Origin of the sequence: Quadrisphaera sp. RL12-1S, from assembly GCF_014270065.1 — a bacterium.
In the GTDB taxonomy this organism is placed as follows: Bacteria; Actinomycetota; Actinomycetes; order Actinomycetales; family Quadrisphaeraceae; genus Quadrisphaera.
In genome coordinates this window covers 113,757-227,014 of sequence record NZ_JACNME010000003.1, presented here as the reverse complement: position 1 = coordinate 227,014, position 113,258 = coordinate 113,757, and the positions used below count along the sequence as shown (strand labels likewise).

The following is a 113,258-nucleotide window of genomic DNA, read 5'->3' as shown; positions in this document are numbered from 1 at the left end:
CTGGTGGTGGAGCACTCCGAGGCGGGGCTGTACCTCTGGACCCGCTCCGCCGAGGGCGCCGGCGGGTCCGGTGGCCGTGACCTGCTGGACCGGCTGGCGGGGGTGGGGGTGCTCGTGGCCCCCGGCGACTTCTACGGACCGTCAGCGGGCGCGCACGTGAGGGTCGCGCTGACCGCCACCGACGAGCGGGTCCGGGCCGCCGCTGCACGGCTGGGCTCCCTGGCCGGGTAGCGTCCACCAGGCAACGACCTCGGGGTGACGCTCGTCGCCCCTGTCCGCTGTCCCAGCCCCGCACCACCCCGACGACGAGGAGCCGCGCCATGACCGACCCCGCGACCGGCCCGCTGACCGCCGTGCCCGCGGAATCGCCCGTGGCCCTGGTCCACCCCGGGGGCGTGCTGCCGCTGACCGTGGTGCCCGCGGTCGACGGCAACGACGGGCTGGACGTCTCCGGCCTGCTCAAGCGGACCGACTTCGTCACGCTCGACCCGGGCTTCGTGAACACGGCCTCGTGCCAGAGCGACATCACCTACATCGACGGTGACGCCGGCGTGCTGCGCTACCGCGGCTACCCGATCGAGCAGCTCGCCGAGCACTCCACCTTCGCCGAGGTGAGCTACCTGCTCATCAACGGCGAGCTGCCCACGGCGGACCAGCTGGCCGACTTCACGGCCAGGATCAACCGGCACACGATCCTCCACGAGGACCTCAAGCGGTTCTTCGACGGCTTCCCGCGCGACGCGCACCCGATGCCGGTGCTGAGCTCGGCGGTCTCGACGCTGTCGACCTTCTACCAGGACTCGCTGAACCCCAAGGACGCCGCGCAGGTCGACCTGTCGACGTTCCGGCTGCTGGCCAAGCTCCCGACCATCGCGGCGTACGCGTACTCCAAGTCGACCGGGCGCCCGATGCTCTACCCGGACAACTCCCGGGGCCTGGTGGAGAACTTCCTGCGGATGACGTTCGGCTGGCCCGCCGAGCCGTACGAGCCCGACCCGGAGATGGTCAAGGCGCTCGACCTGCTCTTCGTGCTCCACGCCGACCACGAGCAGAACTGCTCCACCTCCACCGTCCGCATGGTGGGCTCCTCCGGGGCCAACCTCTTCGCGTCCGTCTCGGCCGGCATCCACGCCCTGTCGGGTCCCGCGCACGGCGGCGCCAACTCGGCCGTGCTGGAGATGCTCGAGGCGATCCACCGCGGCGACGACGACGCCGACTCCTTCATGGCCAAGGTCAAGGACAAGCGCGACGGCGTGCGCCTCATGGGCTTCGGGCACCGCGTCTACAAGAACTACGACCCGCGGGCCGCCATCGTGAAGAAGACCGCCGACCAGGTGCTGGCACGGGCCGACAACCCGCTCCTGGACATCGCCAAGCGCCTGGAGGAGATCGCCCTCCAGGACGACTACTTCGTGGAGCGCAAGCTCTACCCCAACGTCGACTTCTACACCGGCCTGATCTACCAGGCGATGGGCTTCCCCACGCGGATGTTCACGGTGCTCTTCGCGCTGGGTCGCCTGCCGGGGTGGATCGCGCAGTGGCGCGAGGGCGTCACGGACCCCGCCATGAAGATCAACCGCCCGCGCCAGGTCTACACCGGTGCCGGCGAGCGCGACTACGTGCCCGTGACGGAGCGCTGACCCGCGGCAGCTGCCGCGCTGACGCCGAGGAGGGCCGCACCCGACACCCGGGGGCGGCCCTCCTGCGCGCCCGGCGTCGTCGTCCTCCCGACCCGCAGCCGAGCGCCTGGTCGCGGGCGCGAGCTCGAGGGCTACTCGGCGCGGCCGCCGGCGACGAGGACGACGGCGGCGCCGGCCGGCGCCAGGCGCGCGCGGTCGGCCTGCGGCACGTCCACCCAGCCGTCGTCCGGGCGGTCCCGGCGCCACTGCCTGCCGTCGGTGCCGACGGCCACCACCTGGGCGTCGGCGGCGTGCGCCACGGCCCACTGCGCCGCCGACCAGCCGGCGCGCCGCTGCGCGTCGTCCGGGGTGGCGCCGGCGGCCACCGGGGTGCCGATCACCGCGCCGGCTCCCTCGTCGGTGGGGGCGACGGGCACGCCCGTGCCGCGCTCGCGCGCGAGGGCGTCGACCAGGGGCTGCGTGCGCGGCCAGTACCCGTTCGCCGCCGCGGTCTCGGCCGAGGAGTCGGTGGCCGGGCGGAGCCGGCAGGTGAGCGCGGCGGGGGAGTACCCGGTGAGCGCGGAGGCGTAGGCCCGGCCCTCCGGCTCGTGGTCGGCGTAGGCGTCGGGGAAGGCCGACCGCTGCACCCGCTGGGCCACCTCGGTGATGGGGGCGTCCGCGTACCCGTCCACCTTCTGCAGCACGTCGAGGAAGGCGTTGGTGGCGTAGACCGGGTCCTGGATCTGCGCCGCGGTGCCCCACCCCTGCGAGGGCCGCTGCTGGAACAGGCCGAGGGAGTCGCGGTCCCCGTAGGTGATGTTGCGCAGCTTGCTCTCCTGCACCGCCGTGGCCAGGGCGATGGTGGCCGCGCGCGGCGGCATGCCCCGCTGCTGCACCACGGCGGTGATGAGCGCGGCGTTGGCGGCCTGGTCGGGGGCGAGGTCGTACGGGGTGGCCGCGTCACCGCTGACCGCCGTGCACCGCTCCACCACCACCGTGCTCGACGGCGCGACCTGCTGCACCGCCACCCAGGCGCCGCCGGCGAGCACCGCGAGCACCGCAGCGGTCCCCACGAGGCGCCCGAGCACGCGGTGGCCGCCACCCGCGCGCCGGCGCGGCGGCGGGGGCGGCGGGCGGCGGCGTCGCTGCTGCACGGTGGCCATGGGGGTGCGGGTGCTCCGGGAGGTGCGGGGAGGGCTGGCCTCAGTTGGCGTGCAGGGCGTCGTTGAGGACGACGGCGGCCTTGGTCAGCGCGACCGCCTCGACGGCGCCGGAGGTGGAGTTGCGGCGGAAGAGCAGCCCGTCCAGGCCCGACAGCTCGCGCGCCTTGACCACGACGGCGTCGTCGCCCGGCTGCCAGCCCTGCGGGGCGTGCGCCCGCGCCAGGTCGCCGGTGAGCACGACCTTGGTGCCCGCGGTGACGTACAGGCCGGCCTCGACCACGCAGTCGTCCCCGAGGGAGATCCCGATGCCGGCGTTGGCGCCCAGCAGGGAGCGCTTCCCGACGGAGACCACCTGCGTGCCACCACCGGACAGCGTCCCCATGATCGAGGCGCCGCCGCCGACGTCGCTGCCGTCCCCGACGACGACGCCCGCGGAGATGCGCCCCTCCACCATCGAGGCGCCGAGCGTGCCGGCGTTGAAGTTCACGAAGCCCTCGTGCATGACCGTGGTGCCCTCGGCCAGGTGCGCGCCCAGGCGCACGCGGTCGGCGTCGGCGATGCGCACGCCCGTGGGGAGCACGTAGTCGACCATGCGCGGGAACTTGTCGACGCCGAAGACCTGCACCGGCCCGTGGGCGCGCAGGCGCAGCCGCGCCTGCTCGAACCCGGCCACCGGGCACGGGCCGCGGTCGGTCCAGACGACGTTGGCGAGCGTGCCGAAGAGCCCGTCGAGGTTGATGGTCCGCGGCGCGGCCAGCCGCGCGGAGAGCAGGTGCAGGCGCAGGTAGGCGTCGGGCGCGTCGGCGGGCGGGGCGTCGAGGTCCACCTCGGTGCGCACCACGTGCGTGCGCACGCCGCGCGCGGGGTCCTCGCCCTCCAGGGCGGCCAGGGCGGCGGGCACGGCGTAGGGGCTGTCGTCCTCGGGTGCCGGTCCGAGCGCCGGGGAGGGGTACCAGGTGTCGAGCACCTGGCCGGCCGCGCCGTCCACGACGGCCGTGGTGGCCAGGCCGTAGCCCCAGGCCCTGCGGGGGCTGGGGGTGCTGGTCGCGTCCGTGCCGGCTCCGGGGCTGACTTCCGTGCTCATGACCCACAGGGTAGGTGCGCCTGGGACGCGTGTGGCGGGGTTGCGCACCCCGGTCCGGCCCGACCGGGGCGACCGGGTGGCCCACCGGCCGCGATCACCGACGAGCGGCCCGGACCGCCGTAGGGTCGTCGCCGTGAGCAGCACCACCGGGAGGAACCCCCAGCCAGCGCCCGAGCGGTCGCTCGACCTCGCCGGGGACGTGGTCGACCTGGCGGCCGCGGTCTGCGACGTCGAGTCGGTGAGCGGGCGGGAGGGGCCCCTGGCCGACCTCGTGGAGGACGCGCTGCGCCGCCTCGGCGCCCGCGAGGGCGGCGCCGCCCACTACGAGGTCCTGCGCGACGGGGACGCCGTGGTGGCCCGCACCCGCCTCGGCCGGGCCGAGCGCGTCGTCGTCGCCGGGCACCTCGACACGGTGCCGCTGGCCGGCGACGACGTGCCCTCGCGCCGCGAGGTGGTGGACGGCGTGGACCGGCTGGTGGCCCGCGGCTCCACGGACATGAAGGGCGGTGTGGCGATGGCGCTGTCGGCGGCCGCGGCCGTGGCGGACGCCCTCGCCACCGAGCCGCGCCGCGTCCCCCGCGACGTCACGTGGGTCTTCTACGACCACGAGGAGGTCGACTCGGCCCTCAACGGCCTGGGCCGCCTCGCGCGCCGCCGCCCGGACTGGCTCGCGGGCGACGTCGCCGTCCTCGGCGAGCCGACGAACGCCAGCATCGAGGGCGGCTGCAACGGCACGCTGCGCGCCGAGGTGCGCCTCACGGGCCGCGCCGCGCACTCGGCGCGCTCGTGGGTGGGCCTCAACGCCGTCCACCTCGCGGCGCCCGTGCTCGCCCGCTTGGCCGCCTACGAGGCGCGCAGCGTCGAGGTGGACGGCCTCGTCTACCGCGAGGGCCTCAACGCGGTCGGCATCAGCGGTGGGGTGGCCGGCAACGTCATCCCCGACGCCTGCACCGTCACCGTGAACCACCGCTTCGCCCCGTGCTTCACCCCGGCGCAGGCCGAGGAGCACGTGCGCGGGGTCTTCGCCGGGCTGGAGGAGGAGGTCGGCGCCGAGGTGGTGGTCGTCGACGCCGCTCCGGGCGCGCGGCCCGGCCTGGACCACCCCGCCGCCCGCGACTTCGTGCGGCAGGTGCTCGCGCGCAGCGGCCGCCAGCCCGTGGCCAAGCTCGGCTGGACCGACGTCGCCCGCTTCTCCGAGCTGGGCGTCCCCGCGGTGAACTTCGGCCCCGGTGACCCGCTGCTCGCGCACACCGCGGGCGAGTGGTGCCCGGTGGAGGAGGTCCGCGAGTGCCGCGAGGCGCTCCTGGCCTGGCTCCTGCCGACGACGACGTCCGCCGCGGCCGGTCGGTAGCCGGGGTCGTGCCCCCGACGCGGCTCGTCGTCAGGCTCCAGGCGCCCGCCCAGCGGACGCCGTGGAGGCTGCGCGGCCGCAACCCCGTGGCGGTGGCCGCGCGGGTGGCCCTGCGGGCCTCCGGGCTGCGCCTGGGCGGGCGCGCCGCGGAGATGTGCTTCTACCTGCTGCTGTCCGCCGTCCCGCTGCTGACCGCGCTGGGCACGGGCCTGGGGCTGCTGGGCCGCTGGCTGGACCCCGAGGCGGTGGGGGACGCCCAGGCCTTCCTCGTGCAGCTCCTGGAGGCCGCGCTCAGCCCGGCGCTGGCGGCCAGCCTCGGGGCGCCGCTGGTGCGCGAGCTGCTCGCGCAGGACTCCAGCGGGTTCACCGCCGGGTCGGCGCTGGTGGCGCTGGTGGTGGCCAGCCGCGTGGTCCGCTCGGCGCTGCGGGTGCTGCGCGAGGGCGAGACGCCCGTGGAGGAGCGCCGCCCCGTGCTGCTGTTCCTGCTGTCGTTCGCGCTGACCTTCGTGGGGGTGGTGGCGGGCTCGCTCATGCTCCTCGTGCTGGTGGTGGGCCCGCTGCTGGGCGGCGGCGAGCGGCTGGCGGCAGCGGTCGGCGGCGGGGAGGTCTTCGCCACGGTGTGGGCGGTGGGCCGGTGGCCCGTGCTGCTGGTGGTGGTGGCCGCCGGGCTCGCCCTGCTCTACCGCGTGGGCGCACCGGTGCGGGTGGCGTGGCGCTCGGTGGTGCCGGGGGCGGTGCTGGCCACGGCGGCGCTCGTGGGCCTGGTGGTGGCCTTCCGGGCCTCGCTGGCGGTGCTGGGCACCCCCGGGCCCGTCACGACCTCCGGGGACGAGGCGGTGCAGGCCGCCGCCACCGTGGTGGGCGCGCTGGTGGCGGTGATGCTGCTGGGCTGGTTCGGCAGCGGCGTGGTGCTGCTGGGCGGCCTCGTCAACGAGGAGTGGGCCGCCGCCTCAGGCGGAGACGCCGGAGGGGCCGCTGGCGAGCACGGCGGCCACCAGCGCCCGGGAGGCCGGGCGGTCGGCGGTGCGCGGGTTGGTGAGGAGCACCAGGTCGATGGTGCCGAGCTCGGGCAGGCGGACCGCGGGGACGTCGCCGCGCCCGTCTGGCCGCCTGTCCGCTCGTCGCTCCGTGCGCAGCGCTGACAGCTGCAGCGGCACCAGGCTGCGCGGGACCGCCGAGACGCCGATGCCCGCGGCGACGGCCGCGATGAGGCCGTTGGTGCCGCGGCACAGCGCCGCCGTGCGGTAGGCGGTGCCGGAGCGCTGCAGCGCCTCCTCCATCGCCGTCCTCGCCAGCGACGGCGGCGGGTAGAGCACCAGTGGCACGGGGGCCGACGGGTCGATGTGCGTGGTCGGTGTGCCGACCCACACCATGCGCTCGCGGCTGACCAGCTGCTCGGGGATCTCGGCGCCGGTGGCGTGGCGGTTGCCGTCGCCCGCGGCCGGGCGGCGCCCCACGTAGACGTCGAGCCGGTCGGCGGCCAGGCGGCGGTGCAGCGTGCCGGACTGGTCCACCGTGAGGTCGAGGTCCACGAGGGGGTTCTCCCGGCGGAACTCGCGCAGGATGGCGGGCAGCCTGGTCAGCGCCAGGTCGTCGGACATGCCCATCCGCAGTCGGCCGTGCGGGCGGTGCCCGCGGAAGTAGGCGGTGGCGCGCTCGTGGGCCGCCACGATCTCCTGAGCCAGGCCGATCATCGCCTCGCCGTCGGGCGTGAGCGAGACCGTGCGGGTGTCCCGCAGCACCAGCACCCGGCCCGTGGCCGCCTCGAGCTTGCGCACGTGCTGGCTCACCGTGGGTTGCCCCACCCCGAGGCGCGCGGCCGCGCGCGTGAAGCTGCGGGCCTGCGCCACGGCGAGGAAGGAGCGCAGCTGCGCCACGTCGTACCCGGCCTGGCCAGCCGCTGCCCGCTCGCTCATCACGGACCATGATGGCAGTCAGAGCACCGATCGGGTCCGATGATGCTGCGTAGCGACCCGTCCGCGCGAGAGGGTGGTTCCCAGCGGCAACAGTGCGTGACGGTCGGTCCGACGCACCGCCGCCGCTGCACCACCCGCCCCCGCCGGAAGAGACCCCGTGGCCCCCCGCGCCCTCGCGCCGCTGTCCAACCGCCCGTACCGCACCTACCTCGCAGGCCACGCCGTCGCCAGCACCGGCGTCTGGATGCAGAACATCGCCACCGACTGGCTCGTGCTCGAGCTCACCGGCAGCCCCGCCGCCGTCGGCGTGACCATGGCGTGCCAGTTCGCCCCCGTGCTCCTGCTCGGCCTCAAGGCCGGGCAGCTGGCCGACAGGTTCCCCAAGCGGACCCTGCTCATGCTCACCCAGGCGGCCTTCCTCACCCTCACCGCCACCCTCGCGGCCATCACCCTCACCGGCGTCGCCACCGCGCCGCTCGTGTGGGTGCTCGCGCTCCTGGCCGGGTGCGTCACCGCCGTCGACGGCCCCGCCCGCCAGGCCTTCGCCGGCGAGCTCGTCCCCGCCGACCACCTGCGCGGCGCCGTCTCCCTGAACTCCGCCGTCTTCCAGACCTCGCGCCTCCTCGGCCCGGCCGTGGCCGCCACGCTCATCAGCACCGCCGGCACCGGGTGGGCCTTCGCCGCCACCGCCGTCTGCTTCACCGCGCCGCTGGTGGCGCTGGCGCTGCTGCGCCCCGCCGACCTGCTCACCCGGCCGGCTGCCGGTGGCCCGCGCGCGCCGGGGGCGCCCCGCGACCGGGGGAGCGTCCGCGACGCGCTGGCCCACGTGCGCCAGCGCCCCCACGTGCTGGTGACGATCGTGCTGGTGGGGGTGGTCGGGACCTTCGGGCTGAACTTCCCGGTGGTGCTCACGGCCATGGCCACGGACGTGCTCCACTCCTCGATGTCTGGGCCGGCGCTCTACGGCGCCTTCAACACCGCCCTCGCCCTGGGCTCCACCGCCGGGGCGCTCGTGGCCGGTACGCGCGCCACCACCCGGCTGCGCCTCATCGTGGCCGCCTGCCTGGGCTTCGGGGCGCTGCAGGCCGGCGCCTCGCTCGCGCCGAACGCCGCGGTCCTGCTGGTGGTGCTCGTGGCCGTGGGACTGGTCAACCTGGCCTTCCAGGCGATGGCCAACTCCTCGGTGCAGCTCTGGGTGGACCCGGACGTCCGCGGCCGCGTCATGGGCCTGTACCTGCTGGCCTTCGTCGGCGGCACGCCCGTCGGCGCGCCCCTGGTCGGCTGGATCACGCAGACCTGGGGCGCCCGGGTGGGGCTCGCGTTCTGCGGGCTCGTGCCGGCCGCGGCGGCCCTCGTGGTGGCCGTCCTGCTCGCCCGGCGGGTGGGCGTCCACCCCGCTCAGAGCGTCGGGAGGGCCGTCGCCGCGCGCGCCGGCGATCTCCGGCTAGCGTCGAGCACATGGCTCCCGGCCGCTCGCGCGTCGTCGTCGTCGGAGGTGACGCAGCCGGCATGGCGGCGGCCTCGCAGGCTCTCCAGCAGGCCGGTCGCCAGCGGCCCCGCGGCCGCGACCTGGAGGTCGTCGCGTTCGAGCGCGGCAGCGCCACGTCGTACTCGGCGTGCGGCATCCCGTACTGGGTGAGCGGGGTGGTCGAGGGCCGTGACGCCCTCGTGGCGCGCACGCCCGAGGAGCACCGCCGTCGCGGGGTCGACCTGCGGATGGGCACCGAGGTGGTGGGCGTCGACCTGGCCGCCCGCACCGTCGCCTGGCGCAGCGCCGACGGCGAGGGCACCGACGGCTTCGACCAGCTGGTCCTCGCCACCGGTGCCGTGCCGCGCCGCCCCGACGCCCCCGGCTTCGACGCCGGGCCGGAGGCCGGCGTGCACGGGGTGCAGACCCTCGACGACGGCTCGGCGCTCATCGCGGACCTGGACGGCGGGGACGTGCGGCGCGTGGTGGTGGTCGGCGGCGGCTACATCGGCCTGGAGGTCGCCGAGGCGTGCGCGGTCCGCGGCCTGCACGTCACGGTGGTGCAGCGCGGCGAGACCCCGCTGGGCACGGTGGACGACGACACGGGCGCCTTCATCGCCGACGCCGTCCGCGGCGAGGGCGTGCACCTGCTCACCGGCGAGGAGGTGTGCGGCCTGGAGCTGGCCCCGGCGGCCGAGGGCGGGCGGGTGCGCGCCGTGCACACCGCCAGCGGCCTCGAGCTCCCGTGCGACCTCGTCGTGCTGGGGCTGGGCGTGGAGCCCTCGGTGGCGCTCGCCCGCCAGGCCGGCGTGCCGCTGGGGGAGTCCGGAGCCATCGCCGTCGACGTCTCCCAGCGCACCCGGGCCGAGGGGGTGTGGGCCGCGGGCGACTGCACCGAGGTGCGCCACCGCGTCTCCGGCCGCGGGGTGCACGTGCCGCTCGGCACGCACGCCAACAAGCAGGGCAGGGTGGCGGGCATCAACCTCGGCGGCGGGTACGCCACCTTCCCGGGCGTGGTCGGCACGGCCATCACCAAGGTCTGCCGCGTCGAGATCGGGCGCACGGGCCTGTCCAGCGACGAGGCCGCCGCGGCCGGGTTCCGCGTGGTGACCGCCGCCGTCGACTCCACCACCACCGCCGGGTACATGCCGGGGTCGGAGCCGGTGCGGGTCAAGCTCATCGCCGACGAGCGCAGCGGGCGCCTGCTCGGCGGCCAGGTGGTGGGGCGGGCGGGAGCCGGCAAGCGCGTGGACGCCCTGGCCATCTGCGTCTGGAACGAGATGACCGTGGAGGAGGTCCTGTCCCTCGACCTCGCCTACGCCCCGCCGTTCGCGCCCGTGTGGGACCCGGTGCTCATCGCCGCGCGCAAGGCCGCGCAGGCCGTGGAGGCGGCCTGCCAGCGCGGCTGACGGCGACACACCGGCGCCACGCGGTGACCGTCCGAGGTGGGGCCGTCCGGGGACTGGCGCGGCGCTGTGAGCAGGGCTGATGATCGGCCATGCGCGTCGTCCCGGCTCCCGCCCGCAGCGCGGTCGTGCGCGACCGCGACCGCTCCTCCCGCGCCCTGCGGGTGACCACCCACCCGGACGCCCCCGGCGGCGGGCTCGTGGTGCTCTCGCTGTGGGACGGCGACGTCTGCGCCACCACGCTGCGGCTCGACCCGGAGGACGCCGCGGACCTGGTGCGCGCCCTCACCGACGCCGCCGTGGCCGCCGCGCCGCGCCGGCCGCGGTCCCCGCACGGTCCGAGCACGGGTGAGGTGGCCGTCGCCGGCTGAGGCCGGTGTGCACGTCCCACACCGGCGGCCCGCCCGCTGTGCAGACCGCCCGGTGACCGCGCCGCCGTCGTCGTCCTAGCCTCGCTGTTCCGCGCAGGACGAGGGGGGACCGGGTGGACGTGCTGTTCCGCGGTGCCCGGGTGGTGGACCCGGACACCGGCACCGACCAGGTGATGACCGTGGGGGTGACCGGTGACCGCATCACCCACGTCGGTCCCGGCGACCCCCCGCCCTCGACGACGACGACGGTGCTCGACGCGTCCGGGCTGGTGCTGGCGCCCGGGTTCATCGACCTGCACAGCCACGCGCAGTCGCCCACCGGGCACCGCCTGCAGGCCCTCGACGGCGTCACCACCGCGCTCGACCTGGAGTCCGGTGCGCTGCCGGTGGCGGCGCACTACGCCGAGGCGGAGGCCGAGGGGCGCCCGCTGAACTTCGGCTTCTCCGCCTCCTGGGCGCTGGCGCGCCTGCACGTCATGGCGCAGGTGCCGCTGCCCCGCTACGCGCCGGGGGAGCGGGCCACCACGCCCCTGGAGGTGTTCCAGCGCCACCAGACCGACCCGCGCTGGCTCGGCCCGGCCACCCCCGCCCAGGTGGACCGCGTGCTCGACCTGCTGGAGGGCGGGGTGGCCGAGGGGGCGCTCGGGATCGGGGTGCTGCTCGGGTACGCACCCGGCTCGGGCCGCGAGGAGTACTTCCGCGTCGCGCAGCGCGCCGAGCAGCTGGGGGTGGGGGTCTCCACGCACGCCCGGCACATGTCGGCCCTGGAGCCAGGCTCGTCCCTGGACGGGGCGCTGGAGGTCATCGCCGCCGCGGCGGGCACCGGCGCGGCGCTGCACCTGTGCCACGTGAACTCCACCTCGCTGCGGCGCGTCGACCAGGTCGGCGCCGCCCTGGTGCGCGCGGCGGAGCTGGGCAACCGCGTCACCACCGAGGCCTACCCGTACGCGATGTTCAGCACCGGCATCGGCGCCGCGTTCCTGGCGCCGGAGCACCTCGGACGCCTCGGGGTGCAGCCCACCGACGTCCTGTTCCTGCCCACCGGCGAGCGCGTCCGCGACGCCGAGCGGCTGCGGGAGCTGCGCGCCACCGACCCCGGCGGCCTGTGCGTGGTGGACTTCCTCGACGCCGGGGACGCCGCCGACCAGACCCTGCTCGCCCGGGCCGTCTCGCTGCCCGGCGCGGTGGTCGCCTCCGACGCGATGCCGCTGGTGCGCGGCACCCGCTACGACGTCCACGACGAGTGGCCGGTGCCACCGGGCGCCGCTGTGCACCCCCGCTCAGCGGGCACGTTCGCGCGGGCGCTGCGCTGGATGGTGCGCGAGCGGGGCGACTGGACGCTGCTGGAGGCCGTGGAGCGCTGCTCCACCGGACCCGCGCGGATCCTCGAGCCGTGGGTGCCGGCGATGCGGCGCAAGGGGCGCGTGGCGGTCGGCTGCGACGCCGACCTCGTGCTGCTCGACCTGGAGGCCACCACCGACAGGGCCTCCGCCGCGGCCGTGCTGCCCAGCTCCGGCGTGCGCCACCTGCTGGTGGGCGGGGAGTTCGTGGTGCGCGACGGGCAGCTGGACCTCACCGCGCTGCCCGGGCGTCCCGTGCGCTCGGGCGGCTGAGCAGCGCCGGCGGGTGAGGCGGGGCGGTCCTCCCGTCCGCGGCGGGGGACGGCTGGCAGGGTGTGGGCCGTGCCCGCGATCGCCGTGTACTGCTCCGCCTCCGAGCGGATCGACCCCGTCCACGTCCAGCTGGCGGCTGACGTCGGCGCGCTCATCGCCGCCCGCGGCCACTCCCTGGTCTCCGGGGGCGGCTCGGTCTCGATGATGGGCGCCGTCGCCAAGGCCGTCCGCGAGGGCGGTGGGCGCACCTACGGCGTGATCCCGCGCGCCCTCCTGGAGAAGGAGGTCGGAGACCGCTACGCCGACGAGCTGGTGGTCACCGACGGCATGCGCGAGCGCAAGGGGCTCATGGACGACGCCGCCGACGCCTTCGTGGTGCTCCCCGGCGGCCTCGGCACCCTTGAGGAGCTGCTGGAGGTGTGGAGCTCCAGGGCCCTGGCCCTGCACGCCAAGCCCGTGGTGGTCTGCGACCCCACCGGCGTCCTCGACCCGCTGCGCCGGGCCGTGGAGGCGCTCGTGGACGGCGGCTTCGTGCAGCGCCCGGCCGCCGACGCCGTGACCTGGACGACGAGCCCGGAGCAGGCGCTCGACGTCGTCGAGGCCGGGCTCGCCGCACGTGGACCCGGCGCGGCCCCGGAGCACGTGCTCACGCAGGAGGGCCTGGAAGCCGGGTCCTGACGGCCCCGGGCCCGCCGGCCGCGGCGTCAGCCGGGCTGCTGCGTCGATCGTCTGGCAGCATCACCGCGTGAGCCTCGTCCTGCTGCTGCTCGCGGTGGTCGTGGTCGGGGTGGTGGTGGCCGTCGCCGCGGGCCGGCTGCCCGCCGGCATGCCCGCCGCCACGCCGAGCAGCCCGCACCGACCCCTCCCGCCGCGCACCCTCGAGCCCGCCGACCTCGACGAGGTCCGCTTCTCGGTGGTGCCCCGCGGCTACCGCATGGACCAGGTCGACGCCGTCCTGGACCGCCTCCGCGAGGAGCTGGCCGAGCGCGACCGCCGGCTCGAGGCGCTCACCGCCGCCGCCCGCACCCCGGTCTCCGACGACGCCGGCCGCTACGGCCCCGCCGTCCCCACCCGAGCCCTGACCCCCGAGGAGGGGAGCTGACGTGGCCCGCTTCACCGCCCACCGCGAGGTGGCCGCACCCGCCGACGTCGTCTGGGAGCTGGTCACCGACTGGTCCCGCCACGGCGACTGGATCCCCCTGACCACCATGTCCGTCGAGCGCGACACCGGCGGCGTCGGCACGCGCTTCACCGGGCGCAGCGGCGTCGGCCGCCTGGCCTTCGACGACCCCATGGAGGTCACCTCCTGGGAGCCGCCGACGCCCACCCGCGCCGGCACCGCCGCCATCGACCACCGCGGCTCGCTGGTCCTCGGGCACGGCGAGGTGCAGGTGGTGCCCCTGCCGGGTGATCGGTGCCGGCTGCGCTGGACCGAGGACATCTCGCTGGTCAACAGGCAGCTGTCGCGGGTCATCACCCTGCCCATCGCCGTCGGCGGGCGGCTGGCCTTCGGCAGCACGCTGAAGAAGGTCGCCGCCGAGGCCGAGGCGCGGTCCTCCCGATGACCCTCCCGATGACCCTGTCGGTGGTGCGGCCGGTGAGCACCGGCGCGTGAGCGCTCTGCTGGAGGGCCTGCTCTCCGGCCGGCAGCGGGCCGGGGCGGCCCTGTCCGGGGCCGGCGCCACCGCCTGGGCCCGGTTCCTGCTCCTGCCCGGGTGGGCCCAGGCCCTGCTCGTCTACGCCGCCACGCGGCTGTTCGCCGCCGTGGTCACGGTGTGCGTCGCGCGGTTCCAGGTGGACTCCGTCTGGACGCCCAGCTCGCCGTCCTACCCGGTGATGGCCGCGGACCTGTGGGACGCCACCTGGTACCGCAGCATCGCCGAGCACGGCTACCCGCTGCCGCTGCCGCGCTCCGACAGCGGTGCTGCCGCGCAGAGCGAGTGGGCCTTCTTCCCCGCCTACCCGATGCTCGTCCGGCTGCTCATGACCGTGACCGGCGGGAGCTGGGAGGCGGTGGCGCCGACCACCGCGCTGCTGGTCGGCGCGGGGGCCGCCGTCGTCCTGAGGCGGCTGTTCGCCCGGGTGGCGGGGGAGTCCGCGGCGCTCGCGGGGCTGCTGCTGGTGCTCTGCGCGCCCGCCGCGCCGGTGCTGCAGTACGCCTACACGGAGTCGCTCGCGCTGCTGGCGCTGGCGTGGGCGCTGCTGGCGCTCGTGGAGCGGCGCTACGGCTGGTGCGTGCTGGCCGTGCTGCTCCTGGGCGCCACACGCGCCGTGGCCCTGCCGTTCGCCCTGGTGGTGCTCGTGCACGCGCTCGCGCGGTGGCGCGCCGAGGGGCGGGCCGTGCCGGTGCGCGACCGGGTGGCGCTGGTCGGGCTGCTGGTCGCCAGCGGCGTCGCGGGCCTGGCGTGGCCGGTGGCGGTGGGCGTGGCGACGGGGATCCCGGACGCGTACACGCAGGTGCAGTCGGCCTGGCGCAGCGGGCAGGTGGTGTGGGTGGAGCCGTGGTTCCGCGCCTCCTCCCAGCTCTTCGGCGACGCCGCCGGCCCGGTGGTGCTCGTCGGCCTGCTGCTCGCGCTCGTGTGGTGGTGCACCGGACCGGCGGCCCGCTCGCTGGGTCCCGAGCTGCCCGCCTGGGTGCTGGCCCAGCAGGCGTACCTGCTGGTGGTGCTCGACCCGTGGACGTCGCTGTTCCGCTACCTCCTGCTGCAGGTGCCGCTGGCGCTGCTCATCGCGGTCCAGGCCCGCTCCGGCCGCGCGGTGGGCGCGTGGGCGGTGGCCGGGCTCGCGCTGCAGGTGGTCTGGGTGGCCTGGCTGTGGCGCTTCTCGCCGCCCTCGGACTGGCCGCCGTGACCGGCGCCGGCGGGCGAGGAGGCGCGAGCCGGCCGCCGGGTGACCTGCGGTCGCGCCCGTCTGGTGGACGCCTCGGTTTCCGCCGGTCGGCAGCCGATGGGATGATGCTCACAGTCCGCGGGCGCAGCTGCGCCCGCTCCACCGATGGCGTGCAGTGCACGTGGAAGGGGTGTGCCGCATGGCTGCCATGAAGCCCAGGACTGGTGACGGTCCCCTGGAGGTCACCAAGGAGGGCCGGGGCATCGTCATGCGCATGCCGCTCGAGGGCGGTGGCCGCCTCGTCGTCGAGATGAACCCCGACGAGGCCAACGCCCTGGGCGACGCCCTCAAGACCGCCGCGGGCTGAGCGTGGCCGGCGCGCCTTCCCCCTCGGCGCCGCCTGCGCCCGCCGCCACCGGCCAGGGGCCCGACCTGCAGGTCGGGCCCCGGCCGGAGCGTCCGCTCCCGCGGTTCGGGGGCGGCTCCGCCCTGCCCAGCGGGGATCCTGAGGACGACGCCGTCACCCTCGACGGCGTCGCGGTCCTCCTGCTCGGCGTGGGTGCAGCGGGCCCCGGTGCTGACGGCGCGGTCGAGCTCGGTGCTGGTGCGGCGGGCGTCGAGGCCGCCACCGGCCTGGACCTCGCGCGGATCTGCGCCGACGCCCCGTGGCGCGCCGCCGCCGGGTCGGTGCTGCCCGTCCACGGTGCCGCGCTGCCCGGCGGCACCCGCCTCGTGCTGCTCGGCACCGGGAAGGGCACCGCGCGCGACCTGCGCCGCGCCGGGGCCGCCCTGGCCCGCGCCTCCCGGGGCTGCGAGCTGGTGGCGACCACCGCGGTCGCGGCCCTCGAGCCGGCGCTGGTGGGCGCCTTCACCGAGGGCGTGCTCCTCGGTGCCTGGACCCCGCCGCGCTCCGGCGTCGAGGAGGGGCCGGAGCCGGCGGTGGAGCACGTGAAGCTCCTGGGGATCACGGGCCGCCCCACGGTGCGCCTGTCCCCGGACGACGAACCCGCCACCGAGCCCGCGTGGACCGGGTACGACGTCGCCAAGGCCTGGTCCGGGGCCGAGACGGCTGCCACCGCCACCTGGCGCGTGCGCGACCTGGCCGCCACGCCGTCGTCCACCAAGACCCCCGCCTGGGTGGCCCAGCAGGCCCAGGCGCTGTGCGCCGGCCGCCCCGGCCTGACCGTCACCGTGCTCGACGAGGAGGACCTCGCCCAGCGCCGCGCCGGAGGGCTGCTCGCTGTGGGCGCCGCCTCGCGGCACCCGCCGTGCCTGGTGCGGGTCGACTGGACGCCCTCCGGCCCGGCGCCCGTCGCCGAGGGCCGCGCGGTGCTGGTGGGCAAGGGCATCACCTACGACACCGGCGGGCTGGCGCTCAAGCCGCGCGAGTCGATGGTGGCCATGAAGACCGACATGGCGGGTGCCGCCGTGGTGCTCGCCACCGTCGTCGCGGCCGCCGAGGCCGACCTGCGCCGGCCCGTCACCGCGCTGCTCCCGCTGGCCGAGAACGCCCTCGGCGCCGCCAGCTACCGCCCCGGAGACGTCATCCGGGTGCTCGACGGCACCACGGTGGAGGTGGACAACCCCGACGCGGAGGGCCGCCTCGTCCTGGCCGACGCCCTCGCGCTCGCCGACGCCGAGCTCGACCCGGCGCTGCTCGTCGACGTCGCCACGCTCACGGGCGCCGCCACGCTGGGGCTGGGCCGCCAGCACGCGGCGCTGTTCACCGAGGACGACGCGCTCGCCGCCGCCCTGGCCGAGGCCGGAGAGGCCACCGGCGAGCGGGTCTGGCGGATGCCGCTGGTGGAGGAGTACCGCGCCAGCCTCGACTCCGACGTCGCCGACCTGCGCCACGTGCCGTCCTCGCCCGCGCCCGGCGCGGGCTCGGTGACGGCGGCGCTCTTCCTGCGGGAGTTCGCCGGCCAGCGCCGGTGGGCGCACCTCGACATCGCCGGCGTGGGGCGCTCGGAGAAGGAGTCCCACGAGGTGCCGCGCGGCGCCACCGGGTGGGGAGCGCGGCTGCTGCTGCGCCTCCTCGAGGACCTGGCGTGATGCCCGGGCTCCCCGGGGCGCAGCACCAGCCCCCCGGCGCTCCCGCGCGGCGGGCCCCGGCCACGTCCGCCAGCGGCTCGAAGGCCGCCAGCTGGCAGTACGCCGAGCACTTCGTGCCCGAGTCCGAGGCCGTGGAGCGCGCCCGCACCCGCGCCCGCGAGCTGGGGATCTCCGCCGTCGGCAACGGCGCGGGGGCGCTGCTGCAGACGCTGTGCGCCGCGGTGGACGCGCGCGCCGTGGTGGAGGTCGGCACCGGTGCGGGCGTCTCGGGCCTGTGGATGCTGGGGGGCATGCCGCGCGACGGCGTGCTCACCACCATCGACGCCGAGGCCGAGCACCTGCGCGCCGCGCGCACGGCCTTCGCCGAGCTGGGCGTGCGCAGCGGTCGCATCCGCGGCATCACGGGCCGCGCTGTCGACGTGCTGCCCCGCCTCACCGAGGGCGGCTACGACCTCGTGCTGCTCGACGCCGACCCGGTCGGCACCGAGGCCTACCTCGAGCGGGCCGTCCGCCTGCTGCGGCCCGGTGGTGTGGTGGCGCTGCACGGCGCGCTGTCCGCCGACCGCGCCGGGGACCCGGCCCAGCGCGACCCCGTGACCACCGCGGTGCGCGAGCTGTCACGGGCCCTGCGCAGCTCACCGGACCTCCTGCCGGCCCTGGTGCCCAGCGGCGAGGGCCTGCTGCTGGCGGCGCGGCGCCGCTGACCCGCCGTGGGTCGTGACGCCCAGGTGACCCGGCTCACACCCGCTCCCCAGGACGTTGTCAGCAAGGAGCGGCACAGTGGAGCCCATGTCAGCGCAGGCGGGTGAGCAGCCGTGGACGCCGCCCTCGTGGGAGGACCTGGTCCGCGAGCACTCCGTCCGCGTGCACCGGCTCGCCTACCGGCTGACCGGTGACCGGGACGACGCCGACGACCTCACGCAGGAGGTCTTCGTGCGCGTCTTCCGCTCGCTCGACTCCTACGTGCCCGGCACCTTCGAGGGCTGGCTGCACCGCATCACCACCAACCTCTTCCTCGACCAGGCGCGCCGCCGCCGCAGGCTGCGCTTCGACGCCCTGACCGAGGAGATCACCGCCCGGCTTCCCGACCGGGGGGCCGGCCCGGAGCGCGCGTTCGAGGCGGGGCGCTTCGACGTCGACGTGCAGGCGGCCCTGGACCGGCTCTCGCCGGACTTCCGCGCCGTGGTGGTCCTCGCCGACGTCGAGGGGCTCACCTACGAGGAGGTCGCGGAGGTGCTCGGTGTCAAGACCGGGACCGTCCGCTCGCGGCTGTCCCGGGCGCGCGCCCAGCTCCGCAAGCACCTGGAGCACCGGGCGCCGACGCGTCCCGCGAGGCCGTCCGCAACCCCCGCGCGCCGGGCCGGACCCCGGGTCCTGGGGGGTCCCGGGCGGGTGGTCCCGCTCGTCGGCTGAGCGCGGTCGGCGCCCGCAGGAGGCGGGTGCGGCACCCGCACGGCCGCGGCGGGGGCAGGATGGTGCCTGGGGCCCCGGTCTTCGGAGCCCGGCGTGGGGCGGTGAGCGAGGGAGCAAGCTGTGTTCGGCATCAACCCCGGCGAGTTCGCCGTGCTGCTCGTCATCGCGCTGATCGTGGTGGGTCCGGAGCGGCTGCCCAAGTACGCCGCGCAGCTCGGCCGCATGGTCCGCGAGGGCCGGAAGATGGCGATGGGCCTGCGCGAGCAGGTGCGCGGAGAGCTCGGCCCGGAGTTCGACGACGTCGACTGGAAGAAGCTCGACCCGCGCCAGTACGACCCGCGCAAGATCATCCGGGACGCCCTCACCGAGGCCATCGAGGACGACGAGCCGGCCGCCCCGCCGGCGCCGAAGCCGGTCAGCAGCGGCGGCCCGTCAGCGGTCGGGGGTGCGGCCGCGGCTGCTGGAGCCGTCGGGGCCGCTGGAGCGGCCGGGGCCTCCAGCACGAGCAGCTTCCCGCCGGGAGCCGGCCTGCCCTCGGTCAGCCCCGCTGACAAGCGCCCCTCCAGCGCCGACTCGCCGCTCGACGCCGCCGCCGTCGGGACGACGGGTGGGCCCACCGCAGGCGGCGCAGCCCCGGCGAACGGCTCGGCGAACGGCCAGGCGAACGACGCTGCTGACGGCTCCTCCGTGCCGATGGCCCGCTCCGCGGCCGGAGCCCCCGTCGACCTCGAGGCCACCTGACAGCCCCTCCCTCCTTCGTTGGCTCAGGGTGGCCCTGGTCCAGTAGGAGTGGCGCAGGGCCACCCTGAGCCAACGAGGGCCAGCAGGGAGCGCGCTCAGACGGGGACGACGCCGAGAGGCCGCCCGGCCAGGCCGCGGGCCCGCCGCCCGAGCGTGCGCGCGAGGTCGGACAGCACCAGCGCCGCGGGGGAGTCCGGCGCCGCCAGCACCACGGGCATGCCGGCGTCACCGCCCTCCCGGACCGCGACGTCCATCGGCACCTGCGCCAGCAGCGGCACCGGGGCGCCGGAGTCCCGCGAGAGCCGCTCCGCCACGGCCGCTCCGCCCCCGGACCCGAAGACCTCCAGGCGGGAGCCGTCGGGCAGGGGCATCCAGCTCATGTTCTCCACCACGCCCACCACGCCCTGCCCGGTGCGCGCGGCCAGCCCGCCCGAGCGGTGCGCCACCTCGGCGGCGGCGGGCTGCGGCGTGGTCACCACGAGCAGCTCCGAGCCCGGCAGCAGCTGCGCCGCGCTGATCGGCACGTCCCCGGTGCCGGGGGGCATGTCGAGCAGGAGCACGTCGAGGTCGCCGAAGTGCACCTCGGTGAGGAACTGCTGCAGCGCGCGGTGCAGGAGGGGGCCGCGGTGCATGACCGGCTGCCCGTCCGGCACCACCATGCCCATGGAGATCACCTTGACGCCGTGGGCGACCGGCGGGATGACCACGTCCTCGATCTTCACCGGCCGGTCGGTGGTGCCGAGCATGCCGGGCACCGAGAAGCCGTGGACGTCTGCGTCCACCAGGCCCACGCGCAGCCCGTCGCGGGCCATGGCCACGGCGAGGTTGACCGTCAGCGTGGACTTGCCGACACCTCCCTTCCCGGACGCCACGCAGTACACCCGCGTCAGCGAGCCGGGCCGGGCGAACGGCACGTCGCGCTCGCCCGCCGTCCCGCCCGGGCCGCGCAGCACCCCGCGCAGGCGCGAGCGCTGCTCGTCGTCCATGACGCCCAGGTCCACGCGGACGGCGCGCACGCCCGCCACGCGCGAGACGGCCGCGGTGACGTCGCGCTCGAGGGTGTCGCGCAGCGGACACCCCGAGGTGGTCAGCAGCACCTGCACCAGCACCGCGCCGGTGGCGGACACCTCCAGCGACCCGACCATCCCCAGCTCGGTGATGGGGCGGCGGATCTCGGGGTCCAGCACGGTGCCCAGCGCCGCGCTTACCGCGGACTCCTCCGGCCCCGGCTTCGCGGCGGACGAGGGACGGCGGAGCAGGCTCACCCCACGAGAGTAGGTGCGTCCTCGCACACCGCCGCCCGGCCGGTGCTCACAGGGGTGCGAGCAGGCCCTCCGTGGTGGCGACAGCCCGCTGCTGCTCGCCGGTCAGGCCCGGGCCGCCGTCGCCGGAGTCGTTGGAGCCGTTGTGCAGCCACACGACACCGCCGCGCGGGTCGGTGCGCCACGTCTGCCGGCCCGCCGCCCCGGAGCCGTCGCGGGAGTCGTCGTCGGAGCGCCAGGCGATGGTGGCGAGCACGCCGCCGCCGGGGGAGGAGGTGACGCACTCGGCGAGGTCGGCCCGGGTGGTGCGGAAGCTGGTGTCGCTGTCGCCGGCCCAGCTCAGCGGGTAGCGGGTGCCGCAGTCGACCAGCGGGAACAGGCCCGCGGTCACCCCGGGCTCGGCCGACTCCGGCGGGTCGGGCCGCAGGGCCACGCGCACGCCGGTCACCCCGCCGCCCGCCTCGCGGACGCGCAGCAGCCCGGTCCACACCTGTCCGGCGCCGTCGTCCTCCAGCGACACCGGCTCGGCCAGCCGCACGCCGGCGGCGTCAAGGGCGTCGGTGAGGCGGTCCTGGAGACGCTCCTGCGGGCTGCGCAGCAGGGAGGAGGCGCCGGTGAGCACGACGACGACGGCGGCCGCACCCGCCAGCACCACCGCCCACGTCCAGCGCGCGCGGTGAGGGGGACCGGGGCGGGAGCGCCCGGACCCGGCGGCGTCGTCAGCCGGACCAGCGCCGTCAGCGCCGTCAGCGCCGTCAGCCCGGTCTGTGCCGTCGGGGGCGTCCAGGTCCCACGCGCCCGCGTCGACGGCGTGCGGGTCGTCAGCGCTCAGGTCGACGACGAGCACGTCCTCGCCGTCAGCCCTGCCCCCAGGTCCCACGCGCCCTCCCGCCGGCCGGGCCCGGACCGCCGGCGCCCAGCTCCTCCACGAGGCTAGGCCCAGTGCTGCGGTGCGGCCTCCTGGTGCGCGGCCTGCACCGAGGCCAGGCGCGAGGACGCCGGCAGCTCGTCGCCGCCGATGAGCGTGCCGGCGCGGAGGGCCGGCGAGGGCAGCGCTTCGACGGCCGCGGGGCGCAGGGCGCGGCCCGCCACAGGGGCGGCGCACCACGGGCAGCACGCCCACTCCTGGCGCAGCGGGCGGTGGCAGGCGGTGCAGCCCTCGGGCTGCTGCGCGGTGCCGCAGTACGGGCAGGCCACCATGCCCTCCTCCAGCGCCCGCTCGCAGGCGCGGCACGTGGTGGGGGCGGCGTCGTCGGAGGCCGTCACGCGCAGCGCCTCCTCGAAGGTCGTCTGCCCGGCGAGCGCCTTGCGGACGGCGGAGTCGCGCAGCGAGGCCATGCCGCGCTGCGCGGCGGCCTCGCCGACGGCGGCCTCGCGCGGGTCGGCGATGAGCACGCGGCGCAGCTCGGCGTCCACCTCGAGCACCTCGTACACGGCGGTGCGGCCGCTGTAGCCGGTGCCGCCGCAGTCCGGGCAGCCGGTGCCGCGCCGCGGTGAGGCGCCGGCGAGGTCGGAGGCGTGCAGGCCGAGCGCCTGCAGCACCGCCGCCGGGGGCTCGTACGGGGCGGCGCACGACGCGCAGGGCTTGCGCACCAGGCGCTGGGCCACCGCGGCGGTCAGCGAGGACGCCACGAGGAAGGGCTGCACGCCCATGTCCACGAGGCGGGTCAGCGCCGCGACGGCCGAGTTGGTGTGCAGCGTGGTGAGCACCAGGTGGCCGGTGAGGGAGGCCTTGAGGGCCAGCTCGGCGGTCTCGGAGTCGCGGACCTCGCCGACCAGCACGATGTCCGGGTCCTGGCGCAGCACCGAGCGCAGCCCGGCCTGGAAGGTCAGCCCCGTCTTGACGTTCACCTGCACCTGCGTGATGCCGGGCAGCTGGACCTCGACCGGGTCCTCCAGCGTGATGATGTTCTTCTCCGGCGTCAGCACCTCGGCCAGCGCGGAGTACAGCGTGTTCGTCTTGCCCGACCCGGTGGGGCCGGTGATGAGCACCAGGCCCTGCGGCACCGACAGCGCCCGGCGGAAGACCTCCAGCTGGTCCGCCTCGAAGCCCAGGGAGTCCAGGTCGGGCACGGCGTCGCCGCGGGTGAGCAGGCGGATGACCACCTTCTCGCCGTGCAGCGCCGGCAGCGTGGAGACGCGGCAGTCGAACGCGGAGCCGTCCACGATGACGCGGCTGCGACCGTCCTGCGGCACGCGCCGCTCGGCGATGTCGAGCCCCGACATGATCTTGATGCGGCTGATGATGGGGCCGGCCGCTCGCTTGGAGGCGCTCATGACCTCGCGCAGCATGCCGTCCACGCGGTAGCGCACCCGCAGCTCGTCGCGCTGGGTCTCGATGTGGATGTCGGAGGCGCGGGCGCGCACGGCGTCGGACAGGATCCGGTTGACCAGCTTGACCACGGGCGACTCGTCGTCCGTGGCGCCGGCGTCCTGCTCCAGCGCCGCCGAGGCGCTCATCGACGGGTCGAGGTCGCCGCCGGCGTCCTCCACGGCGGCCGCGGAGGAGCGGTCCTGGCCGAGGGACCAGGCGCGGATCAGCTGCTCGCGCACCTGGCTCTCGGTGGCCACCGTGACCACGAGGTCGCTGGCACCGGTGTGCAGGCGCACGTCGTCGAGGGCGAGCACGTTGGTCGGGTCCGCCACGGCCACCACCAGCCCGGTGCGGGTCCGCTCCAGCGGCACCACGCGCGTCCGCTCGGCCACCGCCTGCGGCAGGCTGCGCACCACCTCGGCGTCCGGGACCATGCGCGACAGGTCCACCACCGTCAGGCCCAGCTGGTCGGCCAGCGCCCGGGCGATGGTCTTCTCGTCGGCGATGCCGGACTGCACCAGCAGCTCACCGAGGCGCTTGCGGCGCCCGGTGCTGCTCTGCTGACCGGCCAGGACCTCCGCCAGCTGCGCCGGCGTCAGGACGCCCGCGTCGACGAGCACGTCACCGAGGCGCCGGCGCTGCAGCGACTGCAGCGACGACAGCGTGGGGGAGGGCCGACCAGGTGTCACCCCTGGTCCATCGGCACGCCCCGGAACCCGGTTGAGCCCCTGACCTGCTGCTCTTGCCGATCACGGCGCCCCCCGACCGGGAGACGGCTCAGCGGTCGGTGGTCGCGGGCACCTGCTGCCCGGGCACCTGGACGGCCGCGGGCGCCAGCGGCTCCGGCGGCTGCCCGGGCTCATCGGGCTGCTCGGGCTGCTCGGGCTGCTCGGGCTGCTCGACGGACCGCGCCTGGGCCCGCTCGCGCTTGCGGGCCTTCTCCCGCGCCTTCTCCCGGCTGCGGTCGAGCGGCCGGTCCAGCCGGGGCTCGGCGTCGTCGTCGTCCTCGTCGTCGCCGCGCAGCGCCTCGGCGGTGACCAGCTCCAGGTCGGCCAGCAGCGAGCGCAGCTCGGAGCGCACGAAGTCGCGGGTGGCCACCTCGCTGACCGCCAGGCGCAGGGCCGCGACCTCGCGGGCGAGGTACTCGGTGTCGGCGAGGTTGCGCTCGGCGCGCTGGCGGTCCTGCTCCAGGCCCACGCGGTCCCGGTCGTCCTGGCGGTTCTGCGCCAGGAGGATCAGCGGCGCCGCGTACGACGCCTGCAGCGACAGGATCAGCGTCAGCAGCGTGTAGTTCAGCGACTTGGGGTCGAACTGCAGCGGGACCGGCGCGAGCGTGTTCCACGCGATCCACGCCACGCAGAACACCGTCATGTAGAGGATGAACTGCGGCGTCCCCATGAACCGCGCGAACGCCTCCGACAGCCGCCCGAAGCGCTCCCGGTCCAGCCGGGGCACGCGCGGCGCCAGCCGCTGGCCGCCCTCGCGCGGCTGGTCCAGGCTGTCGCGCCGCCGGCCCTCGCGCTCCTCAGCCACGACCCGCTCCCTTCGTGCCGCGCGGACGCGGCGCCGCGGGGTCCACGGCCCGCAGCTGCCCGGTCACCGTCTCCAGCTCCGCCCGGGGCTCGACGGCCTCCTCGTCCACCTCGCGCCAGTCGTCGGGGAGCAGGTGGTCGAGCACGTCGTCCACGGTCACCGCGCCCAGCAGACGGCCCTGCGGGTCCGCGACGGGCAGCGACACCAGGTCGTACGTGGCCAGGCGCCTGGTCACCACCGCCAGCGGGGTGTCCGGGGCCAGCGGCTCGATCTCCCGGTCGAGCAGCCCGCCGATCGCCTCGTGCGGGGGCTCGCGCAGCAGCCGCTGCAGGTGCACCACGCCGAGCAGGCGGCCCGTCGGGGTCTCCGTGGGCGGGCGCACCACGAAGACCGCGGCCGCGAGCGTGTAGGGGACCTCCGTGCGGCGCACCGTGGCCAGCGCCTGGGCGACTGTCGCCTCCGGGCCCATGACCACGGGCTCGGTGGTCATGAGGCCGCCGGCGGTGTCCTCCTCGTAGGCGAGCAGGCGGCGCACGTCGCGCGCGTCCTCCGGCTCCATGAGGCCCAGCAGCTGCTCCGCGGCCTCCTCGGACAGCTCGTTGAGGAGGTCGGCGGCGTCGTCGGGCTCCATCGCCTCGAGCACGTCGGCGGCGCGCTCGCGGCCCAGCGCGGACAGGATCTGCACCTGGTCGTCGTCGGGGAGCTCCTGGACGACGTCGGCGAGGCGCTCGTCGTCCAGCTCGGAGGCGAGCTCCACCCTCCGCTTCAGCGGCATGTCGTGCAGGAGGTCGGCGATGTCGGCCGGCTTCATCTCCTCCAGGGAGGCAGCCAGCAGCGTGGCGCCCTGCTCCTGGGGGGTGCCGAACAGGCCCGCGGCGTCGTGCACGTCGATGAGGGCCGTGGAGCCCTTGCGGCGCAGCCCCTTCTTCTTGCCGGCCTTGCCCGCCTCGCGGACGAACAGCCGGCCCACCTCCCAGTCGCGCGAGCGCGCCTGCTCCAGGGCGACGTCCTCCACGAAGCCCTCCACGGGCCCGTCGACGTCGCCGCCGTGCACCGCCTTCGCCGCGGCGCCGTTGAGGACCACCTCGCGGTCGAAGAGGTCGGTGATGACGAGCACCTCGGCCTCGCGCTGCTCGAAGCGCCGCACGTTGAGCACCCCGGTGGTGATGACCTGGCCGGTGTCCATGCTGGTCACGCGTGTCATGGGCACGAAGATGCGCTTCTTGCCGGGCACCTCCACCACCAGGCCGACGGCTCGCGGGCGACGGGCGGCCCTCGGGACGACGACGACGTCGCGCACCCGTCCCACGCGGTCGCCCACGGGGTCGAAGACCGGCAGCCCGGCCAGGCGCGCGACGAAGACCCGGGACGGTGCGCCGCTCACGTGCACCGAGCGTAGCGGCGCTCGCTGGGCGTTCCCCGGGACCGCGCACCCGCCCGGGGGACGGCGGGACGCGCGGGCAGGGGGTGCTCCCGGCCGGCCGAGCGCCGACGGGCGCAGGTGGGCCCGCCGATCTAGCGTGGCGGCATGGCTTCCAACCACTACGGCGTGCCCGGCATGGGCGAGGGCGACTCCGCGAAGGTCGCCGAGATCCTGCAGGACCGGCTGTACGCCCTCAACGACCTCCACCTGACCCTCAAGCACGTCCACTGGAACGTGGTGGGCCCGCACTTCATCGCCGTGCACGAGATGCTCGACCCCCAGGTCGACACCGTCCGCGAGTACGCCGACGAGGTCGCCGAGCGCATCGCCACCCTCGGCGGGTCGCCGAAGGGCACCCCGGGCGCGCTCGTGGAGAACCGCAGCTGGAACGAGTACTCCATCGGCCGCGCCGGCGCCATCGAGCACCTCGGCGCCCTGGACCTCGTGTACTCGGGCGTCATCTCCAGCCACCGCGAGGCCATCGAGGCCACCGGAGAGGTCGACCCGATCACCGAGGACCTGCTCATCGGCCAGTCCGGCCAGCTCGAGCAGTACCACTGGTTCGTGCGGGCGCACCTGGAGAACGCCGGCGGCGAGCTCTCCACCACCGGCGCCACCAGCGAGGTCGAGGCGGCTGAGCTCGCCGAGGCCGGTACCGAGGAGTCCGTGTGACAGCAGGGTCGCCGCAGCCCCGCGTCCGCGGGGGCATCACGCTGCCCACCGGCTCCGAGATCGCCACCTACGCCACCTACCTCGAGGCGCAGAAGGCGGTCGACCACCTCTCCGACGAGGGGTTCCCGGTGCAGCTGGTGAGCATCGTCGGCAGCGACCTGCGCAGCGTCGAGCGCGTCACGGGCCGCCTGACGTACGCCCGGGCCGCGCTCGCGGGGGCGGCGTCGGGCCTGTGGTTCGGCCTGTTCCTGGGCCTGCTGCTCACGCTCTTCGTGGGGGGCAGCGGTCTGAACGTGTGGCTGGCCGCGGTGCTCATCGGCGCGGGCTCCGGGATGCTCTTCGGCGTCATCAGCTACGCGCTCACGGGCGGCCGGCGCGACTTCACGTCGGTGAACGCCATCCTCGCGTCCCGCTACTCCGTCATCTGCGCGGACCAGGAGGCTGGTCGCGCCCGGCGGATGCTCGAGGGCCTGGAGGGCGTCCGGCCGCTCCAGCGGGAGACCGGCCAGCTCTGAGCCGCGGCCCCGCCTGACGCACGAGGCCCGTCGTCGTCCTGGACCAGGACGACGACGGGCCTCGTCGCGCGAGCGGCGCTCAGCGCAGGGAGGCCATCCAGCTCTCGACGTCGGCGGGGCGGCGCGGCAGCGCGGCGGACAGGTTGACGCACCCGTCCTCGGTGACCAGCACGTCGTCCTCGATGCGCACGCCGATGCCGCGCAGCTCGTCGGGGACCAGCAGGTCGTCGGCCTTGAAGTACAGGCCCGGCTCGATGGTGAAGACCATGCCGGGCACCAGCTCGGCGTCGAGGTACATCTCGCGGCGCGCCTGGGCGCAGTCGTGGACGTCCAGGCCCAGGTGGTGGGACGTGCCGTGCACCATCCACCGGCGGTGCTGCCCGCCGGTCTCCGGGTCCAGCGCCTCCGCGGCGCTCACCGGCAGCAGCCCCCACTCCTCCAGCCGCGCCGCGACGACCTCCATGGCGGCGGCGTGCAGGTCGCGGAACTTCGAGCCGGGACGGGCGACGGCGAAGGCGGCGTCGGCGGCGTCGAGCACCGCCTGGTAGACGCGCCGCTGCGGCGGGGAGAAGCGTCCGTCCACCGGGAGCGTGCGCGTCACGTCGGCGGTGTACAGCGAGCTCGCCTCGACGCCGGCGTCGACGAGCACCAGCTGGCCCGGGCGCACCGGACCGTCGTTGCGGATCCAGTGCAGCGTGCAGGCGTGGGGCCCGGCCGCCGCGATGGTCTCGTAGCCGACGCCGTTGCCCTCCCGGCGCGCGACGCCTTCGAAGGCGCTCTCCACCACGCGCTCGCCGCGCTCGTGGCGCACCGCGGCGCGCAGCGAGCGGGCGACGTCGGCGAAGCCGGCCACGGTGGCGGCCACCGCCTCCTGCAGCTGCTCGACCTCCCAGGCGTCCTTGACCAGGCGCAGCTCGGACAGCGCCTCCGCCAGCTCCGCGTCGGGGTCGGGCCGCTCGCCGTCGGCGCCGCCAGCGGCGGGGGCGGACGGGTCCGCGGCGAGCCGTCCGGCCTCGACCAGGGCGCTCACCTGCGGGTCGGCGTCGGGGACGACGCGCACGACGCCCCGCGGGGACGGCAGGGGGCCGGTGAGGGCCTCGGTGAGCCCCTCCACATGGCGGCAGGCCAGGCCCAGCTCGGCCTCGACGTCCTCCAGGGACGGGCGCACGCCCACCCAGAACTCCCCGTACCGGGCATCCGCCCAGAACTCGTCGGTGGTGCGCTCGGCCCGGGGCCGGAAGAACAGCTGGGCCTCGTGCCCGCCGTCACCGCGAGGCTCCAGCACGAGCACGGCGTCGGGCTCGCGGTCAGCCCCCAGGCCGGTGAGGTGCGCGAACGCCGAGTGCGGGCGGAAGCGGTAGTCGGTGTCGTTGCTGCGCACCTTGAGCGGCCCGGCCGGCAGCACCAGACGGTCCCCGGGGAACCGGGCGCTGATGCGCTCCCGGCGCGCCGCGGCCCACGGGGCGGCGGCCAGCCGCTCCGGGGGAGCGGGACGGGGGGCCCAGCCCCCGGCGATGAAGTCGCGGAACGCCTGCGACGTGGGGCGCTGGCTGCGGTTGGACCCGCGCTCGGCCAGCCGCTGCGCCTCGCCGGGCCCCGCACCCTCCCCGGCCTCCGGCTCCACCGCTCCGGTCGGCGCGTCCGGGGTGCCAGGGGTGACCGGCGTGCCAGGGGCCTGCGGGGAGGCGACCTCGACGAGGGGACGGTCGACGGTCTCGGCGGTGCTCGTGGCCTCGCTCATGCCCCGATCCTCCCACCGCGCGTCCGGGCCCGGTCCAGGCCCTCGAGGTGCGCCTGGGGCGGGGCGCGCAGACCCGGCTCAGCCGGTGGGGCCGCCGACGGGGTCGCGGTGCGTGACCGGCCGTCACCAGGCTCATGGTCGCGCTGCGCCACCTGGGCGTCGCTCTGAGGTCATCGTCGTGTCGGTTGTGCCCCGCTTCGTCCACCCCCATGCTGGAACCTCCGCTGACGTCCACCGCACGTGGTGGCGCCGCGAGGGGGGTTCCATGAACGACGCCGGTCGCCGGGGCGACGGGCCGTCCCGCCGTGCGCGGGTGAGGTCCACCACTGCCCTCTGCGCCGTCGCGGTGGTCACCGCGTCCGTGGTCGCCGCCTCCGCGGACGCCGACCGGACCCCGCCCGAGGTGGTGCTCGTGGCCCCGGCGGCGGTCTCGTCGACCGCGGGCGGGTCCAGCCAGGGCCCGTCGGCCTCGGTGGTGCCCCTGTCCGACGCCGCGACCGTCCCGGCGGACGGCGCCGACCCGTCCGCCGCCCCGCCCGCCGACGGCGGTCGCGAGGTCGGTCCGCTGGTGGTCCAGGGGACGCAGGCCGGCATCCCCGAGCGCGTGCTCGCCGCCTACCGCGCCGCCGCGGACCGCACGGCCGCCACCGACGCCAGCTGCCGCATCCCCTGGCAGCTGCTGGCCGGCATCGGCAAGGTCGAGTCCGCCCACGCCGGGGGCGGCAGGGTGGACGCCTCCGGCCGCACCACGACCACCATCCTCGGCCCGCTCCTCGACGGCTCCTCGGCCGGAACGGCCGTCATCACCGACAGCGACGGCGGGCGCTACGACGGGGACGCCCGCTTCGACCGGGCCGTCGGCCCGATGCAGTTCCTCCCCGGCACCTGGCGGGCGTGGGGCGCCGACGCTGACGGCGACGGCGTCGCGGACCCCAGCGACGTCGACGACGCCGCGCTCGTCGCCGCCCGCTACCTCTGCGCCAGCGGCGCCGACCTCTCCACCCACGACGGCCAGGTGGTGGCCCTGTGGCGCTACAACCGCTCCGGCGCCTACGCCGCCACCGTCCTGGCGTGGACGCAGGCGTACACCGAGGGCCTGTCGGTGCTGCCCGCGCTGCCGGAGCTCGTGCCGCTGCCCGCCGTCCCCACCCGCACCACCCCGCCCCCCACCCAGGCCGCGGCGCCCGCGCCCGCCGCGCCCGCCCCCGCCGACCCGGTCCCGCCGACCTGCGCCCCGGCGGCCGACGCGCTCGCGGCGGCGGACCCGAGCGCCAGCACGACGCCCGCGCCCACCGGTGGGCCGACTGCGGCGACCGCTGCGCCGACGGCCGCCCCGACGGGGGAGCCGACCCCCGCACCCGCGGAGCAGCCCGGGAGCGCCACCTGCTGCCCCGTCCCGGAGCCGTCGAGCACCGCCACGGCGGAGCCCACCCCGGCTCCGACGGCGACGGCGACGGCGACGGCGACGGCGACGCCGACACCGGCGACCGGTGGGCAGCTGGTCGCGGCGACGCCCGCTCCGACCGCGGTCCCCACCTGCGAGCCGACCGCTGAGCCGACCGCGGAGCCGACCGCTGAGCCGACCGCTGAGCCGACCCAGGCGGCCTCGCCCACCGACTCGCAGCACCACCGCGGTGGCCACTCCCACGACGCCCCTTCCCCGACGAGCGCCGCGTCCTCACCGACGCCCACCGCCTCGCCCACCGCCTCGCCGACCGGGACGCCGACCGCCTCGCCGACCGGGACGTCGACGGACGAGCCCTCGGCGCAGCGGTCCACGGCCTCGCCGTCGCCGTCGTCGTCGTCCTCGACGACCGGCTCGTCCACGGCCTCGGCGCAGCCGACGCGCTGAGCCCGCGCTGGTCGTCAGGTCCTCGGGCGGTCGAGGTCGCCGGCGCGACCTAGGCTTCCGGGGTGCTCATCGACCTGCACACCCACTCGACCGCCTCGGACGGCACGGACGACCCCGCCGGGCTCGTCAGCGCCGCGGCGGACGCGGGAGTGCGGGCGATGGCCATCACCGACCACGACACCACCTCCGGGTGGGCCCGCGCGGGTCGGCAGGCGGAGCGCTGCGGCGTGCTGCTCCTGCCCGGTGCGGAGGTGTCGTGCCGGGTCCGCGGCGTCACCGTCCACCTGCTCAGCTACCTGCACGACCCGCAGGAGCCCGAGCTCGCGCAGACGCTCGCCACCTCCCGCGACATCCGGTTCAGCCGCGCCCGCACCATGGCCGAGCTGCTCGGGCGAGACTTCCCGATCACCTGGGACGACGTGCTGGCGCAGGCGGCGCACGGGGCGACCGTCGGCCGGCCGCACGTCGCGGACGCGCTGGTGGCCGCCGGGGTGGTGGCCGACCGGGACGAGGCGTTCGCGGGGCTGCTGGCCGACGGCTCGCCCTACGTGGTGCACCACGGCGCGCCGCACCCCGTCGAGGCGGTGCAGCGGGTGCGGGCCGCCGGCGGGGTGCCGGTCATCGCCCACGCGCTGGCGTCGGCGCGCGGCAAGGTGGTGGGGGAGGACGTGCTGGAGGAGATGGTCGCGGCGGGCCTGGCCGGGGTGGAGGTCGACCACCGCGACCACACCGAGGACGCCAAGGCGTGGCTGCGGGACTTCGCGAAGGCCCACGACCTGCTGACCACGGGCTCCAGCGACTACCACGGCACCGGCAAGCAGAACCGCCTCGCGGAGAACACCACCTCGCCGGAATCCCTGCAGCGGATCCTCGCCGAGGGGCGCGGGGTGGATCCGGTGGGCACCCTCAAGGCGCTGCCGTGAGCGAGCAGCAGCAGCTGCCGGGCATGCCGGTGCGGCTGTTCCGCTGCACGCCCACCAAGCTCACCACCTTCGAGGACTGCCCGCGCCGCTACCGGTTCACCTACCTCGACAGGCCGACCCCGCAGCGCGGCGGGGCGTTCGCGCACACGAGCGTCGGGGCGGCCGTGCACACCGCGCTGGCGCGCTGGTGGGACCAGCCGCTGGAGCAGCGCACGCCGGAGCGGGCCGCGGAGCTGGTGGCGCAGGCGTGGACCGCGTGGCCGACGCCCGCCAGCGGCGGCTTCCGGGACGCCGAGCAGTCGCAGGCACAGCGCCTGCGCGCGCAGGCGGCGGTGGAGGCCTACGCCGCCCGGCTCGACCCGCGCGCCGAGCCCGTGGGCGTGGAGCGCACGGTCGGCACCCCGACCGCCGCCCTGGCGTTCTCGGGCCGGGTGGACCGGATCGACCGGCGGCCGCGTCCCGAGGGCGACGGCGACGAGCCCGTCGTCGTCGACTACAAGCTCGGCCGCAGAGCGCCGGACGACGACGACGCGCGCTCCTCCCTCGCGCTCGGCCTCTACGCCCTGGCCACCGGGCGGACGCTGCGGACGCGGTGCCGCCGCGTGGAGCTGCACCACGTGCCCACCGGGACCGTGGCGGCGGCCGAGCACACGAGCACCTCCCTGGAGCGGGTGGTGCGGCGGGCGGAGTCCATCGCCTCGGACGCGGTCCGCGCCGAGGCCGCGCTGGCCGCCGGGGCCGACCCCGACGAGGCGTTCCCGACCGCGCCGTCCGCGCTGTGCGCGTGGTGCGACTTCCGGCCCTCGTGCCCGACCGGTCAGCGGACGGTGCCCGCCGCCGAGCCCTGGGCCGCCCTGGACCCCGCCTGACCCCTCTCCTCCGCGACGATCATGCGCCTGCACGCCACCACCTCGTGACGATCATGCGCCTGCACGCCTCTACCTCGTGACGATCATGCGCCTGCGCGCCACGTCCACGCGGTGCGACCTCCTCGCCGGCGGACCCTCGACGTCAGGCCTCGCGGCCGGCCGAGGCCGCCACCGGGAGTGACCTCGGTCAGTTCTCGAGGTCACTTCCTGGCGAAGTGCACCTCCAGGTGACCGCGGTCACCTGAAGACGGCGCGCACCACCGGACTTTCGGGTGCTGACGAGTCGAAGCCCCGGCGCAGCCGCGGTGGTGGCGCGCTGACGCGTGATCGTCGCGGGGTGGTGGCGCGGGGGTGCGTGATCGTCGCGGAGCGGGGCTAGGAGGCTTCGGCGAGGCGCCGCACCGCCCGCTTGCGGTGCTCGGACTGCTCCACCCCCGGGACCTTCCCCGCCGAGCGGACCAGCGCCAGGCGCAGCGCGCGCAGGGTCGCCGTGGTGGCCGCCTCCACGGACGCCCCGGTCCCGGGCAGCTGCGGCAGCGCGTACATGCGCCGCGCCCAGCCGGGCAGCGAGGCGACGGCCGCGCTCGCCACCCCGAACCACACCGGCGCCGCGGGCGTGGTGAGCAGCACCCTCGGCTCCATCGGCGGTGCGACCACGTAGGTGGCGGCCTCGCGCGCCTCGCGGGTGACCCGCAGGTGCGGGCGCACCTCCTCGAAGTAGGCGGCCAGGTCGGCGCGGCTGGCAGGCACCACCTCGGGTCGCACGCCCACCAGCTCAGCGGCCACGACCTGCTCGGCCACGTACCGGTCCGCCGTCTCGTCGCTGACCGCGTCGCGCGGGGGCCGGCTGCGCGAGACGACGTCGAGGATGCTGTCCACCAGGGCGCAGTGGATCCACAGCAGCAGGTCCTCGTCGTCGGCGCGGTACTCCAGGCCCGTGTCCGGGTCGGTGCCGCGGATGCGCGCGTGGATGCCACGCACCCGGGCGGCGGCCCGGTGCGCGGTCCGCGTGCTGCCGAAGGTGGTGGCGTCGACGTACTCCCCGGTGCGCTGCAGACGCTGCCAGGTCTCCTGCTTGAAGGTCGAGTGCTGGGCCACCACGTGCATGGCGAGCGGGTGCAGCGCCTGCAGCACCAGCGCGCGCAGCCCCGCCGGCCCGATCATCGGGTCGGTGTGCAGCTCCCACGTGGCGCTCGCAGGACCGAACAGGCCGTCGTCGGCAGCGTCGTCGCCCACTTCTTCCCCCATCGGACCATCCTCACCCCGCGCGCGTCGGCAGGCCCGGCGAGGCGCTCACGCCCGGCAGCTCCACCACGCGGGCGAGCACCGCGCCGTCCGGCTCCACGCGGCTGGCCAGCACGGGCTGGGGCGCTGTGGCCGGCCCGTGCACAGCGGATCCGTCGGACAGCCGGAACGTGCTGCCGTGCCACGGGCACACCAGGCACTCCTCGCCCCGCTCCCGCACCACCTCCCCGCCCGACAGCGGAGCCGCGAGGTGGCTGCAGGAGTCGGCGAGGACGCTCACGCCGGTGCGGGTGCGGACGACGACGACGGGGACGTCGCCCAGCTGCGCCCGGGTGGGAGCGTCGACCTCGAGGTCGTCCCAGGTCGCCACGCGGTACCAGCCCTCGGGGGCCACGTGCGGCACGTGCTCGGCGTGGGAGGCGCCCGCCGCCCACCGGTAGGCGAGGTGGCCGCCGAGCGCCGCACCCGCCGTCGCCGTCGTCAGCGCGGCCAGCGACCACAGCCGTCCGCTGGTGCGCCGGCCGCGCCAGCGCTGCACCAGCGACAGGGCGACCATGGCCGTGGCGGCGTAGTTGCCGGCGGCGTGCACGAGGCCGAGCCGCTGCTGGTCCTCGTGGAGGTCTGACCAGTCCGTCCACCCCGAGGCGATGGTCGGGAGGGCGGCCGCCAGGCCCGTGGCGGCCAGGGTGCTCGAGGCCGCCTCGGCGCCCTCCTCCAGGTCTTCGGGCACCAGGCCTGTGAGCGTGAGCGCATCGACCAGCGCCGAGCTGGTCCAGGAGCCCACCACCACCTGGGCCAGGATCGGGTGCAGCGGGTGCCCGATCGGCGTGCCGTGCAGGAGGTCCGCCAGCCAGCGCGGCTCCACCCGGTGCACGAGGTCGCGCACGGGTGCTGCGAGCGGGTCGAGCCAGGACCAGTGGACCGGCGCGTCGAGGACGCGCAGCAGGAGCGGGCGTGGGGAGACCGCCGAGGGACCAGCGGAGGTGCCCGAGCCGGCGGCGGGGTGGTGCTCGACCATGCAGCCCAGCCTCACCCCGCTCGCCCAGAGCCGCGAACCGATCACTCAGGGTGATCACTGCAGGTCGAAACCGCGCAGACGAGCGCCCGGCCGCGGTTCCGCGACGTGCGGGAACCGCAGCCGGGCGCTCGTCTGCGGGAAGAGGTGGGTCAGTCGCCGGTGCCGGCAGCGGGCGCTGCGTCGCCGCTGCCCTCGCCGCTGCCCTCGGTGGACTGACCGGAGCGACCGCGACCGCGGCCACCGCGGCGACGACGACGGCGCGGTGCGCCCTCGCCGCGCTCGGCGGCCTCGCCGTCCGGCCCGGTGCCGCCGGAGCGGTCGGGCAGCGCGATCTGGTCCAGGCTCACCGGGGCGCCGCCCTCCTCGGAGGTCGGAGCCTCGGCAGCGCCGGTGGCGCTGCCGACGCCCGCGCCGGAGCCACCACGGCGGCGACGGCGGCGGGGCTGCTCGGAGCCCGAGCCCTCCTCGCCCTGGACGCGCTCCGGACGGTCCTCGCGCGCCGGGCGCTCGGAGCGGGCGGGCCGCTCGGAGCGCTCGCCGCGCGCGGGACGGTCACCGCGGCCGCGGCCACCGCGCTCGCCCCCGCGTCCACCCCGGCCGTCGCGGTCGCCGCCGCGACCCCCGCGGTCGCCGTCGCGGCCACCGTGCCGGCGCCCGGTCTCGCCGAGGTCCTCGAGCTCCTCGGCGTCCAGGCCGGCGCGGGTGCGCGCCGACCGCGGCAGGCGGCCCTTGGTGCCGGCGGGGATGCCCAGGTCCTCGTACAGGTGCGGCGAGGTGGAGTAGGTCTCGACGGGCTCGGGGATGCCCAGGTCGAGGGTCCTGTCGATCATCGTCCAGCGGTGCAGGTCGTCCCAGTCGACGAACGTCACCGCCGTGCCCGTGGCGCCCGCGCGGCCGGTGCGGCCGATGCGGTGCAGGTAGGTCTTCTCGTCCTCGGGGCACTGGTAGTTCACGACGTGCGTGACGTCGCTGACGTCGATGCCGCGGGCGGCGACGTCGGTGGCCACCAGCACGTCGACCTTGCCGTTGCGGAACGCGCGCAGCGCCTGCTCGCGGGCGCCCTGGCCGAGGTCGCCGTGGAGCGGCGCGGCGGCGAAGCCGCGGTCGACCAGCTCGTCGGCCACCTTGGCGGCGGTCCGCTTGGTGCGGGCGAAGACGATGGTGAGCCCGCGGCCGTCGGCCTGGAGGATGCGGGCGAGCACCTCGACCTTGTCCATGGCGTGGGCGCGGTAGATGTACTGCGTGGTCGCCTTGACCGTGGCGCCGTCGTCGTCGGGGTCGGCGGCGCGGATGTGCGTCGGCTGGCTCATGTAGCGCCGGGCCATCGCGACCACGGGGCCGGGCATCGTGGCGGAGAAGAGCAGCGTCTGGCGGCCGGCCGGCGTCATCGACAGCAGCTTCTCGACGTCGGGCAGGAAGCCCAGGTCGAGCATCTCGTCGGCCTCGTCCAGGACGACGGCGCGGGCCGCGGCCAGGCTGAGGTGGCCCTGCTGCGCCAGGTCGAGCAGGCGACCGGGCGTGCCGACCACCACCTCGACGCCGCGCTGCAGCGCCTCGACCTGCGGCTCGAACGCGCGGCCGCCGTAGATGACCAGCACGCGGGCGGCGCGGTCGGTGGCGGCGCGCTCCAGGTCCCGGGCCACCTGCACGGCCAGCTCGCGGGTGGGGACGACGACGAGCGCCTGCGGCTTGCCGGGCGCCTCGAGGGCGTCCCAGCCGTCCTCGCCCGGGCCGGTCACGCGCTGGATGACGGGCACGCCGAAGCCGAGGGTCTTGCCGGTGCCGGTCTTGGCCTGGCCGATGATGTCGTGGCCCGCCAGCGCGACCGGCAGCGTCATCGCCTGGATCGGGAACGGGTGGGTGATGCCGGCGCGGTCGAGCGCGGCGACGATGGCCGGCTCCACGCCGTAGTCGGCGAAGGACTTCTCCGCGAGCGCCTCGGCGGTGGGCGTCTCGTCCTCACCGGCGAGGATCGCGTCCTCGGGGAGGGCCGCGCGGTCGGCGTCGCTCGCGGCGACGGCGGCGACCTGCTCGTCGGTGGACTGGTCGGTGGTGGTGTCGGGCACGGAAGGCCTCACGTCTCGGTGGCAGGAGCTCGTCGGGCGCCGGTCAGTGGTGACGGCGCGGCTCGGACGGCTCCGCGGCGGTTCGGCTGCCGATCGTGGCAGCGACCGGTCGACCGAGGTTGTCAAGCCCCATGCTACCGGCGCCCGCCGTCGGGTCGTCGTCCTAGTCTGATCGGCATGACGCCGCCCCGCCTGAGCCGATCGTCCGCCCGGGCCGACAAGGGCGCGGACAAGAGCGCCGCTGGCGGCGCCGACGGGATCGGCCGCGGGGGAGCGCTGCAGGCCGAGGTCGACCTGCTGGGCGCCCTGGCCTACGGAGAGCTGACCGGTTTCCTGCGCCTGTCCGCCCACGCCGACAAGGCGCCCACGCTGGAGCAGACCGCGGAGGTCGGTGCCCTGGCCGTGGAGGAGTTCCGCCACTACACGCTGCTCGTGGAGCGCCTGCGCGAGCTCGGCGCCGATCCCCAGGCCGCGATGCGGCCCTTCGTCGCGGCCGTGGACGCCTACCACGAGCGCACTACGCCCAACGACTGGCTGGAGGGCCTGCTCAAGGCCTACGTGGGCGAGGGCATCGCCACGGACTTCTACCGGGAGGTGGCGGCGTTCGCCCCGGCACCCACCCGCGAGCTGGTGGAGAAGCTCCTCGACGAGACCACGGGGGCCGAGTTCGTGGTGGGGGCCGTGCGCGAGGCCACCGACCGGGACCCCCGGGTGGCCGGCCGCCTGGCGCTGTGGGGGCGGCGCCTGGTGGGGGAGGCCCTCAGCCAGGCGCAGCGGGTGGCTGCAGACCGAGACTCGCTCACGGTGCTGCTCGTGGAGGGCGGCGGCGCGGGGACGGACCTCGTGGCCATCGGCAAGATGTTCAACCGCCTCACCGAGAACCACGTGCGCCGCATGCTCCGCCTGGGCCTCACCGCCTGACCCGACTTCCGTGATCATGGACTTCCCGTGCGCTTTCCCCCGCGAAACTGCTTCGGAAGTCCATGATCACGATCGTGTGAGGGGTGTCAGGAGCGGGTGGTGAGCCACTCGGCGAAGGTCTGCCTGCCGAGGCGGGCCCACGGGCCGGGCAGCGCGAGCCCGCGGCGCAGCCCGGCGCCGAACCCGCCCGGCAGCGGCACCTGCACCACCCGGGCCCCGCTGCCCCCGGCGAGCAGCCAGCGCCTGACCAGGTCGGCCATGACCTCCACCCGGGGTCCGGCCAGGTCGGGCACCGCGCCCTGCGGCTCGTGCAGGGCCAGCGCCACCAGCTCGTCAGCCACCTCGGCCGCGGCCACCGGCTGGCAGACGAACTCCGGCACGAGCACCAGCTGCGGGTCGCCACCGCGCGGTCCGCGCGGTACTTGCAAGGATCCCAGAGCCGCGAGCGCTGGCGCGAACTCGTGGAACTGGGTGGTGCGCAGCAGCGTCCACCCGCCCTCGCGGCGGGTGGTCAGCAGGCGCTCCTGCAGCGCCTTCCCGGCGTAGTAGCCGGCGTCCACCCGCGCTGCCCCGACGATCGACAGCGCCACGTGGTGGCCGACGCCCGCCTCACGGCCGGCCGTGAGCAGCGCCGTCGTCGTCGTCCTGAAGAAGGCTCGGCTGCCCGCGGCGGTCTGCGCAGCGGGACCGGTGGGGCCGAGGACGTCGACCACGGCGTCGCAGCCCTCCAGCGCGGTGACCAGCGCGGCGCGGGGGCCGCGGAGCACGTCGACACCGGCCGAGCGGCTGAGGACGACGGGCTCGTGGCCCGCCGCGCCCAGCCGCTCGACCACGAGGCGGCCGACGGCACCCGTGCCGCCGGCCACCGCGACGCGGCTCATCGACTGCGGCTCAGCAGTGACTCAGCAGCGGGTCAGAGAGCGCCGAAGCCGACGCCGCGCTTCTCCTCGGAGCCGATCTCCACGAAGGCGATCGCCGCGCCGGGGACCAGCACGGTGCGGCCGCGCTCGTCCTTGAGGGTCAGCGTGGTGCCGCCCTTGAGCGCGGCGCTCACCGCGGCGCTGACGTCGGCGACGCTCTCGGTGGACTCCAGCACCACCTCGCGGGGGCTGTTCTGCACGCCGATCCGGATCTCCACGGGGCCTCCTGGGCTGGATGTGCTGCTGACTGCCTGTTGACGGTCCTGCGTGCGCACCGCGTGCGCAGGGCTCCATCCTGCACCGAGGGGTCGGGAGCGGGCGCAGGACGAGTGCTGGCGTTCGCCCTCGCCGAACCCGCGGGGTCTGTGACACTCCGTGAAGCGCCCACCGCAGGACGCTCACGCACTGCCGACACCCGCCGGGAGGCGCACGATGACCGGCCAGACGATCGGCCAGACCACCGACCGCACCGCTTCGCGCGTGGACGACGTCGTGAGGGTCGCGCTCACCGTGCCGGGCGTGACCGGCGTGCGCGTGCAGGCCGCGGCCGACGGGTCGGCCACCGTCCGCCTCGAGCTGGTGCCCGGAGCCGACGAGCAGCAGGTGGCCGCCGCTGTGGAGGCCGCGCTGGAGCGCGACGCCGCGGTCGGGCCGGTGGCGCCCGAGCACTCCGCCGGGTCCGGCGCCGGGTCCTCCGCGGGCCTCGCCCCCGGCGCCGAGCCCGGTCCGGGCCCGGTGGCCCTGGTCGCGCCGGTCGCTGCGGCTGGCCCTGCCGCGCCGGCGGACGAGGCCGCCGCCCCCGAGGCGCCCGCCGCCGCGGAGGTCCCCGCGGCGCCCCGCGGGGCGCGCGTGCCCATGCCGGCCGTGACCCCGGAGAAGACCGACCGCCCGCGCACCGGGCGCATCTCGGTGCCCCCGCTGAGCGCCTCCTCCGTGGCCGCGACCCCCGCCCCGCAGTGGCTGGGCGACGTCACCCCGGAGCCGAAGGGCGACGGCGGCGAGCGCCTCGTGCTGGAGCGCGTGCAGGTGGTCACCGAGGGCCTGTCCACCACGGCCACCGTGGTCCTGGCCCGCGGCCGCGCGGTGCACACCGGTGTCGCTGAGTCCGCGAACACCCCCGCCGGCGGTCCTCGCGCGCTGGCGTCGGCGACGCTGCGCGCGCTGGAGTCCGCCGCGGGCGGCAGCCTGCGCGCCGAGGTCGAGGCGGTGCGCCCCTGCGAGCTCGACGGCCGCGCCGCCGTCACGGTGATGGTGGGCACGGCCACCGCGCGCGGGAGCGAGCAGCTGGTCGGCACGGCGCTCGAGGGCGGCGCGCAGCCCGCCGTCGTCCGTGCCGTCCTGGCGGCGTGCAACCGCCGCCTCGCGCCCGACCTGCGCTGACCCGCCCAGCCCCCCTTCCCGCCCTTTCCGGGGAGAGTGCGGCAAGGGGTGGGCGTGCGAGAGTGGCGAGGTGGAGCCGCTCGTCGAGCCCGGGCCCCCGCTGACCCCCGAGGAGCGCCAGCGGTGGTCGCGCCACCTCCTGCTGCCCAGCGTCGGTGAGCTCGGCCAGCGCCGGCTGCGCGCCGCGCGCGTGGGCGTGGTCGGGGCGGGGGGCCTGGGCTCCCCGGTGCTCGCCTACCTCGCGGCCGCGGGCGTCGGTGAGCTGGTGGTCGTCGACGACGACGACGTCGAGACCTCCAACCTCCAGCGGCAGGTGCTGCACGGCGCCGCGGACGTCGGACGGCCCAAGGTCGACTCCGCCGCCGACGCGCTGGCCCGCCAGGCGCCCTGGACCTCCGTGGTCCGCGCGCCCGAGCGCCTCACCGCCGACAACGCCGCGCGGCTGCTCGCCGGGTGCCACCTGGTGGTCGACGGCGCCGACAACTTCGCCACCCGCTACGCCGTGGCCGACGCCTGCGAGCAGCTGGGCGTGCCCGAGGTCTTCGGCTCGCTGCTGCAGCACGACGCCCAGGTCGCCGTGTTCTGGCCCGGTCACCCCTCGGGGGCGCCGGGGTACCGCGACCTGTTCCCCGCGCCGCCACCGCCCGGCTCCGTCGCCTCCTGCGCCGAGGCCGGCGTGCTCGGTGCGCTGTGCGGCGTGGTCGGCTCGGTGATGGCGGTCGAGGCGGTGAAGCTGCTCGTGGGGGCGGGGGAGCCGCTGCTCGGCCGGCTGCTGGTGCTGGACGCGATGGCGATGTCCTGGCGGACCGTGGGCGTGCGCACCGGGCCCGCCGGTGCCGCCCGTGCCGCGGTGCCCCAGCCGCGCGCCGAGGAGCCGCTGCCCGCTGACGCCGAGGTGACGCCGCGCGAGCTCGCCGAGGCGCTGGCCGGCGGCGTCGACGTCGTCCTCGTGGACGTGCGGACGGAGGCGGAGCGGCAGCTGGGGGCGCTGCCGGGCGCCGTCCACGTCCCACTGGAGGACGCCGTGGCCGGGGTCCTGCCGCCGCTGCGGCCGGGGCGGGTTGTGGTGCACTGCCGCTCCGGCGCCCGCTCGGAGCGGGCCGTGCGCGCGCTGCGCGCTGCCGGCCGCACGGAGGTGGCGCACCTGCGCGGGGGCCTGCTGGCGTGGGCGGCGGAGGTCGACCCCGACCTGGTGGTGGCCTGAGCGCCTACGCTCGTGCGGTGACGACCTCCCTGGCCGCCCCCGGCGCCGAGACCAGCGCGCCCGAGCTCGTGGTGCTGCTCGACTCCCAGCGCCGTCCTGTCGGCAGCACCCCGAAGGCGGGCGTGCACACCGCGGACACCCCGCTGCACCTGGCGTTCTCCTGCTACGTCAGCGACACCCGCGGCCGGCTGCTGCTGACGCGCCGCGCGGTCTCCAAGCTGACCTGGCCGGGCGTGTGGACCAACTCCGTGTGCGGCCACCCGGCGCCGGGGGAGCCCTTCGAGGACGCCGTGCGCCGCCGTGCCCGCCAGGAGCTGGGCCTGGAGGTGCGCGACCTCGTGGAGCGCCTGCCCGAGTTCGCCTACCGCGCCGTAGATGCCTCCGGCGTGGTGGAGAACGAGTTCTGCCCGGTCTTCACGGCCGTCGCGGACGCCGACCCCGTGCCCGACCCCGACGAGGTCGCGGAGTGGGCGTGGGTCGAGTGGGACGACGCTGTGGCGCTCGCCGCCCGCACGCCGTTCGCGATCTCCCCGTGGGCCGTGCTGCAGCTGGGCCAGCTCAGCGCGCTGCCCGACCTGCGCGGGGCCCGCCGCTGAGCCCCCAGGCCGGACCCCGGCGGCAGCGGCCGCCGGGACGCGCCTACATCGACGACGTCGGGCCGCTCGTCCTCGCCATCCCCGAGGGCATGGCGCTGACGTACGGCGACGTCGCCGAGCTCACCGGCTGGGGCGCAGCCCGCGCCGTCGGCGCGGTGATGAGCCAGCACGGCCACGAGCTCCCCTGGTGGCGGGTGGTGCGCGCCGACGGCTCGCTGCCCGAGGGGCTGACACCGCGCGCGATGATCCACTGGGCTGACGAGGGCCACCCGCTGGTACTGGGCACGAGCCGCCTCGACCTGGCGCGGTGCCGCTGGGACGGCCCCGAGGACGCCGCCGGCTGACGAACCGGAGGGCGAGCGCAGGGATCGTCCACCGGGCCGTGCGTACGGCCCGGTCGGGCGCTCACGACGACGACGAGGGCGCCCGTGTCGTCGCTGCTCGCGCCGCCGCCTCACCCTCGGAGACGTCCGGCCGGGGTTCGTTCGAGGTGGCCCGATGAGACGGACCACCGGACGGGGCATGTGAGACGCGGTGGCTGAGCGTGACGCAGGTAGGGGCGGCCACCGCACGGGCCGTTCGCGAAGCGGTCCGCGAGTGAGACGGCTCTGCCGCGGAGCTGGCCGGTGGGGTGGTGTGTCAGCGCTGCTGCTCGAAGGAGTCCAGCACAGTGGCCAGGGCCACCCGCAGCGGCTCGGGGTCGCGGCGGGCCTGGGTCAGTACTAATCCGCCCTGGACAGCGGCCAGAAGCGCCAGCCCGGCGACTTCCACGTCGAAGTCCGCAGGCAGCTCGCCGCTGGTGCGCACCCGGCGCAGTCCTTCCGTCAGCGCGTCCTGCCAGCGCTGCAACCCCACCGCGACGTCAGCGCGTACCAGCGGGTCATCCTCACCCACCTCGATGCCGATCGACCCGATCGGGCACCCACCCACGCAGTGGCGCTGGCGCTGCAGCTCCACCAGGGCGTCGGCCCAGGCCCGGAACGCGGCCAGGGAGTCCAACTGCGCCAACCACGGCTGCTGCGCCGCCAGCACGGCCTCGCTCTGGCGGGCCACGACGGCCCGCACCAGGTCCTGCTTGTCAGCGAAGTAGTGGTACAGCTGCGAAGCGCTGACCCCTGCCTCGTTGCGCACCGCCTCCAGGGCGGTGCGCTCCACCCCGTGCACGAAGACCAGCCCAGCCGCCGCGTCGATGATGCGCGCCCGGGTGGTGCGGCCCTTGGCCGTCAGGGTCGCGGGATCTGCTGGGGGCGCCACGACACCACGGTAACCGTTTTGGACTTGACATTCCATTCTTGCTCCCCCAGAGTCTGGATCGTTCGTTCCACTCTTGGAGGACTGATGACCACCACCACCACGGCGGCAGCGACCGGCACCGCGCAGCACCCCCTCACCGGGCGGACCGCCCTGGTCACCGGCGGCACCAGCGGCATCGGCCGCGCGACCGCTGCCCGCCTGGCAGACCTCGGCGCGCACGTCCTCATCACCGGCCGCGACGCTGGCCGCGGCGAGGCCGCAGTGGCTGCGATCCGCGCCCGCGGCGGCGAGGCCGACTTCGTGCGCGCCGACCTGCGCGACGCCGCCTCCGCGCGGACGGTGGCCCAGCAGGCCCTCCAGCTCGGCGGCGGCCACGTCGACGTCCTGGTCAACAGCGCCGGTGTCTTTCCCTTCGGCCCCACCGCCGACACCGACGAGGAGACCTTCGCCCAGGTCTACGACCTCAACGTCAAGGTGCCCTACTTCCTGGTCGCCGAGCTCGCCCCGGGCATGGCCGAGCGTGGTGAGGGCGCGATCATCAACGTCACCACGATGGTCGCCTCCTTCGGCATGGCCGGGATGGCGCTGTACGGCTCCAGCAAGGCCGCCCTGACCTTGCTGACCAAGGCGTGGGCCGCGGAGTTCGGACCGTCCGGGGTGCGCATCAATGCCGTCAGCCCCGGTCCCACCCGCACCGAGGGCACCGCGGCTATGGGCGAGGCGCTGGACCAGCTCGCCTCCCAGGGCCCCGCCGGGCGTCCCGGTGAGGCCGACGAGGTCGCTGCCGCGATCGCCTACCTGGCCAGCCCGCAGGCCTCTTTCGTCCACGGTGCGGTGCTGCCGGTCGACGGCGGACGCATCGCCGTCTGAGCACCCCGGCGCCCCCGCCGCTCGGGACGGCGGGGGCGCCGGCCGGCCGCCTTATCAGTTCCGGGTCCCTGAGACGCCAGCGCTCTGTTCGGAAGGCGATCCCTACCGAGACCCTCGGCGTCCGCACCGCCGGGGAGCGGAGGCACGCGCGGGGCGTCTACCGCCGATAGCTCATCGAACCGGCCTTCTAGGGCCAGTGATCGGATTGATTAGGGAGTTGGCCTGACACGCCCAGCTCCCAGCAAGTGCGCGGCGTTGCTGGCCGTAGCGGTTCGCCAGCCCACAGCTTCTTCGTGTTCCGCCGCGTCCAGAGAGGCCTGCTGCACCTGCACCGCTGAGTCCGGGGTGAAGCAGTAGTCGCTGCCGTACAGGAGGCGGTCGGTCTGCACGAGCCCGAGGAGCGCAGGAAGGGCTGCGGGCTCGGGCGTGCCCGCCAGGTCGTACCAGAGGCGCGCCAGCTGCGCCCGCACGGATGGAGCGCCGGACAGGTCCGGTGAGGACTGTTTGATGAGGTCAGCGCGGTCGGCGAGCAGGGGCAGCACGCCCCCGCTGTGAGTGACCACCATCTTCACCTTCGCGTGCCGGAGCAGGGTGCCGCTCATCGTCAGCCCGACCACCGCACGTGCGCTTTCGAAGAGGAACTCCATCAGCGGGCGGGGCATGTCCAGGCCTGGTGTCCGCTCGGGTGATGTCGGGTGCAGGAGCACCACGGCTTCGCGCTCGTCGAGGGCGGTGAGCAGCGGTTGGAAGAGGGGCTCGTGCAGGTAGTGCCCGCCTGCGCTGGTCATCAGCGCCACTGCTTCCCAGCCGGGCAGCGCGGCGGAGCGTTCCAGCTCGGTCAGGGACGCTTCGACGTCGGGCAGCGGGAGGGTGGAGAAGAAGCGGAAGCGTCCTGGGTGGTCGAGGGTCAGCTGTGAGGCGGTGTCGTTCATGTGACGTGCGAGGTCGGCTGCGGCGGCGGGATCACCGAAGTGGACACCCGGGGAGGAGGTTGACAGCACAGCGGTCGCGATGCCGGTGCGGTCCATGAGCGCCAGGTGCTCTCCGGCGTCCCAGGACGGCCAGGTGGGCATCCCGTCGGGGTGCTTGATCCCCGCAGCTTTCGCCTGGCGAACGTAGCGGTCGGTGAGGAAGTGGGCGTGGACGTCGACCAGTGCGGCGCGCGGGTGATGGGTCATCGCTCTCCACGGTGTGGTTCTCGGAGTCCGGCTGTCACAGGGATGTGGCGGTGGGCGGCGTGCCGGCGTTGGGGCTCGACGTCGGGGACTCCGACGGGCGGGTCCGTGAGCACGCCCTAGCGCTCGGGCGCACGCCACACCCCAAGGGGGGTCGGTGCAGCTGTCGTTCGACCGGGTGGCGGTCCCGGCGGTCCCGGCGGGCGCGGCAAGATCGGCGTGCGCTGTCGATGGTGATGAAGGCGGCTGCGGCGAGCACGATCAGGCCCACGGTGGACATCGCGGCGGTGAGGCCGTCGACGAAGGCGCCCTGCACCGCGGCGGTCAGCGCCGGGGCCAGCGGGCCTGACTGGGCGGCGACCGCCAGCCCCGCTGCGGCGGAGTCGTTGACGGCCTGCACGGCCTGGGCGGGCAGTCCTGCCGGCAGTGCTGGCAGGGCGTCGGTGTAGTGGCTGCTGTAGACCGATCCCATCAGCGCGATGCCGACGGCGGAGCCGACCTCGCGGGTGGTGTCGTTCATCGCCGAGGCCACGCCCTGCTTGTTCCCGGGCAGGGAGGTGACGATGGCGTTGGTGGCGGTGCTGCTGGCCAGCCCCATCCCCAGGCCCGCCACAGCCAGGGCCGCCACGAACGGGCCGTAGCCGGACTCGACCTGGAGCTGGGAGGCCATGAACAGCGCTGTCGCCAGCAGCGCCAGGCCGGTGACCATGACCACGCGGGACCCCACACGGGCGGCCAGGCGGGGTGCGACCCGGGAGGCCGGCAGGATCACCACGGCGACCGGGGCCATGGCCAGCGCGCTGCGCAGCGGGCTGTAGTCGAGAATGAGCTGGAGGTACTGCAGCCCGACGAAGAAGAACCCGAAGACCGCCATGAACTGCACCACCACGGTGGTGGCGCCGTGGGTGAAGCCGGCCCTGGTGAACAGGCGGGGGTCCAGCAGGGGGTCGGCGCGGCGCAGCCCGGCCCACAGGTAGACCGCCAGGCCCAGCGCGCAGGCGGCGAAGGCCGCCAGCACCTCCGGTTCGTGCCAGCCAGCCTCGTTGCCCTCGATGATGGCGAACACCAGCGCGCCGACGGCCACGGCGGTGCTCAGCGCCCCGGTCACGTCGAAGCCCCGGCGCCGGCCCCCGCGGTGTTCCGGCGCACCGGTCTGTCCACGGGTCTGCTCGCCGATCTGCTCGCGGGTGTCGGGGGCCAGCAGTGCGGACAGCACCCCGGCCACCACGGCCACGGCCGCGGTGACCACGAAGATCGACTCCCAGCCCCAGCGCTCCAGGAGCGACCCGGCGACCAGCATCCCGATGATCGACCCGGCAGCGGCGAAGCCGGACCAGGTCGCCACTGCGCGGGCGCGCTGGGCGACGGGGAAGACGGCGGTGATGGTCGACAGGGTGCCGGGCATGATCATCGCAGCCCCTAGGCCCATCAGTGCCCGCCAGGCGATGAGGGTGTCGGCGTCGGTGGTCAGTGCGGCGGCGGCTGCTGCGGCGGCGAAGACGCCGGTCCCCGCGACCAGGACGCTGCGCCGTCCCCAGCGGTCTCCCAGGGCGCCGATGGGCAGGACGAGGGCGGCCAGGGCCACGGTGTAGCTGTCGGCGATCCATGTCAGCTGGGCGTTGGTCGCCTGCAGGCTGACGGCCAGATCGGGCAGGGCCAGGTTCAGCGCCGAGACCGAGGCCACCACCAGCACCAGAGCCGTGCACATCGCGAACAACACCCCGCGGCTGCCAGCGCGTCCGGTCGGCGGCACCTCCTCGCGCGCCGGAAGTGGACCGCCGAGCAGAGGGTGCCCCTCCCCCCGCTCCTGCGATCGCCGCGCGAGCGCTCCGGCTGCTGGGGCAGAGGTGGCAGCACTGACCCAGTCCGACCTTGCATCACCTCGGTCGGGTCCAGCGGCGGAGCAGTCGGCGTGGCTCATGGCACGTCCTTCATCCGGGGACTAAAAATTGATGAAAGCATCGTACTCGATGAAAGCATCGATCACGATGGGATGTCGGATATAATGCCGACATGGACTCCGCCGGCGACCCCACTCCCTCAGTGCGCCAAGCACCGGCTCCTGCGCCCGCAGCTGCGGCGAGGTCGGCCGCTGACGATGGCGGCGAGCGGGCCACGGCCGGTCCAGTGACTTCTGGACGCGGGGGGCGACGCAAGGCCCGCACGCGTCAGGCCCTTCTGCGCGCCGGGCAGCAGTTCCTGGCCGAGGGCAGGACCGCGGTGAGCATCCAGGAGGTCACCGAGGCCGCAGACGTGGGCTTCGGAACCTTCTACGGTCACTTCCAGACCAAGGAGGAGCTCTTCGAGGCCGCAGCCCTGGCTGCGGTGGACGACTTCGCGGCCCTCCTGGCGGGCCAGGTCCCCGGGGGGGGAGACCCGGCCCTGACCTTCATCACCCGCTTCCGGCTGGCGGGCCGGTTGCAGCGCCAGCACCCTCTGCTGGTCCGCGTGGTGCTGGGCCTAGGTCCTCGGGTCCTCACCGACCAGAACGGGATGCTGACCGACGCCGCCACCGACATCGAGGCTGCGCAGCGAGCCGGCCGCTTCGACGACGTGCCGGTCGGACTCGCACTGACCGCGGTGGGCGGTGTGCTGCTCGGCCTGCTGCAGCTGCTGGACACCGATCCGCAGCTCGAGGCGAGCAGCGTCGTCGACGACTTCGCCGAACGCGTCCTGCGGATGCTCGGCTTGCCCGCGGTAGAGGCCCACGCCCTCGCACGCACGGAGCTTTTCGGGCTGTGATCAGGACCGGCACACTCCCGCCCCACGCGTAGCGCCCCGGTCGATCTCGCCCGCCTCGACGCCACGGCTTAGCACCGAGCTGCTGACGCGTATGCCGTGACCGTTTGCTGAGCGATCGTCAGCGAGACGCCTCGGCGCCCCGACGAGGGGCTGACCGGGTGAGGCCTCGCACCGGCCATCGCCCCCATCCACCGGTGTACTCACCGTGAAGAAGCAACGGCTCACGCCGCCGCCGGCCCGAGCGCGATGAGGCGCCCGAGGCCGGCCAGCTCAGGAGAACACCATGACCGGACTGCTCATCGGCTACGCCCGCTGCTCCACCGACGGCCAAGACCTCACCGCCCAACGCAACGCCCTGGCAGACCTCGGCGTCGAGGCCAGCCGCTTCTACGTCGACCACGGCCTGACCGGCACCAACCGCGACCGACCCGGCCTGCGAGAAGCGATGGCCGCCTGCCGCGACGGCGACACCCTCGTCGTCACCAAGCTCGACCGCCTGGCCCGCTCTCTGCCCGACGCCCGAGCCATCCTGGAGGAGCTCACCACCCGCCAGGTGCGCCTGAGCCTGGGCGGGTCGCTGCACGACCCCACCGACCCCGTGGGCCGGCTGCTGTTCAACGTCCTGGCGATGGTCGCCGAGTTCGAGGCCGACCTGATCCGGATGCGCACCCGCGAGGGCATGAAGGTCGCCCGCGCCAAGGGTCACCTGCGGGGCAAGCCGCCGAAGCTGAGCCGAACGCAGGAGGCGCACCTGGTGGAGCTGATGGGCGAGGGACGTCACAGCGCCACCGAGGTCGGGGAGCTGTTCTCGGTCTCGCGCGCAACGGTCTACCGCGCCCTGCAGCGCGCGTCGGCGAAGGCGACTGCGAGCTGCCCCGCGGCGCCTACGTCGGCTCCGCGGTGAGGTCGGCGGCTGTCTCGGAAGGGGCGTCCTTCCGAGACAGCCGTCGCTGCGCGACGGGGTCTCACGCGCCGCGACGGCGCGGGATCTCAGAGAGGGCGGTCAGCGGTCCGCCTACGAGACGACCAGCGATAGGCCTACGACGGCGCAAAGCGGAGTGATTGCGCACCCGAGCCAGCCCTACCGTCCCAAACATGATCACTAAGAGCGGGGCCACGCCATCACCCTCGGCCTCCACCGCGACCGTGGGGGCGTCGTCCGCATCGCGCTGGGTGCCAGCCTTCGCAGCCCTGGCCCTGCTGTGGGGCTGCTCCTTCGCCTTCATCCACATCGGCCTACGAGCACTCACCCCCGTCCAGGTCGCCTTCTGGCGCCTGGCACTCGGCGCCGTCACCCTGCTGGTCATCAGCGCAGCCACCCACACCCGCCTGCCCCACACCCGGCGCACCTGGGCCCACCTGCTCGTCCTGGCGCTGCTGCTGAACGCCGCCCCCTTCACTCTGTTCGCCATCGGCCAGCAGAGCGTGTCCTCGGTGCTGGCCGGGATCATCAATGCCACCACCCCGCTGGCGACCCTGGTGGTCATCCTGGCCGCCTTCCGCGAAGAGCGGCCCACCCGAGCGCGCACCACCGGCCTGCTGATCGGCTTCGCCGGGGTCGCCGTCGTCCTCGGCATCTGGCGAGGCTTCGCCGGCAGCGAGCTGGCCGGCGTGCTGGCCTGCCTAGGGGCGGTGGCCTGCTACGGCATCGCCTTCCCCTACTCCCGGCGCTATCTCGCCGGCAGCGGGGAAGGGCCAGTGGCGCTGGCTACCGCGCAGGTGCTGCTGGCCGCGGGCCTGATGCTGCCGGTGCTCGCGATCACCGGCGCGGCCCCGACGGCACACGTGACACCGACCGTGGTGATCGCGATGCTCGCGCTGGGGGCGCTGTGCTCGGGAGTGGCCTACGTGCTGAACTTCCGCATTGTGGCGGCCGCCGGGGCCAGCACCGCCAGCAGCGTGACCTACCTGACGCCGGTGGTTGCTGCGGTGGTGGGGGTGAGCGTGCTGGGTGAGCACGTGCAGTGGAACCAGCCGGTGGGCGCGGTGGTGGTGCTGGTCGGGATCGCTGTCTCCCAGGGGCTGCACCGCGCGGTTGCGGCGCGGATTGCGCGGAGCGATTCCTCGCGCTCGTTCGGGTGAGGATCCCATCTGCGACGGACACCGACCCCGAGCGCCGAGCCGCCACCACGCGCGCCGGGGCGTTCGGTCACCGGTCCTCTGAGGAGCACGGTGGGAGCCCCTGCCCGGTCAACGCGATCATCTCGTCGATGGCCTAGACGCTTGCCGCTCACGCGCTCATGCTCGGCCCATGAGCGCGCCCAGCCCCCAGCCCGCGCTTCCTGAGGACATCTCGACGCTGCGGCTCCCGATCCATCCGTCCCCTGCGACACCGAGCCGGTGGCGCAGCCTCGTGCCTTTGGCCGTGCTCATCATCGTCGCCGCGGGCATCTGGGCGGCGGCCTCGCGGACCCAGGAAGCGATGTGGTTCCTGCCCGCCGACTATGTCCCCGATCCGAAAAGCTCCACGGTGACTGTGATGGTGCAGGAACCCGGCTGTGACAGCGGAGCTCCACCAAGCATCACGCGTCCACACGTCGACCTCTCCGCTACCACCGCAACCATCGCCGTGCGCACCCGCGCGCGCTGGATGTTGTCCGCGAACTGCCTTGGGGAACCACCGACGTCCCTGACTGTGGACCTGGGTCAGCCGCTGGGAGATAGGACTCTGATCGACGCCTATGGAGATCTAGACGACACGTGGAATCCGATCGAGATTCGCGACCCGAGCCTTCGAGCTCCGGCCGCGGCCCAGCGTTAGGACAGATCAACCGTCTTGGCCCCTGGAAGCGTCTGGGAGCACGACCCACCCCAGTCATCGGGCTTGGACCACGGCTTCGCAGAGCACCGGCCGGCAGCACCCTGCCACCCCGACCAGTGGTGCATGGGCTCGCTCCGCGGCGTCTGGTCGGGGGTGGTCTGTGAGACTCCCCGGTGAAGCGGCGGGTTGCCCTCAGCGGCGACCGTCTACCCGGACTCCTGCCTCGTGCAGCGCCGATCCGATCGCCGCTGCCGCGAGGTGCAGACGGTGCGGGGCCAGGCTCGCGTAGCCCAGCACCAGTCCACCGGGCCCCTCCTGCACTCGGTGCCGACTCAGCGCATCGACGACCACCCCCTCCGCAGCAAGCGCCCGCACGAGCGCCGCGTCGTCGACACCGGGCAGCTCCAGCAGCAGGTGCAGCCCCGCGGCCACACCGGTGACCCGAGCACCGGGGACACCGGCGGTCACGGCTCCCAGGGCCGCCACGAGCACATCCCGGCGGACCCGCTGGTGGCGTCGCACCCGGCGCAGGTGCTGGTCGTAGATCCCGCTGCTGAGCAGCCGCTCGAACGTCAGCTGCGCAAGGCCCGGACTGGAGATGTCGCTGGCGTGCTTGGCCTCCACGAACGCCTCCCGCAGGTGCTCGGGCACGACCGCCCACCCCAGGCGCAGCGCCGGCGCCAGTGCCTTGGACACGCTGCCGGTGTGCAGCACCGACTCCGGCGCCGAGGGTTGCAGCGCGGGGGTGGGGGCCCGGTCGTAGCGGTGCTCGGCGTCGTAATCGTCCTCGACCACGAGCCCCCCGGTGCGCGCCGCCCACCGCAGCAGCTCGGTGCGTCGCTGGGGGCTCATCGCCACCCCCGTGGGGTACTGGTGGGCGGGCGTGGTCACCACCACCCGTGCCGGGCCCTGCTCCAGGACCTCGACGCGCAGTCCTTGGGCGTCCACCGGGACCGGCACCGGCGCCAGGCCCCAGTAGGCGAGCTCGTCGCGGGCGCCACGCGAGCCCGGGTCCTCCACTGCGACGCGGGAGTGCCCGGCGCGGGTGAGCACGTGGGCGGTCAGGGCCAGGGTCTGGGCGACCCCGGTGACGATGACGACGGCGTCAGCGGTGGTGCGCAGCCCGCGCTGCACCGCCAGCCAGCTCACCAGCGCCTGGCGCAGGGAGAGGTCCCCGGCCGGGTCGCCGTAGCGCAGGGTCGAGGCGGGCAGCTGCGTCAGCACCTCCCGCTCGGCGCGCAGCCACGCAGAACGCGGGAACAGTGACAGGTCGGGGACCCCGGGGGTGAGATCGAGAACGTCGCCACCGCCCACGGCCGGGGATGGTGAGCTCACCGGCGCAGCCGGCGGTGAGGGCGGCTGGGCGGCCGCGGCGGGAACCAGGGCGATCCGGGTGCCGCCGCGCGAGCGGGCACTGACCAGTCCCTGCTCACCCAGGCGCTGGTAGGCCTCCACCACCACCCCGCGCGACCACCCCAGCTCCCCAGCGAGCTGACGACTGGGCGGAAGCAGGTCCCCGAGGCCGATGGTCCCGGCGCTCACCGCGTCGCGGATCCGTGCTGCCAGCCACGTCGCGCGCCCGGAGGTGGGTGCTGCGGCGGTGTCCAGTTGAAGGAAGTCAGCTCCAGTCCCCGTTTGGTCCACCGTTCCCACCCGTGGTTGGTCCTTCCCGGATGACCACCGGGCTCCCAGCATCGTGGGGTGGACCACCACCGCTCGACAACCTCCCGCGACGGCGCCGCACCCGGATGCACCCCCGCGACGGCAGCACCGGTCCGCGACTTCGCGCACGACCCCTGGATCTGGCGCACCTTTCCCTCCCTGCGCGCTCTGGCGTGCGTCGTGGACCTGCCGACCCCCGTGGGGGACGTGAGCAGCGAAGGCTCTGACGCGCAGCTGCTCGCGCCGCTGCGGGCCGCGGCCGCTGAGCACCTGCACATCGTCCGAAGCCAGCAGCACCGGCCCGCGGAGTCCTCCCTGGACTCGATCAAGGCCTGGCGGGCGGCGTTCGCGACGACCGGGGTGCGTCCCACCCAGTACCGCTGCGCCGCGGAGTCGCTGCTGCGCCGGCTGCGCACCCACGGCGACCTGCCCCGGCTACATCCGCTGGTCGACCTCGGCAACGCCCTGTCGATGCGCTGGGCGGTCCCGGTCGCCATCATCGACCTCGACCGGGTGCAGGGCTGCCTGCGCGTGACCCGCGCCGTCGGCGAGGAGGAGCACGAGACCTTCGCCGGTGACATCGAGCACCCCGAGCCCGGTGAGGTGGCCTACGTCGATGACGCCGGGCACGCCCACTCCCGGCGCTGGTGCTGGCGCCAGTCAGGGCGCTCGGTGATCAGCCCGGCGACGCGGCGAGCGCTCGTGGTCGCAGAGGCGCTGCACGAGCGGGCCGAGGACGACCTGGGTGAGCTCGCTGCGGCGCTGGTCGAGGCGCTGGGCCGCGTCGACGTCGCCGCAGTGCCGGTCATGGTGAGTGAGGCTGCCCCGGCCCTGGCCCTGCCTGCCGCTGGAGAGGTCGGTGGGTGGTCGTGACGGTGGCGTTCCTGGTGACCAGCCTGGTGATCGTGGCCACCCCGGGCACCGGCGCGGTCTACACCGTCAGCGCTGGGCTGCTGCGGGGCCGTCGCGCGGCGGTGCTGGCTGCTGCGGCGTGCACGCTGGGCATCGTCCCGCACCTGCTGGCGGCCATCACCGGGCTGGCGGCGCTGCTGCACACCAGCGCCGTGGCCTACGCGGTGCTGACGTGGACCGGGATCGCCTACCTGCTGCACCTGGCGGTGATGACGTGGACGGACGCCGGGCAGGACCTGGTGGCCAGCATCAGTGCCAGCGCCGACACCGGCGACACCTCCCGCAGTGGCACTGGCACCGGCGGCGCGGCGACCGTCGTGCTGCAGCGTGTGTCCGTGGCGCGAGTGGTGCGTGAAGGGGTGGTGCTGAACCTGCTGAACCCGAAGCTGACGCTGTTCTTCTTCGCCTTCCTGCCGCAGTTCGTGCCACCGGGCGCGGGCGCGACCGCAGCGATGGCCGCGCTGGGAGGTGTGTTCATGGCGCTGACGCTCGTGGTCTTCACCGGCTACGGCCTCGCTGCGACGGTGCTGCGTCCGCTGCTGCGTCGTCGTCCGGCGCTGGTGGCGGCCGCGAACCGGGTCTTCGCGGTCAGCTACGTCGTGATCGCCGTCGCGATGGTGGTCGGCCAACTCATGCCGTGAGGGTGTTGCTCGGCAGGGCAGGGTCGCAGTGACGAAGCGGCTGAGGTGCCCAGTCGAGGATCCCCGTACGACACCCGATCGTCAGCCAGTGAGTCCGGTCCGTGCATCACCTGCTCACGCCATCAGCGTCTCTACGTACTCGAACAGCGCGCCGTCCGGATGGCGCGCGATCATGCGGGTGCCGTTCGGGCCCGCGCCGGGTCCCTCGAGCACCTGCCCACCCAGTGACGCCACCGCCTGGGCCGCCACCGCGATGTCACCGACCAGCACCGTGGCGACGCGCCGCACACGCTGCAACTCATCGATGGGCCCCGACAAGAGCAGGAAAGGGTCCACCCATGCGAGCTCGATCGATCCGAAGGAGAAGAGCCGCGCCGGCGTCCCTCCGGTCAGGGCTCGATAGGTCTCAACGGCACTCGGAAGGTCTTCTACCTCGACGCGGGCAAGGACCTTGATGATGTTGCCCATCCCCTGATGCTGGCCGCCATCCCCGCTCCACCGCCACTTGGCCCCCGGCCTCGCGTGGAGCCCGACGCCGGGTACCCGTGCCCGTGCCCGTGCCCGTCCCTGGCCCGTCGTCCTCGGCGTCTGGCGGGGCTTCGCCGGCAGTGAGCTGGTCGGCGTGCTGGCCTGCCTGGGAGCAGTGGCCTGCTACGGCGTCGCCTTCCCCTACTCCCGGCGCCACCTCGCCGGCAGCGGCGAAGGACCGCTGGCGCTGGCCACCGCGCAGGTGCTGCTGGCCGCGGGCTTGATGTGGCCGGTTCTCGCCATCACCGGTGCGGCTCCGACGGCGACGGTGACACCGACCGTGGTGATCGCGACGCTCGCGCTGGGAGCGCTGTGCTCGGGGGTGGCCTACGTGCTGGACTTCCGCATCGTCGCGGCCGCCGGGGCCAGCACCGCCAGCAGCGTCACCTACCTGACCCCGGGGGTCGCTGCCGTGGTGGGGGTGAGCGTGCTGGGTGAGCACGTGCAGTGGAACCAGCCGGTGGGCGCGGTGGTGGTGCTGGTCGGGATCGCCGTCTCCCAGGGGCTGCACCGCGCGGTTGCGGAGCGGATCTCGCGGAGCGACTCCTCGCGCTCGTCCGGGTGACGATCCCTTGTGAGACGGAGGGCGGCCCCGAACAGGGCCAGTGCCCCTGTGCGTGGGCCTGTCGGCGGAGGTTCGCGGCGCCGCTCGGTGGCGAGCCAGAGCGTCGAGCAGGCCCGGGCGAGGCGGCCGCCTGCGGCCGCCACGGACATGATCACATCCGTGGGGCAGGCGCGTCCTGAGGTGGAGCTGAGTGAGCGGTCGCACCTCAGGAGGGCAACGAGATGCGGTGACTCAGTGCCCTCTCACCTGCTCCGGGTGGCTGTGGCGAAGGGGTTGCGTCCGGCTGGGAAAGCCATGAGAGTGAGCGCTCACACATGCAGAGCGGCACGTGAGGATGGGAGGACGCAGTTCATGACGTCACACCTCGGTCGAGTGCGTCACCGGCGCCTGGCAGCGCTAGCAGCGGCCGCGACCCTCTGCGCCAGCCTGCTCGGCGCCTCGACCACCGCCAGCGCCCCACCCGCACAGGCAGCAACCGGCGACGCCGCCTACGTCATGACCTACTTCAAGGAGAGCCCCAACGGCTCGGGCAACTCCAACAACGTCCACCTGGCCGTCAGCAAGGACGGTCTGGAGTGGACCGCACTCAACGACAACAAGCCGATCCTCGATCCCACGGCGGGCACCGGCGGCATCCGCGACCCCTACCTGCTCCGGCTGCAGGACGGCACGTGGGCGATCTTCGCCACGGACCTGGCCCCGGGGGTCGACTTCGCACGCCCGAACCCGAACATCCACATGTGGACCTCACCCGACCTGGTCAACTGGTCCGCTGACCGCCTCATCTCCATCAACGGGGCCAACCCCGACTCCTACACCTGGGCACCGGCGGTCTTCTGGGACGCGTCGCGGTCCCAGTACGCCGTGACCTACTCCGCGCACCCGGCAGGCGGCCCCAACGGGGTGATCATGGCCGTGTACACCAGCGACTTCCAGACGTTCACCAGTCCTGTGCGCTTCTTCGACAACGGCGGGCGCGGCGGAGTCATCGACTCCGCGGTGATCACAGGGGTCGGGGGGACCAACTACCTGTACTACCGCAGCGACCCCGTCGGAGGTCTCGCCGGCGCCCGCTCGTCCTCCCTGGCCCCCGGCAGCTTCACCGAGTACTCCGTGCCCCCCAAGGCCGCAGGCTGCGTCGAGGCACCCACACCCGTGCAGTCCCTCAGCAACCCCTCCACCTGGTGGCTGTGGGGTGACAACTACTGCCCGAACAACAAGTTCGAGGTCTGGCAGGGCGACATCGCGTCGGGTACCTGGTCGCTCAAGAGCAAGCGCGACTTCACCGCCCCGCTCGGCTCCAAGCACAACGACGTCAAGACGATCACCCAGGCGCAGTACGACGGACTGCTGAGCCGCTTCGGTGGGACCTCGAGCACCAGGCTGAAGTCCTCCAACTACCCCGAGCGGTACGTCCGCCACGCCAACTTCCGCGGCCGCATCGACGAGCTGCCCTTCGACCCCCAGTCCGACGCGCAGTTCCGCCAGGTCACGGGGCTGACCGGTTCGGGCGTCTCCTTCGAGGCGGTGGGCTTCCCCGGGCAGTACCTCACCAACTCCGGGGGGTCGGTGGTGCTGGCCGCCCCCGATGGAACAGCCCGCTCCCGCAGCGACGCCACCTTCACCGCGGTCAGCGGCCTGGCAGACGCCTCCTGGACCAGCTACCGCTCGTCCAGCGACCCGTCGCTGTACCTGCGCCACAGCGGCTTCGAGCTCAAGGTGACCACCATCGCCAACGCCACCGACCGAGCCGACGCCACCTTCCGCGCAGTGCCCTGACCACCTACCGGTGCGTCGCTGGGGAGCGTCTGAGCAGGCCTCCCCAGCGACGCACCACACGCAGCCCAGTGGAGACAGGGACCGGGGGCCTCCGCGCGGCTGATCGGTCGAGAGGCCCTGGTCTTCTGCACGACGACGTCGCCCTGCCCGGGCGGCACCGTCGCCAGGAGGGGTTGCCTCCGGGTGTCCCGACGGCGGCCCGGTGGTCACCGTGAGCGCGTCGGTGCACCGGTCGGCGCCTGTCGCGCCAGCGCACAGGTGGAGCGCCTTGCGAAGACCCGGTCGCAGCGCGTCCTCCACGCTCGTCACCGAGCAGCCACCGTCCTCGGCTGGACGAGGAGACTGGGGCGGGCTGCCCTCCCGGTGCGGTGGACCTCGTCATCGACCACCTGCCCGTCGAGCAGGTGCACCCCCTCGGGGTGGGGCCGTTCCGCCCTCGCAGTGGGCGACCGCTCGGCCGTGACCGGCTCGAGCCGCCTCTGACCGCCCCGTGGCCGTGGCTCCCCGCGTGGCCTCGGGGGAGCCCCAGCACCCGCGGAGGCTCAGACGCGGATCGCTCCGCGACCGGCGGCGGTCAGCGGCTGGCGGTGGAGAGCTCCTCGCGGAGCAGGGCGGTCCCTGCTGCCAGGGCGGTGAGCTTGCCGAGCGCCACGGACCTCGGCAGCGGAGCCATCCCGCAGTTGGTGCTGGGCACCAGGTGGTCGGGGTCCACGAACGCCAGCGCCTTCCGGAGCGTGTCGGCGACCTCCTGCGGGGTCTCGACCTCGTGGCTGGCCACGTCGACCGCCCCCAGCATGACCTTCTTGCCGCGGATGAGCTCCACCAGCTCCACCGGCACGTGCGAGTGGTGGCTCTCCAGCGACACGGTGTCGATGGACGACTGCTGCAGCAGGGGGAAGGACTGCTCGTACTGCCGCCACTCGGCCCCGAGCGTCGCCTTCCAGTCGTTGTTGGCCTTGATCCCGTAGCCGTAGCAGATGTGGACCACGGTCTCGGCGCGCAGACCCTCGGCCGCGCGCTCCAGGGCGGCGACGCCCCAGTCGCGCACCTCGTCGTGGAAGACGTTGAACGCGGGCTCGTCGAACTGGATGACGTCCACGCCGGCGGCCTCGAGCTCGCGAGCCTCGGCGTTGAGGATGGCGGCGAACTCCCACGCCAGCTTCTCGCGGCTGCGGTAGTGGCCGTCGTAGAGGGTGTCGACCATCGTCATCGGACCGGGCAGGGCCCACTTGACGGGCCGGTCGGTGAGGCTGCGCAAGAACGCGGCGTCCTCGACGAAGACGGGCCGCTCGCGGCTCACCGGGCCGACGACGCTCGGCACGCTCGCGTCGTAGCGGTCGCGGATGCGGACCGTCTCGCGCCGGGAGAAGTCGACGCCGGAGAGGTGCTCGATGAACGTGGTGACGAAGTGCTGGCGGGTCTGCTCGCCGTCGCTGACGACGTCGATGCCGCGCCGCTCCTGCTCCAGCACCGCGGCGCGCAGGGCGTCCTGCTTGGCCTCGACGAGCGCGTCGCCGTCGAGCTTCCACGGCGACCAGAGCGTCTCGGGCTCGGCGAGCCAGGTCGGCTTCGGCAGGCTGCCGACGATGGAGGTCGGCAGGGTGGTGGGCACGGCGCTCACACCCCCGCCGTCTGGCCGGCGAGCGGCGCACCGCCGGTGACCCACCGCTGGAGCAGGTCGCGGTGCGGTGTCATGAAGTGCTCCTCGGTGTAGCGGCCCTGGGTGATGGCGAGCCGGCTGCGCTCGTCGCGGTCGTAGTGGACCTGGGGGCGTGAGAAGTCCTCGTGCTCCAGGCTCGGCCGGTAGGTGCTCCCCGCCGCCGAGTTCGCGTTGTAGATCTCCGGTCGGTAGATCTTCTGGAACGCCTCCATCGTGGCGACCGTGCTGATGAGCTGCAGGTCCGTGTAGTCGTTGAGCAGGTCACCGCGGTGGTAGAACGCCAGCGGCGCCACGGCCCCGCGGGGCATGAAGCAGCGCACGGCCAGCCCCATCTTCGCGAAGTAGGCGTCGGTGAGGGAGGGCGCGTCCTGGGTGTACTCCACGCCCAGGACGGGATGGCGGTTGGCGGTCCGGTGGTACGTGCGGCTGGTGGAGACGCTGATGCAGATCACCGGGGGCTGGCCGAAGCGCTCCCGGTAGAGGGCGGAGTCGAGGAACTCGGTGAAGAGCTTCCCGTGCAGGTCGCCGAAGTCGTCAGGCACGGCAGCGCCTGCCGAGCCTGCGGCGAGCGCCGGCAGCCGCACGCTGAAGTCGTAGTCGCGCACGTAGGACGAGAAGTTGTTGCCGACGGTCCCGTGGCGCCGCTGGCCCGTCCAGCGGTCGAGCACGTGCAGGTCCAGCACCTCGAACAGCGGGAAGCGCCGGCCCGCGGCGTCCGCCGTGAAGGCCAGCTCCACGGAGACGATGTCGGCCTCCACCTCGTAGCGGTCCTGGCGGGGGTTGTCCCAGTCCGCGAGGTCGTTGAACCGGCGGTCGATCATCGCCAGCGCCCGCCGCAGGTTCTGCTGGCGCTGCTCACCACGGGCCAGGTTGGCGAAGTTCGTGGTGATCCGCGAGGTGCTCGACGGGGCGTAGTCCTCGTCGAAGCGGGTGGTGGTGGTGCTGAAGGTGAACTCGTCCGCCATGTGCGCCCACTCCAAGCCAGGGACCGTCCGAGCCGGTCTCGTGGTCATCTGCGCTCATCGTGGGGGTGGAGGCGCGCCATCGTGTAATACGAGACACGCATCCCTCCCTATAGTCAGAGACTATGGCGAGGCGGGCGACCGGGGTGACGCTCCAGCAGCTGTCCTCCTTCATCGAGGTGGCGGCGGAGGGGTCGATCTCCGCCGCCGCCGACCTGCTCTACGTGGCGCAGCCGACGCTGTCCGCCTCCATGAAGGAGCTCGAGGCGCGGGTGGGCTTCCCCCTGCTCGTGCGCTCCTCCCGCGGGGTCACCCTCACCACCGAGGGGGCGGAGTTCCTCGGCTACGCCCGGCAGGTGGTCGAGCAGGTGGCGCTGCTGGAGCAGCGCTACCTCGGCGGGCCCCCGTCGCGGCGGCTGCTGGGGGTGTCCACCCAGCACTACTCGTTCGCGGTCGACGCGTTCGTGCGGCTGGTGCGCCGCACCGAGGGCGCGCAGTACGAGTTCTCCCTGAGGGAGACCCGCACCTGGGACATCATCGAAGACGTCCGCACGCTGCGCAGCGAGCTGGGGATCATCTACCGCAACGACTTCAACCGCGCCGTCATCGACAAGCTGCTGCGCGAGTGCGGGCTCGCGTTCCACCCGCTGTTCCTCGCCGAGCCGCACATCTTCGTCTCCCGGAAGAACCCGCTCGCGGCCCGGGAGCGCGCCACCCTGGCCGACCTGGCGGACCTGCCGCGCCTCACCTTCGACCAGGGCGCGAACAACTCCTTCTACTTCGCCGAGGAGATCCTCTCCACCCTGTCGAGCGCGCGGGAGATCCGCGTCTCCGACCGCGCCACCATCTTCAACCTCATGATCGGCCTGGACGGGTACACGATCTCCACCGGCATCATCAGCGACGACCTCGACCCGTCCATCGTGGCCGTCCCGCTCGACGTCGACGAGCGCATCGAGATCGGCTGGATCGGCCACTCCGCCGTCCCGCTCACCGAGCTCGCGCAGGGCTACCTGGACGAGGTGCGGGCGGTGGTCTCCGGCTTCGGCGTGGCGCTCCTCGGTGAGGAACCCGGCTCTCCCGTCTGACGGGCTGTCGGTGGTGCGTGGCACGGTCGTGCCATGACCGCCGTCGCCGCGCCGCGCTTCGTGCGCGCGTCGTCGTCGGCCACGACCACGACGACGACGAGCGGCGCGTCCGCTGCGCCACAGCTCGACGCCGTGCAGCGCCGCGTGGCCGAGCACCCCGTCGGCGGCGGGCCCCTCGTCGTCCTCGGGGCACCCGGCACCGGCAAGACGACGGCGCTGCTGGAGGCGCTGGTCACCCGGGTCGAGCGCGACGGCGCCGACCCGTCCTCGCTGCTCGTGCTGGCCCCCTCCCGCCGCGCGGCGGCGTCCCTGCGCGACCGCGTGAGCTCCCGCCTGGGCCGCACCACCACCGAGGCGCTCGTCCGCACGCCGCCCTCCCTCGCGTGGGCGCTGCTGCGCCGCGCCGCCCAGGCGTCCGGGGGTCCCGCGCCGCGGCTGCTCACCGGCCCCGAGCAGGACCAGGTGCTCGCCGAGCTGCTCCGCGGCCACGACGACGGCGACGCGCCCGTCCCGCCGTGGCCGGACGACGTCGCCGCGGCGGTCCGCGGGGTCCCGGCGTTCCGCGGGGAGCTGCGCGACCTGCTCATGCGCGCCCTCGAGCGCGGGCTCGGCCCGCGCGAGCTCGCCCGCCTCGCCGACGCGCACGCCCGCCCCGCCTGGCGCGCCGCCGCCGTGGTCCTCGCGGAGTACCTGCAGGTCACAGCACTGGCCAGCCCGGGCGCGCACGACCCGGCGGCCATCGTCCACGACGCCTGCGCCGCCCTGCGGGCAGACCCGGAGCTGCTCGCCGCCGAGCGAGCGCGGCTGTCGCTGGTCGCCGTCGACGACCACCACGAGTCCACCGCCGCCACCGCCGAGCTGCTCGACCTGCTCGCCGGACGCGGCGGCGACCTGCTGCTCCTGGGAGACCCCGACACCACCACCACGACGTTCCGCGGCGGCGACCCGACGCTCCTGGCCGGCGCCCCCGAGCGGTTCGCGGGTCCGTCCGGTCCGGCGCCGCTCGCCGTGCTCCCGACGCGCTGGCGCTCGGCCCGGTCGGTGGCCGCCGCGTCGGTGCGGGTGGCGCGGCGCACCGGCAGCGCGGGCGCGGTGGCCCACCGCGACGCCGAGCCCGCCGCCACCGCCGAGGACGGCAGCGTCGAGGCCCACCTGCTGCCCACCCCCGCGCAGGAGGCCGCGCTCGTGGCCGCGCTGCTGCGCGAGGAGCACGTCCGCGCCGGCACCCCCTGGCGCGCCATGGCGGTGGTGGTCCGCAGCGCCGGGGGCACCGGCACGCTGCGCCGCGAGCTGGGACGGGCGGGCGTGCCCGTCGTCGTCCCGCCCGCCGAGGTGCCCGTGCGCGCTGAGCCCGCCGTGGTGCCGCTGCTGGTCGCCCTGCGCCTGGTCCTGTCCGAGGAGGAGCAGGTCACCGTCGACGACGTGCTCACCCTGCTCGCCCCTCCCGTCGGCGGGGCGGACCCGCTGGCGCTGCGCCGGCTGCGCCAGGTGCTGCTGGCCGCCGAGCGGCAGCGACTCACCGACCCCCTGCCCGGCGGCCCACCGGCGGTGCAGCGCAGCAGCGACGCGCTGCTCGTCGACGTCGTCCTGCACCCCGAGCGCTGGCCTGACCTCCCGGCGCGAGCAGCGCGGCCCGCGTGGCACGTCGCCAAGGTGCTCGCCGCCGGCCGCGCCGCCGCGCAGGCGGGCGGCAGCGCCGAGGAGGTGCTGTGGGCCCTGTGGGCCAGCACGGGGCTCGCGGAGCGGTGGCGCGCGCGGGCGCTCGCGGCCCCCTCGGCGTCCGGGCTGGGCGCGGAGTCCGCGGCGGCGCTGGCCGACCGCGACCTCGACGCCGTCGTCGCCCTCTTCGACGCCGCCTCCCGCTACGAGGAGCGGGAGCCGGGGTCGCCTCCGCAGCGCTTCCTCGAGCACCTGCAGGCGCAGGACGTCCCGGCCGACTCCCTGGCCGCGCGCGCCACGGGTGCCGGAGCGGTGGAGCTGCTCACGCCCACGGCGGCAGCCGGGCGGGAGTGGGAGGTGGTGGTCGTCCCGGGGCTGCAGGAGGGCGCCTGGCCCGACACCCGCCTGCGCGGATCGCTGCTGGGGGCGCCGGAGCTGGCGGACGTGCTGTCCGGGCGCGTGTCCGCGGACGAGCCGGTCGCCGCCTCCGCCGCGACCGCCGCGGCGCGCCGGCAGGTCCTCGACGACGAGCACCGCCTCCTGCAGGTGGCCGTCTCCCGCGCGCGGCGCCGCGTGGTGGTGACGGCGGTGCGCAGCGAGGACGAGCGGCCCTCGCCCTTCCTCGACCTCGTCTGCCCGCCCGAGCCCCCCGCCGAGGGCGCGTCCGGCGCCGACGCCGAGCGGCCGCTGAGCGCAGTCCCGCGCGCCACCACGCTGCCCGCGCTCGTGGCCGAGCTGCGCTCGGTGCTGCTGACCCCGGTGGGCGCGCGGGACAGCACCGGGACGAGCGTCGACCAGGCCCGGCTCGACCACGCCGCCGCCGCGCTGGCCCGTCTCGCCGCCGCGGGCGTGCCCGGCGCGGACCCCCGCGACTGGTACGGCCTGCCGCCGGTCTCCGACGCGGCGCCCCTGCGGGACCCCGACCAGCCGGTCCCGGTCAGCCCGTCCGCGGTGGAGGCCTTCGGCCGGTGCGGCCTGCGCTGGCTCCTGGAGGCCAGCGGCGGGCGCCCGGCCGACTCGCTGCAGCAGGGCGTGGGCAACCTCGTGCACCGCATCGCCCAGGAGCTGCCCGAGGGCAGCCACGCCGAGATGGCCTCCCGCCTGGACGAGCTGTGGCCGACCCTCGGCCTGCCCGACACCTGGGTGGGCCAGCGCGAGCGGCGCAAGGCCGACCGGATGGTGCGCCTGCTGGCCGCCTACGTGCTCGACGCCCGCGCCGCGGGGCGCACCCTCGCCGGCGTGGAGGTGGAGGTGGACGCCGCCATCGGCCGCGCCCTCGTCAGGGGCCGGCTCGACCGGCTGGAGCGCGAGCCCGACGGGTCGCTGCGCGTGGTGGACCTCAAGACCGGTGCCCGCGCGCCCAAGGCCGACGAGCTCGCCGCCCACCCGCAGCTGGGGCTGTACCAGGCCGTGGTGGACTCCGGCGCCCTCGGCGAGGGCGAGCGCAGCGGCGGCGCCGCCCTGGTGCAGCTGGGCGGCACCCGCGCCAAGCCGGGCGTGCAGGCGCAGGAGCGCCTCGCCGACGCCGCCGACCCGCAGTGGGCGCACGACCTGCTGCAGCGCACCGCCGACGGCATGGCGGCCAGCGCCTTCGACGCGGTCGCCAACGACCTGTGCTCGACGTGCCCCGTGCGCACCAGCTGCCCGCTGCGCCCCGAGGGCGGCTGCGTCCGGTGAGCACCGCGGAGACCACGACGACGACGGCCGCACCCGTCCAGGCGTCCGGCCCGCCGCAGGGGCTGAGCGCCGCCGACATCGCCTCAGCGCTCGGCCAGCACCCGCCGACGCCGGAGCAGACCGCGGTCATCGAGGCGCCGCTGGCGCCGCTGCTCGTGGTGGCCGGGGCGGGCTCGGGCAAGACCGAGACGATGGCGGCGCGCGTGGTGTGGCTGGTGGCCAACGGGCTCGTCGAGCCCGAGCGCGTGCTCGGCCTGACCTTCACGCGCAAGGCCGCGGGGGAGCTGGCCGAGCGCGTCAGGCTGCGGCTCGCGGCCCTCGACCGGGCCGGTCTGCTGCCCCTGCCGGCGGCCTCCGAGATCCCTGGGACCGCCGAGGGCCCCCGGGGGAGCGGCGCCGCCCGTGCCGGCGGCGCGGGCGAGGCCTCCCCGACGGTCGCGACCTACCACGCCTACGCCGCCGGCCTGGTGACCGACCACGGTCTGCGCATCGGCGTGGAGCCGCGCTCGCAGCTCATCGGGCCGGCGGCCGCCTGGCAGCTGGCGGCGGACGTGGTGGACTCGGCCGACGGGACGGGCGCCGACGGTCTCGGAGACCTCGACGCCGCCCCGTCCACCGTCGTCACCGCCGTGCTGGCGCTGGCCGGGGAGTGCGCCGAGCACCTCGTGGACGTCGACGCCGTCGACGCGACGCTGGCGGCCGTGGTGCAGCGCATCAGCGCCCTGCCCGGCAAGCTGCCCGCCCCGGCCGCCAAGGCGCTGGCGGTGCTCGCGCAGCGGCGCCGGGTGCTCCCGCTGCTGCGCCGCTACGCCGAGCGCAAGCGGGAGCTCGGAGTGCTCGACCACGGCGACCAGGTGCGCCTGGCCGCGCGCATCGCCGCGGAGGTGCCGGCCGTCGCCGCGCTGGAGCGGGCCCGCTGGGGCGTGGTGCTGCTCGACGAGTACCAGGACACCTCCACCGCCCAGGCCGAGCTGCTGTCCCGCCTGTTCGGGGGCGGGCACCCGGTCACCGCCGTCGGCGACCCCCACCAGGCCATCTACGGCTGGCGCGGTGCGAGCGCCGGGGGCCTGCAGGCGTTCCCCACCCGCTTCCGCCGCTCCGACGGCGCGGCGGCCGCGCACCTGGCGCTCTCGACGAGCTGGCGCAACGACGTCGCCGTGCTCGACGCCGCCGCCGTCGTCGCCCAGCCGCTGCGGGCCGCCTCGCGCCTGCCGCTGCCCGTGCTCGGGCCGCGCCCGGGCGCCGGCGACGGTCGCGTGGAGGTCGCGTGGGCGCAGACGGCGGGGGAGGAGGCTGCGCTCCTGGCCGACCGGATCGCGGTGGTCTGGCACGCCGACGCCCGCCTGCCCGCGGACCAGCGGCGCACCGCCGCCGTGCTGTGCCGCGCGCGCTCCCAGTTCCCCCTGCTGGAGGAGGCGCTGCGCGCCCGCGGAGTCCCGGTGGAGGTGGTCGGCCTCGGAGGGCTGCTGCTGCGGCCGGAGGTCGTGGACGTCGTCTCCGCGCTGCGCGCCGTCGCCGACCCGACCCGCGGTGACGCGGTGGTCCGTCTGCTCACCGGACCGCGCTGGCGCCTCGGCGCCCGTGACCTCGCAGTGCTCGCGGCCTGGTCGCGCCGCCGCGCCACCTCGCGCCGCTCCCGGGCCGAGGCCAGCCCCGACGGCCAGCCCTCGTCGCCGGAGCTGGCCGAGGAGGCCAGCCTGGTCGACGCGGTCGACGACCCGCCCCCCGCCGACTGGGAGACCGCCGACGCCGCCCGCCTGTCCGAGGCCGCGCGCGAGCGGGTCCGGGAGGCGGGGCTGCTGCTGCGCCGGCTGCGCGAGCTGGACCTGCCGCTGGCAGACCTCGTCGTCGCCGTCGAGAGGGCCCTGCTGCTGGACGTCGAGCTCGCCGCCCGCGCCTCGCTGGACGGCAGCAGCCCCGCAGCGGCCCGCGCCGGCCTCGACGCGCTCGCCGAGGTGGCGGCCTCGTTCACCGCGGCCACCGGGGCCGGCACGTCGCACCGGTCCTCCCTGCGGGCGTTCCTGGCCTGGCTCGCCCTGGCCGAGGAGCACGAGCACGGCCTCGACCAGGCCTCGACGGAGGCCGACGACCCCGTCCCCGGCCTGGGCGACGGCGGCGAGGAGGGCACCGAGCCCAGCCGCTCCGCGGTGCAGCTGCTCACCGTGCACGCCTCCAAGGGGCTGGAGTGGGACGTCGTGGCCGTCGCCGGGCTCGCCGAGAACGGCTTCCCCACCAGGCCCCGCACCTCGCAGGGCTGGCTGTCCGGCCTCGGCGTGCTGCCGCACCCGCTGCGCGGAGACGCCGACTCGCTGCCCCACCTGGGCTGGGAGGCCGCGCTCGACGCCAAGGGCGCCGAGGCCGAGCGCGCCGCGTACGCCGAGCAGTGCGCGCACGCGCACCGCGCCGAGGAGCGGCGCCTCGCGTACGTGGCGCTCACCCGCGCCCGCTCGCTGCTGCTGCTCAGCGGCGCCTGGTGGGGCGGGGAGCGCAAGAAGGAGCGCCTGCCGTCGGCGTTCCTCGTGGAGGTGGTGGAGCACCTGCGCGCGCTCGCGCCGGGGCACGGCGGGAGCGCCGACGAGGTCCCGGAGCTGCCCGAGGCCCCCGAGGAGGCGGAGAACCCCGAGCTGCGCGAGCCCCGCCGCGCCAGCTGGCCGTTCGACCCGCTCGGCCCTCGCCGCCCCGCCCTCGAGGCCGCGGCGGCAGCGGTGCGCGAGGCGGCGGTGGCGCTCGCGGTGGACGACGGCGCGGCGCCCCAGCCCCACGGCGCGGGCGGCCCCTGGGCCGAGGAGGTGGAGGCGCTGCTGGCGGAGCGGGCCCGCGGCGACGCGGGCGGCAGCCCCGACGTGGAGCTGCCGGCCCACCTGTCGGCCTCCCGCCTGGTGCAGCTCGCCGCCGACCCGGCGGCGCTCGCGCTGGCGGTCCGCCGTCCCGTGCCGGTGCAGCCGCGGGTGGCCACGCGTCGCGGTGTCGCCTTCCACGCCTGGCTGGAGGAGCGGTTCCGCTCGGCCGCCCTCCTCGACGTCGACGAGCTGCTGGGCCCCGACGCCGAGGCCGACGACCTGACCGACGGCGACGGCCTCGGGCCGCTCGGCGCCGACGAGGAGGAGCTCGCGGCCCTGCAGGCCAGCTTCCTCGCCTCGGAGTGGGCGAGCCGGGAGCCGGTGGCCGTCGAGGTGGACCTGGAGACGCCGGTCGCCGGGCTCGTCGTGCGCTGCCGGGTGGACGCCGTCTTCCCGCGTCCGGCCGACGAGGGCGGCGGCGTCGACGTCGTCGACTGGAAGACCGGGCGCCCGCCCACCGGGGAGGCGGCCCGCGCCGCGGCGGTGCAGCTGGCCGTGTACCGGTTGGCGTGGTCGCGCTGGAAGGACGTGCCGCTGGAGCAGGTGGGTGCCGCGTTCTTCTACGCCGCCACCGGCACCACGAGCCGCCCGGCGGACCTCCTCGACGCTCGGGGTCTCGAGGCCCTGGTGGCAGGGACCTTGGTCCTGACTTCCGACGGCGAGGGGTGAAGGGCGTCAAGGCGGTGACCGCGCCCTCCGAAGGGGAGGCTGACGGCACGTCGTGCCGCCTGGGCCCGGCACCGGGCCCCACGGGCGCCACCTCGAAGGGGATCCGTTGTCAGGCCTCCACTGGACCGTCGGCCGCCGCCTCGCAGCCGGCTTCACCCTCGCCACGATCCTGCTGGGCACGCTCGGCGGCTTCGCGCTCCACTTCACGGAGGCGCTGCACGCCAACCAGGGCATGGTGACCCACACCTACAAGGTCCTCGCCGCCGTGGACGCGCTGGGCAGCAGCCTCACCGACGCCGAGACCGGTCAGCGCGGCTACGTCATCACCGGTGATGACGCCTACCTCGCTCCGTTCACGGCCGCGAAGGCGGAGACCGCCGCTCAGCTGGACACCATCGCCACCCTCACGGCGGACAACCCGCGGCAGCAGGCGCGGGTGGCGTCGATCCGCCCCCTCATCGACAGCAAGTACGCCGAGATGCAGCAGACGATCGACCTGCGCCGCACCCAGGGCTTCACCTCGGCGCAGACGGTGGTCGTGGCCGGCGCGGGCAAGCAGGTCATGGACCAGATCCGCGCGACCGCCGCGCAGATGCGCGAGGAGGAGTCCTCGCTGCTGGGCGTGCGGCAGTCCGCCTCCGACAGCGCCCGGCGCAGCGCTGTGCTGCTGGTGGTGGTGGGCACGCTCGCGGGCGCGGTGGCGTTCACCGCCATCGCCGTCGTCGTGACGCGCAGCATCCGCCGGCCGCTGCGCGCGCTGGGGGACGGGCTGGAGGGGGTCGCCAGCGGTGACGGTGACCTGACGGCCCGCCTCGACGAGTCCCGCACCGACGAGTTCGGCGCCGTCACCCGGGCCTTCAACCGCTTCGTGGAGACGATCCGGGTGACCATCGCCTCGGCGGCCGCCAGCGCACAGGCGGTCGCCGCGGCCAGCGAGGAGCTCGCTGCGACCTCGTCGATGATCGACAGCGGTGCGCAGCAGGCCGCCGCTCAGGCCGGGGCCGCCACCAGCACCGCGGGCTCGGTGGCAGGCAGCGTCGAGACCGTCTCCGCGGGCGCCGAGGAGATGCGCGCCTCCATCGAGGAGATCGCCCGCAGCACCAGCCGCGCCGCGGAGGTCACCGCGCAGGCGGTGGCTGCTGCCGAGGCCACCAGCGCCACCATCAGCTCGCTCGGTGCGTCCAGCCGGGAGATCGGCGACGTCGTCAAGGTCATCACTTCCATCGCCGAGCAGACCAACCTGCTGGCCCTCAACGCCACCATCGAGGCCGCTCGCGCCGGAGAGGCCGGAAAGGGCTTCGCGGTGGTGGCCAGCGAGGTCAAGGACCTGGCGCAGGGCACCGCCCGCGCCACCTCCGACATCACCACCAGGATCACCCAGATCCAGGCCTCCACGGACTCGGCCGTGGCAGCGATCGCCGAGATCACCCAGATCATCGGCCGGATCAACGAGTTCCAGATGACCATCTCGGCCGCGGTGGAGCAGCAGGCGGCTACCACCACGGAGATGAGCCGTGCGATCTCCGACGCCTCCGCAGGCACGTCGACCTTCGCCGCCAGCCTCGACACCGTAGCCGGGGCCATCTCCTCCACCAGCCGAGGCCTCGGGGAGACCCGCGCCGCCGTGGCGGAGCTGTCGAAGATGGCGGCCACCCTCGACGGCCTGGTCGGTCGGTTCAAGCACTGAGCCGGTCATGCGAGGGGGGACGCACCGCACCCGCGGTGGGTCCCCCCTCGCTGTGACCACCGGTGCCCTCGGCACCGGGCAGCAGCGTCGGGAGGCTGTGGCGCTCTCCGCAGGGCCGCTGCGAGAGTGCGGGAGTGAGCCCCCACACCGGACGGGTCCGGCTGCTGCGCAGCGCGACGCTCGCTGACACCGTGCCGTACGCCTACGCCGCCGCCACCGACCGACCCGGGCGCCTCCTGTTCACCGCAGGCGCGTGCCCTCTCGACGACGAGTGCCGGGTGGTGGCGCCGGGCGACCACGTCGCGCAGGCGGAGCAGGTGCTCGCCAACCTCCGCACGGTGCTTCGCGAGGCCGGCGCCGACCTCACCGACGTCCTCAAGACCACCGTCTACGTCGCTTCCGACCGCCGCGAGGTGCTCGCGCAGGTGTGGGAGGTGGTGGCGCGCGCCTTCGGGGACCACGACGCGCCCAGCACCCTGCTCGGCGTGAGCGTGCTCGGCTGGCCCGACCAGCTGGTGGAGGTCGAAGCCGTCGCCGTGCTGCCATGACTGTGGAGTCCACGGCTGTGCTCTGCGTCGCTCCTGGCAACGCGCCGTCCCGGGGTGTCGCACCTCAAGCGCGCTGCAGGTACTCCACTGGGGCACATGAAGATCACGGAAGTGACCCTCCCCGTCGACGACCTGGCCGCAGCCGAGCGCTTCTACGGCAGCACGCTCGGCCTCCCCACCCGCCCTGGTGGGGACGCGCTCGTGGTGGCCGTCGGCAGCACCGAGCTGCGGCTGGTGGAGCAGGTCCCCTCCTCGGGCGCCGTCGACCACCTGGCCATCACCGTGCCGGCCGACGGCTTCGACGAGGCGAAGCGCTGGCTGGGGCAGCGCCTCGACCTGCTCGCCCTGGACGGTCGTGACGAGTTCGAGGGCGCCCCCAGCTGGGACAGCCGGTCGCTGTACTTCCTCGGACCCAGCCGCTGCGTCCTCGAGCTCATCACGCGGCGGCGCGTGCCCGCACGCCTCGGGGGTGACCAGTTCGGGCCCCAGCACCTGCTGTGCGTCAGCGAGGTCGGCGTGGCCGTCCCCGACGTCCCCGCGGCCGCCCGCCTGCTGCAGGCGGCCGCGGGGCTGGAGGTGTTCGGCGACGGCGTCGGCGACACGTTCGCCGCGGTCGGCGACGACGACGGCCTGCTCGTCCTCGCCGCCGAGGGCCGCACCTGGTTCCCGACGGCGGACCTGTGCGCCACCGCCAGCCCGCGCACGGTCGTGGCCACGACCGACCGCACGACACACGGCCCGGTCGAGCTCCAGCTCGGGTCCACGTCGCTGGAGCTCCGTCCCCGTGTCCCGGTGCCGCCCTCCTGACGAGCGGCGGGGTGTGCGTGTCCGGCGCCCGGAGCCCTGTCGGACAGGGCTCCGGGCGGCGGACACGCACACCCCGCGGCGGTACGGTCCGGTGGTGGCGATCCCCTGGGGCCTGGTGCTCACCCCGCTCGGGTTCGTCCTGCTCCTCGCGCTGCTCGCCGCCGTGGGGGTCGTGGCCGTTCTCGTCGTGGCCCTGCTCAACCGCCGCCGCAGCAGCGACGACCGCTGACCGCCGTCTGACCGACCTCGGACCCGGAGCAACGCTGCGCGCCCTGTCCGCGTCTACCCAGCATGAGCAGCCACCTGCGCGGCGACGCCGACGACGGCGAGAGCGCCCTCGCCCTGGCCGTGCGGCGCGCGGTGGAGGACGACGACGGCGCGTGGTCGTCCGAGCACCTGAGCGCGGTCGCGGAGCGGGCTGCCGGCCGCGCCGCGCGTCGTCGTCGTCGACGACTGGTGGTCGCCCCGGCCGCGGTGCTGGCGGTCGCGGTCGCCGTCGCCGCGGGCGTCGCGGTGGTGCCGTCGCTGGTGGCGGCGGAGCGGGCCGCGCCCGTGGCAGCGAGCCGCCCGCCGACGCCAGCGCCGTCGGCGGCAGATCTGCAGCCCGCGGACCCGGCGATGACCGCTGCCGCGGAGGCCGCGGGACGCCTGTCCACGGCCGAGGTCCAGTGGGTGCTCCCGGGGGCGCGGGCGCAGGTCCAGTTCCGAGGGCGGCCGGGCTGGGTGACGGAGCCGGACGCCTGCGGCACCGCCGACCTGGACGTGGTGGCTCCTGAGGCCGAGGCCAGGGGGACCTGGTCGCTCCAGACCCCCGGCGCCTCGGCCGACCAGGGCTCGACGGACCGCGTCGCGCCGTGGCTGACGTCGCGGGTGGCCACGTACGCCGACCCCGCTCAGGCGAAGGCCTACGTTCGGGCCCTCGACGCGAGCACCCGCACGTGCGTCCCAGCGGAGGGGGAACCACGGCCGAGCAGTCCGCAGGTCTTCCAGGTGCGGCTCGCCGACGCCCTGTACGGGTCCACGACCGCGTCCGCCCCCGGCCAGTACAGGCTCACAGCGGCCGTCGCCGCGGGGGCGCACGTGGCGGTCATCTCGGCACTGGTGGACCTCACCGAGGGCGGCGAGCAGGCCACGGCTGAGCAGCTCCTGGCCAGCGACGTGGCACAGCTCGCCACTGCGGCCGCCGCCCGCGCCGACGGACGGGCAGGAGCGCAGGCTCCGCTCGACCTGGCGCGCAGCCCCGTCACCACGGCCGACGTCGGCGCGGTGCTGCCCGGTGCACGACCGGTCGCCGCCTACACCGCGGGGCTCGCGCTCGACGGCCAGCTGCGCGACGCCTGCGGGCGCACGCCCCTGGCCGGCGTCGCAGCGCCCGGCAGGCTGCAGCGCTGGGCGTGGCTCGACCCCGAGCTCGGGCACGTCGACTTCGGCGTGGGGGGCAGCGGTCCGTCGGCGGCGGGGAACGCGGCGCTCGTGGTCGTCCGGTCCGACTTCGCCACGGAGGAGGAGGCGCGGGCCTACGCGACGGCCTTCGAGCGCAGCGCGACCACGTGCGGGCGCGGCACCGGCGCGGCCGAGCCCGTGCCGCTGCGCCTGTCACCCGTGGGGACGCCCGACGCCCTGCTCACCACCGGGTACGCCCCGAGCGTCCAGCGGTACGGGTACGACGCCGTGGTGGTCCGCGGCAGCACCGCCGCCACCGTCCTCGCCAGCGTCCCCGGTGACGCCACCGACGCGTCGGCCGAGCAGGCCGTCCACCGCGTCATCGACCTCGCCACCGCTGCCGCCGACCGCGCGGCGGCCGACGCCGCGAGCGGCTCGTGAGCCGCTGGCGCCGCCCGGACCCCGCCGAGCGCGCCGCCTTCGAGGTGTTCGTCCAGCAGCGCGGCCAGGCGCTCGCGGCGCTCGCCCGGGGCCTCACCGCGTCCAGCGAGGACGCCGAGGACCTCCTGCAGGACGTCCTCGCCACGGTGCTCGAGCGCTGGGAGCGCGTGGCCGCGGCCGACGACCCGTACCTCTACGCCCGCCGCGTCATGGTCAACGCGTGCACGAGCGCGTGGCGGCGGCGCCACCGCGAGATGCACGAGCACTCCGCGGAGCACGTCATGGCCCAGGGCGCCCGCGGCACGGCCCAGGGCGCGCGCGGCTCCGACGCGCTGTGGCGCTCGCCGTCCCACCACGCTGACGGCGACGGCGAGCACCGGGTCCTCCTGCTCGACGAGCGCCGTGCGGCGCTGGAGGCGCTGCGCCAGCTGCCGCCGCGCCAGCGGGCCGTCGTCGTCCTGCGGTACGTCGAGGACCTGCCCGACTCCGAGATCGCGGCCCTGCTGGACGTCGCGCCGGTCACCGTCCGCAGCACCTCCCTGCGGGCGCTGCGCACGCTGCGGGGTCTGCTCCCAGGTCGCTGACCTAGCGTGTGCGGCGTGACAGCGACCGGCCCGCGGGCCGTCCCGGTGGCCCAGGCCGTCCCGGCAGCGCTGGCCAGCGCAGCCGCCGCCAGCTGGGTCGCGAACTGCGCCGTCGGGCTGGCCGCGTGGCGCGGGCGCCGGGGGAGCCGCTGGCCCCACCACGCCCTCTACGTCTCCACGTGCACCTGGACGCTGCTCGCGCTGACCGCCTCCGCGCTCCTGGGCCGCAGCAGGACGACGACGGCGCTGCTGGCCCCCGCGCTGCTGCCGCTCGTCGTCGTCCCCCGGGTCCGCGCGGGCGGGACGGGGCACGTGCTGCTCGCGGCGTCGCTGGCGCCGCCCCTGCTCGCGGGTGCGGCGGCGGCCTGGGCGCGGGCGGGGAGGGCCTGAGCCGTGGAGCTGCTCGACGCCATCCGCCGGCGGCGCACCACGAACGGCCCGTTCCTGCCCGACCCCGTCAGCCCCGAGCACCAGCGCCTGCTCGTGGAGGTGGCCGGGCGCGCGCCGAGCCAGCTGAACAGCCAGCCGTGGCGGTTCGTGCTGGTCGAGGACCGGTCGACCATCGAGCGCGTCGCCGCGATCAGCGGCGAGAGCATGACCACGGCCATGTCCAACGGCACGTTCTTCGAGCGGTACAAGCGCTACTTCCGCTTCAGCGCCGCCGAGATGGCGCAGCAGCGCAGCGGCATGCTCTTCGACAAGCTGCCCGCGCCGCTGCGTCCGTTCACAGGCCAGGTGTTCACGCGCCGCGGCCAGAAGCTCATGAACGCCCTGCGCGTGCCGCAGACGCTCGGCGAGGAGAACCGCAAGCTGGTGGCCGGGTCCCCGCTGCTGCTGGCCGCGCTGCTCGACAAGGCCGAGCACCGCCCGGGGGAGCTGTCGGCGTTCTACTCGCTGTTCTCCCTGGGGGCGGCGGTGGAGAACATCTGGCTGACCACGACCCAGCTGGGGCTCGGCATCCAGTTCGTGTCCTTCCCCATGGAGGTCCCGGGAGCCTGGGAGCGCATCGAGGCGCTGCTGGAGGTGCCTGACGACCTCGACCTCATGGCCGTGTACCGCATCGGCCACGTGCCGCCGGACCAGCGCCGCCCCGCCATCGACTGGTCGAGCAGCGAGCGGCGCGCCCCCTCGCAGTACGTCTACCGCGAAACGTGCGCGACCCCTCAGACCGGCTGGGACGACGAGGGGTAGACGTCGACGACGAGCGCGCGGTGGTCACCGACCGCCAGCTGCTGCGCACTCCCCGTCGCGGTGACGGGGGCGCCGAGGGACACGACGTGGTCGAGCTGCACCCGCGGCGCCGCACCGGGGAAGGTCGGGGTGCGCACGAGCGTGGGCGCCCCCGCCGCCAGGCGCACCAGCGGCGCCGGCAGGTTGAGGTCGCCGGCGAGCAGCACCGGGCGTGTGGCGCCGTCGGGTCCGGCGGGGGCGAGCCCGCGCAGCCACGCCGAGAGCCGCCGAAGCTGCCGCAGCGCCGTCGGCGGTGCGAAGGACAGGTGCGTGGCCGCCACCACGGTGCCGTCGGCGAGCACCGCTGCCACGGCGGCCCGCGGCTCGTCGGGGAACAGCAGCACGCCCGTGCGCCCGCTGACCGGGTCGGGCACCACGAGCGGCAGCCGACCGCGGCCCGTGCCGAGGTCGAGGGCGTGCCAGGCGGTCACGGGCCGCCTGACCAGCAGGGCGACGCCGAAGGTCGGCCGCCGCGGCGACGGGCGTGGGCTGTCGCCGTCGTCGTCCTGCTCGTCGTCCTGCACGTCGTCCGGGCCGCGCAGCGTCCCTGCCAGCGGCGCCCAGTCGCGCTGCAGCCCCGGGGTCCCGGTGAGCGTGGGCGCCATCCGCCAGTGCGGCAGCCCCACCGCGGCGGCTGCCCCGGCGGCCTGGTCGAGGCCGCCGGAGCGGTCCTGGGCGTCGTCGACCTCGGACAGCGCGAGCACGTCGCAGCCCGCCAGCGGCGCCAGGCCCTCCCGCAGCGGCGCGGAGCCGCGGCCGGACGCGAGGTTGAGCGCGGCGAACCTCATGCCCCGGAGCCCAGCTCGTCACCGAGCAGGTCGCCGTCGTCGAGGGAGGCGTCGAGGTCCTCCAGCATGGCGGTGGCGTCGTCGAGCACGTCGTGGTCCTCCAGCAGCGCGCCGTGCAGCAGGTAGCGGGCCAGCGCCATCTCGCCGGCCAGCCGGGCGCGGGCCGCCAGCGCCGGGTCGAGCGGCTCGTGGCGGGCGGAGGCGTGCTCGGCCAGCACCGCGTCGAGGGACTCCGTGGGCGCCGCGGCGGCCAGCCAGCCGAGGTCGTCGGCCGGATCGCCCACGCTGAGGGAGCCCCAGCCGGTGACGCCCGTGACCGCGCGGCCGTCGGTGAGCACGCGGGTGCCGTCCAGGTCGCCGTGGACGACCACGGGGGAGAAGCGCCACCAGCGCACCTCCTCCAGTCCCCGCTCCCAGCGGGCGAGCAGCCGCGCGGGCACCCTGCCGGTGGAGGCCGCGCGGTCCAGCTCGGACAGGCGCCGGCCGCGCACCTCCGAGGCGCTCCACACCGGCAGCCCGGCGTCGTCGACGGCCGCGGCGGGCAGGTCGTGCACCACCGCCAGCGCACGGGCCAGCGAGGTGGACAGCGTCCCGGGCCGCAGGTCCGCCACGTCCACCTCGTCACCGGGCACCCACGTGGTGACCACGGCGCGGCCGCCCTCGGGCAGCGGCGTCCACCCCGCCACCGCGGGGACCGCGAAGGGCAGCCGCACCCCCAGCGCCGGCTCCGCGAGGCGCGCGAGCAGCCCCAGCGCCGCCGCCTCCCGCTCCAGGTCGGCGCCGGCGGCAGCGCTGCGCGGGACGCTGATGACGTGCCGGGTGCCGCTCTCGTCCTCGACCAGCGCGACGTCGAGGTCGGCGCCGTCGTCGTCGAGGAGCTGCACCCGCGTCGGCTCAGCACCCGGGAGCGCGGCGCTGGCGAGCGCGGCCATGAGGTACGGGTCGCGGCGCACGGGACAACGCTAGGGCCCCGCCGCAGGCACGCGGGGTCCTGACCGCTCGCGCGTCCGGGACGGCGGCTGCCTACGGTGGTCGCCGTGGCCCCCGCACCCCTGCCCGACCTGTCCCTGTCCCGCTCCGCCTCGGACCGCCAGGGCGCCCGCCGCGGCGACGACGGCCTGCTCGAGCGGCTCTGGTCCGACGACGCCGTCCGGGTGCTGCGCGTCCACGACGGCCGCACGCCGGTGGCCCGCAGCGGCGACGGCGGCCCGCGGCTGGCGCTGGTGCCCCCGTCGCACGTGCCCACCACGGCGCCGAACGGGGTGCGCGTGCTGCTGGGCACCGGGCCGGACGGCACCTGGTACGTGGCGCAGGAGGTGGCCGACCCCTCCCTCGACCCCGGGGGCGGTGACGACTGGGCGGACCTGCGCACCCTCGGGGTGGAGCTGGACGCCCTCGAGGCCGGCCTGCTCACCCAGGCCGTGGCGGTGCTGCGCTGGCACGCGGTCAACCCCCGCTGCCCGCGCTGCGGCGCCCCGACCTCGGTGGAGCAGGCCGGCTGGGTGCGCCGGTGCACGGCGGACGGCAGCGAGCACTTCCCCCGCACCGACCCGGCGGTGATCATGTCCGTGGTCGACGCGGACGACCGCCTCCTGCTCGGCCACAACGACCTGTGGCCCGACAAGCGCTACTCGACGCTCGCCGGCTTCGTCGAGCCCGGGGAGTCCCTCGAGGCCGCGGTGCGCCGCGAGGTGCTCGAGGAGGTGGGCATCGAGGTCGGCGACGTCGACTACCTCGGCAACCAGCCGTGGCCGTTCCCGGCCTCGCTCATGCTCGGCTTCCGCGGCACCGCGGTGAGCACGGAGGTGCTCACCGACGACGTCGAGATCACCGACGCCCGCTGGTTCACCCGCGAGGGGCTCGCCACCGCCCTGCGGAGGGGCGAGGTGCTCCTGCCGCCGCCGGTCTCCATCGCCCGGCGGATCATCGAGCAGTGGTACGGCGGCCCGCTGGAGGACTCCGGCGGCGTCTGGCGCTGACTGCGCCAGGCCCCCTGTGAGCCGCAGCGGAGCGCTCGGCCGCGCTCCGGGGTGCGGGGTCAGGGGTGCACGAGCGCCGGGTGGCGGGGGTCCTCGCAGCGCACCACGAGGTCGGCGCGCGCCGCCGGGTCGGTCTCCTCCAGGTAACGCGCCCACGCCCCGACCACGCGCTCCGCGTCACCGGCCGGCAGCCTGCGGCGCTGCGCCGCCTCGGAGGTCTGCAGGTGGACCACGGCGTCCAGCGCCCCGGACATCTCCCAGCGCAGCAGGAACGGCCCGGTCAGCACCAGCACGGCCGCCGGGGGCGCCGCGCGACGCTCCTGGCGCGTGGCGCGGTCGCGCTCGGCGTCCCAGAGCGCGGGCAGCCAGGTGCCGGCGCCGTCGGGGGCCAGGGGGTCCAGCACCTCGCGCAGCAGGGCGTAGACGTCGTACCAGCCCTCGTAGCCGGCGTCGGGGTCGTGCGGGCCGTGCTCCAGGCGCAGCGAGCGCGGGCGCAGGTAGTCCTCGGCGTCCACCCGCAGCACGGGGCGGCCCTGCGACTCCAGGGCCGCCACCACGGCCCCGGCGACCGCCTCGGCGTCGGAGGGCACCGCGGCGTCCACACCGAGCCGGCGGCCGGGAGTGCGCTCGAGCGCCGCCAGGGCCCGCTGAGCGAGCCCGGCGGCGTCGAGCGGCTCGACCCTCAGGAGAGCTTGGCCTTCACCTCGGCGAGGGAGGGGTTGGTGGCCGAGGACCCGTCCGGGAACACCACGGTCGGGACGGTCTGGTTGCCCCCGTTGACGCTCTGCACGTACTCGGCGGCGCCCGGGACCTCCTCGATGTTCACCTCGTTCCAGGTGATGCCCTCGCGCTGCAGGCCCTTCTTGAGGATCTTGCAGTAGCCGCACCACGTGGTGGTGTACATGGTGATGGAGCCCTGCTCGGGCAGCGTGGGCGCAGACATCGCTCTCCTCGGTGGTCGGTGGTCGGACGGGTCTTCCGCTGTGGGTCAACGCCCGACCTCGCCGTCGTCATCCCACAGGCGGCCGCCGGCGTGGTGGGGTGACCCGATGGCCACCGACCCGCTCGCCGCCCTCGTCGCCGACCTGCCCGCCTGCGAGCTGCACGTGCACCTCGAGGGCACCCTGGAGCCCGAGCTGCTCCTGGAGCTCGCGGCCCGCAACGGGGTGGAGCTGGCGACGACGACGGTCGAGGAGGTCCGCGCGACGCACGTCTTCGACTCCCTCGCGTCCTTCCTGGCCGTCTACTACCCGGCGATGGACGTGCTGCAGACCCGGCGCGACTTCACCGACCTCGCGTGGGCGTACCTGGTGCGCGCCGCGGGGCAGAACGTCCGCCGGGCCGAGGTGTTCTTCGACCCGCAGGCGCACACCAGCCGCGGGGTGCCCTTCGAGGTGGTGGTGGAGGGACTGCTGGACGCCGTCGATCGCGCACCGCGCGAGCTGGGCGTCGACGCCGCGCTGATCATGTGCTTCCTGCGCGACCACCCCGTGGCGTCCGCCGAGGAGACGCTGGCGGCGTCGCTGCCCTACGCCGACCGCATCCTCGGCGTCGGCCTGGACTCCGACGAGCGCGACCACCCGCCCGCCCAGTTCGCCGCCGTCTTCGCCCGCGCCCGCGCGGCCGGCTACCGGCTCACGATGCACTGCGACATCGACCAGGAGGGCACGCTCGAGCACCTCCGGCAGGTCCTCGAGGACGTCCGGGTGGACCGGATCGACCACGGCACCAACATCGTCGACGCCCCGGACCTGCTCGCCGTCGCCGTCGAGCGGGGGCTCGGGTTCACGGCGTGCCCGCTGTCCAACGGGTTCGTCACCGAGCAGATGAAGGCCCCCGAGATCGTCGCGCTGCTGCGCGCCGGGGCGAAGGTCTGCGTCAACGGTGACGACCCCGCCTACTTCGGCGGCTACCTCAAGGAGAACCTGCTCGCCCTGGCGCGCGCCGCTGACCTGTCGCCCGCCGACGTGGTGCAGCTGGCGCGGAACGGCTTCGAGGCGAGCTGGGCGCCTCCGGCGCGGGTGGCGGAGCACCTCGCCGAGGTCGACGCCGTGGCCGCCGCCCACGGCGTCACGGGCTGACGGGCTGCCGATCAGCCGGTCAGTCGACCAGGCGCACCACGAGGTCGGCGCGCTGCGCCGTCGCGGCGACGACGACGGCGTTGGCCTGGTCCGGTCCGTGCGACCAGGCCAGCGCCGCGTCCGGCGCCTTCCCGAACGCCTCGTGGCGCGCCACCAGGCGCTGCAGGCGCAGGTCGTCGTCGGGAGCGAGGAACCAGACCTCGTCGAGCAGCTCTCGCACCGGCGCCCACGGCCCGTCGAGCAGCAGGTAGTTGCCCTCCGTGAGGACCAGTCCCACCTCGCGGGGGACCGGCACGGCGCTGCCCACCGGCTCCTCCAGGTCGCGGCGGAACTCCGGGGCGTGCACCACGTCCTCGTCACCGGCCCGCAGCCGGCGCAGCAGCGCCACGTAGCCGCCGGCGTCGAAGGTGTCCGGGGCGCCCTTGCGCGTGGCCCGCCCCCAGCGCTCCAGGGTCGCCTGGGCCAGGTGGAACCCGTCCATGCCCACCAGCGCGGCGCCACCGTCCAGCTCGGGCCCGAGCGCCGTCACCAGCCGCGCCGCCAGCGTCGACTTGCCCGCGCCGGGCGCGCCCACCACCCCCAGCAGCACCCGGCGGCCCCCGGCCGCGGCCACGAGGTCGCGGGCGCGCTGGACGAGCGCGTCCGTCGTCGTCGAGATCGCCTGTGGACGGTGGGACGGCGGTGTCGGCACGGTCAGCCATCATGGCCGGGTCATGTCCACCTCTCACCTCGCGGCCACGCACGCGACCCTCGCCGACGCCGTCCTCGCCTCGCTCGACCCCGAGCAGCGGGCGGTGGCCTCCGCGCTGCGCGGACCGGTCTGCGTGCTGGCCGGAGCGGGCACCGGCAAGACCCGGGCCATCACCCACCGCATCGCCCACGGCGTGCACGCCGGCGTGTACGACCCGCGCAGCGTGCTCGCGCTGACGTTCACCTCCCGCGCGGCGGGGGAGATGCGCTCGCGCCTGCGGGACCTGGGCGTCCCCGCGGTGCAGGCCCGCACCTTCCACGCCGCCGCGCTGCGCCAGCTGCAGTACTTCTGGCCCACCGCGGTGGGCGGCCCGCTGCCGGTGCTCGTCGAGCACAAGGCGCGCCTGGTGGCCGAGGCCGCCAGCCGGCTGCGCCTGTCGGTGGACCGCACGGCCGTGCGCGACCTGTCCGCCGAGGTGGAGTGGGCCAAGGTCGCCCTCCTCACCCCGGAGGCCTACCCGGCCGCCGTCACCCGCGCCGGGCGCACCCCGCCCGCGGGCCTGGACCCGGGGGCGATGAGCCGGGTCATGCAGTCCTACGAGGACGTCAAGACCGACCGCGGCGCCATGGACTTCGAGGACGTGCTGCTGCTGACCTGCGGGATCCTCGCCGAGCGCGGCGACGTGGCCGAGAGCGTGCGCCGCCAGTACCGGCACTTCACCGTGGACGAGTACCAGGACGTCTCCCCGTTGCAGCAGCGCCTGCTCGACCTGTGGCTGGGCGGCCGGGAGGACGTCTGCGTGGTCGGCGACGCCAGCCAGACCATCTACTCCTTCGCCGGCGCCACCCCCGCGCACCTGCTGGAGTTCCCCCAGCGCCACCCCGGGGCGGCGGTGGTCCGGCTCGTGCGCGACTACCGCTCCACGCCGCAGGTGGTGGCGCTGGCCAACCGCCTGCTCGACCGGGCGCCTGCCGCGGCGGTGAGGGCCCGGGTGGAGCTGGTCGCGCAGCGACCGCCCGGCCCCGACCCCACCTTCACCGAGTACGACGACGACGTCGCCGAGGCGGCCGGCGTGGCCGCCGCGGTGCGCCGCCGCATCGACGCCGGCACGCCGCCCGCCGAGATCGCCGTGCTGTTCCGCACCAACGGCCAGTCCGAGCCCCTCGAGGCCGCCCTGTCCGACGCGGGCGTCGGCTACGTGCTGCGCGGCGGGGAGAAGTTCTTCTTCCGCGCCGAGGTCCGCCAGGCCGTGCTCCTGCTGCGCGGCGCTGCCCGCTCCGACGACGGCAGCCGTCCGCTCGGCGAGGCCGTGCGGGACGTGCTCGCCAGCGCCGGCTGGACCGCCGAGCCGCCCAGCGCCGCCGGCGCCGCCCGGGAGCGCTGGGCCTCGCTGCAGGCGCTCGCGGCGCTCGCGGACGACGTCGCCGCGGCCCGTCCCGGCGCCCGCGTGGCCGAGCTCGTCGCCGAGGTGGACGAGCGGTCGGCCGCCCAGCACGCACCCACCGTGCAGGGGGTGACGCTCGCCTCGTTCCACGCGGCGAAGGGCCTCGAGTGGGACGCCGTGTGGCTGGTCGGCGTGAGCGAGGGCCTGCTGCCCATCAGCTTCTCTGCGGACGACCCCGACAAGGTCGAGGAGGAGCGGCGGTTGCTCTACGTGGGCATCACACGCGCGCGCGAGCACCTCGCGGTGTCGTGGGGGCGCGCCAGGACGCCGGGCGGGCGGGCCAGCCGCACGCCGTCCCGCTTCCTCGACGGCCTGCGCCCCGCCGACCCCGCCGAGCGCGAGCGCCGTCGCAGCTCCGGGGCCGGTGGCGCCGGCGGCGCGCGCTCGAAGAAGGGGCCCGGGCTGGCCCGCGTCTGCCGCTCCTGCGGGCTCGCCCTGAACACCCCCGCCGAGCGCAAGGTGGGCCGCTGCGAGAGCTGCCCGCCCACCTACGACGAGGCCGTCTTCGACGCGCTCCGGGGGTGGCGGTCGAGCACCGCCTCGGAGGCGAAGGTCCCCGCCTACGTCGTCTTCACCGACGCCACGCTGGTCGCGATCGCGGAGACGACCCCGGCGGACACCGCCGCGCTGGCCCGCATCCCCGGTGTCGGCCCGGCCAAGCTCGAGCGGTACGGCGAGGCCGTGCTCGGGGTGCTCCGCGAGGCCGCTGCAGGGGCCTGACGGAGGAGTTCGGAAAAACCTGTTGTGCGTCGTGCGCGGGGCCCCCTAGCCTCGTGCCCACGAGATCAGCCCCGTCTGCAACGGACGGTGCGAGGACGAAGGAGGTGCGAGCGATGACGGAGTACATGGACAGCCGGTTCGAGGTGTCGTCCTGCGACCTCCGCGTGCCCACCTCCGGTGGGTTCGGGGGCACCGCTGTGCCCGCGTCCGCCCGCGCCTTCGCCGACGGGCCCGCCCTCGGCTCCGTCTCCGGAGCCCGCGGTGGCGAGCTCCTCGGCGCCGGCCACGGGGACGCGCTGCGCCAGCGCGTCGTCATCGGAGACGCCCTCACCCAGAACCCGCCCTTCTCGGGGCTCCCCCCTGTCCTCCGGCAGGTGCTGACCAGCTAGGTCCGCTCCTCTCCCGGCGACAGGCCGCGGATCCCCGACCCAGGGGACCGCGGCCTTCGTGCTGTTCACGGTCCCCCCGACCGCTCCGCAGCACCGCCACACCGAGAGGAACACCCCATGTCGTCGCTGCCCTGCCGGGTCAACGACCCGGAGCTCTGGTTCGCCGAGCTCCCGCAGGACGTCGAGGCCGCCAAGGCGCTGTGTACGGGCTGCCCGCTGCGCACCGAGTGCCTGGACGGCGCCCTGGCCCGCTCCGAGCCGTGGGGCGTCTGGGGCGGCGAGCTGGTCCTGGCCGGAGTCGTCGTGCCCCGCAAGCGGCCCCGCGGCCGTCCCCGCAAGCACCCCCTGCCCGAGCCCGTGGGTGCCGTCGCCTGACCGGCGGCGGCTGCCCGGGGCCACCCCCGAGGAGCCTGTCGTGCACACCTTCCACCCCGAACAGGTGCTGTCCCAGCACCACCAGCGCAGCGCGGAGCTGCGGTCCCAGGCGTGCTGGTCCCGCCTGGAGGCGTCCCAGCGGGACGCGGTCCGCGCGGCCCGGCTGGTCGAGCGGGCCCAGCGGCTCGTCGAGCGCGCCGCGCGGCGCGCCCTGGCGCGGCCGGTTCCCGCCGCCTGAGGTCCGCTGACGGGTCACCCGCCCGGGAGACCGGGCAGGTGGCCCGTCAGCCGGTCGCGGGCCCCGGAGGCACTGGACCTCCGGGGCCCGGGCTGCCAGGGTTCCTCCTGTGCGCAGCAACCTCTTCGACGCAGCCACCGCCGAGAAGCAGACCAGCGAGCGCTGGGTGCTGCAGAACTCCGCGATGCTGCGGGTCTCGCTCAGCCAGGACGTCCTGGCCGCCAAGGGCTCGATGGTGGCCTACCAGGGCAGCGTGCGCTTCGACCACGAAGGCTCCGGCTCGATGGCCAAGTTCATCAAGAAGCTCGTGACCAGCGAGGACACGCCGCTGATGCGGGTGTCCGGGCAGGGCGAGGTGTTCTTCGCCAACACCGCCGAGCACGTGCACCTCATTCTCCTCGAGGGTGACGGCATCAGCGTGGACGGCAAGAACCTCCTCGCCTTCGACGCGAGCCTCGAGTGGGACATCCGCCGGGTGCAGGGCGCCGGGCGCCTGTCGGGCGGCATGTGGAACGTCGAGGTGAGCGGGCACGGCGTGGTCGCCCTCACCAGTGACGGACCGCCCGTGCTGCTCGACTGCTCCCAGCAGCCCACCGGTGTGGACATCCAGGCGGCCGTCGCCTGGTCCAGCCACCTGCGCCCGCAGCTGGTGAACAGCATGAACGTGCGTTCGCTGCTGCGCGGCGGCTCCGGCGAGGCGTTCCAGTACCTCTTCCACGGCCCCGGCTTCGTGCTGGTCCAGCCCAGCGAGGGCCGGCCCCTCGGCGGCGAGGGCGGCCACGGGAACCAGCAGGGCGGCTTCCTCAACGACCTCCTGAACTGACCCGCGTCCCGCGGCCGGCCAGGGCCGGCTCGGCTGGCTGTCCACCTCGACCGTGGACGCTGTGTCCCGGTGTGGACCCCCACACCGGGACACAGCGTCCACGGTCGTTCTGCGCCCGGTTCCGCTGCGCCCGGGGGCCGGGACCCCTCGCCGCCGCTGACGCCCCGTCGGTCGGTCCGATGAGCGTCAGCTGCACGAGCGCGTCCGAGGGGCGTCGGCTTCTCGCGGTCGCAGGTGCCGGGTGGTGTGGTGCCCGGTGGGTGGGCTCCAGCCCGGGTCCAGGAGCCCTGCCGGGCGTGAGACCACCCAGTGGGCACGAGACCACCCAGTGGTGCAGCGGGCGGGTGGGTGGGCGGTGTCGGGGGGCGGTCAGGCGGTGCGTCGAGGCTCCCGGCCGGCCAGGGCCAGCCAGAGCCCTGCGACCAGCCAGCCGACCAGGCTGAGCACCAGCAGGGCGAGGAAGATCCCTGTGAAGATCTCGCCGCCGTGCGAGACCACCGGGTAGGCGCTGTCCCAGTACCCGTCGTCCGACTGCGGGGTGCGGTTCGTCCACACACCCGTCACCAGGTAGAGCAGCGTCCCTGCGATCACGAGCACCACCGGCGAGCAGAACACCAGGGTCGTGCCGACCTTGGTGCGCCGGGTCCACCGCGGCGACAGCCACGCCAGCACCATCCCCACCACGGGCGCCAGCACGGGCACCACGAAGCCCCCCAGCAGCACGAGCAGCACCGCGGACAGCTCCAGGCCGCCCCACACCGGCCGCTCCGGCGCAGCCGGGAGGTCGACCGCGGCGGTCGTCGTCGTCCTGACCTGGTCGGCGGGGGCGAGCACGAGCCCCGCCTGCTCCGCCTCGGCGGCCACCAGCTGCTCCGGCGTGCCGAAGCGCTCGAGCGCCACGCGCAGCCCGACGTCGTCCAGGCCGCTGTGCTCCAGCTCGGCCAGGTGCTCGCGGACCTGGCCGACCAGCTCTGCGCGCAGGTCGTCGGGCAGGAGGCGGGAGGCCTCGTCGAGCCGGGCCAGGTAGCTGGCGACGGCGGGGGAGCGGGTCTCGGCCATCACGGGAGGTGTCCTTCCACGGGCTGCGGGTGAGTGGGGGCGCCGGGGTGTGCGAGCACGGCGTCGACGCCGTCGCGGAAGCGGGCCCACTCGGTGCTGAAGGCGGCCAGCGCTGCCGCACCAGCGGGGGTGGTCGAGTAGTAGCGGCGCGGCGGGCCGGTGGCCGACTCCTGCCAGCTGGTCTCCACCAGGCCGTCCTTGCGCAGCCGCGCGAGCAGCGGGTAGATCGTCCCCTCGCTGGTCAGCAGGCCCGTGGTGGACAGGGAGCGCACCAGGTCGAACCCGTAGCGCGGTGCGTCGGACAGCAGCGCGAGCACGCAGCCCTCCAGCACGCCGCGGCGCAGCTGCGGCAGTGCTGTGCCACCAGGTTCCATGCGCCACAAGGTACCCCGTCGACCGGCGCCACCGCCACGGCGGCGCTCCGCCTCAGCGCACGAGGTTGGGCGGGCGCTCCCCGCGCGCGAAGGCGCTCACCTGCTCGGCCACCTGCGCCCACGCGCGCTCGCCGGCGCCCTCGGTGTTGCCGGCCACGTGCGGGGTGAGCAGCAGGCCCGGCGCGTCCCACAGGGGGTGGTCGGCGGGCAGCGGCTCGGGGTCGGTGACGTCGAGCGCGGCGAGCAGCCGCCCGCTCTGCAGCTCCGCCAGCAGCGCCGACGTGTCGACCAGCGGCCCGCGCCCGGCGTTGACCACCAACGCGCCGTCGGGCAGCGCGGCCAGCAGGTCCGCGTCCACCACGTGGTGGGTCGCGTCGGTGAGGGGCAGGACGACGACGAGCACGTCGGTCGTGCCCAGCAGCTCGCGCGCCGCCTCCATGCTGACCACGCCCTCGCGCGCCCCGCGCGCCGCCACCGTGACCGACGCCCCGAACGGCAGCAGCCGCGCGCGCACGTTCTCGCCCAGGTCGCCCGCACCCAGCACGAGCACGCGGGAGCGCAGGAGGGTGCGCGCGGTGCGCCCGCCCCAGCGGTGCTCGCGCTGCGCGTCGAGGTGCTCCGGCAGCAGGCGCAGCTGCGCCAGCACCGCCGCGAGCACCCACTCCGCCGTCGACCCGCCGTGCGCGCCCCGCGCGGTGGCGATCGAGACGCCGGGCGGCAGGTCGCCCCACTGCTCGCTGCCCTGGCCCAGGCTCACCAGCAGCTGCAGGTCGGGCAGCTGCGCCACCTGCGCCAGCGCGGCCTCCACCTCCTGCGCCGACTCGGCGGGCCCGACCACCAGCACCGACGCGCCGCGCGCGGCGGCCGGCACGTCCGCCTCGGGCGCCACCACCACCGTCCGCACCCCGGCCGCGGACAGCGCGGCGACGCCGTCGTCCTCGGGGACGACCACCAGCGGGAGCTGCTCGTTCATGGCCGCATCATCCGCCGTCGTACCCTTGCCGGTCGTGGCAGCCGTCGACCTCCCCGCTGAGATCTCCTCCCTCCGCACCACCTACCGGACGGTGCGCGAGGTCAGCGACGTCGACGCGCTCACAGCGACCGTCGCCCAGCTGACCGAGCAGGCCTCCGCCTCCGACCTGTGGGACGACGTCGAGAACGCCCAGGCGGTGACGAGCAAGCTGTCGCACGCGCAGTCCGAGCTCGAGCGCCTGGAGAAGATGGGCGCCCGCATCGACGACCTCGACACCCTGGTGGAGATGGCCGACGAAGCCGCCGCCGAGGGTGACGCCGAGACGGCCGAGGAGACGCGGGCGGAGGCCGAGAAGGAGCTCGCCAGCATCCGCAAGGCGCTCGGCGAGCTCGAGGTCCGCACGCTGCTGTCGGGGGAGTACGACCAGCGCGAGGCGCTCGTCACCATCCGCGCCGAGGCCGGCGGCGTCGACGCCGCCGACTTCGCCGAGATGCTCCTGCGCATGTACCTGCGCTGGGCCGAGCGCCACGGGCACAAGGCGGAGGTCATGGACACCTCCTACGCCGAGGAGGCGGGCATCAAGTCCGCCACCATGGCCGTCCACGCGCCCTACGCGTACGGGACGCTCTCGGTCGAGCAGGGCACCCACCGCCTCGTGCGCATCAGCCCCTTCGACAACCAGGGCCGCCGCCAGACGTCCTTCGCCGGGGTGGAGGTGCTCCCGGTCACCGAGGAGACCGACCACATCGAGATCCCGGAGAACGACCTCCGCGTGGACGTGTTCCGCTCGTCCGGCCCCGGGGGGCAGTCGGTGAACACCACCGACTCCGCCGTCCGCCTGACCCACCTGCCCACCGGCATCGTGGTCAGCTGCCAGAACGAGAAGAGCCAGCTGCAGAACAAGGCCGCCGCGCTGCGCGTGCTGCAGGCCCGCCTGCTGGTCCGCGCCCGCGAGGAGCGCCAGGCAGAGCTCGACGCGCTCAAGGGCGACGACTCCGGCAGCTGGGGCAACCAGATGCGCTCCTACGTGCTGAACCCGTACCAGATGGTCAAGGACCTGCGCACCGAGCACGAGGTCGGCAACCCCGCCTCGGTCTTCGACGGCGAGATCGACGACTTCCTGGAGACGGGCATCCGCTGGCGCCGCCAGCGCGAGCGCGCGTCCGAGAACTGACCGGGCGGGCGGCGGGACAGGCGCCCGCCGCCGTCGTCGTCGCGGTCGTCGTCACAGCCACGCCGGAGGCGACACGCCGGGCGAGATGCCCGGTTCGGGCCCCCCTGCCTGCATAGCCTCGAGGACGCACACCCGCACCCGAGCTGGCAGGCGACCGTGATCCGCTTCGAGTCCGTCTCCAAGACCTACCCGCGGTCCAAGCGACCCGCCCTGCACCGGGTGAACCTCGACATCGAGCGCGGGGAGTTCGTCTTCCTCGTGGGGGCGTCCGGCTCGGGCAAGTCGACGCTGCTGCGCCTCGTGCTCCGCGAGGACGTCGCCACCCGCGGCCACGTGCACGTGGCGGGCCGCGACGTCGCGCGCCTGTCCAGCTGGAAGGTGCCCCACCTGCGGCGCCAGATGGGCGTGGTCTTCCAGGACTTCCGCCTGCTGCCCAGCAAGACGGTCTTCGAGAACGTCGCCTTCGCGCTGCAGGTCATCGGCAAGAGCCGCCACCACATCGCCCAGGTGGTCCCCGAGACCCTGGAGCTGGTCGGCCTGGCCGGCAAGGAGCGGCGGCTGCCCAACGAGCTGTCCGGCGGCGAGCAGCAGCGCGTGGCCGTGGCCCGCGCCTTCGTCAACCGGCCGGCGATCCTGCTGGCCGACGAGCCCACCGGCAACCTCGACCCGGCCACCAGCGACGGCATCATGAAGCTGCTGGAGCGCATCAACCGCACCGGCACCACCATCGTCATGGCCACCCACGACCACGGCCTGGTCGACGCGAGCAAGAAGCGCGTCGTGGAGCTGGAGGGCGGTGTCGTCGTCCGCGACGAGGTGGCCGGCGGGTACGGCCTGGCCCCCGTCACGGGCCTGGTCAGCGCGCAGCTGCCCGCCGTGCCGCCCGTGCCGCCCGTGCCGCCCGTGCAGCCCCTGCACCCGACCCAGCAGGGGGTGTCCTGGTGAGGCTGCGCTTCCTGGGCGGCGAGATCCTCAGCGGTCTGCGCCGCAACACGGCCATGACCGTCTCGGTGGTGCTGGTCACCTTCGTCTCGCTCGTCTTCGTCGGTGCCGGGGCCCTGCTGCAGCTGCAGGTCGGGCAGATGAAGGACTACTGGTACGACCGCGTCCAGGTGTCGGTGTTCCTGTGCGCCAAGGACTCCGAGGCCCCCACGTGCACCGGGGGAGAGGTGACCGCCGCGCAGCGCCAGGAGGTGCTGACCGAGCTGCAGTCGCCCACCCTCGCGCCGTACGTGGAGTCCGTGCAGTTCGAGTCCAAGGCGGACGCCTACAAGCGCTTCCAGGAGCAGTTCAAGGGCACCGCCATCGCCGACTCCGCCACCGAGGACCAGCTCAACGAGTCCTACCGCGTCAAGCTCAAGGACCCCACCAAGTACGAGGTGGTCACCCAGTACTTCGCCGGGACCCCCGGCGTGGAGGAGGTGCAGGACCAGCGCCGCGTCCTGGACCCGTTCTTCACCGTGCTCAACGTGGCCACCGCCGTGGCCGGCGGCTTCGCCGTCATCATGATCGTGGCGGCCGCCCTGCTCATCGCCACCACCATCCGGCTGTCGGCGTTCAGCCGCCGCCGCGAGACCGGGATCATGCGCCTGGTCGGCGCCTCCAAGCTGCTCATCCAGCTGCCGTTCCTGCTCGAGGGCGTGCTGGCCGCCGTGGTCGGCGCCGGGCTGGCCGTGGGCGTGCTCTACACCGCCGTGCGGTTCGGGGTGCAGGGGTGGCTGGTGCAGGCGCTGCCGCTGTTCGGCTACGTCGGCACCCACCAGGTGTGGATGGTGGCGCCGGTGCTCCTGGGCATCGCCGTGCTGCTGGCCGGTGTCGCGTCCGTCACCACGCTCTCGCGCTACCTGCGCGTCTGAGCCGTCGTGGGGGGACCGGGACGACGACGACGGCTGCCAGCGCTCGCGCTGGCGGTCGCCCTGCTCGTCGGTGCTGCCGGCGCGGCCGGGGTGGCCGACGGCGCCACCAGCGCCAGCGCCGACACCGTCGAGCAGCTCAAGGCCAAGCAGCAGCAGGTCAAGGACGCCCTCGCGCAGGCGCAGGAGGGCCTCGCCGACACCGGCGAGCGGGCCCAGCAGGCCGCCGCCGAGCTCGCTGACGTCCAGGCCCGCCAGCCGGTGGCCCAGGCGGCCCTGGCGACGGCGCAGGGCGAGGTGCGCACGGCCAAGGACCGCGACGTCGAGCTGGCCGGCCAGCTGGCGGCCGCCGAGGCCGCAGAGCAGGTGGCCACCCAGGAGCTGGCGCGGGGGGAGTCCGACCTCGCCGAGGCCGAGAAGCGCGTCTCCCGCCTGGTCTCGGCCACCTACCGCGGTGGCGGTGTCGACGCCGGCCTCGCGGCGGCCGTGATGGGCGGGGAGGGGCCCAGCGACCTGGCCGACCGGCTGGCGCTGGTGGACGCCGCCGCCCGCCTGCAGCAGGGGTCCACCTCCCGCCTGGCGCAGGTCCGCGCCGAGCAGCAGCACCGCGCAGACCGCCTGGAGGCCGTCCGCCAGCAGATGGCCGATCTGCGCCAGCAGGCCGCCGACCACCTCGTGGACACCCAGCGCGCCGAGGCCCAGGCGCAGGCGGCCACCGACGAGCTGGCGCAGCTGGAGGCCACCAAGGAGGCCGCGCTCGCCGACCTCGAGGCGCAGAAGAAGGCCTACCAGCAGCAGGTGGACCAGGCGCAGGCCGAGAGCGACGACATCGCCGCGCAGCTGCGCGCCCGCGCCCGGGCCCGCGGCGGCTCCGGCGGCGGTGGTGGCTCAGCGGCGCCGCAGCGCGGCCTGCTGGGCAACCCGCTGTCGTCGATGGTCGTCACGTCGGGCTTCGGCTACCGGATGCACCCCGTCTACCACGTGGTCCGGCTGCACGCCGGGACCGACTTCGCCGCCGCCTGCGGCACCCCCGTGTACGCCGCCGCCGACGGCGAGGTGGTGCGCGCCGGGCCCGTCTCGGGCTACGGCAACTACCTCGTCATCGACCACGGGACGGTGAACGGGCGGGACCTCGCCACCGCCTACGCGCACCTGTCGCGCTTCCAGGCCTCGGTCGGGCAGGACGTCAAGAAGGGCCAGCTGGTGGCCTACTCGGGCGCCACCGGCGTGGGCACCGCCTGCCACCTCCACTTCGAGGTGCGCATCGACGGCGCTCCCACCGACCCGATGGCCGGGTGGCTCTGAGGCGGCTGCTCCAGGGCCGGTGCCACCGGCCAGGGGGGCGAGCTCTTGCTGGCCGCCGAGCCTCGGCGCAGGTCGCGGTGCGCCGACGACGAAGCCCGACGCCGCAGACGGGGATCCCCCGTCGAGATGGCCCGCCCGCTGTCGGCAGCGGTTGGGGTGCCCTTCACCCGCAGGGCGCAGGGGCCTGGTTGTCCGGCACCCTGCGGAAGGTCTCGCGGTGGCCGCGCTCGTCGGAGAAGGTCAGGGTGTCGCCGTCGATGGCGGCCCATCCCCGCTGGTAGGGCGTGTTCCAGTCTGCAGGTGCGTGCCCGGCGCCATCGGAGAGGACTCCTCCCACCCGTTCGTAGGAGGAGTACCCGTCGGTGGCCTCGCTGATGCCGCAGCCGGTGGGGACGACGACAGAGATGCGTCCCAGGTCATCGGTGGTCACCTCGTCAGGGTCGCGAGGCAGGAGCTGTCCGTCTCGGGTGGCTCGCAGGCTGATGCGGTAGTTGTCCCCGTCACAGCCCGCACCGTTGGGCTGGAACAGCTGCGGGGTGATGGTCGTGCTGGCCTGGTAGGCGACCTCACCGCGCTCGGTGGTGACCCGGACGGCCACGCGGGTGGGCTCGTCGTCCAGATCCGCCTCGACGCGGCTGTACAGGTTGTACTCGTCGTTGCCCGCGAAGCCGATGGTGCGGCTGGCGCTCGCGGAGGGGACGCTCACCTCCGCGAAGTAGTCACCGCCCTCGAAGGGCAGGGCGGTGGTGAAGTCGACGTCGACTCCCTCAGAGCTGCCGATGGCGGTGCAGGCCTGCGGCAGCCCGAAGGGGCCGCTGCCGCCGCAGGCGGTGAGCGCGCCGGCGACGGCTGCGGCGGTGAGGACACCGGCCAGGGGGCGCGTCAGCACGTCCGCTCCCGACGCGGCGTCGCCGTCGGCGTGGACGCGAGCCGCACGAGGTCGTCCTCTGCAGCAACGCCTTCTGGCGGCATGGGGACAGCGTCGGTGCCTCGACCCTCGCGGACCAGCACGAAGTGATCACGATCCTGGCCTCGGTGCCTGGTCCTGATCCAGCCGTCGCAGATGGGATCGCTCACCGGACGCTGTGAGGCCTCTGCGTCACCTCATCGGCCGACCGGTGCTGGTCGTCGCAGACAGGCTCGTCGTGCGGCCAGCGGGACACTGATGATGTCCGCGCGAACGCACGTGACCGTGGGACGCGGTTGCCGGCCGACGGCACGAGCTGACAGCTCGATGACCGTCGAGCGAGGCCTCTTCACGCGTCGTCGCTGCCGAGCTCGACCGATCGGTCGTCACCACGTCGACCGAGCACCCCGCTCACGCGCCCTGCCCCGACGTCGGGTCCTCACCCCCGCCCACAGGAAGGTGAGGAGTCCGAGCGCCACCGGGACCGCCATGCACGCGAACATCAGGGAGTAGCTGTCGCTCTCGGTGACCCCGGTGGTGTGCACCGAGGAGACGAACGCCCCGGCCAGGACCGGCATCACCAGGTAGGCGAGGTCGACGCCCATGTAGGTGGTGCTGCCGGCCACTCCCCGGCGTTCGCGCTCCACGGACGTCAGCGCGAGGGTCTGCACGGCGGGCTGGCAGACTCCGTACCCGAGCGCGGAGACCACACCGGCCAGCACGAACCCCGCCAGCGACTGCGCGGTGGCGACCAGCGCGAACGAGGCGCCGAACAGCACGGCCCCGGTGATGATGACGCTCCCGGGACCGAACCGGTCGGCCACCTTGCCGGCCACTGGACGGGCGAGCAGCATCGTCACCGCGTAGGCCGTGAAGTAGAGCCCGATGTCGGCGACGCCGAGGCTGTGCCCGTAGAGGACGATGAAGGAGTTCACCGCCGCGAAGGCTCCGGCGAGGAAGAAGATGATCACCGCGGCGGGGAGGGCCTCCGGGGCCACCATGCGCCTCCAGGACATCGACAGCCGGCCGGACTCCGCGGGCGCCGGGCTGCTCATGCGCAGCGCCATGACCAGCGCTAGAGCCATGAAGGCGGCGCTGGCGAAGAACGTCGCGCGGTAGCCCACCAGATCCACGAGAGCCAGCCCGAGCGCCGGCCCGGCCGCCATGGCCACGGCCTGGCCCAGGGAGAAGATGCCGATGCCGGAGGCCATGCGGCCCGGCGGGAGCGCGTCGCTGGCCATGACCAGAGCGACCGGAGCTAGCAGGCCCATGCCCAGGCCGTGGAGCAGGCGGCCCAGCACGAGCACGCCGTAGGAGCCTGCAAGGCCGTAGCAGGTGAAGGCCGCGGCGATCACGCCGACCGTGATCGCCAGCAGCACGTTGGCCCGGACGCGGAAGGTCACCGGTCCGACGAGGGGCCTGACCGCCAGGGCGGTGACGGCGAAGGCACCGGTGATCGTGCCGACCGCCACGGCTGAGGCCCCCAGCGAAGCGGCGTACGGGGGGATGACGGCGATCATCATGTACTGCGCGAGGTTGATGACCACGTTGACGGCCGTCACGGCGACGAAGGCGCTGGTCCAGATGCTGTGCGCCCTCCCCGGCTGCGCGCTGGCGCCGCCGTCGCTGACCGCGGTCCCGGGGCTCGCGGGCCCAGCGGTGGGTGGAGCGGTCATGCGCTGGTCCCCGCATCCAGCAGGTCCTCGATCAGGTGGGCCAGGTGCGTCGAGAGCTCGGCGTGGTGGTCGGTGACGTAGAGGACGCGTCCGCAGGCCGAGGCGCGCAGGCCGAGGAGGTCGACGGCGAACCACTCCACCGGCAGCCACAGCTGCCCCCCGAGCAAGACCGCCTCGGCGTCCATCGCCCGGACCCTGCCGTCCACGAGGCAGGCGGCGCTGCCTCGTGCGACGGCGAGGTGGCGGCCATCAGGGAGCTCGGCCTCGGCCGTCGTCCCGTCCTCGCTGGTGCTGACCCGCACGCCGAAGGCAGCGCCCAGGAAGCCCACCGGTGCGTAGAGGTGCTGCGCGCGGACCAGGGGGTCACCCTCGACGCCGTGGTGCTTGAGCACCTGGCGGCGCAGGACGGCGCCCCCGACGGGCACGGCCCGCTGGCCGACCCAAGCGTGGTCGGCGCCCTCGGCGACGGCAACGGCGACAGCGTCGCCCGCGCGCGGAACCAGCGGCGCCGAGTGCTCGAGGCGGCCGTCCGCGGTGCGGCGCACCCCGGAGAACAGCAGGTCCCAGACCACCTCGGCGTCGTCGATCGTCTGGCCGTGGTCGCGGTCCTTGACGTCGCGCAGCACGACGTCGGCACGGCGCCCGGCGTAGAAGGCGTAGTTGTCCCGTCCCCGCACGGCGATCTGCGGGGGGCCCTCCACGCCGTTGACGGCCTTCCAGTAGTCCAGGTCACTGCGCAGCACCTCGCGGACGCTGCTGCCGGTGAACGGGGGAGCGGTGTCGTGCTCGGCCAGGCACATCAGCACCGGGACCGGGCCGCCGGCGTTCCGCGGTGCGCCGTCGTCGTCGACGAGGAGCTGCGGCGCCGTCAGCCCTCCGGAGCCGGCGAGGCCGGCGAGGCGGTGCCCGGCGTGGCGGGCGAACTGGTCGCTCATCACGTGACCCATCGACATCCCGTGCAGGTGGACACGGCAGGGGTCGACGTGGTGCTCAGCCACCGCCCAGTCGATGAGGGCGTGGAGGAAGCGCATGTCGGCGTGGTCTTCCGCGCGCTCGGCGGGGTGGTCGAGCCAGATACCGCTCGGGTTGGGCGTGCACACCGCCGCCACCTGGTCCGGGGGCACCTCGAGGGTCCACACTCGGCGCGACGTGGCGTCGGGGAAGACCACCACCAGTCCCTCGCGCTCGGCCACCACCGTCCACGAGCTGTAGACGGCCTGGCCCCAGCCCGTCATGAGGCCGCCGTGCACGGAGACGACCAGCGGTGGGGCGGTGCCGGGGCGCAGGCTGCGCGGTACGTAGCAGTACCAGGTGTTCTGCTGCCCGGGCACCAGCTCGCCGTGGTGCTCGCGCAGACCGTCGGGGTACGGCAGAGAGTTGTTGCCGCTCTCGTTGACCACCAGGTCGCTGCCCCTGAGCGCTGCGGGGAGGTAGTCGCGGTCTCCCTCCAGCGGTGTCCCGGGTCGCAGCACCGGCAGGCCTGACGGCACCTGCAGCAGCGCTGCGTCGGCGCTCATCGACGCGGCCCGGTGGGCGCGAAGGTTCCGGTGGGCTCCACCCCGAAGAAGTCGAGCGCCCGCTCGACGGCGAGGTCCCAGAAGCGCCACTCGTGGGAGTAGCCTTCCCGCCGCTCGAAGGTGGCGTCCAGGCCGATCTCTCGCGCGTGAGACTCGAAGGCCGCCCACCGCGGCTCGAGCGGGTCGTCGCTGCCGATCGTGAAGAGGAGCCGCGGCAGGGTTCCGGTCCCGGCGAGCCTGTCGATGGTGGCCCACACGTTCTCGTCCGAGGCGCGGAAGGCGTCCAGCCCCCCTGCGTTGGCGGCCTGGCCGCGCAGGCGCAAGTCCATGAGGTCGGTGCTGGTGGCCAGCTGCTCCTCGGTGAGCGGGGCCAGGTCGACCGGGGCGGCCGACAGCACGGCGGCAGCAGCGAACCGCTCGGAGAAGTTCACGGCGTACTTCACCGCGCCGCGTCCACCCATCGACAGCCCAGCGATGAAGGTGTCCTCGCGGCGCGTCGAGACGGGCAGCCAGTTCTCCACGAGGGGCATGAGCTCGTGGGTGAGGTAGCCGTACCCGTCATAGCCGAGCGAGAAGGACGGCCAGTCCGAGTAGTTGCTGTTGTGGGCGGTGGGCATCACCACCACCAGGTCGCGCTCGGTGGCGTAGGTCTCGATGTTGGTCCGGCGCACCCAGTCCGAGTGCCCGCCGAAGGTCCCGTGGAGGAGGTAAAGCACGGGGTAGCGCCGGCCGCTCCCGTAGAAGTCGCGGGGTGAGGCGCCGGGGGGCAGGTCGGGCAGGACGACGTCGACCAGCGTCCCGCCGCGTAGGTGTCGGCTCTGGAGGTCGAGGGTCATGAGCGCCATGGGCGGGTCCCGTCTCGGCGTCGGTGCGCCGCTGCGGGCGCCGGTCGGTGCTCGGACGAGCGCGCCGTCGTCGGCTGCTGTCCGTGGCTGATGACGACAGGCTAGTAGTGCTAAATTTCAGCCCCACTGACTCGTCCGGAGGGGGTTCCGATGCGGCACGCCAAGGTGCGTCTCAGGGACGTCGCGGAGAAGGCCCGGGTCTCGTCCACCACGGCTTCGCTCGTCCTCAGCGGACGCGCGCAGGAGTTCCGCATCGCGGACGCCACGCGCGATACCGTGCTCGAGACGGCGCGGTCACTGGGATACGTCAGGGCCACCTCCAAGCGGCGCAGCAGCACGGCAGCTCCGCCGCTGTGGAGCGTGCTGCTCCCCAGCGACTTCGAGGCGGGGCCCTCCACGCTCTTCGTGCGAGGCGTCCAGCAGTACGTGGACGCCGGCAAGATCCAGGTGGACGTCGTGGTCGTCCCCTTCGAGCGAGGGAGGCTGAGCGACAAGCGCGCCTTCGCGTCGTCATCGTTCTCGCGTGGAGTGATCATGGTGGGCCTGACGGACGAGGACGTCGCCTTCGTGGACGGTGCCGACTTCGACGTCCCGGTGGTCCTGTTCAACCGGGCGGCGAGCGGCTGCGCATCGATCGTGGTGGACGACTACGACGCCGGCCAGCAGGTCGCGCAGCACTTCCTCACGCGCGGGCTCGAGCGGTTCGCCGTGCTCGCGCCGCCGCACACGAGCCGGGCGCTGAGCATGCGCACCATCGGCTTCCTCGACGAGCTGCGCCGCGCCCGCGGCGGTGACCCGGTGGGGCAGGTGCAGCAGGTGGTGGGAGACGCCGGCGACGCCGAGGGCTATCGCCGCGCCCTCGGCCAGCTGGACGTCGGGGGTGGCCGCACCGGGGTGTTCGTGCTCAACGACCAGATGGTCGGCGGGCTGGTCAACCACCTCGCGGAGCTGGGTGTCCCCGTTCCCGATCGCGTGGAGCTGGTCTCCTACGGCGACAACCCGATCAACACCGTGGTCCGACCGACGGTCTCCAGCGTGGCCGTCCCCGCGGACCGGGCCAGCACGGAGTGCGCACGCACGCTCCACCACGCCGTCGGCAACCGCGAGGCGATGGTCGACGTCACGCGCCTGTTCGGGACGCACCTCGTGCTGCGGGAGAGCTCGCCGGTTGCGGGCTGATCCCTGGAGCCGGGGTGGAGTGCCACGAGGGGCCGCCGGCCGGTGCACCAGCACCGGCCGGCGGCCCCTCGGCGCGTGCGGCGCCAGGGCGGTCCGGGGGTCGGCCCGGACCAGCCCGGGTCAGCGCACGTTCTTGATGCGGTAGACGAGCAGGCCGCCCACCAGCGACACGACGGCAGCGGAGGCGAACCAGGTCGCGTAGCCGGCACCGAACAGCGAGTCACCCACGGGGATGAAGACCAGCCCGGCCAGGAACGGGCCGAAGGCCACCGGCAGCACGTTGGCGGTGTTGAGGACGCCGAGGTCCTTGGCCAGCTGGTCGCGGTCGGGAAGAACCTCGATGCACAGGGCCATGTCGACGGCGAGGAACAGACCACCGCCCATGCCGATGAGCGCCTGCGCCACCAGCAGCGCCACCAGTCCGGTGGAGACCCCGAACTGCGGAGCGAGGGCGAACAGCAGCACACCCGCCGACGCGATGACGGCGCCGGTGCTCACGAAGACGCGGCGCCTGCCCAGCCGGTCGCTGAACGCGCCGCCGACGAAGGCGAAGAGGATGTTGAAGCTGGTCATGGTGAGGGTGAGCCACAGGTTGAAGCGAAGCTGCTCCGCCACCTCGCTCATGCCGAAGCTCGAGGCCAGGTACAGCGGGGTGTAGGTGACGACCGAGGCGTACCCGAAGACGAACATCGCCTTGGTCAGCCAGGCCCACCCCAGCTCGCGGTGCTTGAGAGGGTTGAAGACGAACGCCGCGAGGAAGGTCTTCACCTGGAACGGCTCGGGAGCGGAGCGCAGCACGCGGTCCTTGAGGGTGAAGGCGAAGAAGAGACCCGCGACCAGGCCGATCACGGCGGGGATGCCCATGCGGAGCAGGTCGTTGGGCAGAGCGGTGAGGCCGACGGCTCCCAGCACGATGCCGATCGGGGCCGTGGCGCCGACCATCCCAGCGACTCGGCCGCGCCGGGCCTCGGGCACCTGGTCGGCGACGGTCGCGGTGAGCCCGGCCTGCACCACGTTGAGGAAGAACTGCACGCCTGACCAGCCGACGGCCAGCACGAGCACGCTGGGCGCGAGCGGGATGACCAGGAGGGACAGGAACGTGCCGATGGTGCCCGCGATGATCCACGGCTTGCGCATGCCGTGGCGCGAGCGCGTGCGGTCCGAGAGCCGGCCGATGAGCGGCTGCGTGACGATCGCGAAGAGGCCGCCGATGCCGGTGACCACGCCCAGCACCGTGCCCGCCTGCTCCAGCGGCACGAGCGACTGCACCTTGACGGCCAGGCCACCCAGGCTCGGGGCGAAGGTCGCGAGGAACAGGCCGATGGACGCCAGCATGTACTTGGTGCGGTACCCCGCCGGCTCGCGCAGGGCCGAGGCGGAGGGCAGGCCACCTGGCGCGAACGGGGGCACCGGTGCTGACGGCGGGAGAGGCGGTGGGACGGTCACCACCGCGGCAGCTGCCGCTGCGGTGGGCGCGAACAGGGGTGCATCCGGAGAGGGGGCGCTCATGAGTGACTCCTTCGTCGAGCGGCGAATCCCGTTCGCGGAGCACACAGCGCCGCGAGTGCGGGAACGCTAACAGCGCTAATCGTTAGTGCTCCCGTGCATCCACTGGTGACATTAGTGAGAGGTCCGGGTCGCGGAGGCCAGCTGCGTCTGCACGTCAGCCGCAGCGGCCGCGACCACCAGGAGGACCGTGGAGCGGGGCCCTCGCCGTCGGAGCTCTCGCGGGGAGCCACCGGGCGAAGGCTCCTCCTCACGACCCCTGACCGGCCCCACACGGCTGACCGTCCCTGCGCATGGGAGATCACCACCGAAGGCACCGCGGTGCCCGGCGGGCAGCGTGTCGCACTTGGCGACCGCCGACCGGACGGCCGTCGGGCCACTGCGGCCGACGTCGTCACGCCGAGTGCTGGAGTCTCAGATGCCCTGTTCGGTGGTCCGTCTCACTCCACCCCCGGTGAACGAAGATCGACATGGGTCGTCGCTGGGTCCGTTGGCTCAGCCTCCCCGAGTGGCCCCGACGGCTGCGCAGAGACCCCGACGCCGCCCGCGTCACCCACGGCGATGACCGGCTCTCACCCGTCCGGGACCTGGTCTGGTGGTCGGTCCTCCCCGCGACGGGTCTACAGCAGGCGTCGTGGCGCCCAGTCACGCTCGGCAGTCGTCGTCTGGGTCGGCGACGGCCGAGAACCCGGTGGCGGGCGTCCGTAGACTGGAGGGATGGCCGGACGAGGTGGGCGCGGGGAGTGGCACGCGCCGCAGACCAACAAGCCCGCAGCCGCCACCGGCCGTGACACCACCACGCGCACCGTGGTGGCCTCCAACCGGCGAGCCCGCTTCGACTACGCCATCGAGGACGTCTTCGAGGCGGGTCTGGTGCTCACCGGCACCGAGGTGAAGTCGCTGCGGCAGGGCCGCGCCTCCCTGGTGGACGGGTTCGCCGAGGTGGAGCGGGGTGAGGCGTGGCTCGAGGCCGTGCACATCCCCGAGTACACCGAGGGCACCTGGACCAACCACGAGCCGCGCCGACGCCGCAAGCTGCTGCTGCACGCCGCGGAGATCGACAAGCTGGCGCAGGCCGCGGGACAGTCCGGCTACACGCTGGTGCCGCTGCAGCTGTACTTCCGCGGCGGCCGGGCCAAGGTCGAGATCGGTGTGGCGAAGGGCAAGAAGACCTTCGACAAGCGCCAGGCGCTGCGCAACGCCACTGACGAGCGCGAGGCCCAGCGCGCCATGCGCACCCGCACCCGCGTCGGGGAGTAGCCCCGGTCGGCCGTCGTCGTCCTCCGGGTCGCGGGAGGGCGCCGCGCGGCGCAGGGTGTGACCCGTGCGCGCTGTCTACCACTCGTCCTACGGCGGTCCCGAGGTGCTGGAGGTCGGCGAGCAGCCCGACCCCGTGGTCGGGCCCGACTCCGTGCTCGTCCGCGTCAAGGCGGCCGGGGTCAACCCGGTCGACTTCAAGGTGGGCGCCGGGTACCTGCAGGGGGCCTTCCCGTCGTTCCTCCCCACGATCGCCGGCTGGGACGCCGCCGGCGTGGTCGAGGCGGTCGGCCCGGCCGTGCGCGACCTCGCGCCCGGTGACGAGGTGCTCGGGTACCTGCGCAAGGACTTCGTCCGCGACGGCTGCTACGCCGAGCTCGTGGCCGGTGCGCAGCGCCACTGGGCGCTGAAGCCGCCCGCGCTCTCGTGGGAGGTGGCCGGCGCGCTGCCGCTGGCGGGGCTCACGGCGCTGCAGTCGCTGGAGGCCGTGCGAGCCGGGTCGGGCGACACGGTGCTCGTGCACGCCGCCTCGGGCGGCGTCGGCCACCTCGCGGTCCAGATCGCCAAGGCCCGCGGTGCCCGGGTGATCGGCACGGCGAGCGAGCGCAACCACGACTTCGTCCGCTCCCTCGGCGCTGAGCCGGTGGCGTACGGCGACGGGCTCGTCGACGCCGTGCGCGCGCTGGCGCCGGAGGGCGTCGACGCCGCGGTCGACTACGTCGGCGGAGACGCGATCCGGCAGTCCGCCGAGCTCGCGAAGGACCCCGCGCGCACGGCGTCCAACGTCGACCCCCAGGCCGTCGCGGAGGCCGGGGGCGTCTACTGCTTCGTCACCCCGCACGCCGAGCAGCTCGCGCAGCTGGCGGCGCTCGTAGCGGACGGCGCGGTGCGTGTGGAGGTCCAGGAGGCGTTCGCGCTGGAGCGCGCGGCTGACGCGTGGAAGGCCCAGATGGACGGCCACGTGCGCGGGAAGCTCGTCCTCACCACCTGAGCTCCTGCTGAGGTGGCGCAGATGCGCGTGATCGTCGCCGGGAGGGCCGGCACATCCCTCCTCCCGGCGACGATCGTGCGGCTGAGCGTCACGTCCGGCGTGGAAAACCGCTGGCCGGTGGGGTGTCGTCGTCGTCATGATGGTCGAGCTGCCCGACCAGCGGCGCCCCGGTGGATCACCGGTCGCGTCCCGCACCAGCGGGCAGCGCAGCACACGGATGCTGGCGCTTGTCACGCGCTGAGGTTCGAGACCTCATCTCTGGCGGCGACCGGTGGCCCGGCTGCGCCCGTCAGGGCGCGGCGAGCTGTGCTCGGACCCGTGCGCCGTCGGCGCCCGTCCGGGCCGCTGGGCGCCGGTCGTCGTCGTGCTGCTCACGACGACGACGACGGACGGAGGCGAGCGACGTGTTCACCCAGCACCAGGTGGTCCGGGAGGGCCGCAGGGCGGTGGTCCGCTACGACGGGCGCGTCGTCGCCGTCCTCGGAGCCGGCCGCCACCGGCTGCGCGGGCGCCGGCGGCGGCGCACCGTCGAGGTGGTCGACGTCCGCGACCAGCTCCTCGTCCTGACCGGGCAGGAGCTGGCGGCCGCGGACGTCCCGGGCGTGCGCGTCAGCGCGTCCGCCCGGTGGGCGGTCACCGACCCGGTCGCCTTCCTCGACGCGTCGGCCGACCCGGAGGCCGAGCTGCGGATGACGCTGCAGCTGGCCGTGCGCGACTGGGCCGCTGCGGCTCCGCTGGCGGAGCTGCTCGCGGGCCGTGCGCAGGCGGCGCCGGTCCTGACCGTGCGCGTCGCCGCCGAGGCGGCCCGGCTGGGCATCGCTGTGGCCGAGGCGTCGGTCCGCGACGTCAGCGTGCCGGGGGAGCTGCGCCGGGCCCTGCTCGCCACGGCGACCGCCGTCCAGGAGGGCCAGGCGGCCCTCGAGCGGGCGCGCGGCGAGGTCGCTGCCACGCGAGCGCTCGCCAACGCGGCGCGGATGCTCGGCGAGAACCCCGCGCTTCTGCAGCTGCGCACGGTCCAGGAGGCGGCGAAGGGGACGGGCTCGACGGTCGTCGTCCGCGTCGGCGACGCGACCACCTGAGGCACCCGCGGGGCGCTCTGCGCTGTCCGGTCGTCGACCCGGGCCACACCGCGACGACGATCATGCGGCTGCGCGTCAGGTGACCGCCCCCGCTGGGGACTCTGACGCCCGGTGGGCAGGCTCAGACCCGGGTCAGGGCCCGGAAGCGGAGCTCAGCCTGTCCACCGGGGCCCAGCCTGCCCAGTGCGCGCCGGTGCTCCCGGGGGAGGTGGCGCTCATGTGCGTGATCGTGGAGGAGGTGGGGGAGGGCGGTCAGGAGCGGGGTGGGCGCAGGCGGGCCGCGGCCGTCGAGTCGATGACCAGCAGCGCCAGGCCCTGCAGCACCACGGCGAGCCCGTGGCCGCGCAGGGCCGCGTCGCTGGTGCGCCGGCCCCGCAGGCGCCGCGGCACCCTGTCGGGCCGGGCCGCGAGCGCGGTCCCGACGCCCACGTACCCGACGTCCGCAGCGGTGTTGGCGAGCAGCAGCGTCCGCAGCCGTCCCGCGGGCGGTGTCCCCCCGCGCGTGCTCGCCGAAAGCACCCCGGCGTCCACCGCCGCCCAGAGCAGGGTCTGCAGGCCGAACGCGCGCAGCAGCGGGTCCTTCCGGGACCGGCCCGCAGCGATCGCGGCCGTGCCGCCCACCGCGCTGACGCCCACCCACGCTCCCAGCGAGCGCTGCAGCTGCCGCTCGACCGCTGCCACCTGACCGATCTCGCCGTCGTCCACCGCCCCAGTCTGGTGCTGCGCGCAGGAAAGCCGCGAGCGCCGCACGCGGACGAGCGCGTAGACTGTCGCCACAACTCCACAGGGGGTGCCAGGTCTCGACGTCGCATCGTCGAACCAGGGGAAGCGGGTCGAGAAGGCAAGGTCATCTCGTTAACGTTCCTTGCAAACCCATAGGTGCCGATTCCAAGAGCACCGACTTCGCTCTCGCTGCCTGATCAGCTGAGTTGAAAGTCCGTCGGCCCGGGAGTGCTCCCGGCCCGGGTACCGGCGTCAGCTAGGGGGCTCCACCACCGACCAGTGTCACCGGGGTCGGTGGGAAACCAAGGTGACTGGGCCTGTCAGCGCAACGTCCGTGTGAGCGCTGGGGCCGAGCAGAACGACTCACGGTCTGCACCCGGAGAAGCCCTGGGGGTACGACGGCGGACGCGGGTTCGATTCCCGCCACCTCCACCCCGTGCGAAGGGCCCGACCACCAGGTCGGGCCCTTCGTCATGCCCTCGCCGCGCCCTCGCCGTGCACGGTCAGGTGCTGGCTGTGGGCGTGGGTGGGGTCGCAGAGCGCGTCAGCCGAAGGTGAACCGCGTGCAGTCGGTGGGGAAGGAGGTCCAGGCCAGGGCCTTGACCGGCACCAGCACGCGCAGCCCTCCGCCGTCCTCTCCTGACCAGGCGTCGGGGCCGGGGGAGTACCCGGCGTGGTGGTACTTGGCGAACGCCGCTGCCAGGCGCTGCCCCAGGCCCTCGGCGTCGGCGCGGGTCGGGTGCGACGCCCCCTCGACCACCACGGCCTGCTCGCCGCTCTCGAGGTGCAGGGCGCAGGCCGGGCCGGTGGCGAGGTTGCGCGCGTGCACGGTGGTGGCCGCGCCGTCGTACCAGAACCGGCCGTCCACCCAGACGCCCCAGCGGGGCACCACGTGCGGGCGCCCGTCGGGCCGGACGGTCGCCAGCCAGTAGTGCTGCGCCGCCACCAGCCGCTCCTCGACGGCGGCCCAGTCCAGCAGGCCGTCGGTGGTCTCGGGGAGCCCGTAGCCGTCGGGCATGGTCGGTCGCTCGGCGCGCGGCTCCACACTGGTCGTCATGGCGGGGACCGTAGAGCGCACCACCGACGGCGCGGGCGCGGCGGACGACGCGCGGTGCCCCTGCGGCAGCGGGGAGGTCTACGGCGCCTGCTGCGCCCGGTTCCACCGCGGCGAGGCCGACGCCCCCACGGCCGAGGCGCTCATGCGCTCGCGCTACAGCGCCTTCGCCCTGCGCGACACCGCCCACCTCGCGCGCACCTGGCACCCCTCCACCCGCCCGTCCGCCGAGGAGCTGCAGCTGGACGAGCAGCAGCGCTGGCTGCGCCTGGACGTGCTCGACACCACCGGAGGGGGCCCCTTCGACGACGAGGGCACCGTCACCTTCGAGGCGCGCTGGCGCAGCGGCGCCGAGCGGGGAGTGCTGCGCGAGCGCAGCCGCTTCGTGCGCGAGCAGCGGCGGTGGACGTACCTGGACGGCGCACCCGCCTGAGCGCGGCAGCGCGGAGCGCGTGGGCCGGCCCCACCTGAGAGGTTGGTGCGGTGCGCTACGGGTCCGCGGCCAGCCTCGCGCTGCTGGCCGTCGCCGTCCTGGGCGACTCCACCGCCGCGACGTACGCGCTGGCGCTCGTGGCGTTCTGGTGGCTCGTGCCGGCGGTCCCGCTGCTCCTGGTGGCGGTGCTGGGCCGTCGGTGGCGCAGCGCGGCGGCGCTCCTGGCGCCCGCGCTCGTCGCGGCCGGCACGTGGGGCCCGCTGCTCACGCCGGAGCGGCCCGGCGGTGCGGCGGACCTGCGCGTGGCCACCTACAACGCCACCCACGGAGCGGGGACGCAGGGGGTGCTCGCGCTCGTCGCCGAGCACCACCCGGACGTCCTGGTGCTGCAGGAGCTGACGCCGCGGCAGGTGGCCCTGCTGGACCGGCAGCTGGCCGCCGTCTACCCGCACCGCTCCTTCGGGACGCCGGACCCCCTGCAGCGCGACGGTGACGCGGTGCTCTCGCGCTTCCCCGTCACCGGCGCGGAACCGGTCACGGGGCTGCCCACCGGGGCGCGCCCGGCCGACCTCGTGCACCTGGACGTGCGGGGCTGGCCGACGTCGGTGCTGTCGGTGCACCTGGCCAGCCCCTGCCTGCTGTGCGGACCGGACGGCGACGGGTTCAACCCGGCCGGGAGCACCGCGCAGTCGGCGCGGGTGCGGGTGGCGGAGGCGCAGCGCTACGCCGACCTCGCCGCTGAGCGGCGGGCGCATGGGGACCTCGTGGTGGTGGCCGGGGACGTCAACTCCTCCGAGCTGAACCGGCCGCTGCGGCTGCTGACGGCCGAGGGCCTGGTCGACGTGCAGCGGGAGGTGGGGCGCCGCCCCCAGCTGACCCGGGGGCCCGGGCCGGGCGTCGCGCGCGTGGACGTGGTGCTGGTGGCGGGGCTCGAGCCGCTGCGCACGTGGGAAGGGGCCCGGGGGCCGAGCACCCACTCCCCGGTGCTGGCCGACCTCGCCCTGCCCCGCTGAAGCCCGGGGCGGCCGCGGGCTCAGCCCGGTGGGCTCGCGGCCGCCGCGGGCCGCGCCAGCTGCACGCACGCCGCCAGCGACAGCACCACGCCCACCAGCACCGGGGCGGCCCAGCCGGCGCGGACGCCGTCGCCGAGGAGCAGCAGCCCCGCCGCACCGCCGACCACCACCTCCACCACCCACAGCGCGGCCGTGGCCACCACCACGCCGTCCCCGGCCAGGGACCTGCCGTACAGCAGCGTCCCGGCGACCCCCGACACCACCACCACCCACGTGGCCGGCTCCGCGAGCAGGCCCAGCACGGACGCGGGCTCCACCAGGCGGGCGCACAGCGCCGCCACGGAGTACCCCACGCCGGCGGCGGTGGACAGCACCAGCGCGCCGGTGCGCCCGGTGAGCCAGCGACCGCCCCACCCGGCGGGCACGGCGGCGAGCAGCGCCAGGACCACGGCCATCGCCAGGCACCAGCCCACGGTGCCGGGCGGCGCCGGCTGGGGCCGGCCCGGCCGGGCGCCCGCGGCCACCAGGGCCAGCCCGACGACGGCGACGGCCACCGCCACCGCCCCGCTGCGCCCCAGCCGCACGCCGAGCACTCGGGCGCCGAGCACCGCGGTGACGGCGAGCGAGCCGGCGAGGAGCGCCTGGACGGCGAACAGCGGCAGCGTCCGCAGCGCCACCAGGGAGACCAGCCACGCCGCGCCGTCCAGGACCACGCCCCCCAGGTAGGCGGGCTGGCGGGCCAGGCCCGTCGCCGCCGCGCCGGCGCCCGGGGCCGCGGAGGCCTCGGCCCTGCGCGCCCCGACCGCCTGCAGCACGGAGGCCAGGCCGTAGGCGACGGCCGCGACGAGGGCCGCCGCGATGCCCAGGGCCGCCGCTGCGCTCATCGCGAGGGCGACCCGCCGCGGGCGCCCGCGGCGTCGTCGTCGCCCTCGTCGTCCTCGGGGGCCTCGTCGCGCGTGCGGCCCGGCAGCCGGTCCAGCAGGGCCGTGCCGACGCCCTGCAGCTGCTCGCCGAGGCGGGGGATCGCGGAGATCAGGGGCAGCTCACCGGTCAGGCCCTCGGCGCGGGCCACGGCCAGGCCGTCGGTGGCCAGCTGCGCGAGGTCGTCCACCACCACGTAGCGGGCGCGCCAGGCCGGGTCGTACTTGGCGTTGAACTTCCACAGCGACTCCATCTGGGAGTGGCTGCCCAGCCGGGTGAGCACCTGGCGGGCGATGTCGGGCACCCGGCCCTCCTGCTCGCCGCTGACCACCGTGCGCAGCACGGCGAAGTTCAGGCCCAGGCCCTTCTGCCCGGCGTCGCGCACGTGCTCCGCCGTCGCGATGATCATCGCGTCGATGATCCCGGAGGGCAGGTCCTCGTCGGTGGAGCGCCGCATGACGTCCAGGGACCAGCCCTCGACGTCGGCGGCCGGCACCCACTGGACCAGCCCGACCAGGCGGCTGCTGCCGTCCTCGCGGGTCTGGCGGGCCAGCGTGAGCATCACCTCCGGGTCCACCGGGTCCGCCAGCCGGGAGAGCGTCATCGAGAAGCCCCGCTCGGCCTCGCCGCGGCGGCTCTGCACGCTGAGCGCCTCCAGCTCCGCCCGCAGCTCGGGGGTGAGCTCGGCGGGGGAGTGGAAGCTGTAGGTGACACCGGCGCGGCCGACGCGGTTGAACGCCTGGCGCAGCGACTTCATCGAGCCGCCCTGCAGCGTGAAGGTGCTGGCGTCGAGCACGGCCTCGTCACCCAGGTACACGCCGCGCATGCCGTTGCGCTCGTACAGCGGCAGCCAGGTCTCCGAGGCGCCGATCACCAGCACCGTCCACCCGTTGCGCTCGGCGTACTCGCGGAAGTCGGCCCACACGGCCGCGCGCTCCTCCGGGGGCCCGACCGGGTCGGGGGAGACCAGGCAGACGTCACCGCGCACCGAGTGCGCCACCACCGAGGAGCCGGAGAAGAACCAGTCCTTGTCGTCGCGCAGGGCGAAGTAGGCGAGCGTGTCACCGCCCCAGCGGGCCACCACCCGCCGGGCGCGCTCGCGCTCGCGGTCGTGGTCGTGCCGGGACAGCCGGGGCGCGCGCCGGGGCGCGAACAGCAGCCACAGCGCCGAGCAGACCAGGCCCACGCCCACCACCGGGAGCACCCGGCTGGAGGCCGGTCCGAGCCCTGGCACCACGCCCTCGGGCACGCCCACGCGGCGCGCCTGCTCGACACCGACCAGGCGGCCCGCCGCCTCCTTGGCGGTCTCCCCGTAGTACCGGTGGTGGTGGTGGCCGCCGAAGCTCACGGCGATCGCCACCGCCACGAAGACGGCCACGAGGGCCCCGCCCACGCTGAGCGCCACGGCCCGCAGCGCCACGGCGCGGCTGGGCAGCACGGGGAAGGCGCGCCGCTGGGTCACGAGGTAGGTGCCGACCCCCGCCGTGAGGACGGCCTCCTCCCAGTCGATGCCCTTGACCAGGTGCAGCAGCGTCAGCACCACCAGCAGCGCCAGGGCCGCGGCCCACGCGAGGCGGCTGCCGCGCCGCAGGCCGCGAGCCACCACGAGCAGCGTGCAGCCGGCCAGCGCCGTCACCCCGGCCGCCGTGGCGGGCACGAGGAAGGGGGTGAGCCCGATCAGCGTCTCCAGGCGGTCCCGCAGCGGCGGCAGGACGGCCGACAGCAGGGCCAGCACGCCCACCGCTCCGGTGAGGAGCGCGGCGACGCGGCGGCGGCGGTCTCGGCGCACGAGCATGTCCACGAGAGGAGATCCTGACCCACGCCGGTGGGTACCGCCGCGAGAACGCCCCCGTGCGGCTGCACACGGGCCAGCTGCCGGGGAACACCCAGGCGCCACGCAGGTCGTTGCCGGGCGCACCGGTCCCCGGTGCCGCATCATGACGGTCGATGGTCCAGGACACGCTGCCCGACGCGGTGCTGCAGCAGCTGCACCACCGCGGGGGCCTGGTGACCTCCTGGTGGCCAGCGGCCGTCCTCGCCGTCCTCGCCGTGGCCCTGGTGCTGCTGGGCGTGCGGCTGCGCACCCGCGGCCGGAGGTCCTGGGTGCCGGCGACGGCCGCCGTGGTGGCGCTCGCGGCCGCCGCGGCCACGGGCGCCAGCGCCCTCACCGGGTCGCTGCCCTCCGCCCAGGCCGTGCAGGCCCTGGCCAGCGCCCAGGTGCCCGGGACCGACGGCACCGTCACGCAGGTGTCCGTCCCGCTGCGCGCGGGCTCCGGGCTGGAGCCCAGCCAGACGTGGGTCTACACCCCGCCCGGCTACGACGCGGCCGGCTCCCAGCGCTACCCCGTCGTCTACCTCTTCCACGGCGAGCCGGGCTCCTCCGCGGACTGGTTCACCGCCGGCGACGTCGCCCACACCGCGGACGTCCTCATCCACGGCGGGCTGATCCCCCCGGTGGTGCTCGTGGCGCCGGACCTCACCTCGCCGGGCACCGACGACACCGAGTGCCTGGACAGCACCCGGCCGGGCGGCCCCCAGGTCGAGACGCACGTCCTCGACGTCGTCTCCTACGTCGACGCCCACTACGCCACCCAGGCCGACCCGGAGCACCGCGTGGCCGCCGGCATGTCCATGGGGGCCTACTGCGCTGTCGACCAGGGCCTGCGCCACCAGGACGTCTACGGCGGGATCATCGGGCTGGAGGCCTTCAGCAACCCCGGGCAGGGCGGGCAGGACGCCCTCACCTCCGAGGCCCAGTACCGGGCGGTCTCGCCCGACCACTACCTGCCGCAGCTGCGGATGACCCGCAGGACGCCCGTGTTCCTGGACAACGCCGACGACGGCGACCCGGTCTCCGCCCGCAACACCGCGCGGCTGTACGCCGAGCTGCAGGCCAAGGGCGTGCCGCTCCAGCACGACGTGGAGACCGGCCAGCAGCACGACTGGGACTTCGCGGCCCTCGGCATCGCCCACGGCCTGGTGTGGACCTTCGACCAGATGGGCCTGGCCCCGAAGACCGCTCAGGACGCGTCGGCCCCGTCCGACCCCGCGGCAGCCACCCCGACCTCCTGACGGGCCCTGCGCCGGCGCCGGCCCAGCCTCCGGACCGCGACCACCCCCGCGGCCAGCGCGGCCGCGAGCACCAGCCACGGCAGCAGCACCCCGGCCACCACGAGCGCCGCCCCGAGCGCGGAGACCAGCGAGCGCCAGCCGGACGCCAGCCCGTCGAGGAAGTCGCGGGGCCCGGCTTCCGGCGCGGCGGCGCGGCCCTGGACCGACAGCGTGAGCGTGGCCATCTGCACCTGCCCTGCCAGCAGCGTCCGCTGCTGCGCCAGCGAGTCGAGCTCGGCCTGGCGCTGGGTGAGGGCGCTCTCGGCGGCCACCACCGCCTCGGTGCTCCCGGCGCCGGCCAGCAGCTGGGTCAGCCGGTCGGTGGAGGTGCGCAGCGCACCGATCCGGGCGTCAAGGTCGGTGGCCTGCGCGGTGACGTCGGTGGCGCTGACGGTGACGTCGCTGACGGTCCCGAACCGCGCCAGCCCCTCCACCGTGGTGCTGAGGCGGTCGGCGGGCACGCGCAGCACGAGGTGCGCGGTGGCCGCGCCTCCCTCGGGGGTCTGCACCGAGCGCTCCTCCACCCGGCCGCCCGCGCCCTCCACGAGCACCGCGATGCGCCCGGCCGCGGCGGCCACGTCCTCGGCGACCAGGCTCGCCGACGCGGTGGTGATGATCTGCCGGGAGGAGTCGGCCGCCAGGTCCCCGCCGCTCGCCCCGACGCCCGCGGCGCCCTGGAACGTCGTGGCGGTCGCCGAGTCCGCGGAGCCGCCAGCCCCCGAGCCCGCAGCCCCCGAGCCGCGCGCCCCGGCCTCCGCGGCGGCCGCGGCCGCCGCGGGCTCGGCCGCCGACCCCGCCGACGCACTGCCACCGGAGGTGCAGCCGGCGAGCGAGAGGGCGGCGGCCGCGCAGAGCACGACAGCGCGGGAGCTGAGGACGACGCGCCTGGTCATGCCCGCACGACGCCGCTCGGGTGCTGCCGCGTTGCAGCGCGGCGGGCGCCGTGACGTGATCGTGACCGCCGTCGTCCGCCTGGGTGCCCTACCCGTCCCCCTCCCCGCGACGATCACGCACCTGAGCGCCACCTCTCGCGACGATCAAGGACGTTGCACGCGGGTCCCGTCGCGTCGGGATGTGGCGCGCAGCTGCATGATCGTGGCGGGGGTGGGGGTCCCGGCGGGTCTGGATCTCGTGGTCGTCGCAGGTGGCGGGGGGTCAGAGCACCTCGACGCCGGCGGAGCGCATCTCGGCCACCGCGCGCTCGTCGTCGCCGTCATCCAGGAGCACGAACCGCGTCAGCTCCAGCGGCACCTGCACCGCCAGCCCCCGCGCTGCGCCGTCCAGCGCGGTGGCCTTGACGCAGTAGTCGCCGGCGAGGCCGACGACGACGACGCGCCGCACCCCGTGGGCGTCGAGCAGGTCTCCCAGCACGGTGGCCTCGCGGCGTCCCGACGCCAGGTCCAGCTCGGAGAAGCCGGAGTAGCCGTCCTCCGCGCCGGTGCCCTTGCGCACCCTCGGCGCACCGCTGGGCACGGCCAGCGCCGGGTGCAGCTCCGCGCCGGGCGTGCCCGCCACGCAGTGCGCCGGCCAGATCCCGCCGTCGGCCGCGAAGTGCGGGGTGTGCTCGGGGTGCCAGTCCTGCGTGAAGACCACCGGGGAGCCCGCAGCCGTGGCCGCCTCCACCTCGGCGTTGACCAACGGCACCACGTCCTGCCCACCGGTGACGTACAGGGAGCCGGAGGGGTCGGCGAAGTCGACCTGGACGTCCACCACCACCAGGGCCGTGCCCGGCCCGTACGCGAAGCGCTCAGCTGCCACGGGCCCAGCCTCGCGCACCAGGGCCGACAGGTCATCCGGTGGACGCCTCCCGGACGGCGTGAACACCCCCGGCACCGGGTAGGTAGGAGAGCATGACCGACCTCGCCACGCGTCCCGCCGTCCCCGTCGTCCCCGGGGGGGACCTGGTCCCCGACGTCCTGGACGCGGAGGCCCTCGCCGCCGTCGACCACTGGTGGCGCGCCGCCAACTACCTGTCGGTGGGGCAGATCTACCTCCAGGCCGACCCGCTGCTGCGCGAGCCCCTCAGCCCGGACCACGTCAAGGCCCGCCTGCTCGGCCACTGGGGCACCACCCCGGGCCTGAACTTCGTGTGGAGCCACGTCAACCGCGCCATCAGGGACCGCGACACCGAGGCGCTGTTCGTGGCGGGCCCCGGGCACGGCGGCCCGGCGGTGGTGGCCAACGCCTGGCTGGAGGGCGCCTGGACCGAGGCCTACCCCGACGTCGACCAGACCGAGGAGGGGATGCGGCGCCTGTTCCGGCAGTTCTCCTTCCCCGGGGGCATCCCCAGCCACGCGGCGGCGGACGTGCCCGGCTCCCTCCACGAGGGCGGTGAGCTCGGGTACGCACTCGTGCACGCCACCGGCGCGGTCTTCGACGACCCCGACCTCGTGGCGGTGTGCGTCATCGGTGACGGCGAGGCCGAGACCGGTCCGCTGGCGGCCTCCTGGCACGCGAACAAGTTCCTCGACGCCGCCCGCGACGGCGCGGTGCTGCCCGTGCTGCACCTCAACGGCTACAAGATCGCCAACCCCACCGTGCTGGCCCGCATGGACGACGACGAGCTGGAGCAGTACCTGCGGGGCACCGGCTGGGACCCGCTGTGGGTCTCAGGGCCCGGCGACGGCGAGGACGCCACCCCCGTCCACCAGCGCATGGCCTGGGCGCTGGACACCGCGCTGGACCGCATCGCCGAGAACCAGCGCTCCGCCCGCGAGCACGCGGCCGCCCACGACGGCGACCCGGGCGACCGACCCCGCTGGCCCGTGCTCGTGCTGCGCACGCCGAAGGGGTGGACCGGCCCGCTCGAGGTGGACGGCCAGCCCGTCGCGGGCACGTGGCGCGCCCACCAGGTGCCGCTGTCCGAGGTCCGCTCCGACGAGGGGCACCGCGAGCAGCTGCGCGCCTGGCTGGAGAGCTACCGCGCCGCCGAGCTCTTCGACCCCACCGGTGCCCCGACCGACGCCGTCCTCGCCAACCGTCCCCGCGACGAGCGCCGCATGAGCGCCAACCCGCGCACCAACGGCGGCCTCGTGAAGAAGCCCCTGCGCCTGCCCGACTTCCGCTCCTACGGCGTGGACGTGCCGCGGCCCGGTGAGCAGGTGCACAGCCCCACCACGGTCTTCGGCGAGTGGCTGCGCGACGTCATGGCCGCCAACCCCGAGACCTTCCGCCTCTTCGGCCCCGACGAGGTGGCCAGCAACCGGCTCCAGGCCGTCTTCGACGTCACCGGCCGCCAGCTCGCCGACGGACCCCGCGACGGCGACAGCCACGTCCAGCGGAACGGCCGCGTCATGGAGGTGCTCTCCGAGCACCTGTGCCAGGGCTGGCTGGAGGGCTACCTCCTCACCGGGCGCCACGGGCTGTTCACCAGCTACGAGGCGTTCATCCACATCGTCGACTCGATGGTCAACCAGCACGCCAAGTGGCTCAAGACCACCCGGCAGCTGCCCTGGCGCCGGCCGCTGGCGTCCCTGAACTACCTGCTGTCCAGCCACGTCTGGCGCCAGGACCACAACGGCTTCTCCCACCAGGACCCGGGCTTCATCGACCACGTGGTCACCAAGAAGGCCGAGATCACGCGGGTCTACCTGCCGCCGGACGCCAACACCCTGCTGTCGACCATGGACCACGTGCTGCGCAGCGAGCACTACGTCAACGTCGTCGTCGCCGGCAAGCAGCAGGCCCTCGACTACCTCACCGTCGACGAGGCGGTGGCCCACTGCACCCGGGGCCTGGGCAGGTGGGCGTGGGCGTCCAACGACGAGGGCGTCGAGCCCGATGTGGTCATCGCCTGCGCGGGAGACATCCCCACCCAGGAGGCGCTCGCGGCGACGGCGATCCTGCGCCGGCGGCTGCCCGAGCTGCGCGTGCGGTTCGTCAACGTCGTCGACCTCATGCGCCTGCAGCCCGAGAGCGAGCACCCCCACGGCATGCCGGACCGCGAGTACGACGCGCTGTTCACCACCGACCGGCCCGTGCTGTTCGCCTTCCACGGCTACCCGACGCTGGTGCACCGCCTCACCTACCGCAGGAACGGCCACCACCACCTGCACGTGCGGGGCTTCATCGAGGAGGGGACCACCACCACGCCCTTCGACATGGTCCACCGCAACGACCTCGACAGGTTCCGCCTCGTCATGGACGTCATCGACCGGGTGCCCGGCCTGGGCGTCAGGGAGGCCGGGCTGCGCCAGGAGATGGCCGACGCCCGGCTGGCCGCCCGCGCCCACGCCTACGAGACCGGCGAGGACCCTGAAGAGATCAGCGGGTTCCGCTGGGACCCCTCGCTCTGACCTATGGTGACGCGATGGTTGCTCTGCGTGCCTGGGGAGTGCCCGGCGGCCGCGCGGTGCCCCCGACCTGCGAGATACTCCCGGACCGGGAGGCGGGGACCCCCGCCCCGGTCGAGCGCGGCGCCGAGTGCGCCGCTGAGGGACGCGTGGAGGTCGGCGTGCACGGGAACAGCCACCCCGCCGCCTCCGCCGCTGACCTGACGGGCTCGCTCGGCGCCGACGACGCGCTGGTCCTGCGACCGGGACCCGACGGTGGGTGGCAGCACGCGGCCGGCCACGGCGCCGGCGCCGTGGCCGCCGGCCAGGTCCCGGCCCCTGTCGACCTCGACGCCGACCACCTCGTGGCCCGGGCGCTGCGCAGCGGAGCCGTGGTGCGGGTGCTGTCCGTGGACCCGGCCCCGGTGGTCGCCGGCTACCGCGCGGCCACCGCGGCCGTGGTGGCCTGCGGTGACGACGCGCTGGTGGTGCTCGGCGCACGCACCCGCAGCGACCGCCTCCTCGCAGCCCCCGACGCCGAGGTCCGCGACGTCGCCCGGCGGCTGGCCACGGCGCTCGGGGGGCCGGTCCCGCCGCACGCGGACGGGTCGGGCCGGGAGGGCACCGGCTCACTCGAGGGACCCGTGGTCGACGAGCTGCGCGCGCTGCACGCCGTGCAGGAGCTCACCGGTGCGCTGCGCGGCTCGCCCGCCGAGGCCGTCCAGCGCGTCGCCCACGTGCTGCTCGACGCCCTCGGCTGCCGGCTCGCCGCGGTGTGGCTGGACGGCGGTCCGGCCGCCGTGGTCCGCAGCTCCAGCTTCGCCGCCGGTGGTGTGACCGTGGTGACGGGCTCCCCGGGACCGGACGCCGGGAGCGCGTTCGAGCGCGCCGACGACGCGGCCGTG

Annotated in this window: 105 protein-coding genes, 1 other RNA gene and 2 pseudogenes (2 of these 108 cut by a window edge); 68 read left to right on the top strand and 40 right to left on the bottom strand. The window is 75.2% G+C overall.

All coding sequences use genetic code 11. From position 1 onward, the window contains the following. Both dapC and H7K62_RS07320 read left to right on the top strand, forming a co-directional pair. Window positions 1–231, top strand: partial view of a succinyldiaminopimelate transaminase gene (gene dapC, locus H7K62_RS07325; RefSeq protein ID WP_222437275.1) — the 3' end only. The gene continues 945 nt to the left of window position 1, outside the view; the window shows 231 of its 1,176 coding nt (coding positions 946–1,176); its start codon lies off the left edge, out of view; the stop codon is at window positions 229–231. A gap of 89 nt (window positions 232–320) precedes the next feature. Next, the gene (locus tag H7K62_RS07320) at window positions 321–1,640 is read left to right on the top strand and encodes a citrate synthase (protein WP_186717281.1); all 1,320 of its coding nucleotides are present in this window, start codon (window positions 321–323) and stop codon (window positions 1,638–1,640) included. A gap of 131 nt (window positions 1,641–1,771) precedes the next feature. Here the strand turns inward: H7K62_RS07320 and H7K62_RS07315 are convergent, their stop codons facing one another. Then, the gene (locus tag H7K62_RS07315; protein WP_186717280.1) at window positions 1,772–2,782 is read right to left on the bottom strand and encodes a hypothetical protein; all 1,011 of its coding nucleotides are present in this window, start codon (window positions 2,780–2,782) and stop codon (window positions 1,772–1,774) included. Between the two features lie 40 nt (window positions 2,783–2,822). Further along, on the bottom strand, window positions 2,823–3,866 hold the full coding sequence (dapD, locus tag H7K62_RS07310) for a 2,3,4,5-tetrahydropyridine-2,6-dicarboxylate N-succinyltransferase (RefSeq protein WP_186717279.1): 1,044 nt from the start codon (window positions 3,864–3,866) through the stop codon (window positions 2,823–2,825). Window positions 3,867–3,999: 133 nt separating this feature from the next. Here dapD and dapE point away from each other — a divergent pair, with 133 nt between their 5' ends. Together dapE and H7K62_RS22145 are read left to right on the top strand one after the other, a co-directional pair. Beyond that, window positions 4,000–5,217, top strand: coding sequence for a succinyl-diaminopimelate desuccinylase (dapE, locus tag H7K62_RS07305; RefSeq protein WP_370591657.1), 1,218 nt, complete (start codon window positions 4,000–4,002; stop codon window positions 5,215–5,217). Further along, window positions 5,127–6,146: pseudogene (locus tag H7K62_RS22145) on the top strand (YihY/virulence factor BrkB family protein); the annotation flags it as partial. The gene dapE and the pseudogene H7K62_RS22145, both read left to right, overlap by 91 nt. 21 nt (window positions 6,147–6,167) lie before the next feature. Here the strand turns inward: H7K62_RS22145 and H7K62_RS07300 are convergent. Continuing rightward, window positions 6,168–7,133, bottom strand: a complete 966-nt coding sequence (locus H7K62_RS07300; RefSeq protein WP_186717277.1) for a LysR family transcriptional regulator — start codon at window positions 7,131–7,133, stop codon at window positions 6,168–6,170. A gap of 157 nt (window positions 7,134–7,290) precedes the next feature. Between H7K62_RS07300 and H7K62_RS22140 the strand changes: the two are divergent. From H7K62_RS22140 to H7K62_RS07240, 13 genes and pseudogenes are all read left to right on the top strand, one after another. Then, window positions 7,291–8,571: pseudogene (locus H7K62_RS22140) on the top strand (MFS transporter); the annotation flags it as partial. A 20-nt stretch (window positions 8,572–8,591) separates the two neighbouring features. Next, window positions 8,592–10,010 (top strand): FAD-dependent oxidoreductase, encoded by a 1,419-nt coding sequence (locus H7K62_RS07295; RefSeq protein ID WP_186717276.1) that lies wholly within the window; start codon window positions 8,592–8,594, stop codon window positions 10,008–10,010. An 89-nt stretch (window positions 10,011–10,099) separates the two neighbouring features. Next, window positions 10,100–10,378 carry a hypothetical protein gene (locus tag H7K62_RS07290; RefSeq protein WP_186717275.1) on the top strand — a complete coding sequence of 93 codons (279 nt, stop codon included), beginning with the start codon at window positions 10,100–10,102 and terminating at the stop codon, window positions 10,376–10,378. Window positions 10,379–10,491: 113 nt separating this feature from the next. Next, entirely contained in the window at window positions 10,492–11,991 is a 1,500-nt protein-coding gene (locus tag H7K62_RS07285; protein ID WP_186717274.1) for an amidohydrolase family protein, read from the top strand. Between the two features lie 69 nt (window positions 11,992–12,060). Next, window positions 12,061–12,669: an LOG family protein gene (locus H7K62_RS07280; RefSeq protein WP_186717273.1), complete on the top strand. Its 609-nt coding sequence runs from the start codon at window positions 12,061–12,063 to the stop codon at window positions 12,667–12,669. Between the two features lie 67 nt (window positions 12,670–12,736). Then, window positions 12,737–13,093 (top strand): DivIVA domain-containing protein, encoded by a 357-nt coding sequence (locus H7K62_RS07275; RefSeq protein ID WP_222437219.1) that lies wholly within the window; start codon window positions 12,737–12,739, stop codon window positions 13,091–13,093. A gap of 1 nt (window position 13,094) precedes the next feature. Continuing rightward, the gene (locus tag H7K62_RS07270) at window positions 13,095–13,556 is read left to right on the top strand and encodes an SRPBCC family protein (protein WP_186717272.1); all 462 of its coding nucleotides are present in this window, start codon (window positions 13,095–13,097) and stop codon (window positions 13,554–13,556) included. Window positions 13,557–13,602: 46 nt separating this feature from the next. Further along, the gene (locus H7K62_RS07265; protein ID WP_186717271.1) at window positions 13,603–14,841 is read left to right on the top strand and encodes a hypothetical protein; all 1,239 of its coding nucleotides are present in this window, start codon (window positions 13,603–13,605) and stop codon (window positions 14,839–14,841) included. Between the two features lie 178 nt (window positions 14,842–15,019). After that, window positions 15,020–15,187, top strand: coding sequence for a DUF3117 domain-containing protein (locus H7K62_RS07260; protein ID WP_109772666.1), 168 nt, complete (start codon window positions 15,020–15,022; stop codon window positions 15,185–15,187). Between the two features lie 2 nt (window positions 15,188–15,189). Beyond that, window positions 15,190–16,872 carry a leucyl aminopeptidase family protein gene (locus H7K62_RS07255; RefSeq protein ID WP_222437218.1) on the top strand — a complete coding sequence of 561 codons (1,683 nt, stop codon included), beginning with the start codon at window positions 15,190–15,192 and terminating at the stop codon, window positions 16,870–16,872. Continuing rightward, a complete protein-coding gene (locus H7K62_RS07250) occupies window positions 16,872–17,576 on the top strand; it encodes an O-methyltransferase (RefSeq protein ID WP_186717270.1) in 705 nt (234 codons plus the stop codon). Before H7K62_RS07255 ends, H7K62_RS07250 begins: the two co-directional genes overlap by 1 nt. Window positions 17,577–17,661: 85 nt before the next feature. Continuing rightward, window positions 17,662–18,285 (top strand): RNA polymerase sigma factor SigE, encoded by a 624-nt coding sequence (sigE, locus tag H7K62_RS07245; RefSeq protein ID WP_186717269.1) that lies wholly within the window; start codon window positions 17,662–17,664, stop codon window positions 18,283–18,285. A 120-nt stretch (window positions 18,286–18,405) separates the two neighbouring features. Beyond that, window positions 18,406–19,026 (top strand): twin-arginine translocase TatA/TatE family subunit, encoded by a 621-nt coding sequence (locus tag H7K62_RS07240; protein WP_186717268.1) that lies wholly within the window; start codon window positions 18,406–18,408, stop codon window positions 19,024–19,026. Between the two features lie 95 nt (window positions 19,027–19,121). Here H7K62_RS07240 and H7K62_RS07235 read toward each other — a convergent pair whose 3' ends face one another. The 5 genes from H7K62_RS07235 to H7K62_RS07215 form a co-directional block, all read right to left on the bottom strand. Further along, window positions 19,122–20,291: an Mrp/NBP35 family ATP-binding protein gene (locus H7K62_RS07235; RefSeq protein WP_370591656.1), complete on the bottom strand. Its 1,170-nt coding sequence runs from the start codon at window positions 20,289–20,291 to the stop codon at window positions 19,122–19,124. A gap of 46 nt (window positions 20,292–20,337) precedes the next feature. Beyond that, on the bottom strand, window positions 20,338–21,168 hold the full coding sequence (locus H7K62_RS07230) for a hypothetical protein (RefSeq protein WP_186717267.1): 831 nt from the start codon (window positions 21,166–21,168) through the stop codon (window positions 20,338–20,340). 53 nt (window positions 21,169–21,221) lie between these two features. Further along, complete coding sequence (locus H7K62_RS07225) at window positions 21,222–23,291, bottom strand: ATPase, T2SS/T4P/T4SS family (protein WP_186717266.1); 2,070 nt, start codon at window positions 23,289–23,291, stop codon at window positions 21,222–21,224. Between the two features lie 88 nt (window positions 23,292–23,379). Next, complete coding sequence (locus H7K62_RS07220) at window positions 23,380–24,135, bottom strand: DUF1003 domain-containing protein (protein WP_186717265.1); 756 nt, start codon at window positions 24,133–24,135, stop codon at window positions 23,380–23,382. Then, the gene (locus tag H7K62_RS07215) at window positions 24,128–25,519 is read right to left on the bottom strand and encodes a magnesium transporter MgtE N-terminal domain-containing protein (protein ID WP_186717264.1); all 1,392 of its coding nucleotides are present in this window, start codon (window positions 25,517–25,519) and stop codon (window positions 24,128–24,130) included. The genes H7K62_RS07220 and H7K62_RS07215 overlap by 8 nt, the downstream gene beginning before the upstream one ends. Window positions 25,520–25,663: 144 nt before the next feature. On the opposite strand from H7K62_RS07215, the gene H7K62_RS07210 reads away from it, so the two are divergent. Further along, complete coding sequence (locus tag H7K62_RS07210; protein WP_186717263.1) at window positions 25,664–26,230, top strand: Dps family protein; 567 nt, start codon at window positions 25,664–25,666, stop codon at window positions 26,228–26,230. After that, complete coding sequence (locus tag H7K62_RS07205) at window positions 26,227–26,745, top strand: general stress protein (RefSeq protein ID WP_186717262.1); 519 nt, start codon at window positions 26,227–26,229, stop codon at window positions 26,743–26,745. The genes H7K62_RS07210 and H7K62_RS07205 overlap by 4 nt, the downstream gene beginning before the upstream one ends. Before the next feature lie 79 nt (window positions 26,746–26,824). Here the strand turns inward: H7K62_RS07205 and H7K62_RS07200 are convergent, their stop codons facing one another. Continuing rightward, a complete protein-coding gene (locus H7K62_RS07200; protein ID WP_186717261.1) occupies window positions 26,825–28,486 on the bottom strand; it encodes an aminopeptidase P family protein in 1,662 nt (553 codons plus the stop codon). A gap of 313 nt (window positions 28,487–28,799) precedes the next feature. Between H7K62_RS07200 and H7K62_RS23620 the strand changes: the two genes are divergently transcribed. From H7K62_RS23620 to H7K62_RS07185, 3 genes are all read left to right on the top strand, one after another. Continuing rightward, entirely contained in the window at window positions 28,800–30,338 is a 1,539-nt protein-coding gene (locus tag H7K62_RS23620) for a lytic murein transglycosylase (protein WP_186717260.1), read from the top strand. Between the two features lie 62 nt (window positions 30,339–30,400). Further along, window positions 30,401–31,261 carry a PHP domain-containing protein gene (locus H7K62_RS07190; RefSeq protein ID WP_186717259.1) on the top strand — a complete coding sequence of 287 codons (861 nt, stop codon included), beginning with the start codon at window positions 30,401–30,403 and terminating at the stop codon, window positions 31,259–31,261. A gap of 23 nt (window positions 31,262–31,284) precedes the next feature. Further along, window positions 31,285–32,130, top strand: coding sequence for a RecB family exonuclease (locus tag H7K62_RS07185; protein WP_186717522.1), 846 nt, complete (start codon window positions 31,285–31,287; stop codon window positions 32,128–32,130). A gap of 375 nt (window positions 32,131–32,505) precedes the next feature. Here H7K62_RS07185 and H7K62_RS07180 read toward each other — a convergent pair whose 3' ends face one another. From H7K62_RS07180 to H7K62_RS07170, 3 genes are all read right to left on the bottom strand, one after another. Continuing rightward, a complete protein-coding gene (locus H7K62_RS07180; RefSeq protein ID WP_186717258.1) occupies window positions 32,506–33,378 on the bottom strand; it encodes an oxygenase MpaB family protein in 873 nt (290 codons plus the stop codon). A 10-nt stretch (window positions 33,379–33,388) separates the two neighbouring features. Then, complete coding sequence (locus H7K62_RS07175; RefSeq protein ID WP_186717257.1) at window positions 33,389–34,393, bottom strand: Rieske 2Fe-2S domain-containing protein; 1,005 nt, start codon at window positions 34,391–34,393, stop codon at window positions 33,389–33,391. A 149-nt stretch (window positions 34,394–34,542) separates the two neighbouring features. Beyond that, on the bottom strand, window positions 34,543–36,459 hold the full coding sequence (locus tag H7K62_RS07170) for a DEAD/DEAH box helicase (RefSeq protein WP_370591655.1): 1,917 nt from the start codon (window positions 36,457–36,459) through the stop codon (window positions 34,543–34,545). A 177-nt stretch (window positions 36,460–36,636) separates the two neighbouring features. On the opposite strand from H7K62_RS07170, the gene H7K62_RS07165 reads away from it, so the two are divergent. Further along, window positions 36,637–37,380 (top strand): ferritin-like fold-containing protein, encoded by a 744-nt coding sequence (locus tag H7K62_RS07165; protein ID WP_186717256.1) that lies wholly within the window; start codon window positions 36,637–36,639, stop codon window positions 37,378–37,380. Between the two features lie 86 nt (window positions 37,381–37,466). On the opposite strand, the gene H7K62_RS23250 is transcribed toward H7K62_RS07165, so the two are convergent. Further along, window positions 37,467–38,261, bottom strand: a complete 795-nt coding sequence (locus tag H7K62_RS23250; protein ID WP_186717255.1) for an SDR family oxidoreductase — start codon at window positions 38,259–38,261, stop codon at window positions 37,467–37,469. A 32-nt stretch (window positions 38,262–38,293) separates the two neighbouring features. Next, window positions 38,294–38,518, bottom strand: a complete 225-nt coding sequence (locus H7K62_RS07155; protein ID WP_186717254.1) for a DUF3107 domain-containing protein — start codon at window positions 38,516–38,518, stop codon at window positions 38,294–38,296. Between the two features lie 214 nt (window positions 38,519–38,732). Between H7K62_RS07155 and H7K62_RS07150 the strand changes: the two genes are divergently transcribed. The 4 genes from H7K62_RS07150 (at window position 38,733) to H7K62_RS07135 (ending at window position 41,824) form a co-directional block, all read left to right on the top strand. Next, a complete protein-coding gene (locus tag H7K62_RS07150) occupies window positions 38,733–39,680 on the top strand; it encodes a hypothetical protein (protein WP_186717253.1) in 948 nt (315 codons plus the stop codon). A gap of 70 nt (window positions 39,681–39,750) precedes the next feature. Next, on the top strand, window positions 39,751–40,884 hold the full coding sequence (locus H7K62_RS07145; RefSeq protein WP_186717252.1) for a ThiF family adenylyltransferase: 1,134 nt from the start codon (window positions 39,751–39,753) through the stop codon (window positions 40,882–40,884). A gap of 17 nt (window positions 40,885–40,901) precedes the next feature. Then, window positions 40,902–41,480 carry an isopentenyl-diphosphate Delta-isomerase gene (gene idi / locus H7K62_RS07140; protein ID WP_370591654.1) on the top strand — a complete coding sequence of 193 codons (579 nt, stop codon included), beginning with the start codon at window positions 40,902–40,904 and terminating at the stop codon, window positions 41,478–41,480. Next, window positions 41,366–41,824 carry an MGMT family protein gene (locus H7K62_RS07135; RefSeq protein ID WP_370591653.1) on the top strand — a complete coding sequence of 153 codons (459 nt, stop codon included), beginning with the start codon at window positions 41,366–41,368 and terminating at the stop codon, window positions 41,822–41,824. The genes idi and H7K62_RS07135 overlap by 115 nt, the downstream gene beginning before the upstream one ends. 295 nt (window positions 41,825–42,119) lie before the next feature. Here H7K62_RS07135 and H7K62_RS07130 read toward each other — a convergent pair whose 3' ends face one another. Continuing rightward, complete coding sequence (locus H7K62_RS07130; RefSeq protein WP_222437216.1) at window positions 42,120–42,734, bottom strand: TetR/AcrR family transcriptional regulator; 615 nt, start codon at window positions 42,732–42,734, stop codon at window positions 42,120–42,122. An 84-nt stretch (window positions 42,735–42,818) separates the two neighbouring features. Here H7K62_RS07130 and H7K62_RS07125 point away from each other — a divergent pair, with 84 nt between their 5' ends. Next, entirely contained in the window at window positions 42,819–43,604 is a 786-nt protein-coding gene (locus H7K62_RS07125) for an SDR family NAD(P)-dependent oxidoreductase (protein ID WP_186717249.1), read from the top strand. A gap of 209 nt (window positions 43,605–43,813) precedes the next feature. Here the strand turns inward: H7K62_RS07125 and H7K62_RS07120 are convergent, their stop codons facing one another. Both H7K62_RS07120 and H7K62_RS07115 read right to left on the bottom strand, forming a co-directional pair. Beyond that, window positions 43,814–44,782, bottom strand: coding sequence for an amidohydrolase family protein (locus H7K62_RS07120; RefSeq protein ID WP_186717248.1), 969 nt, complete (start codon window positions 44,780–44,782; stop codon window positions 43,814–43,816). A gap of 34 nt (window positions 44,783–44,816) precedes the next feature. Beyond that, on the bottom strand, window positions 44,817–46,487 hold the full coding sequence (locus tag H7K62_RS07115) for an MFS transporter (protein ID WP_186717247.1): 1,671 nt from the start codon (window positions 46,485–46,487) through the stop codon (window positions 44,817–44,819). Between the two features lie 419 nt (window positions 46,488–46,906). On the opposite strand from H7K62_RS07115, the gene H7K62_RS07110 reads away from it, so the two are divergent. From H7K62_RS07110 to H7K62_RS07095, 4 genes are all read left to right on the top strand, one after another. Next, on the top strand, window positions 46,907–47,521 hold the full coding sequence (locus H7K62_RS07110; protein WP_370591652.1) for a TetR/AcrR family transcriptional regulator: 615 nt from the start codon (window positions 46,907–46,909) through the stop codon (window positions 47,519–47,521). Between the two features lie 283 nt (window positions 47,522–47,804). Continuing rightward, complete coding sequence (locus H7K62_RS07105) at window positions 47,805–48,425, top strand: recombinase family protein (RefSeq protein ID WP_186717245.1); 621 nt, start codon at window positions 47,805–47,807, stop codon at window positions 48,423–48,425. Between the two features lie 242 nt (window positions 48,426–48,667). Continuing rightward, window positions 48,668–49,603, top strand: a complete 936-nt coding sequence (locus H7K62_RS07100) for a DMT family transporter (RefSeq protein WP_222437214.1) — start codon at window positions 48,668–48,670, stop codon at window positions 49,601–49,603. A gap of 169 nt (window positions 49,604–49,772) precedes the next feature. After that, entirely contained in the window at window positions 49,773–50,282 is a 510-nt protein-coding gene (locus H7K62_RS07095) for a hypothetical protein (protein WP_186717244.1), read from the top strand. A gap of 192 nt (window positions 50,283–50,474) precedes the next feature. On the opposite strand, the gene pdxR is transcribed toward H7K62_RS07095, so the two are convergent. Next, on the bottom strand, window positions 50,475–51,977 hold the full coding sequence (pdxR, locus tag H7K62_RS07090) for a MocR-like pyridoxine biosynthesis transcription factor PdxR (protein ID WP_186717518.1): 1,503 nt from the start codon (window positions 51,975–51,977) through the stop codon (window positions 50,475–50,477). 6 nt (window positions 51,978–51,983) lie between these two features. Between pdxR and H7K62_RS07085 the strand changes: the two genes are divergently transcribed. Next, window positions 51,984–52,817, top strand: coding sequence for a B3/B4 domain-containing protein (locus H7K62_RS07085; RefSeq protein WP_222437212.1), 834 nt, complete (start codon window positions 51,984–51,986; stop codon window positions 52,815–52,817). Then, on the top strand, window positions 52,814–53,497 hold the full coding sequence (locus H7K62_RS07080) for a LysE family translocator (RefSeq protein ID WP_186717243.1): 684 nt from the start codon (window positions 52,814–52,816) through the stop codon (window positions 53,495–53,497). The genes H7K62_RS07085 and H7K62_RS07080 overlap by 4 nt, the downstream gene beginning before the upstream one ends. Window positions 53,498–53,611: 114 nt before the next feature. Here the strand turns inward: H7K62_RS07080 and H7K62_RS07075 are convergent, their stop codons facing one another. Then, window positions 53,612–53,965, bottom strand: coding sequence for a VOC family protein (locus H7K62_RS07075; protein ID WP_186717242.1), 354 nt, complete (start codon window positions 53,963–53,965; stop codon window positions 53,612–53,614). A gap of 154 nt (window positions 53,966–54,119) precedes the next feature. Here H7K62_RS07075 and H7K62_RS07070 point away from each other — a divergent pair, with 154 nt between their 5' ends. Both H7K62_RS07070 and H7K62_RS07065 read left to right on the top strand, forming a co-directional pair. Beyond that, window positions 54,120–54,590 carry an EamA family transporter gene (locus tag H7K62_RS07070; RefSeq protein ID WP_186717241.1) on the top strand — a complete coding sequence of 157 codons (471 nt, stop codon included), beginning with the start codon at window positions 54,120–54,122 and terminating at the stop codon, window positions 54,588–54,590. 351 nt (window positions 54,591–54,941) lie between these two features. Then, window positions 54,942–56,369, top strand: a complete 1,428-nt coding sequence (locus H7K62_RS07065; RefSeq protein WP_186717240.1) for an AbfB domain-containing protein — start codon at window positions 54,942–54,944, stop codon at window positions 56,367–56,369. Between the two features lie 574 nt (window positions 56,370–56,943). Here H7K62_RS07065 and H7K62_RS07060 read toward each other — a convergent pair. Together H7K62_RS07060 and H7K62_RS07055 are read right to left on the bottom strand one after the other, a co-directional pair. Further along, on the bottom strand, window positions 56,944–57,981 hold the full coding sequence (locus H7K62_RS07060; protein ID WP_186717516.1) for a methionine synthase: 1,038 nt from the start codon (window positions 57,979–57,981) through the stop codon (window positions 56,944–56,946). A gap of 5 nt (window positions 57,982–57,986) precedes the next feature. After that, window positions 57,987–58,994, bottom strand: coding sequence for a putative oxygenase MesX (locus H7K62_RS07055; protein ID WP_186717239.1), 1,008 nt, complete (start codon window positions 58,992–58,994; stop codon window positions 57,987–57,989). A 122-nt stretch (window positions 58,995–59,116) separates the two neighbouring features. Between H7K62_RS07055 and H7K62_RS07050 the strand changes: the two genes are divergently transcribed. The 11 genes from H7K62_RS07050 (at window position 59,117) to H7K62_RS07005 (ending at window position 73,565) form a co-directional block, all read left to right on the top strand. Next, window positions 59,117–60,079, top strand: coding sequence for a LysR family transcriptional regulator (locus H7K62_RS07050; RefSeq protein ID WP_186717238.1), 963 nt, complete (start codon window positions 59,117–59,119; stop codon window positions 60,077–60,079). Between the two features lie 33 nt (window positions 60,080–60,112). Then, the gene (locus H7K62_RS07045; protein ID WP_186717237.1) at window positions 60,113–63,415 is read left to right on the top strand and encodes an ATP-dependent helicase; all 3,303 of its coding nucleotides are present in this window, start codon (window positions 60,113–60,115) and stop codon (window positions 63,413–63,415) included. Further along, a complete protein-coding gene (locus H7K62_RS07040; protein WP_186717236.1) occupies window positions 63,412–66,924 on the top strand; it encodes a UvrD-helicase domain-containing protein in 3,513 nt (1,170 codons plus the stop codon). The genes H7K62_RS07045 and H7K62_RS07040 overlap by 4 nt, the downstream gene beginning before the upstream one ends. A gap of 106 nt (window positions 66,925–67,030) precedes the next feature. Then, on the top strand, window positions 67,031–68,611 hold the full coding sequence (locus H7K62_RS07035) for a methyl-accepting chemotaxis protein (RefSeq protein WP_186717235.1): 1,581 nt from the start codon (window positions 67,031–67,033) through the stop codon (window positions 68,609–68,611). A 134-nt stretch (window positions 68,612–68,745) separates the two neighbouring features. Further along, complete coding sequence (locus H7K62_RS07030) at window positions 68,746–69,159, top strand: RidA family protein (protein WP_186717234.1); 414 nt, start codon at window positions 68,746–68,748, stop codon at window positions 69,157–69,159. A 96-nt stretch (window positions 69,160–69,255) separates the two neighbouring features. Continuing rightward, a complete protein-coding gene (locus tag H7K62_RS07025) occupies window positions 69,256–69,966 on the top strand; it encodes a VOC family protein (protein ID WP_186717233.1) in 711 nt (236 codons plus the stop codon). A 94-nt stretch (window positions 69,967–70,060) separates the two neighbouring features. Then, a complete protein-coding gene (locus tag H7K62_RS22120) occupies window positions 70,061–70,195 on the top strand; it encodes a hypothetical protein (RefSeq protein WP_255479767.1) in 135 nt (44 codons plus the stop codon). A 62-nt stretch (window positions 70,196–70,257) separates the two neighbouring features. Beyond that, window positions 70,258–71,790: a hypothetical protein gene (locus H7K62_RS07020; RefSeq protein ID WP_186717232.1), complete on the top strand. Its 1,533-nt coding sequence runs from the start codon at window positions 70,258–70,260 to the stop codon at window positions 71,788–71,790. Further along, window positions 71,787–72,374 carry a sigma-70 family RNA polymerase sigma factor gene (locus H7K62_RS07015; RefSeq protein WP_186717231.1) on the top strand — a complete coding sequence of 196 codons (588 nt, stop codon included), beginning with the start codon at window positions 71,787–71,789 and terminating at the stop codon, window positions 72,372–72,374. Before H7K62_RS07020 ends, H7K62_RS07015 begins: the two co-directional genes overlap by 4 nt. Window positions 72,375–72,389: 15 nt before the next feature. Further along, window positions 72,390–72,764: a hypothetical protein gene (locus H7K62_RS07010; protein WP_186717230.1), complete on the top strand. Its 375-nt coding sequence runs from the start codon at window positions 72,390–72,392 to the stop codon at window positions 72,762–72,764. Between the two features lie 3 nt (window positions 72,765–72,767). Then, window positions 72,768–73,565 carry a nitroreductase family protein gene (locus H7K62_RS07005; RefSeq protein WP_186717229.1) on the top strand — a complete coding sequence of 266 codons (798 nt, stop codon included), beginning with the start codon at window positions 72,768–72,770 and terminating at the stop codon, window positions 73,563–73,565. On the opposite strand, the gene H7K62_RS07000 is transcribed toward H7K62_RS07005, so the two are convergent. Next, the gene (locus H7K62_RS07000; RefSeq protein WP_186717228.1) at window positions 73,538–74,392 is read right to left on the bottom strand and encodes an endonuclease/exonuclease/phosphatase family protein; all 855 of its coding nucleotides are present in this window, start codon (window positions 74,390–74,392) and stop codon (window positions 73,538–73,540) included. The two genes, H7K62_RS07005 and H7K62_RS07000, sit on opposite strands and share 28 nt — an antisense overlap. Further along, entirely contained in the window at window positions 74,389–75,345 is a 957-nt protein-coding gene (locus H7K62_RS06995) for a phosphotransferase (protein WP_370591651.1), read from the bottom strand. Before H7K62_RS06995 ends, H7K62_RS07000 begins: the two co-directional genes overlap by 4 nt. Window positions 75,346–75,429: 84 nt before the next feature. Between H7K62_RS06995 and nudC the strand changes: the two genes are divergently transcribed. Next, window positions 75,430–76,371: an NAD(+) diphosphatase gene (gene nudC, locus H7K62_RS06990; protein ID WP_222437210.1), complete on the top strand. Its 942-nt coding sequence runs from the start codon at window positions 75,430–75,432 to the stop codon at window positions 76,369–76,371. A 59-nt stretch (window positions 76,372–76,430) separates the two neighbouring features. Here nudC and H7K62_RS06985 read toward each other — a convergent pair whose 3' ends face one another. Next, window positions 76,431–76,961 carry a nucleoside/nucleotide kinase family protein gene (locus H7K62_RS06985; protein WP_222437209.1) on the bottom strand — a complete coding sequence of 177 codons (531 nt, stop codon included), beginning with the start codon at window positions 76,959–76,961 and terminating at the stop codon, window positions 76,431–76,433. 92 nt (window positions 76,962–77,053) lie between these two features. Then, entirely contained in the window at window positions 77,054–77,314 is a 261-nt protein-coding gene (locus H7K62_RS06980; protein ID WP_186717226.1) for a mycoredoxin, read from the bottom strand. A gap of 106 nt (window positions 77,315–77,420) precedes the next feature. On the opposite strand from H7K62_RS06980, the gene add reads away from it, so the two are divergent. Next, window positions 77,421–78,452, top strand: coding sequence for an adenosine deaminase (add, locus tag H7K62_RS06975; protein ID WP_186717225.1), 1,032 nt, complete (start codon window positions 77,421–77,423; stop codon window positions 78,450–78,452). A gap of 19 nt (window positions 78,453–78,471) precedes the next feature. On the opposite strand, the gene H7K62_RS06970 is transcribed toward add, so the two are convergent. Continuing rightward, window positions 78,472–79,110, bottom strand: coding sequence for a nucleoside/nucleotide kinase family protein (locus tag H7K62_RS06970; protein WP_186717513.1), 639 nt, complete (start codon window positions 79,108–79,110; stop codon window positions 78,472–78,474). A 55-nt stretch (window positions 79,111–79,165) separates the two neighbouring features. Here H7K62_RS06970 and H7K62_RS06965 point away from each other — a divergent pair, with 55 nt between their 5' ends. From H7K62_RS06965 to H7K62_RS06945, 5 genes are all read left to right on the top strand, one after another. Further along, the gene (locus H7K62_RS06965) at window positions 79,166–81,307 is read left to right on the top strand and encodes an ATP-dependent DNA helicase UvrD2 (protein WP_186717224.1); all 2,142 of its coding nucleotides are present in this window, start codon (window positions 79,166–79,168) and stop codon (window positions 81,305–81,307) included. Between the two features lie 113 nt (window positions 81,308–81,420). Further along, entirely contained in the window at window positions 81,421–81,696 is a 276-nt protein-coding gene (locus H7K62_RS06960) for a hypothetical protein (protein WP_186717223.1), read from the top strand. A 117-nt stretch (window positions 81,697–81,813) separates the two neighbouring features. Further along, window positions 81,814–82,071 (top strand): WhiB family transcriptional regulator, encoded by a 258-nt coding sequence (locus tag H7K62_RS06955; RefSeq protein WP_186717222.1) that lies wholly within the window; start codon window positions 81,814–81,816, stop codon window positions 82,069–82,071. Window positions 82,072–82,111: 40 nt separating this feature from the next. Then, window positions 82,112–82,309 carry a hypothetical protein gene (locus H7K62_RS06950; protein ID WP_186717221.1) on the top strand — a complete coding sequence of 66 codons (198 nt, stop codon included), beginning with the start codon at window positions 82,112–82,114 and terminating at the stop codon, window positions 82,307–82,309. A 109-nt stretch (window positions 82,310–82,418) separates the two neighbouring features. Beyond that, window positions 82,419–83,132 (top strand): AIM24 family protein, encoded by a 714-nt coding sequence (locus H7K62_RS06945; protein ID WP_186717220.1) that lies wholly within the window; start codon window positions 82,419–82,421, stop codon window positions 83,130–83,132. 369 nt (window positions 83,133–83,501) lie between these two features. Here the strand turns inward: H7K62_RS06945 and H7K62_RS06940 are convergent, their stop codons facing one another. Genes H7K62_RS06940 through H7K62_RS06930 form a run of 3 tightly spaced genes read right to left on the bottom strand, consistent with a single transcriptional unit; the run spans window position 83,502 to window position 85,538 of the window. Beyond that, window positions 83,502–84,191, bottom strand: coding sequence for an HAAS signaling domain-containing protein (locus H7K62_RS06940; RefSeq protein WP_445500219.1), 690 nt, complete (start codon window positions 84,189–84,191; stop codon window positions 83,502–83,504). Beyond that, on the bottom strand, window positions 84,191–84,565 hold the full coding sequence (locus H7K62_RS06935; protein ID WP_186717218.1) for a PadR family transcriptional regulator: 375 nt from the start codon (window positions 84,563–84,565) through the stop codon (window positions 84,191–84,193). The genes H7K62_RS06940 and H7K62_RS06935 overlap by 1 nt, the downstream gene beginning before the upstream one ends. A gap of 52 nt (window positions 84,566–84,617) precedes the next feature. Continuing rightward, window positions 84,618–85,538, bottom strand: coding sequence for an NAD(P)-dependent oxidoreductase (locus tag H7K62_RS06930; RefSeq protein ID WP_186717217.1), 921 nt, complete (start codon window positions 85,536–85,538; stop codon window positions 84,618–84,620). A 34-nt stretch (window positions 85,539–85,572) separates the two neighbouring features. Between H7K62_RS06930 and prfB the strand changes: the two genes are divergently transcribed. The 4 genes from prfB to H7K62_RS23615 all read left to right on the top strand — a co-directional run bounded on the left by prfB (window position 85,573) and on the right by H7K62_RS23615 (window position 89,870). Next, entirely contained in the window at window positions 85,573–86,712 is a 1,140-nt protein-coding gene (prfB, locus tag H7K62_RS06925; protein ID WP_186717216.1) for a peptide chain release factor 2, read from the top strand. Window positions 86,713–86,868: 156 nt separating this feature from the next. Next, window positions 86,869–87,657 carry a cell division ATP-binding protein FtsE gene (ftsE, locus tag H7K62_RS06920; RefSeq protein ID WP_186717215.1) on the top strand — a complete coding sequence of 263 codons (789 nt, stop codon included), beginning with the start codon at window positions 86,869–86,871 and terminating at the stop codon, window positions 87,655–87,657. After that, entirely contained in the window at window positions 87,654–88,568 is a 915-nt protein-coding gene (ftsX, locus tag H7K62_RS06915) for a permease-like cell division protein FtsX (RefSeq protein WP_186717214.1), read from the top strand. The genes ftsE and ftsX overlap by 4 nt, the downstream gene beginning before the upstream one ends. A gap of 6 nt (window positions 88,569–88,574) precedes the next feature. Further along, complete coding sequence (locus tag H7K62_RS23615; protein WP_186717213.1) at window positions 88,575–89,870, top strand: peptidoglycan DD-metalloendopeptidase family protein; 1,296 nt, start codon at window positions 88,575–88,577, stop codon at window positions 89,868–89,870. Between the two features lie 163 nt (window positions 89,871–90,033). On the opposite strand, the gene H7K62_RS06905 is transcribed toward H7K62_RS23615, so the two are convergent. The 4 genes from H7K62_RS06905 to H7K62_RS06890 form a co-directional block, all read right to left on the bottom strand. Further along, window positions 90,034–90,759 (bottom strand): hypothetical protein, encoded by a 726-nt coding sequence (locus H7K62_RS06905; protein WP_186717212.1) that lies wholly within the window; start codon window positions 90,757–90,759, stop codon window positions 90,034–90,036. A gap of 404 nt (window positions 90,760–91,163) precedes the next feature. Continuing rightward, window positions 91,164–92,453 (bottom strand): MFS transporter, encoded by a 1,290-nt coding sequence (locus H7K62_RS06900; protein ID WP_186717211.1) that lies wholly within the window; start codon window positions 92,451–92,453, stop codon window positions 91,164–91,166. Further along, complete coding sequence (locus tag H7K62_RS06895; RefSeq protein WP_186717210.1) at window positions 92,450–93,970, bottom strand: stalk domain-containing protein; 1,521 nt, start codon at window positions 93,968–93,970, stop codon at window positions 92,450–92,452. Before H7K62_RS06895 ends, H7K62_RS06900 begins: the two co-directional genes overlap by 4 nt. Continuing rightward, complete coding sequence (locus H7K62_RS06890) at window positions 93,967–94,806, bottom strand: alpha/beta hydrolase (protein ID WP_222437207.1); 840 nt, start codon at window positions 94,804–94,806, stop codon at window positions 93,967–93,969. Before H7K62_RS06890 ends, H7K62_RS06895 begins: the two co-directional genes overlap by 4 nt. A gap of 159 nt (window positions 94,807–94,965) precedes the next feature. On the opposite strand from H7K62_RS06890, the gene H7K62_RS06885 reads away from it, so the two are divergent. Further along, complete coding sequence (locus tag H7K62_RS06885; RefSeq protein WP_186717208.1) at window positions 94,966–95,994, top strand: LacI family DNA-binding transcriptional regulator; 1,029 nt, start codon at window positions 94,966–94,968, stop codon at window positions 95,992–95,994. Window positions 95,995–96,114: 120 nt separating this feature from the next. On the opposite strand, the gene H7K62_RS06880 is transcribed toward H7K62_RS06885, so the two are convergent. Next, window positions 96,115–97,503: an MFS transporter gene (locus H7K62_RS06880; RefSeq protein WP_186717207.1), complete on the bottom strand. Its 1,389-nt coding sequence runs from the start codon at window positions 97,501–97,503 to the stop codon at window positions 96,115–96,117. Window positions 97,504–98,217: 714 nt separating this feature from the next. Here H7K62_RS06880 and smpB point away from each other — a divergent pair. From smpB to H7K62_RS06865, 3 genes are all read left to right on the top strand, one after another. Further along, window positions 98,218–98,760: an SsrA-binding protein SmpB gene (gene smpB, locus H7K62_RS06875; RefSeq protein WP_186717206.1), complete on the top strand. Its 543-nt coding sequence runs from the start codon at window positions 98,218–98,220 to the stop codon at window positions 98,758–98,760. A gap of 64 nt (window positions 98,761–98,824) precedes the next feature. Further along, window positions 98,825–99,748, top strand: a complete 924-nt coding sequence (locus H7K62_RS06870) for an NADP-dependent oxidoreductase (protein ID WP_186717205.1) — start codon at window positions 98,825–98,827, stop codon at window positions 99,746–99,748. A 404-nt stretch (window positions 99,749–100,152) separates the two neighbouring features. Continuing rightward, the gene (locus tag H7K62_RS06865; protein WP_222437206.1) at window positions 100,153–100,827 is read left to right on the top strand and encodes an SPFH domain-containing protein; all 675 of its coding nucleotides are present in this window, start codon (window positions 100,153–100,155) and stop codon (window positions 100,825–100,827) included. A 252-nt stretch (window positions 100,828–101,079) separates the two neighbouring features. Here the strand turns inward: H7K62_RS06865 and H7K62_RS06860 are convergent, their stop codons facing one another. Beyond that, on the bottom strand, window positions 101,080–101,532 hold the full coding sequence (locus H7K62_RS06860; RefSeq protein WP_186717204.1) for a DUF6992 family protein: 453 nt from the start codon (window positions 101,530–101,532) through the stop codon (window positions 101,080–101,082). 81 nt (window positions 101,533–101,613) lie between these two features. On the opposite strand from H7K62_RS06860, the gene ssrA reads away from it, so the two are divergent. Continuing rightward, window positions 101,614–101,985: a transfer-messenger RNA gene (ssrA, locus tag H7K62_RS06855) on the top strand. 109 nt (window positions 101,986–102,094) lie between these two features. Here the strand turns inward: ssrA and H7K62_RS06850 are convergent. Further along, window positions 102,095–102,607, bottom strand: a complete 513-nt coding sequence (locus H7K62_RS06850) for a pyridoxamine 5'-phosphate oxidase family protein (RefSeq protein WP_186717203.1) — start codon at window positions 102,605–102,607, stop codon at window positions 102,095–102,097. Here H7K62_RS06850 and H7K62_RS06845 point away from each other — a divergent pair. Next, the gene (locus H7K62_RS06845; protein WP_186717202.1) at window positions 102,606–103,037 is read left to right on the top strand and encodes a YchJ family protein; all 432 of its coding nucleotides are present in this window, start codon (window positions 102,606–102,608) and stop codon (window positions 103,035–103,037) included. The two genes, H7K62_RS06850 and H7K62_RS06845, sit on opposite strands and share 2 nt — an antisense overlap. Before the next feature lie 50 nt (window positions 103,038–103,087). After that, window positions 103,088–104,050 carry an endonuclease/exonuclease/phosphatase family protein gene (locus tag H7K62_RS06840; RefSeq protein ID WP_186717201.1) on the top strand — a complete coding sequence of 321 codons (963 nt, stop codon included), beginning with the start codon at window positions 103,088–103,090 and terminating at the stop codon, window positions 104,048–104,050. A 20-nt stretch (window positions 104,051–104,070) separates the two neighbouring features. On the opposite strand, the gene H7K62_RS06835 is transcribed toward H7K62_RS06840, so the two are convergent. Both H7K62_RS06835 and H7K62_RS06830 read right to left on the bottom strand, forming a co-directional pair. Then, window positions 104,071–104,934 carry a hypothetical protein gene (locus H7K62_RS06835; protein WP_186717200.1) on the bottom strand — a complete coding sequence of 288 codons (864 nt, stop codon included), beginning with the start codon at window positions 104,932–104,934 and terminating at the stop codon, window positions 104,071–104,073. Continuing rightward, window positions 104,931–106,766: a bifunctional lysylphosphatidylglycerol flippase/synthetase MprF gene (locus tag H7K62_RS06830; protein WP_255479830.1), complete on the bottom strand. Its 1,836-nt coding sequence runs from the start codon at window positions 106,764–106,766 to the stop codon at window positions 104,931–104,933. The genes H7K62_RS06835 and H7K62_RS06830 overlap by 4 nt, the downstream gene beginning before the upstream one ends. Before the next feature lie 152 nt (window positions 106,767–106,918). Here H7K62_RS06830 and H7K62_RS06825 point away from each other — a divergent pair, with 152 nt between their 5' ends. Then, complete coding sequence (locus tag H7K62_RS06825; RefSeq protein ID WP_186717198.1) at window positions 106,919–108,043, top strand: alpha/beta hydrolase; 1,125 nt, start codon at window positions 106,919–106,921, stop codon at window positions 108,041–108,043. On the opposite strand, the gene H7K62_RS06820 is transcribed toward H7K62_RS06825, so the two are convergent. After that, window positions 107,992–108,975: a DUF4349 domain-containing protein gene (locus tag H7K62_RS06820; RefSeq protein WP_186717197.1), complete on the bottom strand. Its 984-nt coding sequence runs from the start codon at window positions 108,973–108,975 to the stop codon at window positions 107,992–107,994. The genes H7K62_RS06825 and H7K62_RS06820 overlap by 52 nt on opposite strands. A gap of 262 nt (window positions 108,976–109,237) precedes the next feature. Then, on the bottom strand, window positions 109,238–109,840 hold the full coding sequence (locus tag H7K62_RS06815) for an isochorismatase family protein (RefSeq protein ID WP_222437205.1): 603 nt from the start codon (window positions 109,838–109,840) through the stop codon (window positions 109,238–109,240). A gap of 92 nt (window positions 109,841–109,932) precedes the next feature. Between H7K62_RS06815 and H7K62_RS06810 the strand changes: the two genes are divergently transcribed. Both H7K62_RS06810 and H7K62_RS06805 read left to right on the top strand, forming a co-directional pair. Continuing rightward, a complete protein-coding gene (locus H7K62_RS06810) occupies window positions 109,933–112,377 on the top strand; it encodes a phosphoketolase family protein (protein WP_186717196.1) in 2,445 nt (814 codons plus the stop codon). A gap of 14 nt (window positions 112,378–112,391) precedes the next feature. After that, window positions 112,392–113,258, top strand: the 5' portion of a protein-coding gene (locus H7K62_RS06805) for a GGDEF domain-containing protein (protein WP_186717195.1). Its footprint extends 789 nt past the window's final position; only the first 867 of its 1,656 coding nucleotides appear in the window; its start codon is at window positions 112,392–112,394; its stop codon lies beyond the right edge, outside the window.

Coding starts and splice junctions, on each gene's coding strand:
- H7K62_RS07320 (WP_186717281.1), top strand. CDS start 321: ATGACCGACCCCGCGACCGGCCCGCTGACCGCCGTGCCCGCGGAATCG.
- H7K62_RS07315 (WP_186717280.1), bottom strand. CDS start 2,782: ATGGCCACCGTGCAGCAGCGACGCCGCCGCCCGCCGCCCCCGCCGCCG.
- dapD (WP_186717279.1), bottom strand. CDS start 3,866: ATGAGCACGGAAGTCAGCCCCGGAGCCGGCACGGACGCGACCAGCACC.
- H7K62_RS07300 (WP_186717277.1), bottom strand. CDS start 7,133: ATGAGCGAGCGGGCAGCGGCTGGCCAGGCCGGGTACGACGTGGCGCAG.
- H7K62_RS07295 (WP_186717276.1), top strand. CDS start 8,592: ATGGCTCCCGGCCGCTCGCGCGTCGTCGTCGTCGGAGGTGACGCAGCC.
- H7K62_RS07290 (WP_186717275.1), top strand. CDS start 10,100: ATGCGCGTCGTCCCGGCTCCCGCCCGCAGCGCGGTCGTGCGCGACCGC.
- H7K62_RS07260 (WP_109772666.1), top strand. CDS start 15,020: ATGGCTGCCATGAAGCCCAGGACTGGTGACGGTCCCCTGGAGGTCACC.
- H7K62_RS07250 (WP_186717270.1), top strand. CDS start 16,872: ATGCCCGGGCTCCCCGGGGCGCAGCACCAGCCCCCCGGCGCTCCCGCG.
- sigE (WP_186717269.1), top strand. CDS start 17,662: ATGTCAGCGCAGGCGGGTGAGCAGCCGTGGACGCCGCCCTCGTGGGAG.
- H7K62_RS07210 (WP_186717263.1), top strand. CDS start 25,664: ATGGCTTCCAACCACTACGGCGTGCCCGGCATGGGCGAGGGCGACTCC.
- H7K62_RS07200 (WP_186717261.1), bottom strand. CDS start 28,486: ATGAGCGAGGCCACGAGCACCGCCGAGACCGTCGACCGTCCCCTCGTC.
- H7K62_RS07185 (WP_186717522.1), top strand. CDS start 31,285: ATGCCGGTGCGGCTGTTCCGCTGCACGCCCACCAAGCTCACCACCTTC.
- H7K62_RS07180 (WP_186717258.1), bottom strand. CDS start 33,378: ATGGGGGAAGAAGTGGGCGACGACGCTGCCGACGACGGCCTGTTCGGT.
- H7K62_RS07175 (WP_186717257.1), bottom strand. CDS start 34,393: ATGGTCGAGCACCACCCCGCCGCCGGCTCGGGCACCTCCGCTGGTCCC.
- H7K62_RS07165 (WP_186717256.1), top strand. CDS start 36,637: ATGACGCCGCCCCGCCTGAGCCGATCGTCCGCCCGGGCCGACAAGGGC.
- H7K62_RS23250 (WP_186717255.1), bottom strand. CDS start 38,261: ATGAGCCGCGTCGCGGTGGCCGGCGGCACGGGTGCCGTCGGCCGCCTC.
- H7K62_RS07150 (WP_186717253.1), top strand. CDS start 38,733: ATGACCGGCCAGACGATCGGCCAGACCACCGACCGCACCGCTTCGCGC.
- H7K62_RS07125 (WP_186717249.1), top strand. CDS start 42,819: ATGACCACCACCACCACGGCGGCAGCGACCGGCACCGCGCAGCACCCC.
- H7K62_RS07120 (WP_186717248.1), bottom strand. CDS start 44,782: ATGACCCATCACCCGCGCGCCGCACTGGTCGACGTCCACGCCCACTTC.
- H7K62_RS07115 (WP_186717247.1), bottom strand. CDS start 46,487: ATGTGCACGGCTCTGGTGCTGGTGGTGGCCTCGGTCTCGGCGCTGAAC.
- H7K62_RS07105 (WP_186717245.1), top strand. CDS start 47,805: ATGACCGGACTGCTCATCGGCTACGCCCGCTGCTCCACCGACGGCCAA.
- H7K62_RS07095 (WP_186717244.1), top strand. CDS start 49,773: ATGAGCGCGCCCAGCCCCCAGCCCGCGCTTCCTGAGGACATCTCGACG.
- pdxR (WP_186717518.1), bottom strand. CDS start 51,977: ATGCTGGGAGCCCGGTGGTCATCCGGGAAGGACCAACCACGGGTGGGA.
- H7K62_RS07075 (WP_186717242.1), bottom strand. CDS start 53,965: ATGGGCAACATCATCAAGGTCCTTGCCCGCGTCGAGGTAGAAGACCTT.
- H7K62_RS07065 (WP_186717240.1), top strand. CDS start 54,942: ATGACGTCACACCTCGGTCGAGTGCGTCACCGGCGCCTGGCAGCGCTA.
- H7K62_RS07055 (WP_186717239.1), bottom strand. CDS start 58,994: ATGGCGGACGAGTTCACCTTCAGCACCACCACCACCCGCTTCGACGAG.
- H7K62_RS07050 (WP_186717238.1), top strand. CDS start 59,117: ATGGCGAGGCGGGCGACCGGGGTGACGCTCCAGCAGCTGTCCTCCTTC.
- H7K62_RS07045 (WP_186717237.1), top strand. CDS start 60,113: ATGACCGCCGTCGCCGCGCCGCGCTTCGTGCGCGCGTCGTCGTCGGCC.
- H7K62_RS07025 (WP_186717233.1), top strand. CDS start 69,256: ATGAAGATCACGGAAGTGACCCTCCCCGTCGACGACCTGGCCGCAGCC.
- H7K62_RS07020 (WP_186717232.1), top strand. CDS start 70,258: ATGAGCAGCCACCTGCGCGGCGACGCCGACGACGGCGAGAGCGCCCTC.
- H7K62_RS07000 (WP_186717228.1), bottom strand. CDS start 74,392: ATGAGGTTCGCCGCGCTCAACCTCGCGTCCGGCCGCGGCTCCGCGCCG.
- H7K62_RS06980 (WP_186717226.1), bottom strand. CDS start 77,314: ATGTCTGCGCCCACGCTGCCCGAGCAGGGCTCCATCACCATGTACACC.
- add (WP_186717225.1), top strand. CDS start 77,421: ATGGCCACCGACCCGCTCGCCGCCCTCGTCGCCGACCTGCCCGCCTGC.
- H7K62_RS06965 (WP_186717224.1), top strand. CDS start 79,166: ATGTCCACCTCTCACCTCGCGGCCACGCACGCGACCCTCGCCGACGCC.
- H7K62_RS06960 (WP_186717223.1), top strand. CDS start 81,421: ATGACGGAGTACATGGACAGCCGGTTCGAGGTGTCGTCCTGCGACCTC.
- H7K62_RS06955 (WP_186717222.1), top strand. CDS start 81,814: ATGTCGTCGCTGCCCTGCCGGGTCAACGACCCGGAGCTCTGGTTCGCC.
- H7K62_RS06940 (WP_445500219.1), bottom strand. CDS start 84,191: ATGGCCGAGACCCGCTCCCCCGCCGTCGCCAGCTACCTGGCCCGGCTC.
- H7K62_RS06935 (WP_186717218.1), bottom strand. CDS start 84,565: ATGGAACCTGGTGGCACAGCACTGCCGCAGCTGCGCCGCGGCGTGCTG.
- H7K62_RS06930 (WP_186717217.1), bottom strand. CDS start 85,538: ATGAACGAGCAGCTCCCGCTGGTGGTCGTCCCCGAGGACGACGGCGTC.
- H7K62_RS06900 (WP_186717211.1), bottom strand. CDS start 92,453: ATGACCGCTCCACCCACCGCTGGGCCCGCGAGCCCCGGGACCGCGGTC.
- H7K62_RS06895 (WP_186717210.1), bottom strand. CDS start 93,970: ATGAGCGCCGACGCAGCGCTGCTGCAGGTGCCGTCAGGCCTGCCGGTG.
- H7K62_RS06890 (WP_222437207.1), bottom strand. CDS start 94,806: ATGACCCTCGACCTCCAGAGCCGACACCTACGCGGCGGGACGCTGGTC.
- H7K62_RS06885 (WP_186717208.1), top strand. CDS start 94,966: ATGCGGCACGCCAAGGTGCGTCTCAGGGACGTCGCGGAGAAGGCCCGG.
- H7K62_RS06880 (WP_186717207.1), bottom strand. CDS start 97,503: ATGAGCGCCCCCTCTCCGGATGCACCCCTGTTCGCGCCCACCGCAGCG.
- smpB (WP_186717206.1), top strand. CDS start 98,218: ATGGCCGGACGAGGTGGGCGCGGGGAGTGGCACGCGCCGCAGACCAAC.
- H7K62_RS06845 (WP_186717202.1), top strand. CDS start 102,606: ATGGCGGGGACCGTAGAGCGCACCACCGACGGCGCGGGCGCGGCGGAC.
- H7K62_RS06850 (WP_186717203.1), bottom strand. CDS start 102,607: ATGACGACCAGTGTGGAGCCGCGCGCCGAGCGACCGACCATGCCCGAC.
- H7K62_RS06835 (WP_186717200.1), bottom strand. CDS start 104,934: ATGAGCGCAGCGGCGGCCCTGGGCATCGCGGCGGCCCTCGTCGCGGCC.
- H7K62_RS06830 (WP_255479830.1), bottom strand. CDS start 106,766: ATGCTCGTGCGCCGAGACCGCCGCCGCCGCGTCGCCGCGCTCCTCACC.
- H7K62_RS06825 (WP_186717198.1), top strand. CDS start 106,919: ATGGTCCAGGACACGCTGCCCGACGCGGTGCTGCAGCAGCTGCACCAC.
- H7K62_RS06820 (WP_186717197.1), bottom strand. CDS start 108,975: ATGACCAGGCGCGTCGTCCTCAGCTCCCGCGCTGTCGTGCTCTGCGCG.
- H7K62_RS06810 (WP_186717196.1), top strand. CDS start 109,933: ATGACCGACCTCGCCACGCGTCCCGCCGTCCCCGTCGTCCCCGGGGGG.